Source organism: Streptomyces sp. H27-H5 (assembly GCF_026627505.1).
GTDB lineage: Bacteria > Actinomycetota > Actinomycetes > Streptomycetales > Streptomycetaceae > Streptomyces.
The window spans coordinates 1-112,409 of sequence record NZ_JAPNLK010000011.1; the positions used below are offsets into that span (position 1 = coordinate 1).

Consider the following 112,409-nt stretch of genomic DNA (forward strand, 5'->3'; position numbering starts at 1 on the left):
CACCGTCAGGTGGGCGGCTATTACGACGGGCCGCACCGCGTCTGACGGACGCGCGCACACCCCGGGCGGGGGCGACAGCCGAACGGCTGCCGCCCCCGCCGCGCGTCACGGCGGCGTCATGATGGCGTGGCGGTTCGCCAGGGCCGACAACCCGGTGGTGGGCGAGCTTGGATCGGGACCGGCGCAGTCCGCAGCCTGCCCGATGTGGCACCGGTTGCGTCGAGCCCGTGAGCGCCGGCCGGCCTGCCCGCGCCGCCCCGTGTATCCCAGGCCGATCGGCATCCTTCTGCCCGGTGTAACCGGGAATCGTGCGGGCACGCGCCTCAGGCAAGCCGGTTCCGGCTCCAGGCAACCCGGTTCCGCACACCCCGGCTCCAGGCAACTCATTCGTTCAGGAGGACTGCTCTCATGCCTCACCCCCTGGCCGTCAACTCCCCGCGCGCGGTGGCCAGGGAGGCACCGGATCGGGGCGAGTGCCCGGCCGTCCGGTCGGAGGAGAGCTTGCCGCGCATCGACGAGCCCCTTCAGGTGGCGCCGGCGGACGCGCGAGAGCTGTCACGTCTGTTCCTGATCCGGCTGAGGGCGTCGGAGGAGGGAACTCGCGAGTACCAGTACGCCCGCAACACCCTCATCGAGATGAACATCTCGCTGGTCCGTTACGCGGCAGGGCCCTTTCGCGCCCAGGCCAACGGATGCGTCGAGATCGAGGACCTCATCCAGGTCGGGACCATCGGCCTCATCAAGGCCGTCGACCGCTTCGACCCCGGCCGGCACGTCGAGTTCTCCACCCTCGCCCTGCCCTACATCACGGGCGAGATCAAGCGGTACTTCCGTGACACCACCTGGGCCGCACACGTCCCGCGCCGCCTCCAGGAACTGCGCGCCGAACTCGCCAGAAGCCAAGAGGCCCTGACCGAGGCCCTGGGCAGAGCGCCGGCGGTGAGGGAGGTCGCCGAGTACCTCAGGCTCTCCGAAAGGGAAGTCATCGAGGGACTGTTGGCGGCCAACGCGTACAACAGTGCCTCCCTCGACACTGCCGGCGACACGGAGGAGCGGTCCGCCGCGGGCACCGACAGCCGGCCGCCGGCCGACACGGTCGGCGACATCGATCCCGCCCTGGACCGTTTCGAGGACTTCCACACCCTCGCCCCCCTCCTGCGCAAACTCGGCGAACGCGACCGACGGATCCTGCGGATGCGCTTTGCCCAGGAGATGACACAGGCCGAGATAGGCTCCGAACTCGGCATCTCCCAGATGCAGGTCTCGCGCCTCCTCTCGCGTACCTTGGCCCGCCTGCGCAGCGGCATGCTCGCCGACTGAGAACGCGGGAACGAGCCGAGAACGCGCGGGGTGAGCTGAGACGCGCGAGTGAGGCGAGACCTCGCGCGTGAGGAGACCTCGCGCGTGAGGAGGACAGGCCTGGCGAGGCGCCTGCCTGCCGGACGGCCGGGCGCGCTACGCTCTGCCGCGAGTTTCAGGTCTGGTCGGGCTGACCGAGCGCTCGACCGCCCGGAGGGCTGCCACCCGGTCACCGGTCCGAGCCAGGGGACCCGGGCATGCGTCGCGGGAGTCCGGGCACCTGACGGGGAGATTCCTGTTCCGTTCTCGGGGCCCGTCCCGAGCGCCCACGCCCGCCGAGAGGATGCACGATGGCCGACGAGTCCGGAGTGACGGAAGGCAAGCCCCAGAGGCCGCGGTCCCCCGAGGTGGTCGAGCCGCTCCTGGACCTGGAGCTGCGCATGCTGATCAACCTGGTGAACAAGGACGAGGAGAACCGGTCTCATTTCGGCGTGTCGCTGAACATTCCCGGCGGGGTGATCTACGGGCAGGTGATCAGCCGGAGTGCGTACGCGCAGGAATGGGAAACCGCACTGCGCGATCTGCCCGGCGCCGGCGCCGAATCGCTCGCTCGCCTGCCGAGGCTGATCAACCAGGTCCTCGAAGAACAGAGCGAGGAGCAGGAGACCGACCCGCTGCCGCGCTGGGTGCATCTCAAAGACGCCGTCTTCCTGACAGGCGCAGCGAACCAGACCATGCGCTACGGCCTGTGGCGTGGACGCCTCGCCGACATCGTCGGCTGGTCCCTTTCCATTCCGTCCTGAACGGTGCGCACGTACCGGACGGTGACGGGCCTCAGCTTCCCTCGGTCGCCGCGACCGCGCGTCTGACGGCCGCCACGAGGCACCAGGTGCGCTGCCCGCACGGTTTCCGGCCACGCCTCCTGGGCACACCCCGCGCCGCGTGCGCTTGGGCGTCCTTTTCGGCGTCCTCAATCAGATCGTGCTGGCCGTCATCGCGCTCGGTCTGGTGCTGGTGATCGTGTGGGGCTACCGCATGTGGTGGCAGCGTCGACCCACCCGCGCGGAAGGCAGGGCCACCCCCGGCCGCGCCCCGGTCCGCGGTACGTGGCGTCGCCTGCCGATTCCCGTGCTGATGGTGGGAGTTCCGCTGGTGGCCGCGCTGGGCTGGGCGATGCCCGTGCTGGGAGTGACACTGCTCGCCTTCATGCTGGGCGACCTGGGGGTCGGCCTGGTCCGCCGGGTTCGGACCGCCCGGCCGACACCCTGACGAGGCCGTCCATCGGCGGTCCGCTCACCGGACGGGCCCCGGCGGCGCACTGCTGCCGGGACCTCGTTCGCTTCAGAGCCGCCGTCGCTCTGCTCCCGGATGCCCGGACGCCGGAGCCGGGGGAGTGGCGGGTGCAATCGGGGCCCTGGGTCGGCCGCGGCTCGGGCGGAGCTGATTGAGCTACTTGACGGCTCTGCGGAGGGCCACCGGTACGCCGGTCGGGCAGGCTGGGTGCGGAGGTGATCGCGGTGACGCACGAGGATCCGTCCCGTCAAGCACGGCGGAGTGTTCCCGGGGACGTGGACCTGGCGGTGCTGGACGCCCTGTTCACCCAGTCACCGGTAGGGCTCCACGTCCTGGACACGGAGCTGAGGCTGGTGCGGATCAACACCGCCACGCGGACCATGCACGACGTTCCCGTCGAGGCACTGCTGGGGCGTCCCTTCACCGATGTCTTCCCCGGCCTGACCGCGATCGGGGAGGTGACGCAGATGATCCGCGGTGTGTTGAAGACCGGAGTACCGGTGCGAGAGCACCTGGTGCGTTCGCGGCTGGACCCGGATCACGGGCGGGAGAGGACGCGCTCGGTTTCCGTCTTCCGCCTCAGCGACGAGCGGGGAACGATTCTGGGGGTGGCGGTCGCGGCGGTCGACGTCACGGAACCGCAGGAGGCGCGGGCCCGACTGGGGGTCCTCGGCGGGGTGCGTGAGCGCGTGGGGCAGACCCTCGACGTCATCGCCACCTGTCAGGAGCTGGCAGACGCCCTGGTGCCGGCCTTCGCCGACATCGCCGTGGTGGAGGTGGTGGAGGCGGTGGTGCGCGGCGAGGAGCCCCCGACGGGCCCGCTCGCTCAGGACGTACCGCTGCGCCGCGCCGCCTTCCAGGCACGTGGCGAACGCCGACAGGCTCAGGCCCACCCCGTGGGCGACGTGCGGAGTCTCGGCAACCCCACTCCCTACAGCCAGACCCTGATCGACCTCAGGCCCCGGATCGTTCCCCTGGGCGATGACAGCCCGTGGCTGGGGGCCGACCCCAAGAGGGCGGGCGCCATTCGTTCCGCGGGAGCCCACAGCCTGCTCGTGGCCCCTCTGGCCCTGCGGGGCAGGGTTCTGGGCCTGGTGAGCCTCTATCGCACCGACGGGTCCGATCCCTTCGACAAGGGCGATCTCGGTCTCCTGCGGCAGGTGAGCGCCCATACCGCCCTCTGCATCGACAACGCCCGCCGATACACCCGCGAGCACACCATCGCGGCCACGGTCCAACGCCATCTGCTGCCGCGCCACCCCATGGGTCAGAGCACCGTCGAAATGGCCCACCTGCACGTTCCCGGCGGCAACGGGGGCGGCGGCTGGTTCGACGCGATCCCCCTGTCGGGCGCGCGCACCGCCCTGGTCGTGGGCAACGTCGCCGGACACGGCATTCACACCGCGACCGCCATGGGACAGTTGCGCACCGTCATCCACTCGCTGGCCGCATTGGACTTGGAACCGGACGAGCTCCTCGCCCGCCTCAATGACACGGCCCGCTTCCTGGCGGGGGAACGCGAGGCCCAACCGACCGGTGACCCGATGTACGAAGAGCCGCTCTCCGCGAGCTGTCTCTACGCGGTCTACGACCCCTTCGCCCGCACCTGTACGTTCGCCTGCGCCGGCCAACCGACGCCACTGGTGATCGTCCGTCCCGATGGCGGCACCGAAACAGTGGAGCCGGCCATCGGGCCCGCACTGGGCGGCGAAGGCTGGCCCTTCGCCACCACGACCGTCGCACTCGACGAGGGCACCACCCTCGCCCTCTACACCCCCGGGCTCCTAGCCACGGCCCAAGCCGAAACGGGGGACGCCACCGGCCCGGGCCTTCTCGGCGATGTCCTCGCCCGTCCGGGCCGATCCCTGCAGGATCTGTGCGACGAAGCCCTGTACGCACTGGGGCCCGGCAGCCGCGACGGTGACGCGGTACTCCTGCTCGCCCGCACCCACGCCTTCCCCACCCACGCCACGGCCACCTGGGACCTGGCCGACGAGTTCACCGAGGCTGCCGCCGCCCGCGGGCACACACGCCGCACGCTCAAGGGCTGGAACGTGGACGACGACACGGCGGCCGCCACCGAACTGATCGTCAGCGAACTGGTCACCAACGCTCTCCGCCACGGCAACCCGCCCCTGCGGCTACGCCTCTTCAAGGACCGCACCCTCACCTGCGAAGTCCACGACACGAGCACCACCAGCCCCCACCTGCGCCACGCCCGCGCCGTCGACGAAGGCGGCCGCGGCCTGTTCATCGTCGCCCAACTCGCCCAGCGCTGGGGCACCCGCCACACCCCCGGAGGAAAGACGGTCTGGACCGAACAGGACCTGACGCCCTGACCCCGGCAGGGCATGAACCCAGTTCCGGGCCGCCACCGGGTGTACACGCAGAACTCCCGCCCACGGGGCCGTCCTACAGGACGCGATTCACGCCAGCCCGCGCAGGAGGAGGTCCAGGCCGCCGCGGAACTCGCGGTCGGGAGCCGGGTGACGAGGACGGTGATCCGATCGTGCCAGGCGTCGGCGGGCGGCGGGGGAGTGCTGTCGACACCGCTGAGGACGAGTTCGGCGTGGAAGCCTCGCCGCGCTCGCTCCTGAACCCGCGAGCCTGGTGGCCGGTGTTGCGCTCCCTGACCCGCTCGTCCGTCGCCGTCCTGCGCGGCCGGGAGCACCTGCCGTCGCCGCGTTGTTGGAAGTCGCCACCCGGGCGGGCGACGACCGAGACGCGGTGGGCACCGCGTAAGGGGCCGTGACGCGGTGGGCCCGCGTAAGGGGCCCGTGGGACAGGGGGGCGTTGATCGAAGCGGCATCCGAGGCGGAGGAGCGGATCCGGGTCGGCTCCTGGGTGGCGGATCGATCACGCGCCGAGGTGGGGCAGCGGGCCCGCCGAGTAGGGGATCTCCGCCGGAAGGAGGGCCCGCGCCGCCGCGTCCTCGCCGGCTCGGACCAGGCCGTGGATCTCCCGGACCTGCGGGGTGACGTCGCGGATGGCGACCGTCCACTCGTCGGCGTACGCGCGCGAGAGGGGCCCGGACAGACCCAGTTGGAGCGAGCGGTGGGGCAGCGGGTTCAGGTACAGGTCGCGTTCCGGGTCCCACTGGACGCGGGCGGAGCACTCCCGCAGGGCCCGCTTCCAGGTCGCCACGTCGGGATGGGTACCGTGTTCGTGGTGCGAGAGGCAGGCGTGGCGCAGCGCGCGGTCGAACCCCTCGCGGGTGATCTCGACGGCCAGGACCGTCTCCTGGTCGGTCTTGCCGCCCCAGCCGCAGCGGTACATCATCCACAGGAACGACGGCTTGATCCACGTCATCCGTTCCCGCTTCCAGGCCGGCGGGAATCGTCCCTCGCGGGCGGCCGGAACCCCCAACAGGGGGGAGTACGCCTGGTAGACGGTGACGGTGTCGGCGGTGTGTGCCGCGCGGATCTGGCGGTTCGGAACGTCGTGCATGCCCCCAGGATGCCTGGCGCGTACGGCCTCCGGCCGGCGGATTTCCCCCCGGGGCGGCGGGCCGCGCCCATCCTCCGCTCCTCCGCGTGCGGTCGATGGGGCCGGGTTACTCCAGCCAGGTTCCCTCGCGCATGAGCACCCTGCCGCGCAGTTCCGCCTCGCCTCGCCAGGCGCGCATGGTCTTGGGCGTCACGCGCACATACAGATAAGGCTCGTTCTCCGTCCGCGGGTCCCACCCGAACTTGCCGGTGAACGCGTCGGCCGCGTCAGCGGGCACGTCCTGGTCGGTGAACCACTCCGCCTCACCCTGGAGCAGCAACACGTCGAAGGTGTCCGGCAGTGACAAGCGCACTCGTGGTTCCTTGCGAACGTTCCGCGCGGTCGCGGAAGTCTCGGCGGTGCACATCCACACCGCCTGGCCGTCCCAGGAGAACCACAATGGCACCTGGTGCGGCCCGTGATCGGGGTGGGCTGTCGACACCCATACGTCCCGCTCCGCGACGAGCCGTTCCAGAGCGTCGCGCCTGCGTTCCGACACCGTGCGACGGGGGAGTTCCGTGGTCTGCATGAGTGCCGACCCTAGCCGGCAAGCTCGGGGCTCACATGGGGCGTTGGTCCTACTCCCCACGACCGACGACCGGCGACGGATGCCGATGACCGACGACCATCCCATACCGCGCCACCCCCTCCCTGATCGCCGCCCCCGAGGGCCGGCGGGACCTCGGGCGCCGTGTCACACGGCGAAGGTCCGGCGCAGGCGGTGCTCCGCTGCCAGGTCGGCGGCGGCGTGGCGCGCGGCCGCCGCGTGGTGCGGAGCGTGCCAGGCGTGGGCGACACGTTCGGCGAGGGCGTAGGCGTCGGCCGCCGCCCGGGCATCGCCGAGGAGGCGGTGGAGGTCCCCCAGGGGGTGGGCGAGGGGGCGGGTGGCGTAGGCGGCTCCCGCCGCGCCGCCGAACTGGTCGCGGATCGGCAGCAGGTGCTCGATCAGCGTGCCGGCGGCCTCGGTGTCGGCGTGCAGGACCGCGAGTTCGCAGCGGTAGTCGAGCTCGACACCGTAGAGGTGGTCCGTCACCGGTCGCGGGGCGAAGCGCACCTCCCGTGCCTCGTCCAGCCGCCCTTGGCGGGCCAGGAGCAGCGAGTGCGCCACGGCGACGGGCGCGCCGACGGCCTCGTGCACCTCGCGGACACTGCGCTCGATATCGGCCGTCCGCCCCTGGGTGAAGCGGATGGTCCACAGGCCGAGGGTGCGGGGGCCCGTCGCGTGGTGCGCCCCGACGCGCTGGAACAGTTCGTCCGCCTGGGCGTAGCGCTCTTCCGCCTCCGTGAACCGTCCCGCGATGGCCGCCAGCATGGCGCGGGTGGTGGCGTTGATGCCCCGCGCCCACAGCATTCCGTAGCGGTGCGCGAGGTCCAGGCCCTCAGTGGTGTGTCGGTGGACCGCGCCGGGGTCGTTGCGGGTGGCCGCCGTCATGGCGTCGAGGTGTTCGCACACCCAGCGGTAGGCGGGCAGGTCGTGTTCCCCGGCCAGCTCGCGCAGTTCGGCGATGAGCGGCGGCCGGGCCGCGCCCTGCAGCTCGTGCGGCAGCAGCTTGGCGGAGGTCATCAAGGCCGAGGCGACCAGCCGGGGTTCGCCGTCGGAGCGGGCCAGCTCCAGCTGGGCGCCGGCCGCCTCACGGGCGCGCGGCGCGTCCTCGCCGGCCATGGCGTCCGCGAGGACCTGGAGCACGCGGGCGCGGGTCGCCCCGCTCAGGGAGTGGTCCCGGGCGAGGCGCTCCAGGCGGGCCAGCGCGGTCCGGTCGAACAATCCCTCCAGTCGACTGCGCCAGGGCGAAGGCTCTGTCCAGGCTCCGTAGACCGCGGCGACCAGGTCGTCGCGGCCGGCGCGCACCGCGAGTTCCACCGCCCGTTGCCGGGTGTGGCGGGCGGCGTCCGTGGCGCCTGCGCGGACCTGTGCGCCGAGCAGGCGCATCAGGAGGGCGAGGGTGACGTCGGGGGCCGCGTAAGGATCGGCGGTGGCCGCGCCGTGCACGTCCAGCGCCTGCGCGATCAGAGCGACCGCCACGTCGTGCGCGTACCTGTGTTCCGCCAGCTCGGCGGCGCGCAGCGCGTAGTCGACGGCCAGCGGGGCGTTCGCGGTCCTGCCCGAGCGGGCGAAGTGGTGGGCGAGCGCGGCCAGGTCCTCGGGCCGCTGCCGGTGCAGCGTTCGGGCGATCCGGTCGTGCTGGCGCGCTCGTCGTACGCCGGACAGGTCGGTGTAGACGGTGTCGCGGACCAGGGCGTGTACGAAGCCGACCCGGCCGGGCGCCGGCTCGGTGAGCAGGTCCGCGGCGAGCGCGGCATCGAGCCCTTCGAGCACGGTCTCCTCGTCGACTTCGGCCGCCTCGACCAGCAGGGCGACATCGGTCTCCAGACCGACGACGGCGGCGAGGCGCACGACCGCCAGCCCGGCGTCGGGAAGCAGGGCCAAACGCCTGCGCAGCACGTCCCGGACGCCCTGGGGGACCTCGGAGAGCGCCACCAGCGCGCCCTCACGATCGAGCAGCCGCGCGCTCTCCCAGACGTAGAACGGATTGCCGCCGGTCCGCGCGGTGATCGTGGCGACCGTGGCCCGGTCCACGGGCTCACGGCAGACGGCGTCGACGACGGTCGCGACGTCGCGCGCCGGCAGCCCGCCGAGCGCGATCCGGTGCGGAAGGCGGGCGGCGAGCCGGGCGAGGCTGGTCACCAGCCGGTCGGTCACCTCGGCGGGGCGGTAGCAGGCAACGGTGAACAGGGGCACCCCGGTGACCGCTGCCGCCGCTTCGAGCAGCGCCAACGTCTCCCCGTCGGCCCGGTGCAGATCCTCCAGCAACACGGCCAGCGGCCGCCCGGCGGAGGCGGCGGCGGCGAGCCACGCCGTGAACGCGCGGTGCGTACGGAAACGGTCGGCGGTCGCCTCGTCCCGCGTGGCCGCGGCCGTTCCCTCCGGCTGGTGCAGGAGCACGGCGAGGTCCCCCGCGTGCGCGGGAGGCACCTCCCGGGCCAGGGCGCCGAGCGCCTCCACCCAGGCCCACGCGGGCGGCGCGCCCTCCTGCTCGGGGCAGCGGCCGACCACCACCGTCCAACCCTCGCCCCGTAGCCGGTCCGCGAACCGGGCGAGGAAGGCCGACTTACCAGCTCCCGCCTCGCCGGTGACCAGCAGCATGCCCCCGGTGCCACGGGCGGCCAGCGCCGCCGTGTCGGCGGCGCCGAGTTCCTCGCCCCGGCCGAGGAACAGGGGCGATCTGCCGGCGGGCACGGCGGCGGGACCCTGCGCGGGCGGGCCGATCGCCCGCAGCGGCTCCGGCACGCCACCCGCGGGCGGGCGCTCGGGCACGTGGGCGCGCAGTACGTCCAGCCGCTGGCCGAGGAGGGCGTGCTCCAGCCCCACCAGGCCGGGCGAAGGATCACAGCCCAGCTCATCGCGCAGCACCGCCTTGGCGCGGCGCAGCGCGGCGAGTGCGTCGGCGCGCCGCCCGCAGGCCCAGTGGGCGAGCGCGAGCAGCCGCCAGCCCTCCTCACGCAGCGGGTGCTCACCCACCAGCGCCTCGGCGGCCGAAGCCGCCTCCGCGGTGTGCCCGGTGCGGAGATCGGCCGCGACGGCCAGCTCGCAGGCGTCCGCCCGCAGGTTCGCCAGGCGGGCCGCTTCGGGCAGGGCCCAGGGTTCGTCGGCGTACTCCTGGAAGGCCGGCCCCCGCCACCAGGCCAGTGCCTCGGCCAGCAACACCCGTCTCTGTGCGGCCGGGGCGCGCCGTGCCCGTTCCAGCCGTGCCTCGAAGCGCCACGCGTCCACCGCGTCCTCGGGGAGGTGCAGGGCGTACCCCGGTGCGGAGGTGACCAGGACGGTGGCGGGGGTGCGCGGCGCTCGCTCGGGCTCCAGCAGGCGGCGCAGGTTGGACACGTACGCGTGCAACGACACGGTGGCCTTGGCCGGCGGGGTGCCGCGCCACAGGTCCTCGGCGAGGCGGTCCACGGATACCACCGCACCGCGGGACGCGAGGAGACAGGCGAGCACGGCCCGCTGCCGCGGTGCTCCCAGGGGGACCGGCGTACCTCTCGTCTCGGCGTCCAGGGAGCCCAGCACTCGTATTCGCAGCACGTCCGGAAATCTACCGGAGGCGGCGAAAACGTTATGTCGACGAAGGATGAACGCCCTGGTCGGGGGAGGGGCGAGGGGGCACGCACGGGTCGGACGGTTCACCAAGCAACGCCATGTCAACGCCCTCTCGACGCCAAGTCAACGCCAAGTGACAACAGGCACTTTGGTCACATCCATCGTCCGCATTCGATCCACGGAGCAAGCGAGCGTGTCCCCCAGCACCACCTCCGAACGTCCCCACACCCACGAAATGGTCGTGGTCCACCGCGTCTTCCGTCGGGAGTCGGCCCTGCTGCCGCGCCTGGTCCGAGCCGTCCCGGACGGTGAGACCGCCCGCGCCGCCGAGGTCGCGGCCCACATGGCCGAGTACATGACGGGACTGCACCACCACCACACCGTCGAGGACGAGACGATCTGGCCGCTCCTGCGCGAGCGCGCCGCCGACGAGGAACTGATCGCGCGGATGGAGGAGCAGCACGCCCGGATCGACCGCGGCTGGGCGGCGGTCACCGACCGCGTACCCGGGTGGCAGCGGACCGCCGACCACGCGGCGGGCGAGGAACTCGCGCTGGCGCTGGACGAGCACCGCTCGGCGCTCCTGGAGCACCTCGACGACGAGGAGCGGCTGGTCCTGCCCCTGGTGGCCGACCACCTGACCGTCGCCGAGTGGGACGCGGTCGGACGCCGCGGCCTCGAAACCGTCCCCAGGGACAAGCTCATGCTCGCGCTCGGCGCGCTCCTCGAAGACGCGACCCCGCAGGAGCAGGCCCACTTCCTGGGCAGGGGCCCACTCGTCGGGCGCCTGCTGTGGAAGGCGGTCGGACGCCGCCAGTACACGGCCGCCTGCCGCGCACTGCGGGCCCCGCTGGACGGCGGAACGGAACGATGACCGTACTCGACTCCGCTCCCCTCGATGCCCTGGACGCCTACCGGACCTGCGAGTTCGTCACCCTCGGCAGGAACGGCACCCCGCAGGCCTGGCCCACGGCGGTGGCACGGCGCGAGGACGGAACCCTGCTGCTGACCACCTCCCTCGCGTTCGCGCAGAAGGCCCTGAACGTGCGCCGCGACGGGAGGGTCGCGCTGCTCTTCTCGGACCCCACGGGCAGCGGCCTCGACCCCGCCCCGCAGGTCTTCGTCGCCGGCAGGGCCGAGTGCCCCGACGAGATCATGACCGGCCCGGAAGGGGCCGAGGCGTACTGGCAGAGGCTCTTCGAACGTCAGCCGCACAGCCGTTCGTACCTCTCGCCTCCCATGAGGCCCCTGATGCACTGGTACTACCTGCGGCTCCACATCACCGTCGAGCCCGAGCACGTACGCGTACGGCCGCCGCTGGCAACGCTCCCGGAACCGGGCGCGCCGGCGGCCGTGACCGGGACGGAGGCGCTGCCCGGAGCCGTGCAGCTGAGCCGCTTCTCCACGGCGGTACTGGCCGCACGGGACGCGTCCGGGGCGCCCCTGCTCGCCCGGACCCGGCCCAGGCCCACCCCGGCCGGATACCTGGTCGACGTACCGTCCGACTGCGCCGTTCAACGTGGCCCGGCCACGCTGCTGGTGCACCGCCACGACGAGCGGCTGAACCACATGTACAACGCATCCGTCCGCGGGGATCTGCGGCGGACCACGGACGGCTGGATCCTCGTCCCGGCCGCCGTCGTGGAACCGATGGGCTCGGGACGGGCCACCGACGCGTTCCGCGTCCTGCGCCACACGAAGCGGTCCACGAACCGCTACCTGGAGCGTCGGGGGCTGAGCCGGCCGCAGGTGCGGTGGGACCGGTTCCGCGCCCTGGCCAGGGCCGCCGCGCACGGGGAGCCGACCGCGTGAGCGCCCTGATGTCCCACCTCGTCACCGCACTCACGGGCGTCCGGCGCCTCACCGGACGCCACCGCCCCCGCCCGTCACCGGCCGATGCCCGGATGCGGCGGGTGATGCGCTCACCGCACCACTGAGCCGGTCCGACTCGGTCGCCGCGGGGCGCGGCCGGTCGACTGCGATCAGCGGCCCGCCGCGAAGCCGCCGGACACGGATCCCACCCGACACGGCGGCGACGAAGCCTGCGACCGACGGCACCGGGCCGGCGGCTCGCCCGTCATGCCGACTCGTCGCGGATGGTGTTGCGGTGTTCCTCGTAGACGAGTCGCGCATCGTCGCTCGGAAGCGCGTCGGTGGCGAGGCCGCAGGCGCAGGTGACGACGGTGAGGGCGGACGGGGTGCGCAGGGTGTGGCCCTCGGGACTGGTCCAGGCCTGGCCGGCCGGGTTCTCGTACCGGAGGTTGTGGCGGTACCGGAACGTGCGGACGGGGCTCGGGGCGTAGCCGGTGCCGGCCTGGTCAGGGGTGAAGCGCTGCTCGCTCATGGCTCCATTGTGGCCGTCCGTGACCGCGGGAAGGCCCTCGAAGGAGAAGGCGGCACCGGATCCGACCACAGGAGTACTCCGACTGCGGCGAGGCGGCCGCCGCCGAGGGCGGCAGGAGGGGGCGGAAGGGGGCGGTCGCGTTTCGAGTGAGCCGGTTGAGCCGTTCGTAGGTGGCCGACGAGGAGGGCTGCGGCTAGGGCCTGTCTTTTGGATCAGGCCCTGGACGGCGGATACCGCGCTGCTCCTCAGAGGTTCGCGAGCACCTGCGGCATGACGCGCTCCACCTCGTCCGCGAGACGGTTGAACTCTCTTCCGAGGAACGGGGCGGCGAGCTTGAACAGCCCTTTGAAGTCCAACCGCGCCCGGTAGGTGAGTGCGGTCCCGCCCGGGACGGCGACCAGCAGGAGATCGTCGGTCGTGGTGACCGTCGAGTTGTCGCCGACGAAGGTCAGGCGGTCCTCGTCCAGGCGCACCAACTCGTAGGCGAGCCGAGTCTCCCGCCCACGGAACTCCGACACGTTCCGCCAGGTGGACCCGACCCGCACGGGCCCGCCGTCGAGGCGTTCACAGGTCTTGGTGCCGGGGTCCCATTCCTGGGCCCGGCTGAAGTCCTTCAGATAGTCGATCAGGACCGCTGGGGGCCTGGGAATCGTGAACGAGCGCTCTACGAAGACCACGGCGGACTCCCTCTCGTGAAACCAACCGGAACCGGCACCTCGCCTTCGGGGTGTACTTCTCCTTCGCCCGAGGACACCGCCCCGGATGCACGCAGGCGCACGGTGGTGCGACCGCCCGCAGGAGTGTCAGTGGCGTGCGCGAGGATCGGATCCACCGCACGTCACCACATGTCACACGGACGGAGCCCCATGCCGCAGCCCACCAACCCGAAGATCGCCGGTCACGCCTTCCTTCGCCCGCTGTACGCGGACACCTACTTCCCGGACCACGTCCTCGATCGGGGCAAGGAGATCCTGCTGAGACTGTGCGAGCGGATCGAGGCCGAGAGGCCGACGGACCTGACCGCCCTGTACGCGCTCACCCACGCGGCGACCGACAAGTTCAACGAGCTGGAGACGGAGTTCGAGAAGGAGGGAAGCGCGATCGAGACCGTCGCGCGCGAGGAGATCGCCGAGGACTTCGGGTTCGTCGCGTCGGCCTACGGTTTCGCGGACGCGGACGTCGAGGAGCTGATCGCCACCCGCGATTGGTGAGCGGTGGTCAGGTCCGCGACGCCGTCGAGGCCGGGCATGCCATGGCGCAGGATGGGGTTATGGAGTTCACGGAACTTGAGGAGCGGGCGCGCGGGCTCGCCGCGTCGGGGGAGAGGCGGATCCTGGGGATCGCCGGGCCACCCGGCGCGGGGAAGTCCACCCTGGCCGAGAGCCTCGCCCGGGCCCTGGGGCCGGGGCAGGCCGTCGTGGTGCCGATGGACGGGTTCCACCTGGCCCAGGCCGAGTTGGTGCGCCTGGGCCGGACCGACCGCAAGGGTGCCCCGGACACCTTCGACGCCGCAGGGTACACGGCGCTGCTGGACCGGCTGCGGTCACCCGGGGCCGGTGCGGTCTACGCGCCGGCCTTCGACCGGTCGCTGGAGGAACCGGTGGCCGGGAGCATCCGGGTCGACGGCTCCGTACCGCTGGTCATCACCGAGGGGAACTACCTGCTGCACACGGCGGGGGAGTGGGCGGCGGTACGGCCGCTCCTCGACGAGGCCTGGTTCCTCGCCCCGGACGACGCGATGCGCGTCGGGCGGCTCGTCGACCGCCATGTCCGCCACGGCAAGGAGCGCGCGGCCGCCACGGAATGGGTCTCGCGTTCCGACGAGGCGAACGCCCGGCTGATCGCGCCGGGGCGGGCCCGGGCCGACCTGGTGGTGGAGTGACGCCCGGTCCTCGGGGACAGGGACAGGCACACCGACACGTCCCACGTTGTGTCAGGACCCCTTAAGGCTGGAACAACGGCGCCTTAAGCCCTCCTTAGGCCGCCCCGCCTCCGTGTCGATCGAGGCCGTCGGCGGGATGCGACAGCCACGTCGGTCACCCGGGCGCCAGGCCTGCGACCTGCTGCTTTGTGCGTGCTCCAGGACGCCCCCGGCCCACCTCCGTACGCCCCCGCGGCGCGCAGACCTCCGCACGGACGGAATTGTCGGCCTGTGACAGGAATGAACTCGCCTGAGATGTGTGCCGTATGCAGGACGGGAGGACGACAGCATCCATCGAACCGAGGAGTGTCAATGTCCCGTAAAAGGACCATGAGTCGTACGAAGAAGCTCGTGTTCACCGGCATGACGGGAGTGCTGGTGGCAGGAGGAGTCGTCGCCACGATGGCGACCGGCAATGCCGCCGCGCCCGATGTGGTGTGCAAGGGGTCGACGGTGACGTTGTCGGGTGAGGGGGGTGCGCCGGCGGCGAGTAGTGGGACGTTCCCGGTGGGTACGAAGTTGAAGGTGACGAACCTGGACAACGGTCAGGCCACGACGGTGACGGTGAACGGCCCCTCGGGTAGTTGTGTCCTGTTGAACAACGCGGCGTTCGAGAAGGTGCGGGAGCCGGGCAAGAACCTGATCCGCAAGGCCCGTATCGAACGGGTGGGTGGCGCGAGTGTGGCGCCGTCCGGGGCGGCAGGTGCGGCCGGCACGGCGGGGGCGGCGGCCGGTGCGGCGGGTGTGCAGGTACCGCCGGCCACCGGTGAAGTGGTGTGCAAGGGGTCGACGGTGACGTTGTCGGGTGAGGGGGGTGCGCCGGCGGCGAGTAGTGGGACGTTCCCGGTGGGTACGAAGTTGAAGGTGACGAACCTGGACAACGGTCAGGCCACGACGGTGACGGTGAACGGCCCCTCGGGTAGTTGTGTCCTGTTGAACAACGCGGCGTTCGAGAAAGTGCGGGAGCCGGGCAAGAACCTGATCCGCAAGGCCCGCATCGAACGGGTGGGCTGAGCCACCAGAGCCGGTTGGGAGTGGCTCCGTTCGGAGTGACTGATGCCGTGGCCGGGGCGCGGGCATGCCGCCCCCGCCACGGCGTCAGCGCCGACTCCTGGGCCTGCCTCCTGGTCAAGGCCGGAGATGGGCGCCTTGACAGCCGAAGTGATTAGCCGCCATATTACTTCCATGACGGGGAACGGCATCGACGGCGAGGCGCCCACGCTCGACCAGGCCAGGCGTCAGGTCGAGCACTACGGCCTGGAGGTCGATCCGCAGGCGGTCTTGGTCGCGGTACGGCTGATCTCCGCCGGCGCCAGGGTCGGTCGGGCGGCCGAGGCGCACTTCGCCAGGTTCGGCCTGTCGACGGGACGCTACCGCCTGCTCGCCGACCTGGAGGATCACGGCGGGGAGAAGTCCCCCTCGCGCCTCGCGGCCGACCTCGATGTCTCCAGGGCCACGGTCACCGGCCTGCTGGACGGCCTTGAGCGCGAGGGCCTCATCGCCCGCCGCCCGTCCACCGAGGACGGTCGGGGCACGGTGGCCGTCCTGACCGCACGCGGGGCGCAGCGCCTGCGCGACATGGCGTCCGATCACTTCGGGCGACTTGAGGCGATGGTGGGAGGGTTGTCCGTCGAGGAGCGCGCGGTGTTCCTCGATCTGCTCGCCCGCGTCGTGCGCGGCAGTGCGGCCTTGGTCGCCGACTGACCCTGCTCTGCGCCGGTTTGGCCCCGCCCCTCGGGTAGGGCCTTTCTTTTCGGCCTAATAGTTAGCTGCCTAATCACATCGGCGGAGCGTGCTGGTCGGGCCTCCGCCGCCCCACTTTTACCTCCCGCACGCGAACAGAAAGAGGTCGGCATGCCCGCAACGAAGGACAGAACCAGCCGCGGCCGAGCGGCCGCACGGCCATCCCGGCCGTTCACCCTGTGGCGCGAGGTGCTGACCGCCTACGCCGCTCCCGCACTGACGGCCGGTACCGCCGGAGTCGTCACCGGCCAGCAGGATCTGGCCGTGGCCGCCTGCACCTCCATAGCCGGCACCTCCGCCGTGGTGGCGTTCCTGGTCGGTACCTGGCTGCACCGCGGCGGGCGGCCCCGACGGTGGACCCTCACCATGCCCCGCATCGTCCTGACCGTGGCACTCGTGATCATCGCCGCCGGAGCGGCGGCCCTGCTGGGATGGTTCACCGCCCAATGGCTGCCCACCCACACCCCGATCCCCGCCACCCCGTGGCTGGAACGCCTGCGCATCGACCTGCCCGTGTCCGCGGCCCTCGCCACCACCATCGTCACCCTCCGCTGGCGCACCACCACCACACCCCCGGCCTAGGCCGGCACCGAGCCCACCCGTCACCAAGGAATGAGCACACGATGATCGTTGTCATGGGAGCGACCGGAGCAACCGGGAACGCACTGCTCCACAGCCTCCTCGCACTCGGCGCGCCCGTCCGCGCGCTGACCCGCACCCCCCACAGCCCGATCCCCGGCACAACGGGCGCGCATCAGCCGCCCGTCGAGGTGCGGTACGCCGACGCCGCGGACCCCGGCTCCCTGCACACCGCGTTCAAGGGCGCCGACCAGCTCTTCCTGGCCATGGCCAACAGCCCCGCACAGGTCGAACTCGAAACCCGCGTCATCGACATCGCCGCGGAAGCCGGCATCGGCCACATCGTCAAGATCTCCGCACCCGCCACCGAACCCGACTCCCCGGTCGCCATCTCCCGCGGGCACCACGCCGTCGAGGAACACCTGCGCGCGTGCGGGCTCACCCACACCATCCTGCGCCCCTACGCGTTCATGCAGAACCTCCTGCGCCTGGCCCCCACCGTCGCCCGGGGCGTCATCCTCGGCACGACGGGCGACGCGCCCTGCAACCACATCGACTGCCGCGACATCGGCGATGTCGCCGCCGCCGCCCTCACCAGGCCCGACATCGCCGGCGGCACCTACTCCCTGACCGGACCCGAGGCGGTCTCCTATCCCGACATCGCCTCTCGCATAAGCAGCCTGAGCGGCAAGCAGGTTCGCTACGTCGACCTCACCCCGGACGAACTGCGTGACAACCTCATCCACCAGGCCCACATGCCGACCTGGCTCGCCGACCACGTGACGGAGATCCAGCAACTCGCCATCACCCGACCCGAGACCCCCAACGGCACCGTCGCCGACATCCTCGGCCGCCCGCCCCGCACCCTGGACGCCTTCCTGCGCGAACACCAGGCGTTCTTCAGCCGGTAGGTCGCCGCCGCACATCGTTCAGGAATCCGCGCACCGTCCCGCCGTACAGGCCGGATGACCAGTTGATACCGGGCTATGGGGGGAGGATCTCGTCGAAGTAGCCGGGGCCCGTGCCGGGAAGGACGTCGAGTGCGGCGGTATAGCGGCGGGTCCGGGTCTGCCAGGCGTGGTATCCGCTCATCCACGAGGCCATGACATCGGCGTACGCCCGGACGTCGGCCGTCTCCCGTGCCGTCAGCCCGAGCTGCGCGCACACGCCCGGGACCTCCGCCGCGAGTTCCGTGAAGCGCCGCGTGCGGCGGGCGACCTCCTCCCGGGCCGCGGCAACGGCCTCCTCGCGCGTGGCGCCGTCGGCGTGCTCGCTCACGAGGACGAGGTTGTCGACGTCGCCGCGCGCCTCCTCCTTCTCCAGTGAGTACACGTCGTTGCACATCATGCTGACGTCGACCGCGATGTCCCGCATGAGGCGCAACTGCGGACTGTGGAACGCGGCCGCAGGAACGCCGAGGCCGGCGGCGCGCTCGCCGAGGGAGAGGGGGACGGCGGTGCCGGCGATGCCGCGCCGGACCTGAAGGTAGGTCTCCAAATCCCCCGGTGTGCCGCGGGTCCGTCCGATGGACTCGTGGGCCTGGGTGGCGAAGTAGTGCTCCCATTCGTGCGCGGAGCGGGCCACCCAGCCGGGGTGGGCGCCATGGCGGCATCGGGTCCAGATGTCGGAGAACGCGCGGGGGCAGGCGTCCGCGCCCGGACCGGCCGGTGCCCCGTGGACGATGTCGATCAAGTCCTGGCAGACGGCCGCGACACGGGCGGGATCCCGACCCAAGGGGGCGTCGAACTGGTCGTCGAAGACGAAGAAGAACGCCATCGCGTCCGTACACAGGTCCAGGGCCACTCGCCGGACCAGGGTTCCTGGGGTGGAGGTCCACGATCTCGCGGATCCAGGCTCTGTCCGAGGCGTCGCCCGGACACCTCGCGGCCGATATCCGCTGTCGCGATGTATCGGAAGCCGGAAGGGATTTTCTGTCGCTGGGTGTTCCGGAGTATGGGACGTACGGGGCCGACGCGTAGTGCTCCGGTCGGCCGCTGTGCGCATCGCGCGGCGAGCCTGTCGGGCGGGGCCGGGAACCGTCGACCTGGTGCGCTTCGTGGTGGGGAGCAGAAGACTCGGCTGGTGAAGGGAGAGGCGATGCCAGGGACACCACGTCGCACGGCTGGACTGAGATGCGAGGACGCGCGGCAGATCGCCCGGGACGTGCTGTCGGCCCACCACGCGGGAACGCGTCTCGTGGAGACGATCACGGCGTTTTTCGCGCTCGCTCCCGCCGGCTGAACCGCGCGCCCCGCGCCCGGCCCCCCGGTGGGCCGTATGGACCCTCAGGCACGGCGAAGGGTTTCGGATCGACTGATCGCGGCTAGGCGGTGCGTATGGTGCGAATCGGATACACGATGATGACCGAGCAGGCCGGGCCGCGTGAGCTGGTGTCCCACGTGGTCGGAGCGGAGCGGGCGGGGTTCGACTTCTCCGTCATCTCGGACCACTCGTTCCCGTGGCTGGAGTCCCAGGGCCATGCCCCCTACGCGTGGAGCGTCCTGGGGGCGGCCGCGCAGGCGACCTCCCGCATCCCGCTCATGACGTACGTGACCTGCCCGACCTTCCGCTATCACCCGGCCGTCATCGCACAGAAGGCGGCCACTGTGCAGATCCTCTCGGAAGGCCGGTTCCGCCTCGGACTGGGCTCCGGCGAGAACCTCAACGAACACATCGTGGGCGCCGGCTGGCCCGCCGCCCACGTACGCCTGGAGATGCTGGAAGAAGCCGTCGACATCATCCGCCGCATGTTCACCGGCGAGTACGTGAGCCACCACGGCGCCCACTTCGACGTGGAGAACGCCAAGCTGTGGGACCTGCCCGATCAAGCGCCTCCCCTCGGCATCGCCGTCTCGGGCCCCCGCTCCTGCGCGCTCGCCGGCCGGCACGCGGACCTCGTCATCGCCACCGAACCGAAGCACGACCTCCTGGAAGCCTTCGACGCCCACGGCGGCGCCGGCAAGCCGAGGGTCGGCCAGCTTCCCGTCTGCTACGACACCGACCGGGACGCGGCCGTGGCCCGGGCCCACGACCAGTTCCGTTGGGCGCTCGGCGGCTGGAAGGTCAACTCCGAACTCCCCGGCCCCGCCGGCTTCGACCAGGCCGCCCAGCACACCCGGCCCGAGGACGTCGCCGAGGCCATCCCGTGCGGCAACGACGTGGAGGCCTTCGTGGAGGCGGTACGCCCGTACGCGCAGGCGGGCTTCACCGAGGTCGCCCTCGTCCAGATCGGTGGCGAGCACCAGGAACCGTTCCTGGAGTGGGCCGAGGCGAAACTGTTGCCCGCCCTGCGGAACCTGTGAAGGGCGCCCGAACCATGAGCACGGACCGCGCAGCCCTCTTCGACGTCGACGGCACCCTCACGGACACCAACCACCTCCACGTCGTCTCCTGGTGGGAAGCACTGCGCCAGGCCGGGCACCAGGTGCCCGCACACGCCGTCCACCGAGCCCTCGGCCTGCCCGGAGAGGACCTCCTCGACCACCTCCTGGGCGAGGAGCGCGACCGCTCCGGCGACGAAGGGATCAGCGCCGCGCACGACACCCTCTACGCCACGTACTTCGAACGGATCCCCTCCTTCGACGCGGCCGCCGATCTACTGCGCGCTCTGGCAGGTGACGGCTGGAAGGTGGTGCTGGTCACCTCCGCCAAGGACCGGGAACTCGAAGCCCTGCGCAAGGCCATCGACGCGGACGACGCCATCACCGACACCGCGACCTCCGAGGACGTCGACCAGGGCAAACCCGCACCCGACCAGGTCCGGCACGCCCTCGGCCTGGCGGGAGTACCACCCGAGCGGGCGGTGTTCGTCGGCGATTCCGTCTGGGACATGCAGGCCGCCACCCGAGCCGGCGTGAGCGCGGTGGGCCTCCTGTGCGGAGGCATTCCCCGGGAAGACCTGGAGGAGGCCGGAGCGGCCGCCGTCTACCGCGACCCGGCCGATCTGCTGGCCGGCCTCGCTGCGAGCCCGTTCCTGCGGGTGCCCGCCACGAGCGGGGACGGTGCCGCGGCCGGGTAGCGGCACAAGGCGCCATCGACGCCCCGTCGCCGCCTCGGGTGCGGCGGGCGGGGGATTCCGGGCGGTCCGGCGCGCCGTGCGGCGTGCCGGCCGGGCGTCGCGCGGCGCGAGGCGTACACATGGGAAGCGGCGTCAGCCGTACAGCCTGTGTTGGATCCAGAGTTGATGGGGTGCGCGATGGTGACGTCGGTCGAACCGGTCACGTCGATCCGGGTTCCGGGTCGGACTCCAGGTCAGGTGATCGTGTCGTGGTTGACGACGACGGACCACAAGAAGATCGGACACCTCTATCTGATCGCCTCGTTCGGATTCTTCCTCATCGGCGGCGTACTGGCGCTGCTGCTGCGGGCCGAACTGGCCCGGCCGGGGATGCAGATCCTGTCCAACGAGCAGTACAACCAGATCTTCACCCTGCACGGCACCATCATGTTGCTGTTCTTCGCGACCCCCACGTTCGCGGGTTTCGCCAACGCGATCATGCCGTTGCAGATCGGGGCTCCCGACGTGGCGTTCCCGCGGCTCAACATGCTGTCGTTCTGGCTGTTCCTCTTCGGCGGTCTGATCGTGGTGGGCGCCCTGTTCACCCCTCAGGGCGCCGCGGACTTCGGCTGGACCGCCTACACACCGCTGAGCAGTCTGGACCGCACCCCGTACATCGGTGGTGACATGTGGATCATGGGCCTGGCGCTGTCCGGCTTCGGCACGATCCTCGGCTCGGTCAACTTCGTCACCACGATCATCTGCATGCGCGGTCCGGGCATGACGATGTTCCGGATGCCGATCTTCACCTGGAACATCCTGCTGACCTCGGTCCTGGTGCTGTTCGCGTTCCCCGTCCTCGCGGCGGCCCTGCTCGTGCTGGAGGCGGACCGCAAGTTCGGCGCCCACGTCTTCGACGCGTCCAACGGCGGCGCCCTGCTGTGGCAGCACCTGTTCTGGTTCTTCGGACACCCCGAGGTCTACATCATCGCCCTGCCGTTCTTCGGGATCGTGACCGAGATCTTCCCCGTCTTCTCCCGCAAGCCCGTCTTCGGCTACCTCGGCCTGGTCGGCGCCACGATCGCGATCGCGGGACTGTCGCTCACCGTGTGGGCGCACCACATGTTCGCCACCGGCGCGGTCCTGCTGCCGTTCTTCTCGTTCATGACGTTCCTGATCGCGGTGCCTACGGGGGTGAAGTTCTTCAACTGGATCGGCACGATGTGGAAGGGCTCGATCTCCTTCGAGACACCGATGCTGTGGTCCATCGGCTTCCTGGTCACCTTCCTCTTCGGCGGACTGACCGGCATCATCCTGGCGTCCCCGCCGATGGACTTCCAGGTCACCGACTCCTACTTCGTCGTCGCGCACTTCCACTACGTGGTCTTCGGCACCGTCGCCTTCGCCACGTTCGCCGGGTTCTACTACTGGTGGCCGAAGATGACCGGCACCATGCTCGACGAACGCCTCGGGAAGATCCACTTCTGGACCCTGTTCATCGGCTTCCACACCACCTTCCTCGTCCAGCACTGGCTGGGCGCCGAAGGCATGCCCCGCCGCTACGCCGACTACCTGAACTCGGACGGCTTCACCGCCCTCAACACGTTCTCGACCATCGGCGCGTTCCTCCTGGGCCTGTCCACCCTGCCGTTCCTCTACAACGTGTGGAAGACGACGACGACCGCTCCGAGGGTCACCGTCGACGACCCGTGGGGCTTCGGCCGCTCGTTGGAGTGGGCCACGTCCTGCCCGCCGCCCCGGCACAACTTCGTCACGCTGCCGCGCATCCGCTCCGAATCCCCGGCCTTCGACCTGCACTACCCCGAGGTGGCCGCGCTCGACAACGCGGGCGGTCAGGGCAAGCGCGACGCCCTCGATGATCCGGGCAACCGTGAAACGCCCGGATCCGACCGCGACATCGCAGGTCAGTAGGGGGGCGGGCGCGATGGAGCAGAACGAGGCGGCAGCGGGCCTGGCCGAGTTGGAGGGCTATCTGATGAGCCGCGCCGCGCACCACACCGCGGCCGTGGAAGCGCACGCCTTCGCCGATGAGCTTCCCTGGCTGGGACGGGCGGAACGCGAGGACGTCGTCCACCTCTACACGGCCCGCCATCTGGCCCGGACCCGCAACGCCCTGTACGAGATCGCCGGCCGCAGCCACGAGTTGAGGGAGGAGTACGCGCGCCGCTACCAACTCCTGCGCCGCCGAGTCGTGGCTCTGGCCCTGCTCGGCGGCACGACCGTCCTCACCACCGTCCTGGCCATCCTGACGATCGGCCTGAAGCCGCGTTAGCGGGACGGGACGATCCGACGGCGGGCCCGGGCCCGGGCCCGGGTCAGCCCACGAGATCCGGGGCCCGCAGCATGGCGGACGGGATGCCCCACGCGTCGACGAGGTCGACCGCGAGGGGACGCACCTTGCGGCAGAGGTCGTTCACCTCGCGGCTGATGGCCTTGGACCGTTGGATGGTCAGCCGCCCGTGCTCCATGAACCAGGCCCGGTCCGCCTCGATCGTCGACAGGGCGAACAGGTCGCAGAGAAGGGCGAGCGCCGCCTTCTCGCCGCCTTCGGGCATCGTGCGCACCCTGGTGACGAAGGCCTCCGTCACCAGCCGCTCGACGTGTGCGCGTGCGACCGCGATGACGTGGTCCTGCACCTGCGAGAAGACGGCGCCCGGATCGCGCTTCTCGTCGATCCCGCGCTTGATCCGCCGGGCCAGGCCGGCGAGCATGTGCTCCTCGCGGAACCGGACCATGGCGAGCTGGTACTCGGAGTCGAGCAGGCCGGCTTCGCGGTCCCACTCGTCGCCGCCGGGCAGCAGGTCGCGTACCCGTTCGAGCAGCTTGTGGGCCGAGGTCCGTTCGATGACGGTCTCGACGGCGAGGTTGGTGACGTAGCGGACCATGCCGAGCTGGTCGAGGTCCTCGAACTCGCTCGCGTGATCGGTGAGCAGTCCCTTCGCCACGAGTTGCAGCAGGACGTGGTTGTCGCCCTCGAAGGTGGTGAAGACGTCGCTGTCGCTCTTGAGGGCGGCGAACCGGTTGACGGCGAGATAACCGGCGCCGCCGCACGCCTCGCGGCACTCCTGGACGACGCGGGTCGCATGCCACGTGCCGAGTGCCTTGATGCCCGCGGCCTGCGATTCGAGCCGGCGCCGCGCCTGCGCGTCGTCCTGGATGCCGGAGAAGACCTCGTGCAGCTGGGTACGGACCCCGTCCTGCGCGATGTGCAAGGCGTACGTCCGGGCGATGAGCGGCAGCAGACGGCGCTGATGCAGGCCGTAGTCGAGGAGCACCTGCTCCCCGGTGTCCGGGGCCGCCTCGAACTGCCGCCGCCGCACGGCGTACTTCGTGGCGATCGCCAAGGCGACCTTGGCGACGCTGATCCCGGCGCCGGCGACGCTGACCCGGCCCTGCACCAGGGTGCCGAGCATGGTGAAGAAGCGCCGGTTGGGATTGTCGATCGCACTCTCGTAGACGCCCTCGGGGGTGACGTCGGCGAACCTGTTCAGGAGTGCCTCGCGCGGCACCCGCACGCCGTCGAACCAGAGGCGCCCGTTGTCCACACCGTTGAGGCCCATCTTGCGGCCGTCGTCCTCGATCCGGACGCCGGGCGCCGGCCGACCGCCGACCCGGAGGGGGACCACGAAGGCGTGTACGCCACGGGACTGGCCGTCCACTTCCAACTGCGCGAAGACCACGCCCAGTTCGGCATGGCGGGCCGCGTTGCCGATGTAGTCCTTGCGTGCCTGGTCGTCGGGGGTGGTGATGACGAACTCCCGGCTCGCCGCGTCGTACCGCGCGACGGTGCCGAGTGCCTGAACGTTGGAGCCGTGCCCGGTCTCGGTCATCGCGAAGCAGCCCATGAGCTCCCCGGTGATCAGGCCCGGGAGATGGGCATCGTGGTGGCGCTCGGTGCCGAGTTGCAGGATCGCGCCGCCGAAGAGCCCGAACTGCACGCCGACCTTCACCAGCACCGACAGATCACCGAAGGCCAGCGTCTCGAACGCGGCGATCGAGGCCCCGACATCGCCGCCCCCGCCGAACTCGGCGGGAAAGCCCATACCGGTCTGGCCCGTCGCGGCCATCTTGACGACGACCTCACGCACCCGCTCGCGAAACGCGTCGATGCCGAGCTCCTCGGCCTCTTCGAGGACGGAGGCGTGCGTCGCCAGGTTGGTACGGACAAGGTCGCGGATCCCGGCGTACTCGCCGTCGAGCACCCCGGTCAGCGCAGGGACGTCGATCTCGGGCTGCACGTAACCGGTCGCGGCGGTGGAAGCGTTCTCGGTGGCCATGCCGCTCCGCTACCCCGCCGCGAGACGATCAACCGGGGTGCGGGCGGCACACGATCAGCCACGCCTCGATGTCCTCGGACGGTGCCTCGTACAGGTGCGGGGTGTCGCCCGCCCGATCGCCGTGCCCACCGGCAAGGGCGGCCCCGTCCCACTCACCTGTCCGGGTGGTAGGCGTGTCCGCCTGCACGGCCCTGGAGTGTCGGGGGAGTCGGAGCGGGCAGGGTCGCGGAGACACCCCAACCCGTGAAGGAGCGGTTCACCGTGATTGACCTGTGGAGCTTCACCGAGCAGACGGGCTACGCGCCCGGTACCGATCTGGTCGGCTTCGACGTCGAGGCGACGGACGGGAAGATCGGGAGCGTGGACGAGGAGACGTCGGAGGTCGGCGCCGCCCACATCGTGGTCGACACCGGTTTCTGGATCTTCGGCAAGCACGTCCTGCTGCCTGCCGGCACCATCCACCGGATCGACCTTCAGGAGCGAAAGATCCACGCCGCCAGGACGAAGGAGGAGATCAGGAACGCTCCGGAGTACGACAAGGACAAGCACCGGGACGACGCCGCCTACCGCGTCGAAATCGGCCAGTACTACGAGGACAACAACGAACGCGGCGTCTGAGCCGCCTCACGACCGCCCCTGCGGCACGGGGAGGACATCTGGTTCCGCGGCCGCATCCGCACGCCGACGGCACACCCGCCTGGGGGCCAACGCCCGTATCCCTACGCGCGCGGCGCCGCTTCCCGCGAAGCCCGTCACTTCCGGCGGACGGCACATGGCAAAGGCAAGGAGAAGTCTCTCCTTGCCTCTCCCAAGGTATAGCGCACCGGGGGGCTTGCGGCAAGACCCCGGTCACGGCGCAGAATCATCCGTCGAAGCCACTACCTGCGGAAATGAGGGCACGAGGTGCGGGTGTTGTTGTCGACGTACGGCGGACGACGTGACGTCGAGGCAGTAGGGGGACCGGCAGTGCGTGTGCGGGCGCTCGGCGCGGGGGCGCGAGGGCGCCCGCCGCGCGGCCGGGCAGAGAGGCCGGGCGGATCGGCAGCGGGAAAGCAGTGAGGGGTCAGGGCGATCAGGACGATCGGGACGTGCTCGACAAGAAGCTCAACAGGGCCGGTGGCGCCGGTGACTCGGCAGGCCACCAAGGTGCGGCGGGCCATCCCCATGCAACAGGACACGACTGCCTCGGAGGCATCGCAGTGATCGAGCAGTACGTGTGGGATCTCCAAGAGATCGACGAGACGCGGACCGCGGTCGTCGGCGGCAAGGGCGCGCACCTGGGTGGGCTGTCGCGGATCGAAGGCGTCCGCGTGCCGGGCGGCTTCTGCGTGACGACGAACGCCTTCCGGCGGATCATGGAGGAAGCGCCGTCGATCGCCGATCGGCTCGATGAACTGTCGCGCCTGAACCCGGACGACCGGGAGGCGGTCCGCACCCTCAGCGCGCGGATCCGCGAGGCCATCGAAGGGATCACCATCCCGGGAGACATCGCGACGGCGATCACTCGAGAGCTCGCCCGGAGCGGCGCGGAAGCCGCCTACGCCGTCCGCTCCAGCGCGACGGCGGAGGACCTGCCGACGGCCTCCTTCGCCGGCCAGCAGGACACGTACCTGAACGTCGTGGGGGAGACGGCGATCCTGCGGCACATCAGCCGGTGTTGGGCCTCGCTGTTCACCGAGCGGGCCGTGACCTACCGGCGGCGCAACGGCATCGACGACCGTACCGTCGACATGGCCGTGGTCGTGCAGCGGATGGTCTTCCCGCAAGCGGCGGGCGTCCTGTTCACCGCCGACCCCGTCACGGGCAACCGGAAGGTCGCCACCGTCGACGCCGGCTTCGGCCTCGGCGAGGCCCTGGTCTCCGGCCTGGTGAACCCGGACGTCTTCACGGTGCGGGACGGCGAGGTCGTCGCCAAGACGATCGCCGCCAAACAGCGCGCCCTCCACGCCCTCCCCGCCGGCGGTACGCGGGAAGTGGCGATCGACCCGCGGCAGCAGGAACAACCGGCGCTGACCGACGCGCAGGTCGTGCGGCTGGTGCAGCTCGGACGGCGGATCGAAGCGCACTTCGGCCGCCCGCAGGACATCGAATGGTGCCTGGTCGACGACGGCTTCGAGATCGTTCAGAGCCGGCCGATCACCACGCTGTTCCCCATCCCCGAGGCCGACGACCAGGAGAATCATCTCTACGTCTCCGTCGGCCATCAGCAGATGATGACCGACCCCATGAAGCCCTTGGGATTCTCCATGTGGCAGCTGACGGCCATGGTGCCGATGCAGGAGGCGGGCGGGAGGCTGTTCGTCGACGTCACCCGCCGCATGGCCTCGCCCGCGAGCCGCGCGGCCCTCCTGGACATCATGGGGAAGGGCGACCCCCTGGTCAGGGACGCTCTGGAGACCGTCCTCGACCGCGACGATTTCGTACCGACGCTCCCGGACACGAGCCCCGGCGCGCCGCCGACCGGCCGTGCGTCCGCCCCGATCGCGAGCCCGCCCGAGAACCCGATCGAGACCGATCCGGCCGTCGTCACCGAGCTGATCGAACGCAGCCAGGTGTCCATCGCCGCCCTGGAACGCGACATCCGGACGAAGACCGGGCCGGCGCTGTTCGACTTCCTGCTGGAGGCCTTCGAGGAGCACAAGCGCGTCCTGAGCGACCCGTTGAGCATGCAGGCGATCATGGCGGGGATGGAGGCCACGTGGTGGCTCAACGACAAGCTGCAGAAGTGGCTGGGGGAGAAGAACGCGGCTGACACGCTGACCCTGTCCGCGCCCGACAACGTCGCGTCGGAGATGGGTCTGGCGCTGATGGACGTCGCCGACGTGATCCGCCCGTACCCGGAGGTCGTGACGTTCCTGCAAGGCGTCGAGGACGAGGGCTTCCTGGACGACCTGGCGAAACTCGCGGGCGGCACCGAAGCGCGCGAGGCCATCGAGGCCTACCTCGACCGGTACGGCATGCGCTGCGTCGGCGAGATCGACATCACGAGGCCGCGTTGGCACGAGCGCCCCACCACGCTCGTTCCCGCGATCCTCGACAACGTCAGGAACTTCGAACCGGGCGCCGCCGCGCGGCGCTTCGAGCAGGGCCGGCAGAAGGCACTGAAGAAGGAACAGGACGTGCTGGCACGCTTGCGGACCCTGCCGGACGGGGACCGCAAGGCCGACGAGACCAAGCGGATGATCGACCGCGTCCGAACCTTCATCGGATACCGGGAGTACCCGAAGTACGGCATCATCAGCCGCTACTTCGTCTACAAACAAGCCCTGATGGAGGAAGCCGAGCGCCTCGTGCAGGCGAAGGTGCTTCCGGAGAAGGAGGACGTCTTCTTCCTCACCTTCCAGGAACTGCACGCCGTCGTGCGCTCGAACCAGGGGGACGGGCAGTCCACCCGGGAACCTGTCCGGCAGTCCGTCCCGCAGCTCATTCGGGAGCGCAAGGACGCCTTCCGCTCGTACCAGGCGCTCACACCGCCCCGGGTCCTCACCTCGGACGGCGAGGCCGTCTCCGGGGCGTACCGGCGCGACGACGTGCCGGCCGGCGCCCTGGTCGGCCTGCCGGTCTCCGCCGGGACCATCGAGGGACGGGCCCGCGTCATCCTCGACATGGGGGATGCCGATCTCGAAGCGGGCGACATCCTGGTCACGACGTTCACGGACCCCAGCTGGTCACCGCTGTTCGTCGGCATCGCGGGCCTGGTGACGGAAGTGGGCGGCCTGATGACCCATGGCGCGGTGATCGCCCGGGAGTACGGTCTGCCGGCCGTTGTGGGCGTGGCGCAGGCCACCCGGCTGATCCGGGACGGTCAGCGGATCCGCGTGCACGGAACCGACGGGTACATCGAGCTCCTGCCCTGACCGACCGCGCCGAGAAGCGGCGTCCGTAGCGTCCGACCGAACCACCCGGCCGAGGTGCGGCGTGGGCTCCGCCTTCCCCCAGGGCAGAGCTCCGCCGTACCGGCCCCGACAGAGTAATGAGGCTGTGACCTGCGTCTGTTCAATCGACCCGCAGTGATCACCAGGCTTGCGGTACCACCTTCACCCGGGTCGGGTCGGTGGTGATGGAGTCCTGCACGGAGCCGTCCGGAGTCGGCCACCGCCTCGCCGCCATGATCGACGACAGCGCGGGCTGTGTCGGTGAGTAGACCGCCCTCTACAAGGACGACCGAGGGAACCAGTTCACCCTCGCCGTCTTCACGATGAAGGATCCGCGGGACACCCTGAGGATGGTGAGCGAACTGCCGATGGCCTTCGACGACTACCAGGTCGCCGTGCAGGTCCCACCCGCCGGATCCGGTCTGGCGACCCTGCCCGCGGACAGCGGACTCGTCCAGGGCTTCATGGGCAACGGCCGGGTCATGTTGGTCGCCATGGGCCAATGGTCCGACGGCCGCACCGCCGCCTTCCAGACCCTCGTGGACCGCATGCAACCGCTCCAAGACGAGGTCTCGCGCATGATCGGCGCCCACGAGCAGGCCGGCTGAGCCTCCGTCAGGGATGTCGGGACCAGGCCGGCCGCAGCCAAAGCCCCGGTGGCGATCAGGGTCCGGTCGGGGTGATCTCGGCGATCAGGGCCTCGACCCGGGCCTTGATCTCGTCGCGGATCGGGCGGACGGCCTCGACGCCCTGGCCTGCCGGGTCGTCGAGTTTCCAGTCGAGGTAGCGCGTGCCGGGGAAGACAGGGCAGGTGTCGCCGCAGCCCATGGTGATGACGACGTCGGAGGCTCGTACGGCGTCGACGGTCAGCACCTTCGGTGCCTGGGCGGAGATGTCGATGCCCACCTCCGACATCGCGGCGACGGCGGCCGGGTTCACGCCGGCGGCGGGAGCGGAGCCGGCGGAGCGGACCTCGGCCCGGTCCCCGGCGAGGTGGGCGAGCCAGGCCGCGGCCATCTGCGAGCGGCCGGCGTTGTGGACGCACACGAAGAGCACCGACGGCTTCGGGGTGGGGCTGTCAGACACGGGCGGGTCCTTTCCGGGTGGCGGCCTGCTCGGCTGCCAGGGCGTCGGTGGGGAAGAAGCGACGGGCGGCGAACGCGACGTGGACCAGGCCGATGAGGACGGGTACCTCGATCAGCGGGCCGACGACGTTCCAGGTTGAGCAGGCCGGGCAGGACGGACAGGTAGAACCAGCCGAGCAGGCTGAACGCGAGCGCCTGGAAGACGGAGTTGAGGGCGACGAGGACGGCGGCGGCTTCGCGGTCGCCGCAGGCGAGGTCGTTCCAGATGACGACCATGGCGATGCAGCGGGCGAGACCGACGATGATCAGGCCGGTGCGGTACTCGGGCAGGTCCGGCAGGAACGCCCACGCGAGGACGAACATCAGCGCCGGGCCGACGATCCAGTTCAGCAGCAGCGAGGTCAGCAACAGGCGCCGGCCGCGGGTGACGGTGTCGAGGCGGTCGTAACGGACCTTGGCCAGGACCGGGTACATCATCACCAGCAAGCCGAGGGCGATCGGCAGCGAGACCCCGGTGACTGTCACCGCCGCGGGCTCCGTGGTCACGAAGCGGCCGCCGCGGAGCGGTCTCGGTGTCGACCGGTTCCGTCGCGGAGGAGGTCTCGGCGTCGACCGGCTCGGTGGGGCGGGTCAGGACGGCGGCGAGGCGGTCGGTGGTCTCGGGGACGAGCCGGTAGTAGACCCAGGTGCCGCGCCGCTCGGAGTCGATCAGCCCGGCCTGCTTCAGCAGCTTCAGGTGGTGGGAGATCGTCGGCTGCGACAGCTCGAAGGCCGGGGTCAGGTCGCAGACGCAGATCTCGCCGCCGGCCCGTGAGGCGATCATCGACAGGGCCGGATGCGGACCGGATCGCCGAGGGCCTTGGAGAGCGTCGACCTCTCCCTCCTCGCCGAAGAAGCCGCCGAAACACTGCTTCCCCTCGCCGAACGGCGCCGGATCACGCTCGACGTCACCGGCGGGGCGGCCCACACCAGCGGCTCCGCGGAACTCTTGCTGCGGATGGTGACGAACCTCGTCCAGAACGCCATCGTCCACAACATCCCCGCCGGCGGCACCGTGACGGTCCACACCGAGGCGGACGACGACGCGAGCGTGCTGCGGGTGGAGAACTCGGGCAGTCGACTCCCACCGGATCTGGTACCGACCCTCACCGAACCCTTCCAGCGGGGAACGTCACGCGTACGCACGGACGAGCACGCCGGCGTCGGCCTCGGCCTGGCCATCGTGGACAGCGTCGTCCGCGCTCACGCCGGAACCCTCGACCTCGCACCGCGCCCTGCCGGCGGTCTGCTCGTCACGGTCCGGCTCCCCGGCACGCCGCAGGCCGCTCCGCCTCGCTGAGCGGACGGGGGAGGGGAGCGCCGCACTGCTCCCGATGGCGACGGTCGCCGTCACCGGCGGCCACATCCCGCCTCACCTTGGCCGCGTCTCGCCGCACTTCGCCGCATGGGCAGGCCGCCGTGCGCATGGAACAGCCGGCGGCGGACACACGTATGCCAACTGGCCTGAACACAACAGAAGTCGGGGCGGCCGGCCCCACGCGTACCGAGGGAGCGAGACGTCATGCCGCTGACATTCCGCAAGAGTTTCAGGATCCTGCCCGGCGTCCGGCTCAACATCAACCGCAAGTCGTGGTCGATCACCACCGGCGGCGGCAAGCACGGTCCCCGCCACACCCACAGCAGCACCGGACGTCGTACGACCTCGGTGGACCTGCCCGGCCCCTTCGGCTGGCGCAAGACCACCCGCGGCTGATCCGCGGGGTGCGCGCCGCGTCCAAGGAACCCCCGGCCGGACAGGCCGGGGGTTCCTTCTGTGGAGGGCGCGCCGGAGAGCTCGAAGCCCCCGAAGCCCTTGGAGCTTCCGAAGCGGCCTTCGGTCGGTCAGTGGCGGTGCATGGTCTGGAGGGCCTCGACCAGGACCTTGGGGCTGTGTCGTCCCTTGTAGACGGGCGGGGGCTGCTTGTCGAGCTTGAGGAGTCCGGCCACCGCGGTCCAGGCGGTGCGCACGGGGTACTCGACGGTGAAGACCACGTCGTCGGGGACTTCCGCGTACTGGCCGATGAAGGCGAGGTTGGTGGAGCCTCGGGGGACGACCTGGGGGCGGTCACCACGGCGGCGGACCAGGAACTGGCTGGTGATGTACGGCATCAGTGCCGGGATCACGATCGAGTTGTCCACGATCTGGTCCCCGGCCTCGCCGAACGGCAGATGCCCCGTCACCTCCCGGAGGATCTCGCGACCCCTGCACTCGCGCATCGGCTTCCCGACGTGCTCCCCTTCCCGGTGGGGGAAGAGGGCGTAGCCCCACCACGCGAAGGTGTCCTCCGGCTGCTCGCGGAAGTGGGGCTGGTGATTGAGGACGATGGTCAGCAGCCAGTTGGAGTCCTTGAAGGTGATCAGGCCACCCTTGCCCGCCTCGCTCCCGGAGAACTTCTCCATCAGCCTGAAGAAGGTGGATCTCGAACATGCGCCCGCCGCGCATCGTGTAACCGGTCTCCGGCGAGCCGAGGCCGCTCCTCGCCCTGCGGTGACCGATGCCCGGGCATCGGTCAGGGGGCGACGAGCGGCCGGAGCGGGGCCGGAGCGGTCAGCGGCTGCTGCCGCCGGTGGCTTGGTTCAGCATGCGGGTCAATCGGACGGCGAAGAACGCCGCCGCGGCCGCCGCGACGATGTTCAGGACCGCCGCCGCCATCCCGAGGTTCACCGAGGTGAGGAGCGCGTCGAGCTCCTCGGCGCGCTGGTGGCTCAGATTCGCGTACCAGCCGAGCAGGATCGAGCCGGCGAAGGACCCCCACCACAGGTTCACCGGCCAGAAGGAGGTGCCGGCCGGGCCCGCGGAGGGCGTCGCCCGGGTGCCGGCGCTCCACATGTCGACGGCGATGCGGTAGGGCATCCAGAAGCCGGCCACGGGTACGAACCAGGCTCCGATCGCCCAGCCCGGCCCCTTCCCGAACTGGTCCGGGGCCAGTGCGCCGGCGTTGCGGCGCATCCGGTGGAACCAGGTGATGAAGGCGGCCGCACACGCCGCGAGTCCGACCACGTGGATCTGGTCGTAGACGAGGAACAGGCGGTCGGCCTGGTCCAGCCGGTCCTGGGAGACGAAGGCGAAGCCCCCGTCGCCCTCCACATCGGCGTGAAGTCGGGCGCCGACGAAGAGGGAGAAGAGGTCCCCGGCCGCGACGACCGCCAGCAGGACACAAACCCCCACGACCAGAACCCGCGAAGTACCGGGGCTCCGTACGGCAATCGGCGGGCGTGGACGGAGAACGCCGGAAGACGTCATGACGGTTGAACCCCCACGGGCAAGAAGTGGAAACGGCCCGCGGATGTGCGTGCAGAGGGGAAAGTACGCCGGCGCGGGCCCGCTCGTCCATGGGGAATCCCCTGCTCCGCTACCCGGGGGAGTGGTCCATGAGCTGACGGAAGGAGTTTCGTCAGTCGCGGGGGCGCGGTGATCGGGTTTCGGTCGTGGGGGTCTGCCGGCCGAGTACGGCGGTGGCCCGTTCGAGGACGATCACCTCCTGGTACGCGCTGTCGAGCACGGTTCGACCCTCGTGGGTCAGGTGGGCGAGGAGGACCTGAGGCGGGTACTTCCCGGTGCCTCGGCCCTTCGTACCCGGCTTCGAGGCGGCAGGGCGTGTCATCTCGGTCGGCGAAGGAGTCGACGTCGAACTCCTGGACCGGCCGGTGACCGTACTGATCAGCGGAGGCGCCTACGCCGAGGTGGTGCTCGCGCTCGCCGCGCTGGTCTTCGACGCCACGGGCGTGGACCCGCGAACCGCCGCCGGGCTCGGCTGGGCCGCCCCCACGGCCTACGACCTGATCAACATGGTCGCCCGCGTCCGCGCCGGTGACAGCGTCCGTTCCGGTTCCGGATTCCCCGCCGGTCGCCGCGTCATGGACTACGGGGACTCCGACATCACCACGGGGTTCGGCAACTGCACCGAAGCCACCTGGAACACGTGCGCGGAGCTGAAGAAGGGCGCCGGGGACCGGGCCGCCGGACGGTTGGCCGCCACGCTGTCCTGGACGACCACCTACAACGACCCCTGGTATGTCGACAAACTGCTGGGTGACGCGCGTGTGGACGGCATCATCGCCGGCTACGGCGCCTTCACCGGAGTGCGCGAGTACGACGACAGCTGGCAATGCGCGAACTCCATCAACCTCATCCGCGACTGGGTGAACCGCCACGGTTCCACCCACCGCATGGCCACCAGCGCGGATCGCCTCTTCAGGTAGGGGACAACCGGGCCGGGGCCAGGGCTGCCCTGAGCCGCATGATCCTGCGAGACGGTCAACCGGGCCCCGTCTCCCTCCGCTTGGTTGTCCAGAGGCGCCGATCTCGTCGAACTGGCACCGTGACCACTTCACCCGTGCGAGAGGCGAGGAAGATGATCGAGAACGTGATGCCGAACGAGACGACGATCCCGTTGATGCCGTGCGCGTCGGTGCCGGAAACCCTGGAGTTCTACCGATGCCTCGGGTCCGAGGTCGTACACGAGCAGACCCGGCCGTACGTCTACCTGGCCCTCTCCTACCGGGGCTTCCAGGTCCATTTCGGCAAGGCCCCCGCCCACCTGGACCCGGCGCGGGAGGACGGTGGTGGCTGCCTGGTGCTGGTCGACGAAGTCGCCCCGTATCACGCCGCTTTCACTGCCGCCATGCGTGCGACGCACGGCAAGGTCCTGGGATCCGGGCGCCCCCGGATCACCCGCTACCGCGCGGGAGCGAGCCGGTTCACCCTGATCGACCCCTCGGGCAACTCCCTCATCTTCATCCAGCGCGACGAGCCCGCCACGTTGGAGTACGGCGGATCGAAGTCCCTCCGAGGTCTGGCCCGCGCCGTCGACAACGCCCGCGTCCTCATCGAGTTCAAGAACGACGACCACCTCGCCCACCGCGTCCTGACCACCGGCCTGGCCCGCCACGGCGAGAACGCCGACGACCTCGACACGGCGAAGGCACTCGCGATGCTGATCGAAATAGCCACCACCCTCGGCCGTCCCGAGGAGACCGCCCCTTGGCGTGAGCGACTCGCCCGCATACCGCTCGACCCCGACCAGCGCCACCAGGTGGAAGCGATGCTGCGTAGCACCGAGCATGCCGCGCCGCTCGATCGGCCGGAACCCGTCCAAAAGCCCGTGGAGGAGGAAGCCGGCTCCTGAGCGTGCGGATCTCCCTCCGGTCACGCGGAGTCCACTGATCCACCCCGCCGGCCGCACTTCGGTGTGGTCGCCGGTCAGCTGCGGGTGACGGTGTAGCCGGTGTCGTTCAGGGCGGCGGTCCACACATCGCGGTCGAACCACCGGGCGATGTCGGGTTGCCGTGTCGTGATGCCGTCCATCCTCGCCTGCCAGTCGGTGCCGGCACGACCGCGGTTGTCCTGGCAGCCGGTACAGCCGTCCTCGCCGTGGATGTGGCCGGCCATCCACGCGTTGACGGCGACGCCGAGGACGACGAGGTAGAGGTCCCCGCCGTTCTCCTCCAACGCGGTGGGGACGCCGGCGAGGATGAGCGCCAGTTCCGGGTTGTCGACCGGCGGCGTCGGCGGCTCCCCGATCACCCACTCGACGGTCCCGCCCTCCTCCGCCCTTCGCCGCTTCCCGGCGACGCAGTCCGGGCGGCCGTCGCCATGGAAGTGCCTGTGGGGGGAACGAGTCTGGATCCCGAGCCGTTCGGCCACGAGGCGCACACGGCGTCTGACGGTCTCGATGATCGTGTCGAGGCGCAACGCAAAGCCTCGACGGGCCAGTTCGGAGAGCGCCACGGCGACCGCGTCCTTGAACGCCTTCGTGTTCCTCATGGACGACATCCTCCCGGATTCCCCAAGCGCTCTGACCCGTTTCGCACCTGTTCGCTCAGCCTTGTGCGTGCGCCGCCGTGGTGAGGCTGCGCGACCGACCGGACTGCGGTCCGCGCGAGTTCACGCTCGACTCCCGCGCCGGATACGGCCGATGCCCCCCCGCGCTTCGGTTTGGCATGACAAGCGAGACACCGGACGCCCCTACCGCACCGGCAACCTCAGAGGTTGTTGTATTCATGGTCGAGCCGAGTGGTTTCCCTTTTCTGTTTCGAGTCAGTTTCGAGTGATCACCCGTAATTGGTTCACTGTTGAACGTCCTTAGTGAGTACAGATCAGGATGCTGATCGCACCCGTGTCGAGATTTCGGATCATGTTCCGCCCCATAGTGTTCGCCGTGGTCACGAAGTCGCTCGCTCGGCAAGTCGCCCGACAGGCCACGCAACACCTCACCCCACAGCTCACTCAATCAGTCGCTCTATCGAAATGAGGTGCCGGCCCATCATGAAGGTGAGGGCGGCGCTCATGTGCTTCGGGCGCGAAGTGCCTGGTGGGGGGAGCTGGTGTCGAGGTGTCGCCGCAGTCTTCCTGAATCGATGCCAACGGACTCTCCGTGAAATTCGAAATGCAGAACTCGGGCCGCCTTTTTCCCTAGCGGAGGCGGCACTTTCATCGAACAGGCGGAGTATTCCCGACCCGGTAACGCTTATGCGCCTCCCTTCACGCCGGGCCACGCCATCCATTGTCGTAACACCCCTGTGCGCTCGCCGAATCAAATGACTTCCGCCGGGCGGGCGTTGTACGTTTCTTACCGAAGGCATATTCCAACCAGCGGTTCTCACCGTTGAGAGGGACACGCATGACGAGCCACGCAATCGAAGTCGACCTCGAAAGTCTGCTGCGCCAGGCGCTCCAGTCCACGGGTACGGGCAAGCATTGGGCGACCGACGCGGACGAGATGTGGTGCCGCCTCACACACCGCTCCGGCATACGACGCCAACAGGGCTGGAAACTGCACGTGTCCGCGACCGCCGCCTCCGCGCCAGACGTCCTCGTGAAGGCTCTGGACGTGTTGCTGGGCGAGGAGGCGGCCTTCAAATTCGTCCGGTCACTCGACCAGGTGAGCGCGCTCAACTCCCGTGCCACGCCGCGGGGGAGCTCGGGCAAGTTCCTCACCATCTACCCGCCCACCGACGAAGCCGCCGCCCGAATGGCGCGTGAACTGCACAAGGCCACGGCGGGATTGGCCGGCCCGCGGATCCTCTCCGACCAGCCGTACGCCCCGCACAGTCTGGTGCACTACCGCTACGGCGCCTTCGTCGGCCGGCGGCGGCTCTCGGACCAGGGACTGCTGGTGTGGTTCATCGAGGACCCCGACGGCAATCCCGTGGAGGACAAGCGCACCGGTCAGTACTCCCCGCCCTCTTGGGCGATCAGCCCCTTCCCCGACTCGGTACCGCTTCCACCCCGACAGGAGAAGGCGGCGGGCAACCCCGTGGTGCTCGGCGGCCGGTTCTCGGTACGGGAGGCGATCCGGCACACCAACAAGGGCGGCGTCTACCGGGGAACGGACATCACCACGGGCGCACCCGTGGTCCTCAAGGAGGCCCGGCCGCACGTCGAGGGCGACTCGTCCGGCTCCGACGTACGCGACTGGCTGCGCGCCGAGGCCAGAACGCTGGAGAAGCTGAAGGCAACGGGACTGGCACCGGAGCCCCTCGCGATGTTCGAAACGGGCGGGCACCTGTTCCTCGCCCAGGAGGAAGTGCCGGGCGTGCCCCTGCGCACCTGGGTCGCCGAGCACTTCCGCGACGTCGGGAGCGAACGCTACCGGGCGGACGCACTCGCGCAGGTACGCCGGCTGGTGGACCTGGTCGCGGCGGCCCACGCCCAGGGCTGCGTACTGAGGGACTTCACGCCCGGCAACGTCATGGTCCGCCCCGACGGCGAACTGCGCCTCATCGACCTGGAGCTCGCCGTCCTGGAGGGCGACGTCACGCTCCCCACCCAGGTGGGAACCCCCGGCTTCAGCGCCCCCGAGCGCCTGAACGACGCGCCTGTCTCCCCGACCGCCGACTACTACAGCCTCGGCGCCACGGTGTGTTTCGTGCTCGGCGGGAAGGTACCGAACCTGCTGCCCGAGGAGCCGGCCACGAGGCCCGCAGAGCAACGGTTCGCCGAGTGGCTGACCGCCTGCGCCGGAACGCTGCGCCTGCCGGACGGCCTGCCCGAGATGATCCTCGGGCTGATGAAGGACGATCCCGGCGAGCGATGGGACCCCGCCAGGGCGAGTGAGGCACTCCGCGAGATCGACCCGACGCGGCGGCCGACCCACCCCACCACCGGAACGGAGCGTGCCGACGAACCGCACGCCGCGACGCAGGTCGCGGTCGCCGGCATGGTGAACCACCTCGTCGATTCGATGACCCCGGGCGACGACCGGCGACTGTGGCCCGTGTCCACCCTCGCCGGGGAGACCGACCCCTGCACCGTGCAACAAGGCGCGGCAGGTGCACTGGCCGTCCTGACGCGGTACTTCGAACTCACCGGCGACCCGCGCCTGCCCGACGTGCTCGCCACCGCCGGCAACTGGATCGCCGCCCGTACCGACACCCGCTCCATACGCCCGGGCCTGCACTTTGGCGGCCGCGGCATCGCCTGGGCGCTGTACGACGCCGGACGCGCCATCGACGACCGCGCCCTCACGGACCACGCGCTGGCCCTGGCCTTGGCGCCGCTGGAGTCGACGCCCAGTCACGACATCACCCACGGCTCCGCGGGCAGCGGACTCGCCGCCGCCCACCTGTGGAACCGTACCGGTGACCCGCGCCTGGCCGAGCTGGTCGTCGACGCGGCCGACCGGCTGGCCGCCGCCGCACGGCCCGAGCCGTCCGGCGTGAGCTGGCCGGTTCCCGCGGAAGCCGTTTCCACGGAGGCCGGCAAACGCTACCTCGGCTTCGCCCACGGAACGTCCGGCATCGGCTGCTTCCTCCTCACCGCCGCGGCCATCACGCACCGCTCCGAGCACATGGAGCTGGCCGTGGCGGCGGGAGAGCACCTGGTGGCCAACGCCGTGATGGTCGGCCAGGCGGCCCAGTGGCCGGCCCAGGCCACGGACGTGCCCACGGCCCCGTACTGGTGCCACGGTTCGGCGGGCATCGGCTCCTTCCTGGTACGCCTCTGGCAGCGGACCGGGGACAAACGGTTCGGCGATCTCGCCCGCGGCGCCACGCACGCCGTCATGGAACGCGCCTCTCGCGCCGCTCTCGCCCAGTGCCACGGGCTGGCGGGGAACGGCGACTTCCTCCTCGACATGGCCGAGGCCACCGGGGACCCCGCCTACCGCACGATGGCCGACGACCTGGCCCGTCTCCTCGTCTGCGAACGGGCCCACCGCGAAAGCCACGTGGTCTTCCCCAACGAGTACGGGGACGTCTCCACCAGTTGGAGCGACGGATCCGCAGGAATCCTTGCCTTCCTCCTGCGAACCCGCCACACAGACCCCCGGCACTGGATGATCCGGCAGCCGGGCTGAGCGACAGGGACCCCTGTCGCCACCGCACAGAGAAGGAGAATGTCATGGAGAACCAGGACCTCAGCCTGCTCGCCCACCTGCACGCCCTTCCGGAGACCGACCCGGTCGGCGTCGACGGCGCGCCGTTCGCCGCGACCTGCGAGTGCGTCGGCCTGCTGACGCTGCTCAACACCATCTGTATCGGCATCAGCTGCGCCTAGCCGAGAACCTCCGTCCGGTGGCCGCCCCCGGGCAGCCACCGGACGGAGCCAAGGCCGCTGTGGCCGGCAGGCCCGCCGAAGACACCCCCGTGGACGAGGACCCGACCATGCAGCCACACGCCGCAGACGACGCTCGCACCCGAGCGAACCCCCCGACCGCCGCCCTCACCCACCCGGACCCCGCACGGCCCGCCGCGCAGCCCGTGTACGCCATCAGCACCCGCGGCCTGTTCAAGAGCTACGCGGGCCCGGACGGGACCACCACCCACGCCGTCCGCGGCCTGGACCTGGACGTGCTCCAAGGCGAGACCTTCGCCTTCCTCGGCCCCAACGGCGCGGGGAAGTCCACCACCCTCGCCCTGCTGTGCGCCCTGGCCCGCCCCACCGCCGGACAGGCCACGGTGGCCGGCGTCGACGTCATCCGCCGGCCGGAGCAGGTACGAAGACTGGTCGGGATGCTCTTCCAACACAGCGCCCTGGACCCGGACCTGACGGCGGAACAGAACCTGCACATCCACGCGCGCCTCTACGGGCTGCGCCGCCGTCACGCCCGCCTGCGCGCCGCCGAGACGCTGGAGATGGTCGGCCTGACCGACCGCCGGCGTTCCCTGGTCCGCACCCTGTCCGGAGGCATGCGACGCCGCCTGGAACTCGCCCGCGGTCTGCTCCACTCACCCCGGGTCCTGTTCCTCGACGAGCCGACCACCGGACTCGACCCGCACGCCCGCGCCCAGGTCTGGGAGCACCTGCGCGCCTTGCGCGACCGGCACGGCACCACGCTCTTCGTCACCACCCACTACCTGGAGGAAGCGGAGAACTGCGACCGCCTCGGCATCATCGACCACGGCCGACTCGTGACACGGGGCACGCCCCTCGCACTGAAGGCCGCGATCGGAGACGACCGGGTGGCGCTGCGCACCAGCGACGACACGGCGGCACGACAGGTCGTGGGCCGCACCGCGCCATCCGGTCTCGCCGTCACCCTGGACACCGAAGGGGTGACCCTGAGGGTGCCCGACGGCAGCGCCTGGATCCCCCGCCTGTGCGCGGCACTGGAAGCCCACGGCATCGCGGTCCACGCCGCGTCCGCGACCCCGCCGACGCTCGACGACGTCTTCTTCCACCACACCGGCCGCAGCATCCACGCCCCCCGGCCCCACCGGACACCGGCCACTGCCATCCCGAGCGCAACCACGCCGGCGACCGAGGAGGCCCCATGACCGCACCCGCCCTCCCGGCCTCGGACGCCGCCGGCACCCCGAAGGCCCCCGGCGCCCCCGCCGGCACCGACCGGGAGCCGGGGACCCCGCTGCGTCACGAACTGCGCGCGGTCCACGCCCTGATCTACCGCGATCTGCTGCGCCTGTCCGCCCAACCCACCCACACCGCCCTGATGTTGCTCCAGCCGGTGCTCTACCTCTTCATCCTGGGGGGCGGTCTCGCCGCCCTGATCCCCAACTCCTCGCTGGGCGTCGGATACCAGACCTACCTCTTCCCGGGCATGCTGATGATGACCGTGCAGACGCCGGCCATCATGGTCGGCATCCGCCTGATCACCGACCGACAGAGCGGCTACCTGCGCGAACTCCTCATGGCCCCGGTCCGCCGGTCCACCCTGCTCCTCGGATGCTGCGCCGGCGGCACCATCGTCTCCACGGTCCAGGGCGTCGTCCTGCTCGCCCTGGCCGGCGCCGTCGGCCTGCCCTACGACCCGCTCCTCATGGTGCTGCTCCTCGCCGGCATGATCCTCACCTCCTTCACCATCACCGCCCTGTCCCTGGCCCTGGCCGTGAGCCTCACCCGGCCCGAGGTCTTCCACATGCTGCTCGGCCTGGTGATGATGCCGCTGTTGTTCCTCTCCGGCGGCTTCTTCCCGCTCGGGAACCTGCCGGGCTGGGCCCAGACGCTCGCCGCCGTCAACCCGCTCGCCTACGGAGTGGACCTGCTCCGCCGCTGCATCGCGCTGCGGGTACCGGACCAGGCGGCCACAGCGGGCATCGAGTGGTCCGACTGGCAACCTCCCCTGTTCCTGGAAGGCGGCCTCCTGTCGGCCGGCGGAGTCCTGGCCCTGGTCTGGGCCGCCCACCGGTTCAGCCGCCCCGAATGACACACGGACGCGAGACTGAAACAGGCTCGGGATCACGACGCGCAGGCGTTGGACTCAGCCCGAGAGCGCCTTGTCCCAGTTGCGGTTGACGGTGCGTCGCGCATTCTCCGTCTGTGCCTCCGTCGGGAACGTCGGCGTGCCCTCGACCGTCGGCAGTTTCTCCGCGGCGGCCTTGTCGAGTGTGCCGTTCTTCCTCATCGCGTCCATGAGGACGGGGCGCGCATAGGCGGCGAGCCGGAGGTTCTGGCCCTCCGGGCTGAAGAGGTACTCCTGCCACAGGCGTGCCGCCGCGGGGTGCGGGGCGTCCTTGTTCACCCCGTTCGCGTAGTACTGGGCGAAGCTGCCGTCGAAGGGGATGGCGGTCCGCCAGTCGATGTCAGCGCCCTTCTTCCTGAAGTCGTCGGCATATCCGAGGTTGAGGAAGTCCCAGTCGATGCTGATCGGGGTCTGGCCCTTCGCGATCGTGGTCACCGAGGATTCGAGCGGGATGAAGTTGCCGTTCTTGCGGAGGTCGGCGAAGAAGTCGATACCGGGCTGGATGTTGTCGAAGGAACCCCCGTTCGCCAGGGCCGCCGCGTACACCCCGGCGAAGGCGGAGCCGGACTTGGTGGGGTCGCCGTTGAGCGCGACCTTGCCCTTGTACTCGGGCCTGCGCAGATCGGCGAACGTCGAGGGGCAGGTCTTGACGCGCTTGGCGTCGCAGCCGATCGAGATGTAGCCGCCGTAGTTGTTGTACCAGCGGGCCCGCGGGTCCTTCTGCTCCTCGGGGATCTGGTCGTACTCGGCGACCTCGTACGGAGCGAGCAGGCCCTGCCGGGCCGCGGACTGCGCGAACGAGCCCCCCACGTCGATCACGTCGGGGGCGAGGCCTGCGGCCCGGTGCTCCTTCAGGGCGTCGATCTCGTCCTGGCTGGTCCCTTCCGGGTTCTCCACCGTGACCTTGATCCCGTACTTCTTCTCGAAGCCTTCGATCAGCGCGCCGTAGTTGGCCCAGTCGCTCGGCAGCGCGATCGTGTTGAGCGAGCCCTCCTTCTTTGCCGCCGCGGTCAGCGCCGCCATGCCGCCGGTGTCCGCGGCGGAGGTGGCCACCGCGGGCGCTCTGGGCGTGGCGTCGGGCTTGTCTCCACAGGCGCCGAGGGGCGCCGCCGCGAGAGCCAGGCAGGCGGCGACGGAGGCTGTCCGGAGACGGGATGCGGGCACAAAGGCTCCATTACGGCCGATCGTCCACTGATCGAGGCCAGCGTACGTTCGGCGGCCTCGCCGCGCAGTCCCAGACGCTCCAGGTCGCAGACGCTCCCGGTCCCGGGGCGGTCGCGGTGCCCGACGGGTGTGTGCGTCGCCTCCCGGACCGGAGGGTTCTCAGAACCCTTCCTCGCCCCACCCGGCCAGGAGCGCCTCCGCGAGGTCCAGCGCGGGCGGCGCGGTCTCGTCCTGGAGGGTCTGCTCGCTCCAGATGATCTTTCCGCGTGCGGTGTAGCGGGTGCCCCAGCGCTCGGCGAACTGCGCGACGAGGAACAGGCCGCGCCCGCCCTCGTCGGTGTCCTCGGCCCGACGCAGGTGCGGGGAGGTGCTGGACCCGTCGGAGACCTCGCAGACCAGGCTCCGGTCGTACAGCAGCCTCACCCGGATGGGCTCGGTGCCGTAGCGGATGGCGTTGGTCAACAGCTCGCTGAGGATGAGTTCCGTGGTGAAGGCGATGTCCTCCAGACCCCAGTCCACCAGTCGGCGGGAGCAGGCGTTGCGCACCGGCGACACCGCCGCGGGGTCGGGGGACACCTCCCACTCGGCGATCCGTGCGGGGTCCAGCCGGCGGGTACGGGCCACCAGCAGCGCGACGTCGTCGCCGGGCCGGGTGGGCAGCATCGCGTCGATCACCGCGGTACAGGTCTCCTCAGGAGTACGAGCAGGCCCCGCCAGGGCGGCGCGCAGCGCGGCCTGGGCCGCGTCCGGATCGCGGCCCCGGCTCTCGACCAGGCCGTTGGTGAAGAGGGCCAGCCGGGAACCCTCGGGCAGGGTGATCGTCATGGTCTCCATGGGCAGACCCGCGCCCAGGCCCAGCGGCGGGGAGACGGGAACGTCGGGGAAGGACACGGTTCCGTCCGGGTGGACCAGAGCGGGGCCGGGATGCCCGGCGGCGGCGGCCGTCACCTGCCCCGAGACGGGGTCGTAGATGGCACACAGACAGGTGGCCCCGGTGATCCCCTGCCACTCCTGCTCGTCGGTGTCGATGTGGGCGACCAACTCGTCCAGGTGGCTCAGCAGCTCGTCCGGAGGCAGGTCCAGGGTGGAGAAGTTGTACACGGCGGTGCGCAGCCGGCCCATCGTGGCGGCGGCGTGCAGACCGTGGCCGACGACGTCGCCGACCACCAGGGCCACCCGGGCCCCGGGCAGCGGGATGACGTCGAACCAGTCCCCGCCCACCCCCGCCTGGGCCGCCAGATAGCGGTGCGCGACCTCGACGGCGGACTGCTCCGGTACGCGCCGGGGCAGCAGGCTGCGCTGCAGGGTGACGGCCATGGTGTGCTCGCGGGTGAAGCGGCGGGCGTTGTCGATGGACAGCGCCGCCCGGGCGGTCAGCTCCTCGGCGAAGGACACGTCCTCCTCGTCGAACGGCGCGGAGTCCTCGCCCCGCCAGTAGCCGACCATGCCCAGCAGCACGCCCCGGGCGCGCAGGGGCACGGAGATCAGGGAATGGATGCCGCGGTCCAGGATCTGCTGGGCATTGGCCTGGTGCTGGGCCCGCCAGTGCTGGGGGGTGGCGCGGAGGTCCGCCTCCAGGACCGCGTGGCCGCCTGCCCGCCCGGTGGCCATGGGGCCGCTGGGAGCGACCCGGATCAGCTCGCCGACGGGGGAGAGCGGATGGTTCCCGTCAAGGCCGACGACGGCGGTGCGGCGCATCTCGGTGCTCGCCTCGGACGGCTCCTCGCCGCGCAGCACCGGGTCCAGCAGGTCGACGGTGACCACGTCGGCGAACCGGGGGACCGCCGCCTCCGCCAGCTCCTCCGCGGTGCGCTCCAGGTTCAGCGTCGTCCCGACCTGCATCCCCGCGTCGTACAGCAGGTTCAGCCGCTCGCGGGCCATCTCGGCCCTGCCGGAGAGTGCCCGCAGCTCGGTGGTGTCCCGCAGCGTGACGACCGTCCCGGCCTTCCCGTAGGGGGCGGTGCGCCGGATGTTCACCGCGAGCAGCCGATCGGCCGCCACGTGCAGCTCATCGGTCGCGGAACGTCCCGACGCGACCGACTCGGCGATCCCCTCCTCCAGACCCAGGTCCGTGACGGGCAGCCCTTCCGCGTGCACCGGCAGGTCCAGGAGCCGCCGCGCCTCGTCATTGGCCAGGAGCAGCCGTCCGTCACCACCGACGATCAGCACGCCCTCTCGTACCGCGTGGAGCACCGCGTCGTGGTGCTCGTACATCCTCGTCATCTCGGCCGGTCCCAGGCCGTGGGTCCGGCGCAGCAGCCGACGGCTCACCAGGGCCGTCCCGCCCGCGGAGAGGAGAAGCACCACGGCCGCGGTGCCGAGGACGACCGGCAGCTGTCGGTTGACCATGTTCTGTACGTTCTGGACCGTGACGGGGGAGGAGACGACGGCGATGACCCGCCCGTCGGGGTCCTTGACGGGGACCACCGAGACCACGGAACGGCCGAGGGACCCTTCGAACGTCTCCGTGAAGGACGTGCCGGCCGCCGCCTTGGAGAAGGGGCCCACGACGTGCTTCCCGATCTGCCGCGGATCGCTGTGGGTGAGCGTGACGCCGTCGAGCGTGTACACGTTGATGCCGTCGACCTCGGCGATCTTCCGGGCCGCCTCCGCACTCGGCTGGAGGACCGCGCTCGGATGGGCGCTGTGCAGGGCCGGGACGATTCCGGGGGATTCCGCGAACGTTCCGGCGGCGGCGAGCGTCCGGTGCCGGGCGTCCATCATGGCGGAGCTGCGGGCCTGCACCACGAGCGCCCCCACCGCGGCGGCGACGAGAAGCATCACGACGGCCAACTGGAGGAGGAACACCTCGCCGGCCACGCTGCGCACGCTCAGCAGGGAGGACAGACGCTGTGGCCTGCGCACCCTGCCCTTGGGGGGCCGGACGTGCTCCTGGTCCACCGGGCGGGATCCTGACCGGGGACGGCGCGGGGAGGCGGAAAAGCTCGCGGTCAAGCCGAGCAGCCGGCGCCGGAGATCTCCCAGGAAAACGCCCATGTTCATATTTTCCAACCTCTTCGGGCCGTCGGCAGCGGGGAGCGTCGGTCGCCGGCCCGCAGCGATCTTGGGATCGCCGCTCAGGACGAGGGTGTGGCGCGCCGTGCGGGGGCATTGGCGGGGTCCGGTCCGCCGCCATGGCGCCCACCGGGCCGGGGAACCGGAGTGGCGGCCATGCGTCCGGACGAGGCAGGCTGTACGCATGAGGGCGCCCGTGCGCTCGCCCCCGGGACCGGGAGCCGGCGGTCACCACCAGGTCCTTTTCGCACTGGCGGAGTGCCTGCCCTTCGCACTCGCCCTGCTGGTGCTCGTCGTCGAGCTCACGCCCGCACACGTCCTGTACACCGGCCCCCTGCTGGTCGCGACACCCGCCTTGGCGGCGGTGACGATGGGGCCCAAGGGCACGCTCGCGGCGACGGGGGTGGCCGTCGGAGTCAGCGTGGTCACCGCCACCCACAACCATGCCTGGGGAGGCCAGCAGGTCTACACGAACTTCCTCGCCCTGTTCCTGGTCTCCGCGGCGAGCCTCATGACGAGCAGCACCGCGCGGACGCGCCGGGAGAACGAGCTCAACCAGGTCCGGCGGATCGCCACGGCCGCCCAGGACGTCCTGCTGCGGCCGGTGCCGTCCCGGCTGGGCGGCGTGCGGGCGGCCAGCCTGTACCTGGCGGCCGAGTCGGGTGCGCAGATCGGCGGCGATCTGTACGAGGCGGTCAAGACCCGGTACGGCATCCGGATGATTGTCGGAGATGTCCGGGGCAAGGGTCTGCCCGCCGTACGGGCCGCCGCGATCGTGCTGGGCGCTTTCCGGGAGTCCGTGCACTACGAGGACGACCTGGTGGAGGTCGTCAACCACTGCGAGGCGGCCCTGCGGCGGGACGCCCTCGTCGCGGGCGCGCTCGCGGGCGCGGGCGAGGCCGACGGCGACGACACCCTCCTCGAGGCATTCGTCACCGTCGTGGTGGTCCAGATCCCGGACGGCAGCCCCCATGTCGAGGTGGTCAACCGCGGCCACCCGCCGCCCCTGGTGCAGCGGGACGGCTCGGTCCGGTTCCTGATGCCCGCCACACCCCTGCCGCCGTTGGGCCTGGCGGAGTTCATCAGCGGTCCTCCCGGGCGGGTGGACCGCCATCCGTTCGCGCAGGGGGACAGGCTGTTGTTGTACACCGACGGTGTGATCGAGGCGCGCGACCGGGACGGCGCCTTCTTCGACCTGTCCGAGGCCATGGCGGGCATGCGCGACCGCACCCTGGAGGAGTTCCTGGAAGGCCTGCGCCAGGCGTTGCTCCGCCACACCCGGGGCGCCCTCGCGGACGACGTCGCGGTCATCCTCGTCGACCGGTGCGAGGACGAGGGACACGAGTAGGGGACCGTGGGCTGCCTGCGGTCGGCCGTGCCGGTGAGGAGACCGTCACCCATGGATGCGCGTGATGTGGCGATGGCCGCCCGCGAGATCCCGGACCGAGTGAACCCGGCAGGCGCGCCGTCAGGGGTTGTCGACGGACCGACAGCGGATCACTCGCCGTTCGCGTTGCGACTCGCGCTTCCTCGCGCGGCGGCGTTCGCCTCCCACTCGCGGCCGATGGAGCGGATCAGCGCCGGGTACACCCCGAGGTACCGGAAGGGCTTGATGGCGGCCATGTAGAGGGAGCCGAGCAGTCCGTTCGGCTTCACCAGGACGGCCATCTGGCCGCGGTGGCCGCCGGCCCCGTCCGGCACCCAGCCGATGTGCATCACCGCCCGCACGGTCTTGTTGGCCATCTCGGCGGCCCATTCGTCCTCGCGCTGGTAGAGCGAGGTGAACGGGGACGAGCCGAGGTCGGGACCCCGGGGCCCGTCGCGGAGGTCCGTCGGCAACCGGTCGCGCAGTTCGGCCCGCCGGCCGGCGGTGTCGGACTCCGGCTCGTCCCAGCCGAACAGCGCGCCGAGCCTCCAGCGGACGGCGAAGAGGGCACGGGAGACGAAACCGTCTCCCTTCACCCCGCTCTTCATGCCCTCGGCGAACTGGCCCACCAACCAGGCGAGGTCGTCCGGTCCGCCGGGGGTGGGCAGCGCCCATACGTCCTCGACCGTGAAGTCGTCGGCGATCTCGTGGATCCTCCACGGGCGTTCGGTGTGGTCGGTTCGGGGAAGTCGCATGGCCGGACCCCTGTCTATACGGTGGCGTATATATCGAGTGTAGGCAGATCTATACGCCCCCGTATACTCGGCGGGACGTGAGGAGACACACAGGGAGGAGGCACGCAGGATGGGCGCGACCCGCACACCCCGCGGAAAGTGGATCGAGGAGGGCCTGCGGGCACTCGTCGCCGGCGGCCCCGAAGCCGTGCGGATCGAGGCGCTGGCCCAGGCACTCGGCGTCAGCAAGGGTGGCTTCTACGGCTACTTCCGCAACCGGGACGCACTGCTCACCGAGATGCTCGACACCTGGGAGTACGAGGTCGCCGAAGGCGTCATCGAGCAGGTGGAGAGCGGCGGGGGAGCGGCCAGGGTCAGGCTGAAGCGACTCTTCGACATCGTCGTCGAGAGCACCGACGGGCCGGTGCGGGGCACCACCGCCGACATCGCGATCCGCGACTGGGCCCGCCGCGACGCGGCCGTCGCCGAGCGCCTGCGCCGCGTCGACAACCGCCGCATGGACTACCTGCGTTCGCTGTTCTCCTCTTTCTGCCCCGACGAGGACGAGGTCGAGGTCCGCTGCCTGCTCGCCGTCTCGGTACGCATCGGCAATCACTTCAACGCCGCCGACAACGGCAGGCGCAGCCGCGCCGAGGTGATGGAGCTGATCGGTCGCCGGCTGCTGGAGTAGCCGCCGGACTCAGGGCGGAGGAGGGGGAAACGCGCGCGAACGGGATCCCGGGGACAGGATCACCCGCGCGCACCCGGCGCCAAGGGCATCCGAAGCGCGTCGGCGGGGCAGGAGAGGCCCATGACCGCATCCACTTCCTCTCCCACACCCGACGACGACCCGAAGCGCTACGCGGGTCTCGGTACCGACGAGGCCGAACGCCAGGCACACCGGCGCGGCTGGTCGACCGTGCGCACGGTCCCTCCGGGCACGATCCTGACCATGGAACACCGCGCCGGACGGCTGAACTTCGAGGTCGAGGACGACACCGTGCGGCGCGCCTGGAGCGGATGACCACCCGCGTGCGGCCTCCCTACCACGGGAAGGCGCCGCGCCGGACGACGTCCATGTCCACGGTGGATCGACCACCCGGCACGTTGCCTCAGAGGTACGACGCGGTGGTGCGGACCTCGCCGATGCGGGAGAAGACCCGTTCCACGGTCAGGGTGTGCTCATCGGCGGCGAACCCCGACATGGCGTCCGCCACGAACTCGACCTCGTACCCCCGGTCGGAGGCGGCCCACGCGGTGGCCGCCACCCCCATCGTGGTCACCAGGCCCGCGAGGACCACCGTGTCCACGCCCCGTTCGCGCAGCCGCCCGTCCAGACCGGTGCCCTCGAAGGCCCCGACGGTGCGCTTGACGATCTCGATGTCCCCGGGCCGTACCAGCCCCTCCACGTACCCGCTGCCGGGCTGGCTCAACGCCCAGGGCCGGCAGACCACCGTCGTCGAACGCTTCGACGAGCTTCGCGAGGACGGGCAGAACATCGACGTCCGCGGCGCGGGCCGCGAGGTCGCCCGCCGCATGGGCATCGAGGACGCGATCCGCGCCGCCTCGACCGGTGAGACGGGCAGCGAGTTCGTCGACGCCACCGGCGCCCCTCTCGCCCGCTTCGCGGCCGGCACGTCCGACTCCGACGGGCCCACCGCCGAGCTGGAGATCCTGCGGGGCCAACTGTCCCGCATCATCATCGACCGCACCCGCGAGGACACCGAGTACCTCTTCGGCGACCGGATGTCGCCCTCGACGACACCGAGGACGGGGTCACGGTCACCTTCGCCCACGGTCCGACCCGCACGTTCGACCTGGTCGTCCTCGCCGAGGGACTGCGCTCCCGCACCCGATTCCTGGTCTTCCCCGAGATCGACGCCGTGCGCGAACTCGACTTCTACATCGCCTATCTGACCCTCCCCCGCACGGGCGCCGACACCTACCTGTGGCGCTGGCACAGCGCCGGCCACGGTCGCAGCGTCACCCTGCGCCCGGACAACCTCGGCACCATCCGGGCCACACTCGCCTTCCTGTCCTCAACCCGCGCGGCCGCGCCGGGCTCGCCACGATGAACACCGTCCTGAGGGTCGTCGGCAGCCAGGCCGCCGCCCGACTCGGTGGCCTGGCGTCGAAGTTGTTCACGCCCCCCGCCGACGCGATCGACCTCCCCACCTACCCACCCCGTGACACCACCTCGTGAGCCCGCCTCGTGACACCACCCGGCCGCGTCGATGACGGCGGCCGCATCGGCCGCCGAACCCGACTGCATCATGAACCCGCAGGTCGGAGGCCCTATGCGGGTGGACCTCAGGAGGTCACGGGGGTCCAGTCGCCCAACCAGTCCCCGACCTCCTGGCCGGAGGCCCGGGCGTCGCTCAGATGCGGGCGGTCGCCGCTCGGTGTGCCGGCGCCCGGGCCGGTGTTCGCGTACTCCGCGAAGCGGTCGTCCTTCCAGGAGAAGCCGCCCATGTCGGACCACGGTGCGGGGCGGATGCCGCTGCCGAGCGTGGAGTCGCGCACCGTGGTCTGCGGGTCGAGGGACGCGTCGCCGCCCGCGTGCCACGGCCGGCCGAGGGCGAAGCTTCCGGGAGCCACGTCGCCGTTGAACGTGCTGTTGACGATCAGGAACCCCTTGCGGCCGGCGGGGGTGCTGGGCGCGGTGACGCAGCCTGCCGAGGTGCCGTCCCAGCGCTTCTTGAGGGTGATCACCGAGCGGTCGATCACGGCGGTGGCACTGCCGAAGACGAAGTCGACGGTACCGACGACGTACGAGTTCGTCATGTAGACCCGGCCGGGCCTCGCACGCGCGGCGCCGTCCAGCTCAAGGGTGTCCTGGTCGCCCGTGATGATCACACTGTCGAGGAGGATCTTGTCCGCGGCGGTGCGCAGCGCGACCGCCTGTGCGCTGACGTCGCGGTGGGCCTTCTCGTCGAAGTCGTTGGAGACGGTGAGGTTGCGGGCCTGGAAGTCATCGGCCTCGACCGCGACGGTCGCACTGCCGGCGGTGCCGTACGTGCCCGACCCGTCCGGTGTGGGGGTGCCGGAGGCGTTGCCGTGGACGATGACCGTGTCCCGGCGGCTGCCGCCGGTCCCTTGCAGGGTGACGTGCGGCTTGTTCGACGGGATCCTGACCGTTTCCCGATAGGTGCCGGGCTTGACGCTGATGACGACCCGTGTGGTGTTGTTCGCCGGTACCGCGTCGACGGCGGCTTGGACGGTCCTGTACCGGCCGGAGCCGTCCTTGGCCACGGAGAGCGTGGCCGTGGCGGGAGCGGTGGCGGCCGTTGTGCCGATGGTGGGACGGGGGCCGGCGCCGGACTTCACCTTCGAGGGGACGGCGGCGGTCGGGTCCAGGGTGTAGCGGTAGTACGTCCTCGGGTCGAAGGCCTTCCCGCCGCTCTCGTTGCGGCCGGTGGTGTGCACGAAGACGTTCCCGCGCTGCACGAGGGAGGCCGTTCCGTCCTTGGTGACGGGGTTGGCGAGGCCCTCGAAGTAACTGTTCTCCAGCACCATCCTGGTCCCGCCCCGCGCGTAGTTGCCGTAGGAAGCGGAGATGGAGGAATCCGGGTCGTCCTGGAGGAAGTTGTTGTACAGGTGCGCGTGCGCCACGTTGTCGGTGGACGGATTGCGCTGCTCGGTCTCGTGGAACCAGTTGTGGTGGATCGTGATGTCGGCGGTGATGTGATCGGTCCAACCTATGCCGAAGGCCTTGTTGTCGTTCTTCAACTGGTTCCAGGACACCGTCAGGTACGTGGTGTCCTTGCGGCTGTCGATCAGCCCGTCGGCCATGTTCCGCAGGTTGTTGTGGTCGATCCACACGTGGTGGGCGCCGTCCATCTGGATCGCGTCCCAGTCGTGGTCCTTGTCGTTCCACGTCCCGGCGTACGAGTCGCGGATGGTCAGGTTCCTGATGATCACGTTGTGTACGCCCTGCCCCAGGAAGAAACCTCCGCCGACGATCTGGCCCGCGGTGCCCGCGCCCACGATGGTCTTGTCCGAGGCGACCTTGATCTCCTTGCCCTTCGGGGCCATGGTGATCGTGCCGGCCACGACGATGACGTACGGCTTCGAGGCGGTGGCGTACCTCTCCAGGTCGGCAAGGTTCCGCACGGTGACGATCGCGCCGTCCCGCCCGCCGTAAGTGCCTTTCTGCCCCAGCGCGTTGACCGAGGCGAAGCCGTCCGCGACCTCCCGGGCCCACGCCGGGGTGGCACCGGCCGTCGCTGCTTTCTCCGAGGCTTCGGCACCGAACGCACCGAAGGCCCCGCCGTACGCCAGGCCCGCTGCGGTCGCCGTTGCCAACGGAATGCCCACGCTCAGGCCGAGCCTGCGCCTGCGGTGCCGTGCCGTGTGTCGAGTGGTTCGCATCGCTCACTGTCCTGGTGGTCGGGGTGGTTGGTGGTGGACGCCAACCAGTTGCCACCGCGGACGGAAAGGTTGCCGCGAGTCCGGGACGGACGGTGACGGGTGAGCCTGCCCGGGCCGAGGGCTCGCGTCACGGCCTACGGGCGTGCTCCCCGGCGACCCGCGCCATCGGGGTGTCGTCATCGGCGCGCGAGACGGCGGCACGTACGACCAGCACGGCGGCCGTGTCGTCGTCCAGGCCGTGCGCGCTGAACCGGTGCAGGTCGGCCGCGAGTCGAGGCAGCACCTCGCGGTCCGCCACCTCCTGCCAGGCCGACACCCGTTCGACGAGCGGGTAGAAGGCACCGGAGGCATCGCGGGTTTCACTGACGCCGTCCGTGTACATGAGCACACGGTCACCCACCTCGAAGGGCACTTCCTCGACGGTGTGGTCGTCCTCGACACTCACCGGAAGGTGGACGGGCAGGGACGGCTGCGGGAAGTCGACATACTGAGCCGTGTGGCCGCGCACCTGACGGACGGGTGGCGGGTGACCGCAGCTGAGCAGCCTCATCACCGGGCGGTCGGTGGGAATCTCGGCCAGGATCACGGTCGCGAAGCGGTCGGCGTCGTCGATGCCGACGCGCGACTCGTAGTGGCGCATGCTGGCCTCGAGCTTGCGGGCGATGGCGGCCAGGTCGGGTTCGGTGTACGCCGACTCTCTGAAGGAGCCGAGGAGCACAGCCGCGATCTCGACCGCCCCGAGCCCCTTGCCCTGCACGTCTCCGATCATCACCCGCACCGCGCCTTCCACCTGGAGCGCCTTGTAGAAGTCGCCGCCGAGGTGGGCGCCGGCCACCGAGGTCTCATACAGGAGGTGCAGGTCGACGCATCCCAGATGCTCGGGCAGCGGGTGTTGAACGGCGCGCTGTGCCACGTCCGCGACCTCCCGGACGTGCCGCAGCTCCTTCTCGCGACGCTGACGGACGCTGCTGGACCAGGCCGCCACCACGCTGATCATCCCGACCAGCACGGTGAACGACAGGGCGGCCCGAACGGGAGGCTCTCCGCGGTCCGCCTCCAGCATGGTCAGCACCACGATCGCGGCCGCCCCGAAGGCCATGGTCCCCCACACGCCCCACCCCACGGCGGCCAGTCCGGGCACCACGTAGAGGAAGGCACCGTAGTGATCCTGCTGCGGCGTCGCGAAGTCGGTGACCGCCGCTGCCACGATCATGACGGCAGGGAGCAGGCGGACCGCACGGTACCGGGTTCTCGTATTGCGAAGGAGGTCCACCACCCGATCTTGGGCGACGCCGGAGAAGTGCGCCGCCCGCCACGCCGCCGAACGAGAAGCCCGCAGCCCCGGCAGGTGGGCCGGCTGTTCGCACGCCGGGGTCGCACCCGCGCCGTGGCCCCGAACGGAGCCGCCGCCCGTGCGGGCCATACGTCGTCCTGCCGGACGCGACGAAAGCGGACTCGGTCATCTGTTCGGGTCGAGGAGGGGTGGTGCACGCCCCGAGTCCCGCCGGCCGTGTTCGTCAGGGCGCTATGCCACCATTACGCAGATATCGTGAGAAACGTGACCGAATCTGGGCGGCCGTGGCTCCGCCGGCGCGACGGCCGGGGATGGTTCGTGCGGCTGTCGCCGGTCATCCTGACCGTGGTGATCGCCAGCCTGGCCTACGCCACACCGCCGGAGATGGCCTTCAGTCGCCTCTTGCCCGCGGCGCCGGCCCTGGCCGCCGCCATGTGGCCGGTCCTGCCCACCGTCCTGCTCGGGACGGTCTGCCTCCTCCTGATGATCGGCCTCGGCCTCGTCTTCCCCGACCTGGGAACGTGGTGGACGGCCGCGGGGATCATCGCGGTCACCGTGGCCGCCGCGTACGGAAGCCACGTCCGGCTGTTGCGCGAGCGCACCCTCATCCAGGTACGACTCGTCGCCGACGCGGCGCAGCAGGTGGTGCTGAGCCCCATGCCACGCCGCATCGGGCGCATGGAGATCGAGTCGCTGTACCTCGCGGCCGCGGCGGAAGCCCGCATCGGCGGGGACTTCTACGAGGTGGTCGACACGCCCTACGGGGTCAGACTGCTCATCGGCGACGTGCGGGGCAAGGGCTTGCCGGCAGTGGGGGCGGCCGCGGCGATCGTCAATGCCTTCCGCGAGGCGGCCTTCGGCGAGACCGACATGATCAACGTCGCACGAAGGCTGGACGCCAGCAGCACCCGCTACAACGCCGCCTTTCCGCCCGAAGGGCCGATGGAACGCTTCGCCACCGCCCTCCTCGTCCAGATCCCGCACGACGGCAGACGTGTCGACATCCTCAACTGCGGACACCCCCCGCCACTGCTCCTGAACCGCGGGAGACTCCGTGTCCTCGAATCCGCCACCCCCTCGCCACTGCTCAGCCTCGCGGAGCTCCTCGGTGAGCACTACAACGTCGATTCCTTCGACTTCGCCCCCGGGGACCTGCTGCTCCTCTATACCGACGGGATCGCGGAGGCCCGCGCCCGCGACGGCGAGTTCTTCCCGCTGGCGGCCTGGATGCGTCGACAACCCCCGACGCCACCCCGTGAACTGCTCACGACTCTCCACCGCGACCTGCTCCGCTACAGCAGAGGACGCCTCGACGACGACATCGCCGCCCTGGCCGTACGCCTGCGTGAGACCTGAAACCCGAGGGGCGGATGTGGCCGGGGGGCGGTCGTTCAGGACGGTCGGGGCGGCGTCGCCACGCGTTTCGCTGTCCGTCGGGGCACCCGCCCAGGGCTAGTCTCGGGACGTGGGACAGCCTGAGCAACGCGCCGAAGGCGCGGGACCCTTCACCACTCGGCGCACCTGGCACCGCTCCGACGGGGGAACCGTCGTGTGGGAGTCGCGCGCCGCGTGCAGACGGGGGGTGCTCTCGGTCCGGGGCCCGGGAGACACGGCTTCCGTGTCCGCGCGTGCCGACGCCGGAGCCCTCGGGCGCCTTCGCAGACTGAACGCCCTCGCCTCGGGCGCCTTCGTCATTGGAGGGGCGCTCTTCGCCCTCGGGGCCGCCGTGGCCCAGTTCGGATCGGGCGACGCGGGCGAGAGCGCCTCCCTCTACTTCGCCGGCGGTCTGTTCTTCAATCTCGGGGGCTACACCTCCCTCCTGCAGGCGCTGAACGCGCCTCGCCACTCCCGGCAGGGCGGTGACCTGGTCACCGCCGACTGGAGGTGGTGGGGGTACGAGCCCATGCGGCTGGACTGGCTGAGCACATTCGTCCTGTTCGTGGGCACGCTCGTGTTCGGCGTCAACCTTCTGGACTCCTTCCTCCAAGGGCTCACCGCTCAGCAGACCAACCGGCTCATCTGGGCCCCTGACGTGGTCGGATGCGTACTCTTCCTGGTCTCGGGCCACCTCGCGTTCGCCGAGATCTGCCACCGGTCCCGGCCCTGCTTTCGTTCGCGCAGTCTGGGCTGGTGGATCGTCGCCGTGAACCAGTTGGGGTCGGTGCTCTTCATGCTCTCGGCACTGGCCGCCTTCACCCGGCCGGCCACCGGAAGCCTGATCAACGCCGACATCGCGAACTGGGGGACGCTGTCCGGCGCCCTGTGCTTCTCGGTCGGCGGCATGCTCCAGGCCTTCGAACGACCGTAGGGCCACCGATGAGTTTCGCGCCGCCCGCCCGTCTACCTTCTCGAAGAGCCTGAGAAGCCGGACAACCGCCCGGGAAGGGTGAGGAACATGAAGTACATGACCCAGTTGAACGTGCCTGCCGACCAGTGGGACGCCATCATGTCGTCGTTCTCGGCGGACGACACGAAGGCCATGTTCGCCCACATGAATGCCCTCAACGAGGACCTCGTTTCGGCGGGGGAGTGGGTCGACGGTCAGGGCCTCGGGGGCCCGTCACTGGTCAAGACGGTGCGAGCCGGGAGCGACGGCCGGCCGCAGGTGACCGACGGGCCGGCCCAGGAAGGCCGCATCCTGGCCGGCTACTGGCTGGTCGACGTCAAGAACGAGGACCGGGCCCTGGAGATCGCCGCACGGGCGTCGGCGTCCCCCGGCCCGGGCGGGAAGCCCGGCAACGAACCGGTCGAGGTGCACGCGATCCCCGGTGACCCCACGGAAGCCTGAGTCCGCCCGGCCGCGGCACCGTCCGGAGGCGGTCGCGCCGGGCCTCGGGCCGACCCTCGCGCCCGGCATCACGAGCGCAGTCGTGCCGGGCGCGGGCCATGCCGGGCACGTCCGGCTGACGACGGCGAACCTGGGTAGGGGAGCCGTGGGAGCCCGCACCGGCCGGCGAAAGGGAGGCCCGACATGACGCAGCGCGCCACCGTGAGGGAACTGCTGGCCGAACACGGGCGGACCCATGCCGAGGAGGCGGGAATCCACCTGCGGAACACCCCCATGCCGCTGTACCAACTGCTGACGCTCTGCGTCCTGTTCTCCGTGCGCATCAAGGCGGACATCGCGGTGGCCGCCGCGTACGAGGTGTTCGCCGCAGGGTGGCGCACGCCCCGGGCGATGGCCGCGTCCTCCTGGCAGGACCGGGTGGACGCACTGGGCCGTGCCCACTACCGTCGCTACGACGAAAGCACGGCGACGGCGCTCGCAGAGGGCGCCGAACTCGTCCGCGACCGGTACGCCGGAGACCTGCGACGGCTGCGCAAGGCGGCGTGCGAGGACCCCGACCGCATCCGTGAGCTGCTCCGGGAAGTACCGCGGATCGGCCCGGTGGGCGCCGACATCTTCTGCCGCGAGGCACAGGGCGTCTGGCCCGAGCTGCGCCCCGCCTTCGACCTGCGGGCTCGCCACGCTGCCGCCGAGCTGGGGCTCCCTCGGACAGCCGAGGGCCTGGCGCATCTCGTGAGTGCCGAGGATCTGCCCAGGCTGGCGGCCGCCCTGGTCCGCGCCGAGCTCTCCTCCGCCCGGTCCTGACAGGCTCTGACCCGTTCCGACCGGTCGTGCACCGCGCGTGACCCGGGTGGACCCGGCCCGGTCGCGGCCGGCGACGGGGCCCAGCACGCTGCCTGTACGTGCACGCGCCGGCCGTGAACGCGGCCGCGGTACTCCGGCGCACGGGCGGACCTGATCGCCACCCGAAGTCGGTGTGATGCGCCCTCGTCCGGGCAGACGCGGTGCGCGTCCGGTGGATCCGCCACCGGATCGGTACGTGACGAGTCGAGGAGAGGCCATGCCCCGCGGATCCAGCCCCAAGCGCGAACGTCAGTACGAGCACATCAAAGAGAGCGCCGAGCAGCGCGGCGAGAGCACCAAGCGCGCCGAGGAGATCGCCGCGCGCACGGTCAACAAGGAACGAGCCCGTTCCGGCGAGTCGAAGACCGCGAGCCGCTCGTCGATCCAGGACATGTCCTCCTCGAAGCGCGGCGGGCAGCGTTCCCACAGCGGCTCGCAGGGCCCGACGAAGGAGCAGTTGTACAACGAGGCGAAGCAGCGGAACATCGAGGGCCGTTCCAAGATGGACAAGGCCGAACTCAAGCGGGCCCTCGGCAAGTGAGCACGTGGCGGGCCCGAGGCCGTGCCCCTGTCGTCACCTTCGATTGAACCCGGGACGCCGGCCCGAGACGCTGGTCCGTTCGAGTGCGTCGGTGGTTCGCGATCGGGTGGTTCGCGGTGTGGTCCGGCGCCGGAACAGGTCATGCCGGTAAAGCGTGGCGGTCATGACGACTCTCTCTCGACTGCGCGGCCTCGCCGTATCGTCCACGCTGATGGCCGGAGCCTGTGGCGGGAGCAAGGCCCCCGTGACCTCCGCTCCCGCAGCGCCGTCCTCCTCCCAGGCCAGTCCGACGGGTGGTGCGATGACCGAGGACCAGCGTGAGCGCATGGCCCTGGTGCCCGCGGCGAAGGTGCAGTGGAATCATGCCGCAGCCACCGCGCTCGGCGCCGTTGCGAAGGGCCGGCTCGTGGAGATCGAGCTGACCGCGACCCGGGGCGCCGCCCCGGGTACCGCCTCGGGCAGCCCGAGCCCGGCGGCCTCCGCCCAGGCAGCCGGGATGCCGGTGTGGGACGTCTCGGTGGCTGCCGAAGACGGAACCATCCATGACGTCCGGGTCGACGCCGTCACCGGGAAGATCAGCCGCTCGCGGGTCGAGCCGGGGCAGGACGCGGACGACAAGAGCGAGATCGCCGAGCAGGTGAAGGCCGCGACCAGCACCGCGGAGAAGGCGGTGGTCACCGCCACGGGACGCACCCCGGGTGCCGTCACGGCCGTGGAACTCGACGACGACGTCTGGTCGGTCGACATCGTCACCCCGGACTGGAACAAGACCACGTACGACATCGACGCGGCCAAGGGAACCGTCGTGCGCGAGCACGTCGACCGCGACTGATCACCGGAGATGGCCGGGGGCTCTACGGGGCCTGTGTCCCCGTGCTCGACTGGGCGGCGCGGCCGGTGACGAGACGGATGGCCGCGATCGTCAGGTCGGGGTCGTGGAGCTGGACGGGACGGTCCGGCGGCCGCCAACGCTCCGAGGAAGGAGCGGTTGCAGCCGATCTCCGCCGAGGGGGCCTCACCCGCGAGCAGCGCGTCACGACGGGTACTCCTGGCCACCGACGACGACTTCAACGCGCTCGCCTCCGTCGTGATGGAGAGCAACGTCGAAGGACACGTCTACCGGGTCGGTCCGCCGCACGGCAGCCACGGTGTCGTCGCCCCCTACACCGGCGGTGGTGCCATCCTCTTCGGCACGGCGCTTGTCCGTCACGTTCTGGCACAGCGCTACGAAGAAGGGGCCCGCTTCGTGGTGCGGCCCGCGTCCTCGCCGCGCCCGCCGGCTTCCGACACCCTCTTCGTGATCCGGGCCGACCGCCGGTTGGAACCGGTCACGGAGCAGCAGCGTGTCACACCGCGCGAGGGCGACAGCGTGGTCCTGCTCGTGCCCGGACACGCCGCCGAGCCCGCCGGAGGCGCCCCGCCGCCTCCGGCTCTACCGTGACCGTGAAGGTCGAGAAGCGTCCGTACAGGTCCGGATCCGGAGGATGCCCCGTGCGTGACGGCCGAGCACTGGATTTCACCGTCCGGAAGGGCAGGCGCATGGGCGTCGTGAGCACGCGGTGATCTCCTGGGCGTTCACGTTCAGGATGCGGCAGTACATCAAGGCCAGCCTGTGGATCGTTCCCCTGTTCGGCATCATCCTGGGCGTCGTCCTCGCCGAATGGGCCATCCGCGCCGACAGGGCGGACTGGCCGAGCGGCTGGAGCTACTCGGCCACCACGGCGAGCGGCGTACTCAGCGCCATCGTCGGGGCGATGGTGGCGCTCCTCGGATTCGTCGTCACCATCGGTGTCTTGGTGGTCCAGCAGGCGACCGGAACCCTGTCCCCGCGGTACATGCGCCTGTGGTACCGGGATCGGCTGCAGAAGGCGGTGCTGGCCACCTTCACCGGAACGTTCGCCTTCGCGTTCTCCCTCCTCCGCAGCATCGAGTCGAACTCCGTACCCGACCTCGGCGTCTCCCTCGCCGGCGCGGCCGTGGCCGTCAGCCTGCTGCTCCTGCTCGTCTACCTCAACCGGTTCACTCACAACCTCAGGCCGGTGGCCATCGCCGACCTGGTCGGACGCATGGGGGAGAACGTCCTCGCGCACGGTGCCACGGTCATCCGGAATGCCGAGCCACGCGCCGACGCCCCCGTACCGTCGGGCGACCCCGTGATGAGCATCGGCTCCGAACGCGGCGGCGCCATCCAGGCCTTCAACGTGGCCGCGCTGGTGGCGGAAGCGACCCGACACGACTGCACCTTCGTCGCACGGGACCTGATCGGCGACTACGTACCGCCCGGCACCGTTCTCATCGAGGTCCACGGGGGTGAGTCATCGCCCGATCCGCGGCACGTGGCCGGGCTGATCGCCCTCGGCGCCGAACGAACCATCGAACAGGACCCCGCCTTCGCCCTCCGGATCCTCGTGGACATCGCCATCCGGGCGTTGTCGCCCGCGGTGAACGACCCCACCACCGCGGTGCAGCTCCTCAACCACATCGAGTCGTTCCTGCACATGACGGGGAAAAGGGAGCTCCCCGGCCGTTACGTGCTGGCCGACGACCACGGCCGGCCGCGGCTCGTACTGCGGGGGCGCGACTGGGAGGACTTCCTCCAGCTCGCCGTCTGCGAGATCCGGGAGTACGGCGCGTCGTCCGTCCAGGTCTGCCGGCGGCTCCGTGCCCTGCTCGAAGGCCTTCTCGACAGCCTGCCCCCGGCGCACCAGCCTGCTGTGCGCACGGAGCTGGAACTCCTACGGGAAGCAGTGGAACGGAAGTTCGCCGATCCGGTCCGCCGCGCCCTCGCCCACACGGCGGACAGCCAGGGCATCGGCGGCCGCCACCAGCCCGGGGAACGGACCCCGCAGGGCGATCCGTGATGCCGGGACATGACACCGCGGGAGCCCGAGCGGCCATGTCGGTGACCTCGCGGTGCGCCTGCCGCGCGGCGCCAGGCTCAGCGGAGAGTTTGGGGACCGGCTCAGGTACACGCGTCGCGGTCTGGGCGGAGTCGTGAAAGAGAACTCGGATGGTCACCGCCGGCAACTGTTGTTGGCCTGCGTGCGCTCGCTGGGCGCGGTTGCACTCCTGACGGCGGCCTACTACCTGCTGCCCATGGAGTCGGCGTTCACGACCACCACCGTTCTCGTGCTCGTCGGAGGCATCGCCGCGGTGGCGGCCCTCCTGGTGTGGCAGATCCAGACGATCGCGCGATCGCGGTGGCCCGGACTCAAAGCCATGGAGGGCATGGCGATCACCATCCCGCTCTTCGTCCTGATGTACGCCGCGGCCTGCTTTCTGATGGAGCACAGTGCGCCGGGAAGCTTCAGTGAACCGCTGACGCGCACGGACGCGCTGTACTTCGCGATGACCGTGTTCAGCACCGTCGGGTTCGGGGACATCAGCGCGCGCAGTGAGCCGGCCCGGCTGCTGACCACCGGACAGATCGCCGTGGATCTGCTCCTGCTGGGGGTGGCGGCCCGGCTCCTCGCGAACGCGGTCCAGCGGGGCCGGCTACGCCGCGACCGATCGGCCGGCCTCGACGAGGGCGACGGCATGCCGCCTTCCCCGTGACCGCGCGCGCGTGGTCGCCACCGCCGACCAGGGGCGCGGGGGTGTCACGTGCCGGGCGTGGCGGCTGCCCGGGTGCCGGGCCGGCAGGGGCGGTGGGACCGGCATCGGATCAGAAGGGCCTGGTCGGCAGGTACTTGCCGTCCAGGGTGATGATCGCGCGCTCGCCGCCTTCGGGATCGGCGACCTTCCGCACGTCCAGCTTGAAGTTGATCGCGGAAACGATGCCGTCACCGAGCTGCTCGTGGACCAGCGCCTTGAGCGTGGTGCCGTAGACCTGGAGCATCTCGTGGAAGCGGTAGATCGTCGGGTCGGTGGGGACACCACCCGGGAGCGAGCCCCGGGTCGGGATGGTCTGCAGCAGCAGCGTGTCATCGGCGTCCAGGCCGAGAAGCTCGGCCACGGCCTCGGCCGAAGCCGTGGGCAAGGGGTGCTGGCCGAGGACGGCGGCGGTGACGAAGGCGACCGACAGGCCGGCAACGTCGGCGATCCGCTGCCAGGACAGGTCCTTGTGGACCTTGGCGTCAACGGCCTTGTTGGCCAGGGCCTGACGAGCGGTGTTGTCGAACTGGGCGTGCACCATGAGAAGCGTGTCCTTTCGGGGGCGCCGTTCACCCGGATTGCGGTGCACGACGGTTCTGGGGGTGGGGGAGGGATCCCGGGCGGATCTCGGTCGGTCCCGGGCGATTCCAGGCGTCGGAGCGGCAGAGGTCGGGCCGCGCCGGCCTTGCAATCAGGCGGTGAGGGCGGCCGCTCGGCCGGTGGCGTCGAGTTCCACGACGGCCCCCGTGGGGATGTCGAAGACCCAGCCGTGCAAGGTGACCGTCTTGGTTGCCAGGGCGCGGGCCACCGAGGGGTGGGTGGCCAGGTTCGCCATCTGGGCGCGCACGTTCTCCCGTACCAACGCATCCACCGTCCGTGCCCCGGCCTCGCCGCCGGTACGGGCCCGGGAGGCGTCCGCGTGGCGCAACCAGTCGGCCATGGCGGGCGCGCCGCTCAAGTCGTGGCCCTCGGCGAGCGCGGTCATCGCCCCGCAGGCGGAGTGGCCGCAGACAACGATCTCGGAGACGTTCAGGACGGCCACGGCGTACTCGACACTTGCCGCGACGCCGTCCGGGCCGGGAGCGTGGGCGGGGACGAGGTTCCCGGCGGTCCGGATGACGAACAGATCGCCCGGCTCGCTCTGGGTGATCAGCTCCGGGACGACCCGGGCGTCGGAGCAGCCGATGAACAACGTCCTCGGCCGGTGGGTCGAGGCGAGCTCGGCGAAGAGGCCCGCCCTGGCCGGGTACACATAGCGCCGGAACCGCGTGACGCCTTCTGTGAGGTCGTGCATGGTCTCTCTCCTTCGGTGGTCGCCCGCCTCTCCGGGCCGGCGAGATCCACCATGCATGACCTGCTCCTATAGTGTCCAAGACGCAATAGCCATGGCTTCTATCGATGCCATCTATAGTTGCGGTCATGGCTCTGGAACTTCGTCACCTTCGCTACCTGCTCGCCGTGGCGGAGCAGGCCAGCTTCACCCGTGCCGCCGAGCACCTGCGCATCTCCCAACCCACCCTCTCCCAACAGATCAAGCAGCTCGAACGCACCGTCGGCGCCCAACTGCTCGACCGCACCGGCCGCGCCATCCGTCTCACCGACGCCGGCGAGGCCTACGCGCACTACGCCCGCAGGGCCTTCCGCGACCTGGCCGCGGCCGAACGCGCCGTCGTGGACGTCGCCGATCTCTCCCGCGGCCACCTGCGCCTTGCCGTCACTCCCACCTTCACCGCCTACCTCGTCGGCCCCCTCGCCGCGGCCCTCCACATCCACCACCCCGGCATCACCCTGGACGTGCGGGAAATGACCCAGGACCGCATCGAGACCGGCCTGCTGGCCGACGACCTCGACCTCGGCATCGCCTTCCACGGTTCCCACCTGACCGGCATCACCCCCACGGCCCTGTTCACCGAGACCCTCAGCCTCGTCACCGGCATCGACCGGTCCGGAGGGGCCGACACGCGGCCACTGCCCGTTCGAGATCTCGCTGCACACCAACTGGCCCTGTTGAGCGGCGATTTCGCGACCCGCAGCCATATCGACGCCTACTTCACCGACCACAAGGTGCGGCCCCACATCGCCGTGGAAGCCAACTCCATCCAGGCCCTGACCGAAATCGTCCAACGCACCGACCTGGCCACCGTCCTGCCCGACGCCCTCACCCACGAGCACCCCCGCCTCGTCCCCGTCACGGTCGAGCCGGCCCTCCCCGCCCGCACCGTCGCCCTCCTCCACCGCGAGAACGCCTACCAGAGCGCCGCCGCCCGCGCCTTCATCGGCCTCATCCACGACCACATCCGTAGCCGTGACTACGCCCCGGCCTGACGGGAAGCGGCCTGACGGGAAGCGGCCACGCGCCGCGGAAGCGGACGGCCTCCGGGCAGGTCGGAGCGTGCACGGGTGCTCCCACCGGCGGCACGGGGGAGCAGCGCGGCGTCACCCGTACGGCCCGGTTCGGGGTGTGAGGGCCGGGTAGGGGACGGCCCGTCCTTCCCCAGTCACAGACGGAGGCATCCGTGCCCGACATGAACGGCCCCTACAAGCCCGGCACCCCGTGCTGGATCGACCTGATGGTTCCCGACCAGCAGGCCGCCATCGACTTCTACTGCGACCTCTTCGGCTGGCAGGGCGAGGTCGGCCCCGCCGAGCAGGGCGGCTATGCCGTCTGCACCCTCAAGGGCAAGCCGGTCGCCGGGATCATGAAGGCGAGCAACCCGGACGGCAGCGTCCCCGACCCGCTGCCGCCCACGGTGTGGACCACCTACCTGTCCACCGCCGACATCGACGGCACCCTCGCGTCCGTCAGCGACGCGGGCGGCACGGTCATGATGGGCCCGATGGGCGTCATGGACCTCGGCCGGATGGCCGTGATCGCCGATCCGACGGGCGCGGTCGTCGGCCTGTGGCAGCCGGGCACCTTCGACGGCGCGGGCATCGTCAACGAGCACGGCGCGCTCATCTGGAACGAGCTGACCACCGCCGACCTCCCGGCCGCCTCCGCGTTCTACTCATCCGTCCTGCCGGTCACCACGGCCCGCTCCGAGATGCCCGGCGCCGAGGAGTACATCGAGTTCAAGGTCGACGACCGCGCGGTCGGGGGGATGATGGACCTGTCCAAGCTCCCGCCGGGCGTTCCCCCGCACTGGCAGCCGTACTTCCACGCGGACAGCGTCGACGAGGTCCAGGCCGCGGCCGTCCGCGCCGGCGGCAGCGTCCTCGCCCCCGCCTTCGACATGGCGGCCGGCCGAATGGCCGTCCTCGCCGACCCGCAGGGCGGAGCCTTCTCGGTGATCACCGCCTCCGCCCCCGAGCAGCCCTGATCCCCGAGCCATCCTGACCCCGAGGGTCGCACCGTCCCGACGCCCTGCGACCCGGGGCGGGGCAAAGCCCAGCCAGGTATGACGGTTGCCCCACCCACAGCGGCCGTACTTCGGGGGGTTGTGCTCTCGGCCGGTTGCGAACGGTGTGACTGCGGCGGCCGGGCACTCATTGCCCGGCCGCCGCTCTGTCAGGTGCCCTCCTCGCCGGGCCGAACGGTGTGGACGAGGGTGGCGAGCATGTCGACGGCGCTGCCGTCGTGGTCGCTCCCGGCGGTACCGCTGCCGCTTTGGAAGTTGGCCGCTCGATCGACTTCCAGGATGGAGTCGGCGTGGGAGTTGTCGATGACGGTGATCAGGCTTTCGCCGGCGGCGGCCGGCGCGGCGGCGGCCCCGATCAGGGCCATCGCCAGCCAGGCGGCGGCCCGCAGGTGCGCACCGGTCACACGCCGGCGCCTTCGCGGGCCGCAGGCAGGGCGTGGTGGCGGGTGATGTTCTTCGCCAAGAGGCGGGTGGACTCGATGACCCCGATCTCCTGGCCTTCGTCGGCTGCGGGCAGGCGTCCGTCGGAGAGTCGGAGCTCGGCGAGGGCGGTGTCCATGGCCCGGTGTGCGGCGAACAGGCACGGCGTGCTGTAGATCGCCACGTCGATGCCGAGATCGCCCAGCTCGCTCAGCGAAAGGCGGGGGGACTTGCCACCGGCGATCTGGTTGAACAACAGCGGTTTGTCGCCGACGGCTTCGCGGATCCGCTCGATCCACTCCACACTGCGAACCCCGTCGACCAGCACCACATCGGCCTCGGTCGCGGCCAGTGCCTCCGCACGGCGGAGGATGTCGGCCTCCTCCGTCGCGTCGGTGCGGGCGACGACGACCAGGTCCTTGCGCGTGGCGAGCACCATGTGGAGCTTCTCCAGGTACTCCTCCAACGGCAGGACCTGCTTGCCGTCCGCGTGCCCGCACCGGCGGGGCCGCTTCTGGTCTTCGAGGATGACGCCGGAGGCGCCGATCCGCTCCAGTCCCTCGACGACGTGGCAGGCGACCTCGGGATCGACGTAGCCGTCGTCGATGTCGACCAGCAGGTGGTGGCGGGGGAAGGCGCCGCGCAGCCGCTGGACGAAGGCCATCATGTCGGGCCACGCGATGAAGCCGATGTCGGGCAGCCCGTAGTAGGAGGCCGCGAAGCCGAACCCGGACACGAACATGCCGTCGTAGTGCCCGGCCGCGACCGACGCAGAGTACATGTCGTACACGCCGATCAGCGGGGTCGTGCCCGGCTCGGCGATCGCTTCGCGCAGCGTGTTTCCGTAACTCATGAGCAGGCTCCTTCGAAGAGGGCGAGGCGAGTCGGGGAGAGGATGCCGCCGCGACACGGCGGCGCTTTACCCAATGCAGATCATTTCCTGACCATTTGCGGGGGAACGGTTACTGCGCTGTGTCGCTCACACCAACGGCGTAGTCCGTTCACCAGAGAAAGGTCACTTGGCGGTGTGCAGGGCCTTCCCGGCGCCGGCCCGCTCGCCGCGCGCACTCACCCACTCGGCCCTAGCCTGGGGATTGCCTTCCGGCTCCCCCGGACGACAGGAGGCCGTGCGGTGAACCCAACCCTCATACGACTGCGCCGGGCCTGCGTGACCGGCGCGGCGGCCACCCTCCTCATCGCCCCACTGGGCGCCGCGACCACTGCCCAGGGTGCGGCCACCCCCTCACCGTCCGCCGGCGACGCCTTCGTCGCCCTCACCCCGGCCGTCAAGGCGAAACTGGACGCGGCCATTGAGAAGACCCTGCGCGAGACCAAGGTCCCGGGCGCGATCGTGGGCCTGTGGGCCCCCGGCAAGGGCAGCTACGTGAAGACCTTCGGCGTGGCCGACAAGGCGACCGGCGCTCCGATGAAGACCGACCTGAACTTCCGCATCGGCAGCGAAACGAAGACCTTCACGGTCACCGCCCTGCTCCAGCTCGTCGACCAGGGGAAGATCGGCCTGGACGACCCCATCGGCACGTACATCGCCGGCGTCCCGAACGGCGACAAGATCACGCTGCGCGAGCTGGCGGGCATGCGCAGCGGACTCTTCAACTACAGCGAGGACGGGGGCTTCGACAAGGCGCTCCTGACGAACCCCAACCGCGTCTTCACCCCCAAGGAGCTGCTGGCCTACTCCTTCAAGCACCCGGTGAACTTCGCGCCGAACGCCACGTTCGAGTACTCCAACACCAACCTGATCCTGCTGGGCCTGGTCGTGGAGAAGATCACCGGTCGCCCGCTGCGCGAGGTCATCAACCAGGACGTGCTCGCGCCGGCCAACCTGGGCGGCACCCTCTTCCCGACCGGCGGTGAGTATCCCGACCCGCACCCGCAGGGCTACACGAACCAGAGCCTCTCGGGGAAGATCGTGAACTCCACCGACTGGGACCCCTCCTGGGCCTGGGCCGCCGGCGCGATGATCTCCAACCTCCAGGACCTGCGCAGTTGGGCGAAGACCGTGGCCACGGGCACCCTGCTGAAGCCCGCGACCCAGGCCCAACGCCTCAAGACCCAGCCCATCGGGGTCATCCCGGGGGCCTCCTACGGCCTGGGCATCTTCGACGTCCAGGGCTGGATCGGCCACAACGGTTCGATCCCCGGGTACGAGACGCTGACCGTCTACCTCCCCGAGGGCGACGCCACGATGGTCATCGAGCTGAACACCGACGTCACGGTCGACGGCCAGGAGCCGAGCACCCTCTTCGGAGAGGCGGTCACCTCCATCGTGGCCCCGGAGCACGTCTACCCGGGCCACAAACCGACCGAGCCCAAGAGCTGAGGCCCGGCATGACGGCCAGGAGCGCGGCGCCATGGGGCCGTGTCCACCACCGCGTGGTCGAGGTTCAGGACGGCGTCCGCAAGCGGGCGCGCAGTGCGTCGAGGTAGGCCTGCGCCGTCGGGTAGGGCTGGTCCTGGGCGCCGTGGCGGTGGAGGGAGAACGCTCCCTCGCGGCTCAGGCGCAGGGTGGTGGTGGCCCTGCGACCCGCGCTCGTTCCGCCGTCTGGGACATCGAGGACGTCGGCGCCATCGAGGACCGGGGCGTGCGGGAACATGCCCCGTGCGGCTTCGGCTGAGGCGGCCGGCGGGTGGCCGGTGCGGTTGGCGCTGGAGACGTAGAGCACGGGGAACGGTTCGAGTACGGGCAGCAGTGGCGACCAGCGGGCGCCGAAGAGCAGCGCCCAGCCCTCCTTGCTCGCGGGAGCGAGCCAGTCAGGATGAGCGTGACCCGGGCGGAGCGGCACGAGGAGGGTGATCCGCTCCTCTTCCAGCAGCCTCCCGGCCAGCTGCACCCCGCCCGCGTCCAGGTCCATTCCCCGCGCCGATTCGGTGAAGGTTCCAAGGTCATGGGCCCACAGGGCGACGGGCTGGTCCGCGGGCCTGCCCTTGGCGGTGTTGACCCCGCTCGGGTCGGTACCCGCCACGACGTACGTCAGCGGGGCCGGGTTCGGCAGGACCACGGCCGCCCCGCGGCCCAGCAGCCGCCGGGCCGCGCCCTCGTCCACCACGTCGGTACGGGCGTTCACCGCGCACCCGCCACCGGGTGCAGCAGCCCGTCGAGGTAGGCGGCGAAGGCGGCCTCGTCGACCATGGCGCGCCCGGTCCGGAAGGCGACGGCCTTCACCCAGCCCATCGCGGCGCGGGCCTGCGCCGAGTCGAGTGCGTACCCGAGCCGCGCGGCGACGGCGGTGACCACGCGCGCGCTGGCCAGCTGGGTCAGTACGACCCGCGGCTCGATGCCGAGGAGTGCTTCCGGGTCGAAGGGCTGGAACAGCCCGGGGTGCACGAACGGGGTGCCGGTGGAGATGGTGCCCACGCCCGTCCCGACGATGGGCGTGGTCACGCTCAACGGCACCCCGGTGGCGGCCGACACCATGCGGGCGATCTCCGGCAGCCGGCGCAGATCGGGTTCGGTCCACCACGGACCGGCGCCCCCGCCCGACTCCCCGCTCGGGCCCTCTGCCGGTAACTGCCCTGCCAGCTCCGGTCGGTGGGCCAGGAGGAACAGCAACTGCTCGGTGGCGACCATGCCGCTGCGCTCGGCGATGCCCAGCCAGGCGCTGGACAGCACCCGCACGCCCGCCCTCAGCGCCTCCAGCGAGTTGGCGAGGCCCAGCCCGAGGTCGTTGTGGAGGTGGGAGGCGAGCACCGTGTCCGGGCCGGCCGCCGAACCGACCTCGGCGAACATCCGCCTCGCTTCCTGCGGCAGTTGGTTCCCGACCGTGTCGGCCAGGACGACCACCCCCGCTCCGGCGCCGGTCATCTCCGCCGCGTAGCGGCCCATCAGCCCGTGGTCGGCCCGCGAGGCGTCCGCGAGGCAGACGTCCACAGCCACCCCGTCGTCCAGCTCCCGGGCCTCCTTGACCAGGGCCGTACCGGCGGCGAGCGCCTCGGCGGCCCCGGTGTGGGTCATCACCCCGGCCATGGCCTCGGACGCGGGGACCACCACCATCACCCGGGCGTTCGTAGTCCCCCGGACGGAGGCGACGGCCTGCCGCACGTCGTCCCGGGTGCCCCGGCACACCGCCGCCACGCTCACCGCACCCTCGCCCTCCACGGCGACCCGCCGTACGGCTTCGAACTCCTCGGCGCACACGGCCGGGAACCCGGCCGCGAACACCACGTGGCGCGGCCCGTGCGCGCCGAATATCCGCCCCTGTTCCCGAGCCAGCCGCACCCGCAGGCCGGCGCCCATGAGCGTCTTGGCCTGCGCGCCGTCGCGCGCCGATTCCTCCCAGAGCACCACCCGTCCTGCCGAGGCGGACTCCCGGACCAGATCCCTGTCCATCACACGTCCCCAGTGCCGTGCCCCCACCGGAGGAGGGCGTTCTGTCGGCACTGTAGGACGCCCGCCACCCACGCCGTCGAGTATCCCCGGCTTGCCCCCATGGAGGGCCCCGAGGCCTTAAACTGCCAGGTCACACGACGTAGGCAGGGGTCGTTCCCGGCCGCCCGGGCCGCTGCTCACGCCCGGTCGGCCCACCGCTCCCGGACCCACCCGCCTGGGTGGTGGAACTGCTCGGTCACGCCGCCGCTGCTCCGTCGAGAGAACCCGCCAGTGCGCCGCGCGGGACCAGCCGCGCGCTGCGGCTCACGACGTCCTCGTGGCGGATCGCTTGGTGTTCTTGCCGCCGGTGGCCGTGCTGCCGGGGCCGGCCTTGGCGGTGGGCGTGGTCTTTGGCGTCGGGGCCTTCGCGGGGGCGGCGGCCACCTGCGACGGCGCCTTCCGGCGCGGTGAGGTCGGCCACTTGAACTCGATCTCCAGCTCGATCTCCCCGTCGCCGATCTCGATCTCGATCTCGCTGCGAAGGTCTTCAGGGATCCGCAGGCTCAGCGTTCCGGCACCGAGTTCCAGGTCGACCTCCCCGCCCTTCCTCAGCGCGGCCGCGAGGGCCGTGAGCTGGTCAGCCGCCTCCAGACGGGACAGCGAGCGCTTCTGCTCAAACTTGAGATCCGACATGTTTCCTTCCCATCCTGGACAGGCAGTACATAACGTCCATTCTGGGGTCATATGCCGGATCGGACATCTCATGATTGATCGAGGGTCCGGAGAGGCCTGGCCGGCCCCGCCCGCCGGTACCAGTCCCTCGGAGAACCCGTCACGCGCCGAGTGTCGAGAAGGTGACGCCGGCTCCGTCCCGGGTGTTTCCGTTGCCGCAACGGCTGTGCGATGAAGAACGCGAAGAAGGAGAACCACCATATGGCGCTTCAGCGGATGGACAACGTGGCCATTGTCGTCGAGGACCTGGACGCGGCCATCGCCTTCTTCGCCGAACTCGGCATGGAACTGGAAGGCACGGCGGAGATCGAGAACGCCGGGGCGGACCGCATGCTCGGACTCGACGGCGTCCGCAGTGTCATCGCGATGATGCGGACCCCGGACGGCCACGGCAGGCTGGAGCTGACGGTGTTCCGAACCCCTGAGGCGATCGGCGCCAGTCCGGTCAACCCGCCGCCCAACACCGTGGGCCTGCACAGGGTCATGTTCGCCGTCGACGACATCGACGACACCGTCACCCGCCTGCGCCCCCACGGCGCCGAGCTCCTCGGCGAGGTGGCGCGGTACGAGGACAGTTACCGGCTCTGCAACCTCCGCGGCCCCGCCGGCATCATCGTCGCCCTGGCCGAACGGATCGGCTGACAGAGCTCGTCGCGGCTGACCTGCGACCAACCTCGCGGCTGGCCTGCGACCGACCTGCGGCTGACCAGGACGAACGATCCGCTCCGCGACCCACGCGCCGCGACCCGCGCACGGCAGACGGCGTAACAGGCGTTCGTCGGCTGAAGGGCGAACGGGAGCAGGCGCCGCCGGCCCGATCGGCTGCGGCCAACTGGAGTCGTGGGCGATTCCTTCGGGCGAATGAGCGGGCCGGGGCCAGGCTGAAGGCGTGCGGTGGCCGAAGGTGGCCGAAGAAGAAGAGTGCGGACCCCGCCGGGGTCGTACGGCACGCCTGAGGGCGTCGCGTAGGTGATGTCAGTCATGAAGGAGATTCCGCATGTCGCGTGTCCTGAAGAGTTTCGCGCTTGCCCTGGCCGCCGGTGCCGTGGTCGTGGGCGGGGCCTCGGTGGCGTCGGCCGACGCGAACGCGGACGGCGTAGCCGTCGGCTCGCCGGGCGTCCTGTCCGGCAACGTCATCCAGGTTCCGATCCACGTCCCGATCAACGTGTGCGGCAACTCGATCGGCCTCGTCTCCGTCCTCAACCCCAGCTTCGGCAACACCTGCATCAACAGCTGACACCGCCGGTACGCAGTGCGGGTGGCAGCCTTCGAAGCTGCCACCCGTGACGGCGCCGATGCCCTGTTTCGCAGGGTCCGCCGCCACTTCTTCCCGCGCTTGCGCAACGACGTGGGTATGCGCCCTGCCGTGCCGTGCCCTGCCCTGTGGCGGCGCCCTCGGCCGTTCCAGCGGCCCCAGGGCTGCCTTCAGGTCATTCGCGGGTGGGGGCGGGGCGTGACTCCACGCGGACGACGGTGAGCCCGGGCGTCGAAGGCACCCTCCACCGCCGTCAGCCGCAGGGTTTCCAAGGCATCGGCCTGGCGTTCGGCCCGCGCCAGCAGGCGACCCATGGCCTCGCCGTCAATCCGCGGATCGAAGCGGGACACGATCCGTAGCGCCCGCCAAAGTTCCTTCTTGCCCTCCACCCCCACCCGGATCGCCTCCAGTTCGAGCACATCGCTGAGCGGCGACCGGGAGATCAATCGCCCGTTGAGCTTCAGACGACCCGCTTTCTCCGCCAGAACGCCCAAGAGCATCCTGCGATGCCTCAGCGGCACGTCGAGGGCCGTCATGATCTCGCGCAGGCTGTCGCGGTCCGCAGTCACCGCTTCTGCGAGGTCCACGAGCCGCGGTTCGGCAGCGGTATCCCGGTGGGATCGGGTCATCCGCCGCAGCAGGGCCACCCCGGCCCCCGCACCGGCGAGATGATCGTTCAGATACAGGCCCAACAGGCGATCGGGATCCGAGGCCCGTCGGGATCGCTCCGGCTTGTTCTGCATGGTCGCGCCTCCGATCACCCGCGCCCCAGGGGGACAAACCGCACACGTCATGGAGACGTCTGACCCGCCTGGCCGCTCGCAAACGCGCCGGCTGCGTTTGTGTCCGGCGGCCGCCGTCGCGCACGGAAACCCCGGGCGGCGCCGCGGTGGATTCCCGGCACGATTCGGAGTCCAGGTAGTGGAACCCGAGGCGGCGGGGAGGCCGTGTCCGCCGCCGGCGGTCTACGCTCGGCATGGTGACGGACAACGAGATCCAACTCAAAGCCATCGCCGCTCTCACAGCCTTGAGGTCCGGGGCCGACAGCGATTTCGTCTCGGGTCTGCTGGCGGATGTGGTGCCCTCGCAGTTCCTCGTCCCCGCCGGGGCCGGGCCGGAAGAGACGGGGCTCGCCGTACTGGAACAGGTGTCCCAGCCGTTCAACGCGCTGGTCACCGGATTCATCCTGGCGTTCCAGGCGGTCGCCGACGCCCACGACGACACCGATCCCGAGAACCCCACCGAGGAGCTTCTCCAGAACCTCGCCCTCACCCTCGCCCTCGACGACACCGAATGACAGCGAGCCGGTCGCCGGGCTGTGAGGCCGGGCGACCGGGCTTGACCATCCGGCCTCACACTTCTCGGCCCCAGGGCGGGTCGGTGTCGGGCGCCGTGGAAAGCGGCGATCCGCCGGCGTCCGTCCCCTTCCTCGGACGACGGGCGCGCGGCCGTTCGCTCATCGCTCGGCGGCCGGGACGAGACCAGGGGCGACCTTGTACGACACGGCTTCCATGAGCGGCTTGCGCCTGGTGTTGTGGAACGCGGCGATCCGCCACTGCCCGTCCTCTTCGAGGACGACGGTGTACGTCTGTACCTTGCCGAGCTTCCGAGGCCGCTTGCCCTTGTACGTGTCACCTCGCCCGGTGATCACCGCTACGCCCGGGCCGTGGAAACGGACGTCGAGTATCTCGTCGGCCAGCCGGGTGCCTTTGAGGAAGCCGGCGAAGAGCGTGCGGTGGCTTTCCACGATGTCTCGTCGTCCGCGGTAGAGGGTGCCGATGTAGGTGGTGTACGAGGCGCCCTCGGTGAAGAGCGCGCCGTACGCCTCCGCGTCGTGACGCCCCCATGCGGCGACGAGCTCGGCCGGCACCTTCCGCACGGCGGCTTCCGCTCCGATGGTGGGGCTGGTGTGACCCATACCGGCGTCTGACTGCATGACGGACCCCCTGTCGACTCACTAGGCTGATGCAGATACTGACTCTAAGCAGTATCTGCATGCGTGCAGATATCAATGTAGGAGGGGTTCTCCGTCATGGCAACACCCGATGCAACAGCCGATCGCACTGACGCGCACCTGATCTTCCGTCAGTACCTCGACGCCGTGGGTCTACAGGGCCTGGCCGGCGCCGAGGCGGCCGGACTGCACACCTCGGAGTGGTACGCCCTCAGCCTCATCACTCTGGAGGGAGGCCTGTCCTCCGGTGAGCTCGCCTCACGCACGGGACTCACCACCGGCGCGACCACCCGGCTCATCGACCGCCTCGAACGCGCCGGATACGCCCGTCGCGCCGCCGACGTCAACGACCGTCGCCGGGTCATCGTCGAACCCGTGCCGGACGCACTGGACCGAATCGAGGACATTGTCGGACCGGCTCGCCGCCACATCTCCGATGTGATCAGCGGTTACACACCCGAGCAGCAGGCCCTGCTCTTCGACTACTTCGCCCGAGCGGCGCCCGCGTTCCGGGCGGCGACCGAGGAAATCCGACAGAACACCCAGCCCCGGCGGAGCAAGACCGCCACCCGGACGCGGCCATCCGCCCAGGGCAGCGGCGGCCCGGATGCGGGATAGACGTGCGGAGCCGCTCCGTTGTCGGGCCCGGCTCCTTGGTTCAAGCGCAGCTAGTGCTGTGACCGGGAAGGTTCACCGTGTCACGGCGCCCGGCACGGCACCTCGCCGCGTTGTCGAACCGCCCGAGTACGTCCAGTACAAGCGGCAGTCCTCCGCCTTGCGATGCACCGCACCGGACACCGCGACCCGGCAAACCTTTCCGGCCACAGCACTAGGCGCCGGCGCGGAGGGAAGGCGTGAGGGCGCCCCAGCGCCTGCCCGGGGCCGGCTCGTCCGTGCCCGTTGTGTGCCTGCGCCACACCACAGGGCGGGCATCCGCCCCCTGTCAGGCCGAAGTGGCCAGGAGGCCGATCTCCGGTGCCAGTACACCCGGTTGGCCGAGGCGCCGGAGGTCCGCCTCCACCTCGGCCAGGTCAAGGACGCCGGCCCGGACGGCGTGGTATCGGACCACCGTCCAGAGGAACACGTCGAGGTTGTCGAACTGGGTATCCGCCTCGATGACCTCCTCCTCGTGAAACCACATCGCGACCCGACCGCCGGCGAGTACGACGAAGTAGTTGCCTCCGCCGTCGGCACCGATCGACCACACGTCGTCGTCCGAGAGCTCCGTCTCGTAGTCGGAGTCGAGGATCCGGCAGTCGTTGGCCTCGAAGTCGAAGGCGTACGACCGGTCCTGTATCCCGAGGGTGGGCGGCAGGGCACCCGCACGGACCCTGCGGTCGAAGGCGGCCACCCGGCACCCATCCGGTACTTGCGCGGGGAACGTCGCTACGGGCCGTTGGCGCTCCTCAGATCCGCCGCGCGGACAGCCTCGTTCCATCGGCGCCAAGTATCAGGACGTTCCTGGCTGTTCCGTCCCGGCCGTGATCGCCGTCCCACCACTCGACGAAACTCTGGGCAAGCGTCTCAGCGCCCGGATCTCCGGAAGGCCCTGCCGGGTAGTCCGTGTTCAGTTCAACGTCATAGTCATGTTCGGTCAGTTGGGCGATGGTCAGCATGCGGACGTGCTCGATTCCCTGCCCCTCGCCCTTGGTACGGGCCCAGGTGCGGAATCGGTCCAGCATGGTGGCGTCCGTGGTCCGCTGGGTCACGTGGCCGGTGGGCAACCGCTCAGGAGCGTTGGCGACGCCGTTGAGGCAGCCTCGCACCCAGGCGCCACGATCCGTCTCGGCGGCGCTGCCGGCTTGCAGGGCCCGGCGCGTACAGCCGCCCCATACGGTCTCGCGCACGGCCGCCCCCTTCCCGGAGGCGTCGTAGACGGCCTTGCCCGCGGTGTATCCGGCACGGTAGGCGGCAACGTGCCCGGGTACGGCAGATGAGCGGGACGCGGGCGCAGGGCCGTCGAGCGGCTTACCACTGTCGCTGCCGCAGCCGACCAGACCCACCAAGCCGACCAAACCCACTGACGCGGCGACCGTCATGCCGAGTGCACGGCCCGAGCGATGATTCATGGCTCCCCCTGAGCGCGGACTTCCACCCGAGGAGACGGCATCTCGGGGTCATTGGTCGCATCGATCGACCTTGTTCTCCCTCACCTTGATTGCCCGGACAAGTCCTGGACGTCCCCCTCACCTACCCCGTGTTGTCACAACAGGTGTGTTCCTGACCAAAAGGGGTGCGGGGCCGACGTCTCCGTGAGTACGCGGTTCGTGAGCTGGTGTGCGGCCTGCGATTGGAACGTGGATCCGAGCGCACCGGATCCGAACCGGGGCCGCCTCGCGGTGTTCCGCCGGCGCTTGGCCATGCGTCACGGGCAGCACGGAGGAGATCGAACGGAGTGGGCAGGCAGCCGCGGCCGGGCGGGGCGGGTCGGACAGGTCGACCGTTCTGGCCTTCGGCGTCGCCCTGCTGGTGCGCTCGGTCACCGGCGGGCTGCTGCTGGCCGCGGGGGCGCTGATCATCGCCGGGTGGCACACCCGCATCCTGCCGATCCTCGGCGTCCTGCTCCTGGCAGTCGTGGCGGCATTGCTGCCCCGGCCGGGCCGGCTCCCACGGCACGCGCCGGTGCTCCACCGCGCCGACGCGCCCCGGCTCTTCGAGCTGATCGACGAGGTGGCGGCGGCCGTGGGCACGACCGGCGTACACGCGGTGGTGGTGGACGCCGCGCACAACGCCGGGGTCAGCGCGTACGGGATCCGCGGCCGGCGGGTGATGTGCCTGGGTGCATCACTGTGGGAGGTCCTCTCGCCCCAGGAACGCGTGGCCCTGCTGGGCCACGAGCTCGGGCACCTCGCGAACGGGGACGTCCGCTCCGCGTTCGTCACGCACGGAGCGCTGCGGACCCTGGCCCACTGGTACTCCTTCCTGGTCCCGCACTCCGCGGTGAGCCTGGTGCACCTGTGCGCGAACGCCGTGGTGTTCCTGCCGCGCTGGGCCGTCTACGGGCTGTTCGTCCTGCTCGACGCCCTGACGATGCGGGCCTCGCAGCGGGCCGAGTGCCTGGCTGACGTGGGCGCGGCCCGAGCCGGTTCGACCGCCGCGGCCGTCACGATGCCGGACCGGCTGCTGATCGGCGACGCCGTCGAGGCCCATCTGCGGCGCGAGTCGATGGCGGCGACCCGGGCCGACAGCGGCTCCTGCGGCCGCGAGGCGCGCGAGGCCATCGAGCGGGAACTGTGGCAGGGACTTGCCGCGCGGATCGGCTCGATACCCGCGTCCAGCCTTGCCTGCCCGGCCGTTTGTGCCCCGGACCGACACTCTTCAACCCTGCCGAGGTTCACATATCCCTCTCGCCGAGCGCACGGAAATCTATGCCAGCTGGAGTAGATTTTGCGCGGTGGTCTGGTTATGGTTTCTCTCGTAGTCGAGATCAGCAGGGCCTGGCAGAAACGAACTGCCGGGCAGTAGTACCCGCATTTGCAGTCTGTGGAACGGTGCGGTGGTGGAGTGCCGAAGCCAGTGCGGTGGTAGGACGGCGACGGGACTGGCCACTGGACCGGGCGGCCCGTAGTGATCAGGGGCCGCCGTCAGCAGGACCGTGGTCGGTGCAGTGCAGTGGTGGCGCCGACAGTGAGCGCGGTTCGCAGTATCCCGTTTGGACAAGCAGTTGATCCCGAGGGATGAACGGAGGAGCGAAGCGCCATCAGGATCGCCCGGACGCGGTGACAGGGTCCGGGTACCGCAGGACATCGATAGTGAGGTGGTCTCCGGTCAAGCAACCGCGATCCCCGTATGCCCGGCAGATTGACGGTCGGGCGCGCGGAAACAGAAGGCCGACGCGGTATCAGGGTCGGCAGATGGTGTAGCAGTTCCTTCGGGGCCCGGGTGCCGAGACGGCACCCGGGCCCCTCCACGCGTTGCGCAGAGAGGTGCAAATGACAGCAGGCGATTCGAACGGCCGGCTCGATGACGACGACTACCCCGCCTACATCATGGGGCGGGCCGCCGAGATGCTCGGCACCACACCCGGATTCCTCCGCGCGATCGGAGAAGCCCGCCTGATCACACCGCTGCGCTCCGAGGGAGGCCACCGCCGGTACTCGCGCTACCAGTTGCGCATCGCGGCGCGTGCCCGGGAACTCGTCGACCAGGGCACCCCCGTCGAGGCGGCCTGCCGGATCATCGTCCTCGAAGACCAGCTCGAGGAAGCCCAGCGCATCAACGATGAGTACCGCCGGGCAGCGGAATCGGCCTGTCCCCAAGCCCGTCCAGGCCGGTTCATCGGCCCAGGCCTGAGGCCTGGGCATCTCCTCCGGCGGGCCGGCCGCACCCCTGATCTGATCGGCCGAACCGGCCCGGGGGCGGGGAGACGGCGAAGAAGCACCCCTCATTCGCGCCGTACTCCGGGACCGGCGGCTCAGCGGCTCAGCGGCACAGGGCCGTGTCCACGACCTTCTCGACGCGCCGCGTGCCCGCCCCGTCGACCGGGATGCTCGTCACCGTGACGGTGGCCGCGCGGCCGTCGTCGGTGACCCCACCCCGGGTCTCGTACCCGTCGATGTCACCGCCGTGGCCCCAGTAGACACCGCCGCACGACAGCGGCCTGCTCATGATCCCCAGTCCGTAGCCGGCACCGGTGTCCTCGATGGGGACGGTGGTGCGCATCTGGGCGAGTTGGGCCGGCGGAAGAAGGCGGCCGGCCAGGAGCTCGGTCAGGAAACGGTTGACGTCGGAGTTGGTGGAGATCATCTGACCGGCCGCCCAGCCCACGGACGGGTCGAGCTCCGTGACATCACGCAGGGGCGCGCCCGCCGCGTCCCGGGTGTAGCCGTGGGGATGACGTTCGCGGATGGTCATGTCGCCGGGGGCCGGGAAGTAGGTGTGGCGCAGCCCGATGCGTTGGATGACGCGCCGATCCACCTCCTCGGCGAACGGCCGACGGGTGACCTTCTGGACGATCAGGCCCGCCACCACGTAGTTCGTGTTGCTGTACGACCAACCCTTCCCGGGAGGGAAGACAGCCTTGCGCTGGAAGGCGATGTCGAGGATGTCGCGGGGATCGAGGTAGCCGTGCCTCCGGATGTCGTCCGCCACGAGGTCTTCGTAGTCGGGCAGCCCGCTGGTGTGCTGGAGGAGTTGACGGACCGTGATGCGGCTTCCGTCGATCCCGTCCCCGCGGACGAGGTTCGGCAGGTAGGTGTCGATCGTGGCGTCGAGGTCGATCTTGCCTTCGCCGACCAGTTGCAGGACGACCACCGCGGTGAACGTCTTGGTGCTGCTGCCGATCCGCACCTGACCGTCGACCGGCACCTTCGAGCCGGTGCGTACGTCGCCCACCCCGGCGGTGTAGTCACGGGGAGGGCCCTCGCGATCCTGGACGCTCGCCAGCGCGGCGGGCAGGCCGTCGTCATGCACCAGCGCGTTCAGGCCCTGCTGGACGGTGTCCGGCCGGCCGGCCGCGAACGTCGGCGGCGCCAGGGCGCTCAAGGTCAGGACGCCGACGACCACTGCGGCCGCGGCCGCCACGCCCCTGCGTCGCGGGGCCGTTCGCCGCTGTCCGGAGGGACGTGGCCTTCGCCATGATTGTTCGCGCACGAGTCAACTCCTGAGGAATCGTTGGGGTACCGGCGATATGTGCCGGGCCCAGCTTGTCCCGCTGAGGCCGAGCCGGGCGATCCCGCTACCGCCAAGATCGAAAGTGGGGGTAACCCCCGGCGCACCGTGACGTACTCACTCGCCGCGAACCCGGAAGGGGGACCCGCGGTGAAGACCGGCCGTGTCCTGCTGGACGGGCAGAACATCCAGGACTTCTCCTTCGACTCCACGGGCAAGACCCGCCCCGCCATGGGCTACGTGACCCGCCAGGTCACCTTCGTCGCGGGCACGGCCTCCACGACCATCGGATTCGGCAGCACCGTGGCCGGGGCCTACGGGCCGGTCATCGACGACGTCCGCGTCCAAAGCTGCTGCCCCTGCTCCTGCGGCACCTGAGAAACCTTCAGCGGCCGGCATCGACCGCCGGCCCGCTGAACGTGGACTTCCAAGGACCCGGAAGCCGGCCCGACCGGACGGCCTGCGTCCCAGGAGACCGGCCGCCGAGCGGGGGTGCGCACGCGCACCTCCGCTCGGCCGCCGTGAACGGGTCGCCCCATCCGTCAGATGGCGCGGGTCAGGCGCTCGGTGAGCAGCCGGGTGAAGCGCGCCGGGTCGGGCAGATCACCGCCCTCGGCGAGCAGGGCGCTGCCGTACACGAGCTCGGCGATCTCCGACAGCGCCGGGTCGTCGGCGTTCGCCTCGTGAGCGGTACGCAGCGCGATGATCAGCGGATGGGTCGGGTTGAGTTCCAGGATCCGCTTGACCTGCGGCATCTGCTGCCCCATCGCCCGGTACATCTTCTCCAGCGTCGGCGTCATGTCCTGGGCGTCACCGACGATGCACGCCGCCGATGTCGTCAGCCGGGACGACAGACGGACCTGCTTGACCTGGTCGGACAAGGCCGTGGTCAGCCACGGCAACAGGCCGGCGAACGCCTCGTCGCGCTTGACCTTCTCCGCCTCGGCCGCCTCATCACCCTCGGCCGCCTGCTCACCGAGGTCGACCTGCCCCTTGGCGATCGACTGGAGCCGATGGCCGTCGAATGCCGGAACCTGGTCGGTCCAGACCTCGTCCACGGGGTCGGTGAGGATCAGGACCTCGTACCCGTTGGCGGCGAACGCCTCCATGTGGGGAGAATTCTCCACCGTGGCGCGGGTCTCGCCGGTCAGGTAGTAGATCGCCTCCTGGCCGTCCTTCATGCGCTCGACGTACTCGCGCAGGGTGGTGGTCTTCTCCTTGTCGTGCGTGGAGTCGACCGACACCAGCGGCAGCAGTGCCTCGACGTTGTCCGTGTCCTCAAGGAGACCCTCCTTCAGGACACGGCCGTACTGGCCCCACAGCTGGGCATAGCGCTCGGAGTCGGCTCCCTGCACGTCCTTGAGCGCGCCCAGAACCTTCTTCACCAGGCGCCGCCGCACGTTGCGGATCTGACGGTCGTGCTGGAGGATCTCGCGGGACACGTTCAGCGACAGGTCGTGCGCGTCCACCACACCCTTGACGAAGCGCAGGTAGTTCGGCATCAGCGCTTCGCAGTCGTCCATGATGAACACGCGCTTGACGTACAACTGCACGCCGCGCTTGCTCTCCCGCGAGAACAGATCGAACGGGGCCTGCGAGGGAATGAACAGCAGCGCCTCGTACTCGAAGGTGCCTTCGGCGCGCATGTGGATCGTCTGGGCCGGGTCGAGCCAGTCGTGGCTGATCTGCTTGTAGAACTCGCTGTACTCGGCCTCGGTCACCTCGCTTCGGGGACGGGCCCACAAGGCCTTCATCGAATTGAGCGTCTCGACCTCACCCGCGGCGACGTCGCCGCCGTCCGCGGGTTCGGCAGCCATCCGGATCGGCCAGCGGATGAAGTCCGAGTACTGCTTGACGATCTGGCGGATCTTCCAACCGGCCAGGTAGTCGGCCAGCCCGTCCTCGCTGTCGGCCGGCTTGAGGTGCAGGGTCACCGAGGTCCCCACGGGCAGGTCGTCCACGGCCTGGATCCGGTAGCTTCCCTCGCCGTCGGACTCCCACTGGGACCCCGCCTCGGAGCCGGCTCGACGGGTGCGCAGGACGACCTTGTCGGCGACCATGAAGGCGGAGTAGAAGCCGACGCCGAACTGGCCGATCAGGCCCTGCGCCGCGGCATCGTCCTCGGCCTCCTTGATCTTCTGCAGCAGACTGGCCGTGCCGGACTTGGCGATCGTGCCGATCAGCTCCACGACATCGTCCCGGCTCATGCCGATCCCGTTGTCGCGGACGGTCAACGTCCGGGCGTCCTGGTCGACTTCCAACGCGATGTGCAGGTCGGAGGTGTCGACCTCCAGTTCCGCGGCGGTCAGCGACTCCATCCGGAGCTTGTCCAGGGCGTCGGAGGCGTTCGAGATCAGCTCGCGCAGGAAAATGTCTTTGTTCGAGTAGATCGAGTGGATCACCAACTGCAACAACTGGCGGGTCTCGGCCTGGAATTCCAGCGTCTCGACACTGCTAGCCACGGGGGCTCCTTCCTTATACGGATGAAACGCATGATATGCGGGATGCCATGCGGTTCCGGAGCGCGTACCGCGACAGTTCAGGGCAGTCCGGTGACTCACCGGGGCAGACGATCCCAGAACGAGCAGTGGTGCGCGGAGTTCACATCAACGGGTCGGATGGCACCCGGCCCGGGGGCCAAGGACTGCACCGTCCGCGCGTGCGGTGACGAAGGGCGCAGGACGGGCCAGAGCGGGGCGTTGGAATGGTTCGGGTTGCCGGTGCGCGCGAAGTTGGTCCAGTAGTCGACCATCCGGTCGGACAGGGCGCGTTGGGAGTCGGTCAGCGGTCGCTCGGTGGGGAAGGAGGAGAACAGATAGGGCATCTCGAATCCGTGCGCGGCGCCGTACGGGAAGCCGGGGTTCGCCGGCAGGCCGGCGAGGACGGGTGCGTCCGGATCGCTGAACTCATATCCGTAGAGGGGCAGTCCGGGGGTGTGGGCGGCGATCGCCCGGCCGGCCGCCGGCGTGGTGCAGCCGAGGGAGCGATCGGTCAGCACCGCGGCCCAAGCCAGTGCGGGCGAGGCATGGTCTGCTGCCGGATACTCCGCCTCGACGGCCGGGGCCGAGCTTGCGAACGCGTCGACCAGACGGGCGCGATAGTCGTTCGCGGTGCGGATCGGGAACGCGGTGAGCGACAGGCCGACGAACATCCGCATCTCATCGCGGTTGGTGCCCTGCATGATCGGCACGCGGTGGAAGCGTCCCGACGCCAACGCCCGGTCCGGAGCCACGGGCAGCAGCGCGTTGCCGAAGGCCGGCCGGTTGAACGACTGCATCAGCTGCGCGGTGGCGAGGCGATCAGTGCTCTGCCCGCGCAGGCACGCCAGCACCTCGTCTCCGGTACCCGTCGCGCAGCCCAGCTGCCGGGCGGCGTCCGTGCCGGCCGTCTGGACATCGCGCTGGAAGCTGAAGGGCTCGTAGGCCGGAGTGTGGGGTCCCAGGGCTCCGGGCGGGAAGGACATGAGGCAGGAACCGCTCTGGAGCACGGCCCGCTGGAAGAGCCCGACGGCCGTCGGCGAGGTGAGGTGTGCGCACACGCTGAGGGCGCCCGCGGACTCACCGAACAGCGTGACCTTGCCCGGATCGCCACCGAAGCGCTCCGCGTTCGCCCGTACCCAGCGCAGGGCGGCCTGTTGGTCCGCCAGACCGAACGGCGGGGCGGACCCCAACCCGGGGTGACCGAAGTAACCGAAGATTCCCAACCGGTAGTTGACCGTGACGACGACCGCGTCACCCCGGACCGCCAGCCCTTGGGTGTCGTAGTCACTGCCGGAACCGCCCAGGAACGCACCGCCGTGCATCCACACCAGCACGGGCCGCTTCTGCCCGGCGGGCGGCTGCGCCGGCGTCGTGACGTTGAGATAGAGGCAGTCCTCCGACCCGACGACCCCGCCCGCCCCCGGCGCCGGCATCTGCACACACCGCCCGGCCGCCGTCGTCGCATCCCGGACACCCTGCCACCGGGCGGCGGGCATTGGGGCGCGCCAACGCAGCGGTCCGGTCGGCGGCGCCGCGTAGGGAACGCCGCTGAACGTCGTGTACGAGCCGTGCGACACGCCGCGTACCAGGCCGCGGTCGGTCCGTACGACGGTGCCGTCCCGCCCTGAGGAGAGGGGCGAACCGGGTGGCGCGCCGGTCGCAGGTACGGCGCCGGCCGCGAGGAGGGTCATCGCGCACAGCAAGGGGAAGAGCAGCGCACGGAGCCACTGCTCTCGGCGTGAACGCGGCGCTGTCGGAGTGGGAGACATACGTACCTTCCGTTTCTGGGTCGGACGCGGTGGGACACGGGATCGGACGAGGCCGCCATGAGGGCGCCCCCGACGCCGGCCAGGCTTCAACGAGGCCTGAGCAGCGGGGGATCGGCGCGAACCGATGTGGTCGGTGCTCAGTACGCTAGGACCTCCCGTGCACTGGAGGTTCAAGGGGCTGTGACGCAAGACACGTGGAGCATCGGTGAACTCGCGGCCGAAACGGGAGTGTCGGTCAAGACCCTCCGCTACTACTCAGACAGCGGCCTGCTACCCGTCGTCGCCCGTAGCACCGGGGGCCATCGCCGCTACGGTCCCGAGGCGTGGGAGCGGATCCGGCTCATCAGGCGCCTTCGGGCACTGGACACGCCGATCGCGACCATCACGCGGGTGGTCACCGGTGAGTGCTCCCTCGGCGAACTGGTGGCGACCGAGCTCGATGCGGTTCAGGAACGACTGACCGAACTGCGATGGCGCCAGGCCACGCTCAAGGCCCTGGACGACTGCCCGGGCGAGGAACGGCTCCGGCGCCTGGAGATCCTCTCTCGCGTGCAGCAGCTCCCGCAGGCGCATCGCAGCCTCACCGATCACTGGTATCGCGAGCTGACCGCGACCATGCCCAAACACCGGCTCGACATCATGATCGCCATGTTGTCGCCCGGCCCGCCACAGGACCCCGAACCTGCGTCGGCGCTGGCCTACGCCGAACTGCATCTGCTGGTCTCCACGCCCGGTTTCACCCGCTGGACCCAGGACCACGAGCAAGAGTTGAGGGATGGCCCGGCCTTCTACGGCGAGATCGACGAGGCTGCCGCCCTGACGGCCGCCGCTGTGGCCCAGGGGCTGCCACCCGGCGCGGGGGACGCGGTCAAGGCCTTCGTGTCCGCCCACGCACGAGCCCGGCGGGAGTCGGACACGCCTGCCTTCCGTGAGTACCTGCACGGGCTGGTGTCACGGTCATCCGGCTTCGACCCACGCCTGGAGCGCTACTGGTCCCTGGTTGGCACGGCCACCGGCGGCCGCGTGCTGAACATGACGGTGGCTCACAGGTGGCTGACCGGCGGACTGTCGATCTCGATATCCCGCGACGCGGCACCTGCGACTTCGAGCCGCCCGATCTCCAAGACGGGCGCGAGCGGGTAGACGTCGAGAGGAGCGGTACGGAATGCACGCAGGCCCACGGGCCCGGCCGGCCGGCCTTCCGCAGGGTAGGGCACCAACGTGACGTCCGTTTCCTGCCGGCGCACCCACACCCGTCGAGCCAGCCTGAGCACATGACCACGACCAAGTACACCGTGCTCCCCGTTGACGCAGCCGTGCTGAAGGAACTGCGGATCGCCGACGACGCGAGCCGCCCCTGCGCCCCGTACATCGCAACCCGGGACGACGAGGGCTCCCCGCTGCGCTGCTGTCTGCGGCCCATCGCGCTCGGCGAACGGATCGCCCTTGTCTCGTACGCCCCCTTGCGTCGCTGGGCCGCCGCCAGAGGGGCGGATCCGGGCGCGTACGACGAACAGGGCCCCGTCTTCATCCACGCCGACGACTGCGGCGGGTTCGCCCCCGATGCGACCTACCCTTTCGACCGGCCGGGCGCCCTGCGTACCGTGCGCCGCTACGACGCCCGGGGCCACATCGCGGGCGGCCGCCTGCTGGAGATTCCGGTCGACGCCACGGCCGGCTTCGATGCGGCCTTCGACGACGCCTTCCAGGATCCGGACGTCATGCTCGTACACGTCAGGGCCCTGGAATATGGATGCTTCCACTTCGAGGTGCGACGACCCTCCGTCAAGGAGCAGTAGCCGCGAGCTGATCGATCCACGGCAGGGGACTCTCGTCCTGGGGCCGCCCCGGGCCCTGGCCCGACCTTTCGTTACGGCGTGGTCGTGAAGGCACGACGGTAGGAGCGGGGCGGCACGCCGCGGCGGCGCACGAACTGTTCGCGCAGGACGGCCGCGCTTCCGTAGCCGACGCGGCGGGCTATCTCCTCGACCGGCAGATCCGTGGTCTCCAGGAGTTCCTCTGCGCCGCTCAGACGCAGGCTCCGCAGCCAGGCGTGCGGGGTGGTACCGGTCGCGGCGGAGAAACGGCGGGCGAAGGAGCGTTTGCTCATCAGCGCACGCCGGGCCAGTTCCTCGACGGGAAGCGGCTCGTGGAGGTTCGCGCGGGCCCAGGCGAGTACCTCGGCGAGACGCTCGTCGCGGCAGCCTTCGGGAACGGGGGCAGCCAGGTACTGCGCCTGCCCGCCCTCGCGATGGGCGGGCAACACCATGTCCCGGGCGACGGCGTTGGCCATCGCGGCCCCGTGCTCCCGCCTCAGCAGGTGCAGGCAGAGATCGAAGCCGGCGGCCGCTCCCGCGCCCGTGATGAGGCGTCCCTCGTCGATGTAGAGGGCGTCGGGTTCGACGGTGACTTCAGGGTGGCGGCCGGCCAGCAGGGGGGCGAACCGCCAGTGGGTGGTGGCCCGCCGACCGTCGAGCAGGCCGGCGGCGGCGAGCGCGAAAGCGCCGACACAGTGGGCCGCGACCAATGCGCCGTGCTCGTATGCGGCCGACAACGCGTCGAGCACCGCCGGAGCGGGCGGGGTGCGAAAGCCGGCCCATGGCAGGGTGATCACCAGATCGGCCGAGGCGAGCCGGTCCAGGCCGTGCGTGAGGGTGAGCGGCACGCCGAGGTCGGTGGGAACCGGCCCGGGTCGGTCGGTGCACAGGGCGAAATCGAAGCCGGGCGCGGTGTCGCCGTGCCCGCCGAAGACCTCGGTGACGATGCCGACTGCGAGCATGCCGACTCCGGGTGGGGCGTAAGCGGCGACGGTCATGAAGGGAGACATCCGTGCAGTGTGGCACCAATCCTGCGATCAGCGGCAGTTCTGCCACTCGTGGGCGATGAGCCGCCCCGGAAGGATGGGGGCCATGACAGACGCACCGATCGGCCACAGCGCCAAGTACACGATCCTGAACACCGGTTACACCCTGTCCACCGGTCCCGGAGTCGCCGCCACGGTCTCCTACGTCACCGACGGCGAGCACCACGTGATCGTCGATCCCGGCATGGTGGCCGGCCGCGACCGGATCCTCGGTCCCCTGGCCGAATTGGGCCTCGGCCCCGATGACATCACCGATGTGATCCTCAGTCACCACCACCCGGACAACACCATGAACGTCGGGCTGTTCGGTCAGGCCCGCGTCCACGACCACAAGGCCATCTACCGTGACGACCAGTGGACCGACCGCGACGCGGAAGGCCACGAACTCACTCCCTCCCTCAAGCTGATCCGCACCCCGGGGCACAGCGCCGAGGACATCACCCTGCTGGCCGGCACGCAGGCGGGTGTCACCGCGTTCGTGGGCGACCTGTGGTGGCGCCCGAACGGGCCGGTGGACGACCCCGTGGCCCCGGACCATGACGTACTGCTGGCGTCACGGCTGCGGGTCCTGGCCGCCGCCGACACCATCGTTCCCGGCCACGGCCCGGCCTTCCCGGCCGACGACACCGCCCCCCGCTAGGGCCTGCCGCAAGACGACCCGGCCGCCCGCGTACGGGAGCCGCGTCAACCCGGCGATGCCTGATTCACCCGGGTGGGGGCGAACGCGAGGCGTGCAGCGGAGGCTTTCGGTCGGGGCGGGGTGGGCGGGTGAATAGCAGGGTGGCATATGTGGCGGAGGCGGTGTGTCTTCGGTGTCGTGGAGGACGGCGTGCCGGGAGTCGCTCCGGCGCGGAGCGTCCAAACCCACCGTGCGGGATTGACCGAACCTGACCTCTCGTCACTTTACGTGTTCATCCGAGTGCGATGTCCTCACTGTGTGTTCCGGCTCCGCGGCGGCCCGCAGAGATGCGGCCGGTCAGCGGTGCATGCAACAGCGTCGACTCAAGGGGAGAACATGGCCACACCTCCTTCTGCTCCGCTTCGGGTTGCCCTGGCCAACGGCAGCTTCGAAGAACCCGCCGTGACCGGTGTGGAGATCCTGCCGGACGCCTCGCAGACGCAGGCGCCCAAGCGGGTACCGGGCTGGCTCACCACCGCCTCCGACCACAGGATCGAACTGTGGCACTCGGGCTTCCAGGGAGTACCGGCGGCCGAGGGCGCCCAGTTTGCCGAACTCAACGCGAACGAGGTCTCCACGCTCTACCAGGACCTGCCGACCACCCCTGGTACGAAGCTGTACTGGCGGCTGTACCACCGTGGCCGCCAGGGGGACGACACAATGGCGCTGGACATCGGGGCGCCGGGCTCCACGTCGGAGCAGAGGCGCTTCACCGACGGCAACACCGCCTGGGGCTACTACATGGGCACCTACACCGTCCCGGCAGGCCAGACCCTGACACGCTTCGCCTTCCGCTCCATCTCCGCCGCCGGCGGAAACCGCGGCATCGGCAACTTCCTCGACGGCATCTTCTTCGGCACCGCTGCCTACGTGGTGCTCGACAAGACCGCCATTCCCTCGGGGCCGCTGGAGGTGGGCGACGTCGTCACCTACCGCATCACCGCCAAGAACGAGGGCGGCGGCGTGGCCGACAACTTCATCCTGACCGACGTCATCCCGCAGGACACGACGTATCTGCCCGGTTCACTGCGCATCGTCGGCGGCCCGAACGCGGGAGCGAAGAGCGATGTGCAAGGTGACGACCAGGCGTACTACGACGCCGCGGCGAACAAGGTCGTATTCCATCTCGGCAACGGCGCTTCCGCATTGCAGGGAGGCAGCCTGCCCAGTACCGAGACCCTGCCGGCCGGAACCACGGTGGAGTACCGGGTCACCATCGATCGGTCCGGCGGCGGCAAGCAGATCAGCAACACCGCGACCGCCTCCTACGAGAACCGGCTCGGCGACAAGCCGGAGCCCTTGACGTCCACCTCCAACGAGCAGATCACACAGGTCAAACCGGCCGCGGACCTGACCGTCGCCAAGGCGGCGGACGCGACCACCGTCACCGTCGGCCAGACGGTGACCTACCGCATCACCGTGCACAACACCGGCCCGAACCAGGCCACCGGAGTCACCGTCACCGACCGGCTGCCGGACGACCTCACCTTCCTGTCCGCCGATGCCGCACCCGGGAGTCACGACCCGGCCACCGGGCAGTGGACCGTGGGCGACCTGGCCGTCGGCGCCACCGCGACCCTCGTGCTGCGGGCCAAGGCCACCAAGGCCGGACTGATCGGCAACACGGCCACCGTCACCGGCAACGAGAAGGACCCGGACGCCGGCAACAACACCGACACCGTATCCGTCTGCGTCGAACCGGCCCCGTCCTGCTGCGACCCCTGCGCCACCCAGAAGTAGCCCCGCCGCTGGTCGGTTGAACAGGAGGTCCCGAGGGGCTCGGAGCGAGCGTTTCGGCGCCGAGCCCCCCCGCATGCCCGTCCAGCCACGGGTCTTGATCATTGCCACGGAACCCTGGTGATCATTAGGGTTGTGTCTTCGAAGACTGACGGCATCGGGTACCTGTGTGTCGGGGGATGCGGTGGGGTTACTCGCGGGTGCGTACGCGGACCAGGTCATGGGGGCGGTGGGTCTTGGCGTCCTTGGGAGGCGGAGTCCGATGTGCGGACGCCCGCTCGGCGCAGCCGGGACGCCCGGTTCCGGCAGGTGACCGCGATCCGGTACCCGCCACACGCGTGCCGCCGATGCCGCAGGACAGCAGAAAGCAGGCAGACAGATGCAACCCACGTTCGTACTGGTTCACGGAGCCTTCTCGAACTCCTTCTCCTTCGCGCCGCTCCAGGCCGAACTCGGCCTGCTCGGGCACCGTTCGGTCGCCGTCGACCTGCCCGGCCACGGTTTCGAGGCGACCTACACGCGGGCCTACCAGGCTCCACAAGACGGCGACGGGCTCGCCACGGCGCCCGGCTCGATCAAGGGCGTCACCCTCGCCAACAATGCCGCGCACCTGATCGGCATCCTCGAACGAGCCAAGCGGAACGGGCCGGTGATCCTCGTCTCCCACAGCCGCGGCGGCGTCACGGCCACCTCCGCAGCCAACATACGGCCGGACCTGGTGGACCGCATCGTCTACGTCTCGGCCTGGTGCCCCGTCGATCTCGACGTCAACGACTACTACGCCGAGCCGGAGATGGCCACCGTCGACGCCACCTCCCTGGGACTGGCATTGGCCGGCAACCCGGCCGAACTCGGCCTGCTCCGCGTCAACTTCCGCACCGCGAACCCGGACGCCCTCACGGCCTTCAAGGCGGCCTTCCTCGCCGACGGCACCGACGAGCAGTTCCTGACCTTCCTGAACACCTTCCAGCCCGACGAGAACCTGGACGTCGGCACCTCCACCGACCGGGCACAGGCGCAGACCTGGGGCCGCATCCCGAAGACCTACATCCGCCTCGCCGACGACACGAGCCTCCCGCTCGCCCTGCAGGACCGGCTGATCCGTGAGGGCAACGCGCTGACGCCGGACAACCCCTACGACGTCCGCACCCTTGAGGGCAGCCACCTGAAGTGGCTGGTCGACCCGGCACCGGCCGCCCGAGTGCTGGGTGAGCTCGCGGCACTGGCGGGCTAGGCGGCCCACCACGCGGGCTCGTCCCGGCTTCCGAATCCCTCGCACGTGGGTCTGCCAGGTAGGCCGGCCGCCCCAGGGGGACCGGTTCGGACGAGCCCGGGTGCCGGATCGGCCGGGGGCGCGCAGAGTGGGGCTTGAGGACGCACGGCCGCCGCCACGACGGCGGGCACGGCACAGGGCCCGGGCCGTGCCGGTGCAGCGCTCAGGCGCGGACGAGTGAGGATGCCCGATGGTCCAGCCGGCCCAGTCTCCCGAGCCCCCTGAAGACCACGTCATCGTATTGTTCGGCGCCACGGGCGACCTGGCCCGGCGCAAGCTGCTGCCCGGGCTGTTCCACCTGGCGCGAGCGGGGCTGATGCCGCGGCGCTACCGCATCGTCGGCACCGCTCCGGCGGCGGAGGCCCTCACCGATCAGGAGTTCCGCGCCCACGCGCGGCAGGCCGTGGCGGAATTCGGGCGTTCGCGGCCCGAGGGGCCGGACTGGGAGACGTTCGCGGCCGCCCTGTCCTTCGGCGCGGCCGACACGGGAGCGGCCGACCCCCTGATGGTGGCCGTGAGCGCCGCCGAGGCCGCCCTCGGCGGCAAGCCGCGCCGGCTCTTCCACCTCGCCGTGCCGCCCGTCGCGTTCACCTCGATGATCGACCTGCTCGGCGCGACAGGGCTCGCCGAGGGCGGCCGGGTCATCGTGGAGAAGCCGTTCGGTACCGACCTCGCGTCCGCCCGCGCGCTCAACGCGACCATCCACCGTGTCTTCGACGAGTCACGGGTGTTCCGGATCGACCACTTCCTCGGGAAGGAAGCCGTCGACAACGTCCTGGCCCTCCGCTTCGCCAACGGTCTCTTCGAGCCGCTGTGGAACCGTGAGCACATCAGCCACGTACAGATCGACGTGCCCGAGCACATCGACATCCAGGGCCGCGCCCGCTTCTTCGAGGGCACCGGAACGTTCCGCGACATGGTCGTCACCCACCTGTTCCAGCTGCTCGGGTTCGTCGCCATGGAACCGCCGGTCGCCCTGGAGGCGGACGCGCTGCGCGACGAGCAGGTCAAGGTCTTCCACAGCATGCGCGTGCTCGACCCCGCGCACGTCGTCCGCGGCCAGTACACCGGCTACCGCGAAGAGCAGGGCGTGGATCCGGCCTCGGACACGGAGACGTTCGTGGCGCTGCGGGTCGAGATCGACAACTGGCGCTGGGCGGGGGTGCCCTTCCACCTGCGGACGGGCAAGGCCCTGGCCGAGGGCCGTCACGTGGTGACGCTCGGCCTGCGCGAGCCGGTCCTGCGGATGTTCCCGCTGGACGTGCGGGCCGCTGCCGACGGCCGGAGCAACGAACTCGTCGTCGACTTCGACGATCCGGGTTCCGTCACCGCTCGCCTCCTGATGAAGGAGCCGGGGCCGTCGATGCAGCTGGCCGAGGCCGACATGGTCTTCAACTACGGCACCTCGTTCGCCGCGCAGAACTCGCTGGAGGGGTACGAGCACCTCCTCCTGGAGGCCATGCGTGGCAACCAGTCCCTGTTCACGCGGTCCGACGGCGTCGAACGGCTCTGGGAGGTGGCCGCCCCGCTGCTCGACGCGCCACCGCCGGTGGATTCGTACGCCCCCGGGAGCTGGGGGCCCGGCACCATCGAGGCTCTCGTCGCGCCGTACCGCTGGCATCTGCCCGAGCGGCGGGCCGCGTCCTCGTAGGCCCAACGGCGAAGGGCCCCGGCCGGTGGCCGGGGCCTTGTCGGTGGCCGAGGCCCTGTCGGTGGTGGGGTGGGCTCAGTGGTTCGTGAGTTCGCCGGTGAGCTTGTTGTGGAGGTCCGCGCTGAGGTCGTTGAGGCCGATGATCTTCACTGTCTTGCCGCGCTGCCTGTACTTGGTCTCGATCGCGTCCAGGGCTGCCACCGAAGAGGCGTCCCAGACGTGGGCTGCGGACAGGTCGATGACGATCTTGTCGGGGTCGCCGGCGTAGTCGAACCGGCCGACGAGGTCGTTGGAGGAGGCGAAGAACAGTTCGCCGGTCACGGAGTACACGACGCCCGCGCCGTCCGGGTCGATGACGGCATTGACCTCCGCGACGTGGGCGACACGCCTGGCGAAGATGACCATGGCTGTGACGGAGCCGACGATGACGCCGATGGCGAGGTTGGAGGTGGCGACCACACAGATCACGGTGACGACCATGACCGTGATCTCCCCGGCCGGCATGCGCTTCAGGGTCCTGGGGGCGATGGAGTGCCAGTCGAACGTCGCGAAGCACACCATGACCATGACGGCGACGAGTGCGGCCATGGGAATGTCGGAGACCACCGGGCCGAAGACGATGCACAGCACCATCAGGAACGCGCCCGCGAGGAACGTGGACAGGCGGGTGCGGGCACCGGACACCTTCACGTTGATCATCGTCTGGCCGATCATGGCGCAACCGCCCATCCCGCCGAAGAAGCCGGTGACGATGTTGGCGATGCCCTGGCCGATCGACTCGCGGGTCTTGGAGGAGTGCGTGTCGGTGGTCTCGTCGACGAGCGTGGCCGTCATCAGGGATTCCATCAGGCCGACCAGCGCCATCGCGAAGGCGTACGGGGCGATGGTGGTCAGGGTGTCCAGGGTGAACGGAACGTTCGGCAGGCCCGGCACCGGCAGCGAGGACGGCAGCGCGCCCTTGTCGCCGACGGTCGGCACGGCGATCGCGGCCGCGACCGTGATCACGGTCAGGATGACGATGGAGACCAGCGGAGCCGGGATCACGGTGGTGACCTTGGGGAAGAACACCATCAGCGCGAGGCCGCCGATGATCAGCGGGTAGACGGCCCACGGGACGTCGTACATCTCGGGGACCTGCGTCATGAAGATCAGGATCGCGAGGGCGTTGACGAAGCCCACCATCACCGAGCGCGGAACGAACCGCATCAGCTTCGCGACGCCGAGCGCGCCGAGCGCGACCTGGATGACGCCGGCGAGGATGACGGCGGCGACGAGGTAGCCGAATCCGTGCTCCCGGTTCAGGGGCGCGATCACGAGCGCGACGGCACCGGTGGCCGCGGAGATCATCGCGCGGCGACCGCCGACGATCGAGATGACCACGGCCATCGTGAACGAGGCGAACAGGCCCACCGCGGGATCCACACCGGCGATGATCGAGAAGGAGATCGCCTCCGGTATCAGCGCGAGCGCCACGACCAGGCCGGCCAGGATCTCCGTACGCCAGACCTTCGGGTCGTTCAGCCAGTCGGGGAGCAGGCCGCGCAGCCGTGCGGCGGGGGCCTTCGGGGAAGCAGAAGACAAGGGAGCGGAAACCTGTCGTGCTCGGGCGCACCCCACGGACGGCCGGGGGCGGGCGGGAGAACGCGGGGGAGCCGGACCGGCACCCCCGCGGACGGCCCGCCAAGGCGGGCCGGAAGAAGAGGGGAAGTGGAGCGGGGCCCACGCGGACGCGGCGGGGCTTCACACCTGGGCGGAACGGCTCACGGCGGGCAGGGCGCGGCGGTGGGCGTCATGAACTCGCGCACGCTCTCTCCTGCGGGAATCGGTCTCCGACCGGGGGCGCCATCGGCCCCGAACACCATCATGGGCGCCACGAGGCGCCCCTGTCACCGGAAACTCTAGCTCCTCGACTCCACCGACCGCCTCCACCAGACCGCACCCGCCCGTCCCTGCCCCCGTCCCTGCTCCCGGTCCTGACCCGCGGGTCCTGCCCATGACAGCCGGCCGTCCGGTGGGGTTCGTTCAGGACCCGTACCGCAGGAGTCGGCTGTGTGCTGCTTGGGGGCTGATACCGAGTCCGTCCGCGATGTCCGCGACCGGCGTCTCGTCCTGCTCCAGGTGGTGGGCCGCCGTCCTTGCGATCCGTTCGACGGTGCGCTCCAGTGCGGCGGCCGCTCGCAGCGCGGCCAACGGCGCCTGGTCGGCGAGGTGTTCCAGTTCGGAGTCGACGCGTTCCAGTAGTTCCTGTACGTGTGGGGGCAGGGGCACGGCCCGGGCCTGGATGGTGGCGATGTGGAGTTGCCAATCGCCGAGTGGCCCGTCCGGATCGAGCAGGAACGGGGTCGGCAGCCCGTCACTGACCTTGGACCAGTCGATCGGGTAGAGGTACGAGCCGCGCCACCCACACGAGCAGCCCGCCTTGACGCTTTCCGCACTCGGCGCACCGAGGGTGCCGTCGTAGTCCCACCAGTCGGTGCTCGTGTGGACCTCGGACCCGCTGCCGACATCGAACACCAGCGGTGCCGGTTCATCCCCGTCCGACAGGACGGCCGTGGGCCGGCCCTCGTGCTCGTCTGTGAACTCGCTGATCTGCCACATCGATGGTCCTCCGGAACGCCGTCGCCTTCGTCGTCGACAACGACCATGGCGCACAAGGGCGGACGTGCGCGGCCGGATCGCGAAACCGGACCCTGCCGGATCGATCGGGGCTCCTCGTGTTCGAGGGCGCGAATCGTTCCTGCGGTGAACGTTGTCGGCTGTGTGGGTCAGCGCTGCCCGCTCCTTGTCCGGCAGAGGTGAGAAGGCAGGTAGAACGCGGGGGTCGTTCCGTCGTCGTTCCGTCTTCGTTCTGTCTTCGTCCTGAGAGGTGTTCGTGATGAGCCGAGGTTTGATCGTCGTGGATGTACAGAACGACTTCTGCGAAGGAGGCAGCGTTCCCGTCGCGGGAGGCGCACGGCTCGCCACGGCCATCGCCGAACTGGTGGAGCAGAGCGCGGACGGTGACTACCAGTACGTCGTGGCCACCCGGGACCACCACATCGACCCGGGGAGCCACTTCTCCTCGCACCCCGACTTCAAGGACAGCTTCCCCGTCCACTGCGTGGCGGGCGACGAAGGCGGCGAGTTCCACCCGAACTTCGCCCCCACCGTCGCCGGCGGCAAAGTCCACGCCGTCTTCTTCAAAGGTGCCCACAGCGCGTCCAAGAGCGGCTTCGAAGGCGCGGACGCCGAAGGGACCCCCCTCGCGGACTGGCTGCGCGCCCGCGGGGTGAAGGACGTCGACGTGGTGGGCATCGCGACCGACCACTGCGTGCGCGCCACCGCGCTGGACGCCGCCGCGGCGGGATTCGGCACCCGGGTACGCCTGGACTACTCGGTCGGCGTGGCCCCCGACACCGTCGCCTCCACTCTGGACGACTTCCGCCGGGCAGGCATCGAGGTGTCCGGCCGGGCACCGGTGTCGAGTTAGCCCGGCGGGCGGCCAGGCTGCGGGCAACCGTGGCCGCGCCCGATCCCTTCGGGCGACTGAGCGGCCGAGGCCAGGCAGAAGGTGTGCCTGGCCGCTACGCGGGGGAGGGGGCGCCCGGCTGCGGTGGGGCCGGGCGGCAGTAGCGGTGGACGAGTTCGGCGTGGTCGGGGAAGAGGGTCGTGAGGGTGTCCGGCCGGCCGAGGGTCATGTCGGCGTAGTCGAATCCGGGCGCGACGGCTTCGCTGATCAGGGCGTGGTCTCCGGCGCTGAGGTGGGAGGCCTTCCAGACGCCTCCGGGAACCGCGAGGGTGAGGGATTGACCTTGCCGGGGGTCCTGGCCCAGGACGGCGGTGCTGTGTCGGCCATCAGGGTGCAGGAGATGGTAGGTGACCGGTTCGCCGTGGTGGTGGAAGTGCAGGATGTCGGAGCAGTTCAGGTGCCAGTGTCCGATGGGGGACCAGTGGGTGAGCAGGTAGTGGATGGAGGTCAGGGTGTAGCGCTCTCCGTCGGGTGTCCGGGTGCGGGGGCGGTGGTCCGCCTGGAAGGTCCGACGGAAGTACCCGCCCTCCACATGGGCTTCCAGGCCCGGGGAGTCGATCCAGTGTCGTGCGGTGAACATGCTTGCCCTCCTGGGGTGGTGGAACGAACGCGGCGCCTGACCTGACCGATGCGCGTTCGAGCAGTGGGTGCCTCGGCGCGGTGCGTGGGCCCTGAGGCGCGGCGGTTCCGGGTGGCTGTCCCGCGTGCCGGACGGGCCGGGAATTCGGAGGGGCTGTTCGCTCCGCTCTGGATAACGGCTCGCTGAGGGGAAGGCGATCGCCTACCTTGAGCCGGAGCGGGAGCGCGCGCGATCTCGCAGGCTGCGGTGCCGTGGCAGAGCGGCCCATTGCGATCGACGTGGGCGGGGCCCCGCTCACGTCGACTGACGGAGACGGGGCGGGCCTGCCCCTACCTGTCCGCGGGTTCAAATCCCGTCGGTACCGCAGCCGACCTGGACGACCTGGAACTCTGTTTCCTCGTACGCACCGCGACGTCGTTCCGGGTTCACACGAGAACGAGCCGTGATCTGACGCGGGTGAGACCCGTCGGCGCGCCGGCGGATCCCCTGCGCCGGCACCCCATTCCGGTGCCCTCGTGCCTTCGCGTCGGTCCACCGCTGCGGGCCCCGAGAGCGCGTCCACCGTGCGGCGACCGATCAACCACAGCTGTCGATCTTCCTTCGCTGGTCTTGCAGAGCATCGGCGCCTGCGGCGATGACCTCGGCGAGCCGGTTGGCGAAGGCCGCGTTGCATCCTCCCAACCGGACGAATCCGTGGCCTGCCACCGGCCCGTCGTTGCTCAACGAGGGAAGGGTCATGTCTGCGAGCGCCAGCGCGGCCTGGAGGTTGGTGACGGCGTCTTCGCCGGCTTGGTAGGCGGCGTCCTGGCGCCGCTTGTACTGGACTCGTTCGGCGTGGGTCATTTCGTACGCCATGGTGCTGACCTCTCGTTGCAGGAGTGGGAATCGAGGCGCCGGAGCGCGTGGGGTAGGCGGTTCGTCCGCCGGGCAGGCACTCTCGCCTGGTGGGCCACTGCGCCCACGAGTTCCGTGGAAGTGCCGGGGCGCCTCGCGGACCGGACCGGACCGGACCGGACGAGGCGTCGGCATCTGAGGCCGGTGGTGCGCGGCTCAAGGTCGCAGAGGCGTGAGACGGTCCAGGCCGGCTTGTGAGGGGACAAGGTGGTCCGTCGGACTGAGTCTGCGCACGGCCCGTGACCATCGGTTTCGATCTTCGTTTCAAGGTGCAGAAGAGCACCCCCTCCGACGTGCGGGAAGGACCGGGTTGGCCAGGAAGTCATCGGCTGCCACCGCTTCTGCTCGTGCTCTTCCTGGCGGACGCCCATGCCTCGGCCCCCACGCCGCCGTGGTGACGGCGATCGCTGTTCCGGGGGTCGGGGGCCCCAACGCCCCCCGAAGCAACCGGAATCCATGGACCGAGCCGACCGCATCGCGTTGATCTGTGTGAACAGTGCTGACGCACACCTGCCGCCACCATGCGCCCTACCCGAATCTGTGACTGTGGGACGGCTGGCCAACAGCCCGGTTGTCCGCCGCGGGGTAGTCGGGAGGGACCCTGCCCGAGCCGCGTCTGGCCGCGGCCGCCTGCTTGAGCTGAGCCGGCGAGGAGGCCGAAGGGTTTCGGTGTCGCGGAGTGACCTGCCGAGGCGGCCGCGTGAGGGTGATCTGACGGACCAACTGTTGGAAGCAGGCCAGCGCGGCGACAGCGGGAAGGGCGGACGCAGCTCCGGCGGCGATCGTTCTGGGTGCCTGGGCCACGCAAAGAAGCGTGGCCAGGGTGGAGAACAACAAGACGATGGACCAGGAATGGACCGCGCGGCGCTGATGCAAAGCGGATCTGAGGATGGAAAGTGAAGCGACCATCCAGGGGCCGTAGATCAGCAGCGGCCACCAACTGACCACTTCGCGGGCTGTGTGGGGTGCGGCGCTGTGACGCAGGGCGTCACAGATGGCCAGTCCGCTGAGGATGCTCACCACCGTGGCGATGGCAGCGACCAGCACGGCGGTGAACAGGCTTCCCGTCTGCAGCAGGGTCATCACCGGCGTCTTCGACTGGTTCCTGCGGTGCCCGCCTGAGGGAGGCGTGGCCGGTCCCTTGTCAGGGGTGTGCTGCGCCCCTGCGACGAACCCGATGGTGCCGGCAGTGTCACCGGTCGTGCCGAAGCCGACTCGGGTGAACATGTCCGTCTGCCCGAGTGCGGGGTCCTCTTGGAGAAGGCCGGCGAACTCTGTCGCCGGATCCCACGACGTATGCACCTCGTCCGCCCCGCCGAACGGCTGCCCGGGGGAGGGGGCCTGTACGTGCTCGGGTCGGGCCCAGAACGCGGAGGTCTCCGGTTGGGGTTGGAGATCTTGGATGCCCGGGTATCCGTACGGCTCATACACGGGAGCTGCCACCCGAGCGCTCGCCGAGGGCCGTTGCGGGGAGTGCCGTCGGCGCCGAACGCCTGCTGAACTCGTCCTGGATCATGGTCATCGCATGGAGGAAGTCCTCGAAGATCGAGGAGGAGTAACGAAGATCAATTTCCAAACTTTCGTGTCCCAGCGTCGCGTTCCGGGTCTCGCCACAGTCGGTGGACGGCGGAGTGAACATCCACTTCCCGATCCGGGTGGCCCCGGAGTGAAAGCTGTCTCGCCGTCCTTCTCCCTCCGCGGTCCCGGGGAGGGTGAAGAGGGGCTTTGCTTTTGTCATATTCCATAAACGCGCGCGATGTTGGTCTGGGTGTGTGCCATCCGGGTGATGGTGGTCCATGAAATGGTGTTGACGCAGTCTTATCGGTTCTGCAAATCAACCCGGATCGCTACCTTGCGTGTCGTCACGTCGCGACGTGGCAGGCCATGGGCTGCGGATCGAAGCAGAGCAGCCCGATGGTCGCGGCGCCCTCCATGAGGCCGGTCCCGCACCCGCCGGGGCGGCTGATGGCAACGCGTCTTCGACGGCGCGACGCCCCTGCCGCGCACCACATGGGCGCCGAAGGGCGGCACCCTGTGTGGGGGCTCATCGGGCCACCTGGCGACCCCATCCGGCTACGCCGTCGCCGGGCTGATCATCGGTAAATAGCTCGGGGCGTCCAGGGTCCGGAAACGGCTCGCCATGGCTGCAATCGGAGGACAGGGCGCATCCCGGCATATGCCTCTGCGTTATGTCGGGCAGTCGCCGGGGCTCCGACCCTGTGCGAGACCACGAGTCTCAGCCTTCGAAAGGACCGACTATGGGAGGCATCCTCCTGTGGATCATGCTGATCTCCGTTGCGGTGACCGCGGGTGTCACCGCGTTCGCGTCATCACGGGCCGGCCGGCTTTGGCCGGTGGATACCCGGGAGCTGAGGCGCCAACAACGCTTCGAACACGTTCTAACCCTCCATGTACATGCCGCCTCGCTGTCTCGTCCGGCAGTCGTCGCACCGGGACGGCCGCCGGAGGAGCCCATCGGTGGTACCCCTCGCTTGAGTGAGGAGTGGCTCCGACTCGTTCATGAGACGTGGCGCTCACTCCGCACGGATCGTCACGACTGGGCGCCTCGCCGACAGTCGACGTCGCTCGGTGAACAGTCGCGACCCTGACGACGCCGGCCTCGCCGTCCCTTCCGGAGGCGACATGGCGAAAGAGACGGTTTATATCGCTGAGAAACCCCGGCAATTCGCACACTGTCGAGCATGTAAAACCCCGGCAATCCGGACACTTGTGGGGACGCGTAAAAACCCCGGCAGTCTGCGCATTACTCGTTTCCGGGCGTGGGGCGGGCATGCTGAGTCGCGGTCGCCTGTTCAATTCGTGCTCGGTGAACTCGGCGAACCGCGCCGAGCGCCGAGGGGATGTCGAGACTTTCCTCAACCGAAAGGATTATCATCCATCCATTAGATGAAGATCCGTCACAACAAATGCCGAGCCGCGAGAAGGGGAGCGTGAGATGACAGCCGGCAGTGATTGGGCCGCTCGCCGTCCGTGGTCGGCGGCAGCGAGAGCGGTGCACGCTACGCGGGTGGCCCTGATGCAGGTCACACGCCGTCTGGCAGGAGCAGGCACCGCCTGCCGAACCAACCCGCCCCGCACGAACTCGACGTCGATGCATGTGCTTCAGGACGAATACAGGGCGGGCTTCGCCCTCCCCCTGCCCCTGCCTCCTTCAGCGAGCGCTGCGACCGACCGCCGGGAATGCCCGTGGTGCCGTCTCCTCGGCAAAGCCGAGCCTGGTGACCGGTCTGGGCCCACTGACTGTTGATCGTGAGGGAAGGCAGGGTCCGACCCGTCTCTCGGGGCACGGGCTGCTGCCGGCGGCCATCGATCCGTGAAGGGGACGCGGATCGGGCCGCCGACGCGATGAGCACGGCGCGCCGCATCGTCCGCGACGACCGCAGCGCCCGGTAGCTCCACGAAGAAGGCGAGCAAGTCGGCCTTGGGGAGAGGCATGCCCTGGTATTGATACCGGAACGTCAGGTGTCCGGGCGGGCATGAGGGTGGCTGGGGCGCCAGGGATCCCGCCGGGAGTCCGAGTCCGATACGCAGGAGCCGGTTGTGGTGGATCGGGCAGTACAGCGTGCCTTCCGAGACGAGCGCCATCGTGGTGCTTGGCTTGGTCTCATGGTCATGTCCCGCACGATCCCACGGCTCATCGGGCTCACGGTCGGCCTACCGCTGATCGCTGCCCCGCTGCTGCTCACCGCCACCAGTCCCGCCTACGCAGACCCCGGCCCCGGAGTCGATCCCTGCGCGACCGTCGTCGTGCCCGAGGGATTCACCTGCCTGCCCGAGCCCAAGCAGTGCATCACCACACCCTGCCCCCAGTACACGATCGTCCCCCTCACCATCAACCCTGCGAACCCCCCGACAGGCCCCGCTGTCCTGCCGAGGTGACCTGTTCGAGTCGGCGTCGTTGAGTACCGCGACGATCAACCAAGGCCATGCCAGCCCGGGCAGTTCGTGGGGCCAAGACCCGTTGGTTCCCAGCGCAGCGAATCGATTCGTCACTTCGGCCATGGTGTTTGAGACGACCGGCTAACGGTCCGAGTGGGAGGTAGAGCCTCAGTGGCAGCCAAGCAGAACCCCACCATCAGGAGAATCACGCTGGGTGCCGAGCTGCGCCGGCTCCGCAGGGCCTGCGGCCTCACGGGCGTGCAGGTCGCGGATCAGTTGCTGATCTCCCAACCCAAGATCAGCCTCATGGAGACGGGCCGACGCACCATCAGCCCGCGCGATGTGCGGGATCTGTGCCGTCTCTACGGAGTCACGGACCAGCAGGTCGTCGACGCGTTGATGCGCATGGCCAGGGAATCGGGGCGGCGGGGGTGGTGGGTTGCCTACGGCGAGGTCCCCTACGCGGTCTACATCGGCTTGGAGACGGAAGCGTCCTCGATCCGCTCCTACGAGCCCCTGCTGATCCCCGGCCTGTTCCAAACCCCTGCCTACGCGGCGGCGGTCGTGTCCGAAACGATTCCGCGGCCCACACCCGCGGAGGCGAGCACACGTCTTGAGGTACGGATGCGCCGCCAGCACCGGGCCCACCATCCCGCCCGCCCGCTGCGCCTGTGGGTCGTCCTGGACGAATCGGTTCTGCGCCGCGTGGTAGGCGGTCCCGACACCCTGCGCGAACAGCTGGAGCATCTGAACCACCTCGGCGCGCAGCCGCACATCACCGTGCAGGTCCTCCCGTACGATGCCGGAGCGCACCCGGGTGTGTCGGGGCAGTTCTCCCTCCTGCATTTCACCGGTGCGCCCGGTACGGGGACGGTGTACCTCGAACGGCTCACCAGCGACCTCTACCTGGAGAAGCGAGCCGACGTGCAGCGCTACGGCGTCATGTACGACCACCTACAGGCCCAGGCCCTCAGCCCGGAGGACACCGCGCACCTCATCTCCGACACCATCAAGGTCCATGCCGGGAGGTCCGCCGCGTACTCGTCTGCCTGAGGAACGCTCCCCGGTCCGTGATCCGGACCTGCGCGCACGGCCGACCACCTCAACCGCGGGACGGCGTGACCTCGGTGGTGGGGACGGGTGCCTCTCGTCCCTCCGGAACGGTCTGCTGACGCGGACCGGTCGCGTCAGGGTGTCGGCCCTGTGAGGGCACCGTTGATGTGGAGGCCGCCCGTTCGGCGGCCGCCGGTCGCCACATGCCCGTCCGTTGGGCCGCGCCTCGGCACAGCCCCGGCAGGGAGGAGTAGAAGCGGTCGGGGAGGAAGACGGCGTCCGCCACGATCATCGCCCCTGAGAAGAGCGGCAGCCCCATGATCACCGCAATGCCGATGTGCATGCCCAACAGCATGATCAGGACCGGGTACTTGAGCCTGCCGAAGAGCACGAACGGGAAAGCGACCTGGAGGAGCACCGTCGTGTAGGTCGCGATGGCGATCAGGATCGTGTGTTCGTCCGCGAAGTGGGAGAGGGCGGGCCAGGGTTGGAAGAGTTCGAGGTTCAGGACGTAGTGGAGGGCGGTCCCGTTGCCCCAGGAGCCGCCTTGGACCTTGTAGAGGCCGGCCGACCCGTAGAGGAAGCAGACCTCCGCGGCCATGACGAAGAGGGCGCAGTTGTGTACGACCGTCGCCGCGGCGCTGCGTACCTCGCCGAGCTGGAGCAGGAGAAGAGGCTTCGGCCGGCCGTCCGCGCCGTCCGCACGAGCCGCCTTCAGACGCTTCCTGCGTGCGTCCAGTGACCAGCGACGACCGCACGCGGTGAAGGCGAGGTAGACGGCCATCAGCAGGATCAGGTTGTCGCCGCCGTCCGTCATGAAGATCGATCGCGCGTGGAACGAGGTCACCACGACGGCGAAAAGGACGGACACCGCGCGGGTTCGCCAGCCCAGCATGAACAGCGTGGACGTGAGGAGGGCCAGCACGTAGCAGAGTTCGAAGTAGGCGCGACTGTCGGACAGGGCCAGGACGCTGCTCCAGCCCGTCTGGTCGAAGAGCTGTTGCGCGAGTGCGGGCGTCCAGGGGGAGGAAGGGCCCCAGATCTCGTGACGATGCGGGAACTCCCGCAGGAGGAAGAGCAGGTAGAGCAGCCCGTATCCGGCTCGCAAGACGGACACGGCGTACAGGGACACCGGCCGTTCGGTGATGAGCGTGACGAGGCGTTGCACCGTTCCCGGGGACTTGCGGCAGGTGCTGTCCCGAGACGGGTCCGGTGCGGGAGGAGACTGGGGGACGACGTGGTCATTTCCCATGGGAGGTCACCTTCCACCAGGGCAGGAGCCGCTCTTCGACGGCCTTCGGCGAGCGGTTGCCGGCCGGAGCACCCTGCGCGGCGACGGGCAGGGTGAGGACGCGGAGCTGGACGTACTCGAAAGCGCCGGCGCGCCGCTGCGTGGCGACGCGGTCGGCGGCGATGTTGCGCAGGTACTCCTGCATCATCACGGCGCGATCCGAGTTCGCGCTGTCGTCGCCCCCGTGCGTTTCCACATAGGAGGTCCAGGAGCGGCGCAGGAGATTCTGCGTCGTGTGGCTGGGGAAGATATTGTGATCGACCGCGGCATTGTCCACGGCGGTCAGATCGAACCACGGGCTCACCTGAGCTGTACCGCCCGGGGTGGTGTGTGCCGTTCTCACGAGAATCTGTCGGTTCACCGAGTCGGGATCCGGCGCGAACAGCCGCCAATTCTGCTCGAAGAGGGGGTAGATCCAGGCATTGATCTGTGGGCTGAAACGCTTCGAGACGGCATTCGGGGGAGCCACGTGGAGGAACAACAGAACCACATGGGCCACCGTCGTCACCAGACACAGGACCACGAACATACGGAGTACTGCCGCCTGTACACGGGTGTGCCGGGGTGGCCGGCACGGCACGACGGTTTCGTCGTGCTGCTCCTTCGGGTCCGGTTCGGATCCGTCCCTCGGAAATTCCTTCACGGCCGCTGACGCGATTCCGCTCGACACCGCCCCACCCTGCCTTTCTCGTATCGGCCGCTCGCATCCGCGTTTCCCGTCGGATCCGGCGGCGGCGCACAGCGGAGCCGATGAGGACTCCGCCGCGCGCCACTGTCCGGTGAGCGGGCTTCGTACAGTCCGCTGCCTAGCCCTCGAAGGCCTCGTGGCCGAAGTTCACGGGCTCGGCGCCGTAGCCGTGGTGCCCGCCGGGCTTGCCGCCGTGGTCGTGCTCGCCGGGTCCTTCGCCGTGCTCGTGGTCGGGCTTGCCGGGACCTTCGCCGTGCTCGTGGTCGGGCTTGCCGGGTCCCTCGCCGGGCCCGTGGCCGTGTCCGTGGCCGGGTCCGTGTCCCGGCCTGCCGGGCTTGCCGCCGTTCCCGCCGGTGACGTTGCCACCAGTGATGTTCCCGCCGGTGATGTTTCCGCCCGTGGTGTGCCCGCCGGTGGTGTTGCCCGCGGTGGCGGCACCGGTCGTGTTGCCCGCGGTGTTCCCCGACGTGTTGCCGGAGATGTTCCCCGAGGTACCGCCGGTCACGACGCTGGCGATGGGTCCGCCGAGGAGCCCGCCGCCCGTCGTCACGCCACCGAGGACGCCGCCGAGGACACCCGACGTCGCGCCGCTCGTGGTGCCGCCCGTGGTGCCGGTCGTCGTGCCCGTCGTCGTGCCCGTGGTCGTCCCGGTCGTCGTGCCGGTCGTCGTGCCCGTGGTCGTGCCGGTCGTCGTGCCCGTGGTGGTACCGGTCGAGCACTGACCCAGGAAGATCCGGTTGGTGTCGAGGGTCACCGCGCCGTTACGGGCCAACGCCCGGCCCTCAATGTTCGTGCCCGTCGTGACGCTGATCGAGGTCAGCGCCATGATGGTGCCCACGAAAGTGGAGTTGGTGCCGAGCGTGGCCGAACTGCCGATCTGCCAGTACACGTTGCATGCCGAGGCGCCGTTGGTGAGGAGCACCCGGCTGGAGGAAGCCGTGGTCAGTGCTTCGGGAATCTGGAAAACCCAGACGGCGTTCGGGTCTCCTCCGGCGTCCAGGATCAGGTCACCGGTGAGACCGACACCGGACACGGCCGTGTGGACCCCGGGGAGCAGGGTGTTGCCCGTCCCGATTCCCGCCGGCAGCGCGAAGTTCGTGGCCTGGCCTGCGGCGTTGTTGTACGCCACGACCAAGTCGCTCTTGGCCTGGAGGGCGGCGGCGTCCGCGGAGTGCACGGCACCGAGTACCCGGCCGGACAATCCGGTGATCGCCGTGCCCGGGTGTACTCCGACGTCGTGGCTGATCACGGAGGGGCCCGTGTTCGTGATCTCCGAGCCTGCCAGAACCGAGTAGCTCGCCACCGTGGCCAAGGGCACCGGGGTGGCGATCGCCATTGCCAGAGTAGGAGTGACGGCGACCATGACGGCGGCAACCGTTACCGCGATGCCCGAAGCCAAGCCGCCGGACACAGCGCGGCGCCGAGCCGCTTGAAGGATTCTCAGTTTCATCGAGAGGCCATTTCCTTGAGGGGCCGTGGCGAGCCGGGCCCGACCGAAAGCCCGGGAAGCCTGATGGACGAGACGGCATATTACGCAGAGAATTGTGTGGAGCAAGGGCAAGTCTCGAAGGGGAGAGCGTGCAGGGGTGATGAGACTCCGCAAAGTGCGCCGGCAATAACCCACTTCACATTGGTGGTCATCAGATATACGACCCCTCCTGGGGGTCGCGATTGCCCTGCTCGGCCCACTCCTTTCCCTCCCGGGCAGATAATCCGACTCTGTCGGTGTGTGTGATGATTCCGCCATTCCGGCGATTTCATAATTCTTGAGGCCTTGTCGAGTGTGGCGAGGAAAGCGAGACCCGAAAGGAGAAAGGCCGCTTCAAGCGGGGCCCATGACATAGTGGGGCATCCCCTATGTGCCGCGTTGTTCTGCTTGTGTCGGTGCTGTCCAAGGAGTGGTGTCGTGGCGTCTGACGCGAAGTCCCGGCCCGGCGGGCTCGGTTGGAACCGCGAGACGGCGACTCTCGCGCTGCTGTCGTTCGCCATGTTCACCGTCTCCCTCGACCAGTACATCGTCGTCGTGGCGCTCCCCGACATCGCTCACGACCTCGGATACTCCGCACGAACCCTCCAGTCCGTGATCAGCGCCTACGCGGTGGCCTCCGCAGGTTTCCTGCTGTTCGGCGGACGCGCTGCGGACCTCCTCGGCCGCCGCCGGGTACTGGCCACCGGTCTCGCCCTCTACGCGGGCGCGGCCTTTGTCGGTGGACTGGCGACCGGGCCCCCGATGCTCCTCGTCGCCCGCGCGGTCCAAGGCCTCGGGGGCGCGCTGGTCTTCCCCACCACCCTGGCGCTCATCAACGTCACGTTCGCCGAAGGCAGCCCGCGCAACCGCGCGCTGGGAATCTGGGGCGGAGCGGGTGCGGCCGGACTGGTGATCGGCGTTCTCCTCGGCGGAGTGTTGACCCACGTCTTCGGCTGGGAAGCGGTGTTCCTGGTCAACGTCGCGCTCGCGGTGCCCGCCCTGCTGCTCGCGTTCGTCCTCATTCCGAAGGACAGGCCGCGCGACAGGGACCGCGGGTTCGACCTGCCCGGCGCGCTCAGCGTCACCTTCGGCGTCACGCTGATCGTGTTCGCCCTGGCCCAGGGGCCGGAGCTGGGCTGGAGTTCGCCGGGCATCCTCGGCAGTGCCGTGGCGGGGCTCGTCCTGTTGGGTGTGTTCGCGCTGGTCGAGGGGCGCAGCGACGACCCGCTCGTTCCTCCCCGGCTGCTCGCCAACAGCAGCCTCGTCACGAGCCTTGCCGTCGCCTTCCTGTTCATGGCGACGTTCGGCTCCGTGCTGTACTTCCTCTCGCTCTACTTCCAGGAGGTCCTCGGCTACGACGCTCTCCAGACCGGAGCGGGCTTCATCGTCCCGACGACGGTCGTCGTCGCCGGGTCGACGACGGCCGGCCGGATGGTGACCCGGTTCGGACTGCGCAACACGCTGCTCGGCGCCCTCGCCATCGGTGCGCTCGGAGCCGTCCTGCTCGGCCAGGCGATCACCCCCGACGGTTCGTACGGCTCCCTCGTACCGGGGCTCGTCGCGCTCAGCGTCGGTGACGGCATCGTGTTCACCGGCATGTTCGTCGCCGCCGGAACCGGCGTCGCCGACCACGACCAGGGCACCGCATCCGGGATCGCCTCCACCGGTGCGGGCATGGGCGCCGCCGTGGGCCTCGCCGTTCTGGTGCTCGTGGCGACGACCGGCCTGCACGGCTTGAGCGGCGAGGAGCTGCGGAACCGGACGGCCCACGGCATCAGTACCACCCTGTACGTGGTCGCGGCGGGGGTCGCCCTGACCTTCCTCGTCGTCCTCTTCCGACGCGAGGGGACGACGGCGGCGGCGCCGGCACGGCCGCCCGGTCGGGGCCGCCGCTGCTGACGGCCGGGAAGGGCCCCCGGCGCCCTTGGGGTGGTGCAGGCCGCAGGGGGGCTACGTCCTGTCGCTCTGCCGACTCACCATCTCGGCGATCCAGACGGGCGCGAACGGAGAGGTGCAGCCCGGGGAGGTCGGGTAGTCCTTCAGTACCTGGAGTCGCTCGCCGATGTCGATCGCACGGGCCCGGTGTTCGGTGTGCTCGATCCCGATCTGGGCCAGGCAGTGGTTCATCGCCCACTGCAGACGATCCGGGGCGTCCTTCATCTCCGCCTCGACGACGTCGAGAAGTCCCACGAGGTCGAGGTCTTCGGGCTTCTTCGCGACGCGTTCGGTGGTCAGCGCCCAGCCCGCGCTCGCGACCACGGGATCAGGGTCGGCGAGCCAGGCCCGGCGCAGCTCTTCCGCGTGGGGGTTCTTCTTCACCACGTAGTTCACCAGCCAGTCGTGCACCTTGGGCGTACGAGCGTCGCGCACCATGGCGTCCAGCTCATCATGTGAGAACGCCTTCGGCCGGCAGATCAGGGTCGTCAGTAGTCTCGCCGCGGTGTCACCCGTCTCCCAGAGGCGGCAGGCGAGTTCCTGCTGTGTCTTCAGCCGCTTCGCGAGCGCGCGGAGCTTGCCGAGGTTCACCCCGTGCTCGTCCCCGTGCCTCTCGTTCACCGCACGCGTCTTCGGGTCGTCGAGCTCGGCCAGCACCTCGGCCACCGGGGATCCGATCGGCGTCTTCTCGGCCACTCCAGCCTCCTGTTTCTCACCCACGAGACTCAGCCCAAGGGCACCCAACAGAAAGCCAGGTCGTAGCCGTATTCCCTTCCTGGCTGAGTCGGCAGTGTGCTGCGGCAGGCGCACAGGCCCGAGCCGTACGAGGCCGTACTGGCCGTCCGCCGCGCGGGCGCGGAGCGGTTCGCGATGTTCACCGAGGCGGACGTCATCAAGACCGTCCGCCGGCGGTATCGACTGGCTACTCCTCGGGCTCCCAGGCGATCAGCTGCTCGAACACCTGCGGGTCGCCCTCGACCTTCAGGTCGCTCAGCGTGAGGCGGCTCCAGACGAAGAGGAGCAGCTGTTCGGCCGTGCCCGTGGCCGAAGCGGAGGCGGGCGCGGCGTCGTCCGTGAGGGGTGCGGGCCAGGCGCCGGTGCCGTCCAACGCGAGGAGCCAGGAGCGGCCCTCAGTGGCGTGGTAGTGGATGGTGGCGGCCTCGTGCGGCCAGGCCGCGGGGGTGGAGTTGGAGGTCCTCACAAAGGCGTTGGACGTGGCGGTGGGTGATGAGGCAGGTGGCGAGGCCGAGGAAGGCCTCGTGGAACTCCAAGAGAGAAGCCGCCCTCCCGTCGTACACGCCGGATTCACCTTTCCCTGGGATGCTCGACGCCATGGCCCTCAGTAGACGAGCACTACTGGCACAGGCAACCGCGACGGCCACCGCCGTCACCGCCTCCTCCGGCACGGCCGCGGCCGCGGCCGCGGAAACGGAGCCGACCACCACCGTCACCCTGCGCGGAACGATCCCGCCGGGTGCCCCGGACTTCGTGTACCTACCCCTCGACCTCCCGCCGGGCGTACGGGAGCTGCGGGTCTCCTACCGCTACGACAAGCCGGCCACCCCACCCGGTACGCCGGGCAACGCCCTCGACATGGGCCTGTTCGACCAGCGCGGCACCACGCTCGGCGGGCGCGGCTTCCGGGGCTGGTCCGGCGGCGCCCGCTCCGAGTTCTTTCTCCGTACCGACGACGCCACGCCCGGCTACCTGCCCGGCCCGCTGGAGCCCGGTCGCTGGCACATCGCGCTCGGCCCCTACACCGTGGCCCCGCAGGGCATGCCGTACGAGATCACCGTGACCCTCACGTTCGGCGAACCGCAGCCGGCCACCCCCGTCCGATACCCGCCCGAGCGGATACCGGGCCGCGGTCGAGCCTGGTACCGAGGGGACTGCCACATCCACTCCGTCCACTCCGACGGCCGCCGTACCCCGGCCGAGATCATCGGCCTCGCCCGGGCCGCGGGCCTGGACTTCATCAACACCTCCGAGCACAACACCCACAGCTCCCACACGGCTTGGGCCGACCCCGCCGCCGAGAACCTGCTCGTCCTGACGGGGGAGGAGGTCACCACCCGTACGGGCCACGTCCTGGCCATCGGCACCGACCCGGGCACGTTCGTCGACTGGCGCTACCGCGCCCGCGACGGCCGCTTCGAGCGCTTCGCCCGCGCCGTCCGCCAGGCCGGCGGACTTGTCGTCCCGGCCCACCCGCACGCCACCTGCATCGGCTGTGCCTGGAAGTTCGGCTTCGGCGAGGCCGACGCCGTGGAGGTGTGGAACGGTGCATGGACTCCCGATGACGAGGTGGCCCTGGCCGCCTGGGACGCCGGCCTGCGAGGCGCCCAAGGGGACCGTTGGATCCCGGCCCTGGCGCACAGCGACTACCACCGCGACCCGGACCGCGCCGGGGGACCGCAGACCGTCGTCCTGGCCGACGACCTGTCCCGTACGGCGATCCTGGCGGGCCTGCGCGCAGGGCGTGCCTACGCCGCGGAATCCTCCGCCGTCTCGGTCGCCTTCACCGCTGTCACCTCGCGCGGAGCCCACGCCGGCATCGGGGAGCGGCTGCGGTCCGCGGACCCGGCCACGGAGGTCCTCGTCCGGCTGTCGGTGACGGGAGCCCAGGGGTGTGAGCTGAGGCTGATCACGGACCAGGGCCTCGTTCTCACCGCACCGGCCGCGACGACCCTGGAATGGCGCACCACCCCGACCCGCTCCGCGTATGTCCGCGCGGAGGTCCGCCACCCCGCTCAACTACCACCACTGCCCGGCCCCCTGGCCGCCTTCACCAACCCGATCTGGCTCGGCTCCTGAGATCATGGTGCGGGGGTGGACGTGACACCGGTTCGCCTTCGCCACGCCGCGGCCGGGGCCCGCGCCCGTGGCTGCTCGCCGCTGCGGGCCACACCCCGGAGAGGGCGTGGCCCGCAGCGGATGCCGCCACCGTCAGGGGCAGTTGACCATCGTGTCGCCGGTATCGCGAGCGCAGGAGTCGATTGCGAGACCGCCGTCGAGGCTGTCGTTGGCACTGACGCCGTCAACGGCGTCGAGGGTGTCGGTTCCCTCGTCGCCGACCAGCCGATCGGCGTGCGGGCCGCCGTTGAGCTGGTCCTTGCCGCTGCCCCCGTAGAGGGTGGCGGGAGCGTCGAGGTTCGGGGAGACGGTGCTGGCGTCGTCGCCGTCCTGGCCGTTGGCCTGGACGGCCGTGGGGACGGGGCACTCCGCGCCGCCCTGTGAGCTCGGCTTGCAGGGGGCCGCCGTACGTAACTCCGCCGCTGCGTCCGAGACGAGGACGACGCCACCCTGGCGGCGGATGGTGATGTCATTGTTCACGCCCCGGCCGGCCGTGACGATCAGCGTTCCGCCGGACATCTCGACCGCGGTGGTGCCTTCGCGAACGGCGTCGACGTGATCACCACCCGCTGCCAGGAGGGGGCGTCGGCGCAGCAGTGGCGGCTCGATGAGAAGGGGCTCCTGCACAATGCCGCCAACCCGGGCTTCTGCCTGGACGCGCGCGGTACCACCGGAGACGGCGTGGGCGTCTGGTCGTGCTCGGCGCTCGGCAAGGCCACCGGGGACAACCTGGTGTTCTCCACCGACGCGGCGGGCCGCATCAAGCCCCGTATCGCACCGGGCTACGCCGTGACGTCAGGCGCCCCCGGCGCTCCTGTCGTCTTCGGTCGCACAGGCCTGGCTGCCGAGCAGCGCTGGAACGAGTCCTCCGGGCGAACCCCGAGCGGGAAGCGGTAGACCAACAGAGTCGAACATGAATCAGCGGATATCAACATGTGCTCGATGTCTACGTGCGTCATGCCTCGCGGCCGCCATTCCCAGCTCGACCATCCGCTCTCGGGGACGTCAGAGGGCCGCAGTTCAAGGGAGGACGGGGCGGCGGCCCGAGCGCGCCGCGGAAGGTCACGGGGGCGCATCGATCGGAAACCGCAGGTTCACACTGTTGACTTATGAAGGAAACAGCGCCTTTCTCTGTTGCATCAAGTTTGAAAGAGGCCGACTGTGAAGGATTCCTCGTGCGGGAGTCGGTCCGCCCTTGTAGGCGGCCAGCCCGGCGAGGGTGGCGATGGTGGGGTTGACGCGTCCGTATGGCGCCCGGATCAGCCTGGCCGTGCTCGCCGGCCCTGTGGCGCGAGGTCACCTCGCTCGCTCTGGGACGCTACGGGTACGGGGTGCACACGGCCGTCGACGGGAACTCCCTGCCCGTGGCGGATCTGTTGCGCCCCTCCGGCCGGGATCCGCATCATCCCGCAGGAACCCGAACACTGCGCGCCCCCGTCGGCTACCGAGAGGGCCCCGCCTGCCGAGCTGACCCCCGCTGCGCACGCGCCGTCCGACCGTGGCCACCGACGCCCGCAGCCCGAAACAAACAACAGCACCCGACGTTGACTTACGTTGATTCGTGTTTATTCTTGTTAACGTGTGGCTCCCAGGGCCGCCGTACTTCGAGAGACGGGCACGTTCCGTGAAGAGAACCACGACGAAGCTCGCGGACGGCCGCGAGCTGATCTACTACGACCGCGACGGCAGCGCCGATCGCGACACGGTCGACCAGCGCCTGCTGGAGCCGGTCGACAGCCGGCCCGAACTGCGGCTGGACCTGGCGACCGGCGACTGGGTCACGATCGCCTCGCACCGTCAGGGGCGCGTCCACCATCCGCCGTCCGACGCGTGCCCCCTGTGCCCCTCCTGGGACGGTCACCACAGCGAGATCCCGGCCACGGAGTACGACGTTGCCGTGTTCGAGAACCGCTTCCCCTCCCTGGCGGGACGCATGGGGCGCTGTGAAGTCGTCTGCTTCACGCCCGAGCACGGGGCGAGCTTCGCCGATCTGACCGAGGACCGGGCCCGCCTCGTACTCGACGCCTGGACGGACCGCACCGAGAACCTGTCGGCCCTGCCCGGTGTCGAGCAGGTGTACTGCTTCGAGAACCGTGGCGCGGAGATCGGCGTCACCCTCGCCCATCCCCACGGGCAGGTCTACGCCTTCCCGTTCGTGCCGCCGCGTACCGCCAAGATGGTCGCCGTCGCGGACACGCACCGGCGCGTCACCGGCGGGAACCTCTTCGAGGACCTGCTCGCCGAGGCCCGCGCCGCCGCGCCGCGGGTGGTCCTGGCCGGGGAGCACTGGACGGCGTTCGTCCCGTACGCGGCCCGCTGGCCCTACGAGGTGCACCTCTATCCCCATCGCCGGGTCCCGGACCTCACCCACCTCACCGAGGCGGAACGTGCGGAGTTCCCCGGCATGTACCTGGAACTGCTGCGCAGGTTCGACCGGCTGTTCCGGCGGGAAGAGGATGCCGCGCCGACTCCTCCCACCCCGTACATCTCCGCCTGGCATCAGGCGCCGAAGACCGGGGGGCAGGAACTGGCCCTGCATCTGGAGCTGTTCACGGTGCGACGGTCGGCAGGCAAGCTCAAGTTCCTCGCCGGGGTCGAATCCGGCATGGACTCCTTCGTCAACGACGTCGCCCCGGAGGCCGCGGCCCGGCGGCTGCGGGAGGTCGCGTCATGAGCAGGTACCTCGTCACCGGCGGCGCCGGCTACATCGGCAGCGTGGTCGCGGC

The 112,409-nt window shown here is 70.3% G+C and carries 105 protein-coding genes, 1 tRNA gene and 7 pseudogenes (1 of these 113 running past the window's edge); 68 read left to right on the top strand and 45 right to left on the bottom strand.

The window, feature by feature from the left end; all coding sequences use genetic code 11:
- The first annotated feature begins 408 nt into the window (after positions 1-408).
- From OTB19_RS07120 to OTB19_RS07135, 4 genes and pseudogenes are all read left to right on the top strand, one after another.
- Positions 409-1,320 carry a SigB/SigF/SigG family RNA polymerase sigma factor gene (locus tag OTB19_RS07120; RefSeq protein WP_267797168.1) on the top strand — a complete coding sequence of 304 codons (912 nt, stop codon included), beginning with the start codon at positions 409-411 and terminating at the stop codon, positions 1,318-1,320.
- A gap of 329 nt (positions 1,321-1,649) precedes the next feature.
- Positions 1,650-2,102: a hypothetical protein gene (locus tag OTB19_RS07125; RefSeq protein WP_267797169.1), complete on the top strand. Its 453-nt coding sequence runs from the start codon at positions 1,650-1,652 to the stop codon at positions 2,100-2,102.
- A 145-nt stretch (positions 2,103-2,247) separates the two neighbouring features.
- Positions 2,248-2,568, top strand: a pseudogene (locus OTB19_RS07130) (PepSY domain-containing protein); the annotation flags it as partial.
- A gap of 248 nt (positions 2,569-2,816) precedes the next feature.
- Entirely contained in the window at positions 2,817-4,931 is a 2,115-nt protein-coding gene (locus tag OTB19_RS07135) for a SpoIIE family protein phosphatase (RefSeq protein WP_267797170.1), read from the top strand.
- A 517-nt stretch (positions 4,932-5,448) separates the two neighbouring features.
- On the opposite strand, the gene OTB19_RS07140 is transcribed toward OTB19_RS07135, so the two are convergent.
- The 3 genes from OTB19_RS07140 to OTB19_RS07150 form a co-directional block, all read right to left on the bottom strand.
- Positions 5,449-6,039, bottom strand: a complete 591-nt coding sequence (locus tag OTB19_RS07140) for a DUF4291 domain-containing protein (RefSeq protein ID WP_267797171.1) — start codon at positions 6,037-6,039, stop codon at positions 5,449-5,451.
- Positions 6,040-6,145: 106 nt separating this feature from the next.
- The gene (locus OTB19_RS07145) at positions 6,146-6,607 is read right to left on the bottom strand and encodes a pyridoxamine 5'-phosphate oxidase family protein (protein WP_267797172.1); all 462 of its coding nucleotides are present in this window, start codon (positions 6,605-6,607) and stop codon (positions 6,146-6,148) included.
- A 165-nt stretch (positions 6,608-6,772) separates the two neighbouring features.
- Positions 6,773-10,156: a BTAD domain-containing putative transcriptional regulator gene (locus OTB19_RS07150; RefSeq protein ID WP_267797173.1), complete on the bottom strand. Its 3,384-nt coding sequence runs from the start codon at positions 10,154-10,156 to the stop codon at positions 6,773-6,775.
- A gap of 208 nt (positions 10,157-10,364) precedes the next feature.
- Between OTB19_RS07150 and OTB19_RS07155 the strand changes: the two genes are divergently transcribed.
- The 3 genes from OTB19_RS07155 to OTB19_RS07165 are packed head-to-tail and all read left to right on the top strand — an operon-like array spanning position 10,365 to position 12,108.
- Positions 10,365-11,045 carry a hemerythrin domain-containing protein gene (locus OTB19_RS07155; RefSeq protein ID WP_267797174.1) on the top strand — a complete coding sequence of 227 codons (681 nt, stop codon included), beginning with the start codon at positions 10,365-10,367 and terminating at the stop codon, positions 11,043-11,045.
- Positions 11,042-11,983 carry a pyridoxamine 5'-phosphate oxidase family protein gene (locus tag OTB19_RS07160; protein ID WP_267797175.1) on the top strand — a complete coding sequence of 314 codons (942 nt, stop codon included), beginning with the start codon at positions 11,042-11,044 and terminating at the stop codon, positions 11,981-11,983. The genes OTB19_RS07155 and OTB19_RS07160 overlap by 4 nt, the downstream gene beginning before the upstream one ends.
- On the top strand, positions 11,980-12,108 hold the full coding sequence (locus OTB19_RS07165) for a hypothetical protein (protein WP_267797176.1): 129 nt from the start codon (positions 11,980-11,982) through the stop codon (positions 12,106-12,108). Before OTB19_RS07160 ends, OTB19_RS07165 begins: the two co-directional genes overlap by 4 nt.
- A 140-nt stretch (positions 12,109-12,248) precedes the next feature.
- On the opposite strand, the gene OTB19_RS07170 is transcribed toward OTB19_RS07165, so the two are convergent.
- Together OTB19_RS07170 and OTB19_RS07175 are read right to left on the bottom strand one after the other, a co-directional pair.
- Positions 12,249-12,515, bottom strand: a complete 267-nt coding sequence (locus tag OTB19_RS07170; protein WP_267797177.1) for a hypothetical protein — start codon at positions 12,513-12,515, stop codon at positions 12,249-12,251.
- A gap of 245 nt (positions 12,516-12,760) precedes the next feature.
- Positions 12,761-13,192 (bottom strand): SRPBCC family protein, encoded by a 432-nt coding sequence (locus OTB19_RS07175; protein ID WP_267797178.1) that lies wholly within the window; start codon positions 13,190-13,192, stop codon positions 12,761-12,763.
- 189 nt (positions 13,193-13,381) lie between these two features.
- On the opposite strand from OTB19_RS07175, the gene OTB19_RS07180 reads away from it, so the two are divergent.
- From OTB19_RS07180 to OTB19_RS07205, 6 genes are all read left to right on the top strand, one after another.
- Positions 13,382-13,726 (top strand): DUF5713 family protein, encoded by a 345-nt coding sequence (locus OTB19_RS07180; RefSeq protein WP_267797179.1) that lies wholly within the window; start codon positions 13,382-13,384, stop codon positions 13,724-13,726.
- Positions 13,727-13,785: 59 nt separating this feature from the next.
- Entirely contained in the window at positions 13,786-14,397 is a 612-nt protein-coding gene (locus tag OTB19_RS07185; RefSeq protein WP_267797180.1) for a nucleoside/nucleotide kinase family protein, read from the top strand.
- A gap of 369 nt (positions 14,398-14,766) precedes the next feature.
- The gene (locus OTB19_RS07190) at positions 14,767-15,450 is read left to right on the top strand and encodes a hypothetical protein (protein ID WP_267797181.1); all 684 of its coding nucleotides are present in this window, start codon (positions 14,767-14,769) and stop codon (positions 15,448-15,450) included.
- A gap of 171 nt (positions 15,451-15,621) precedes the next feature.
- Positions 15,622-16,140: a MarR family winged helix-turn-helix transcriptional regulator gene (locus OTB19_RS07195; protein ID WP_267797182.1), complete on the top strand. Its 519-nt coding sequence runs from the start codon at positions 15,622-15,624 to the stop codon at positions 16,138-16,140.
- Between the two features lie 150 nt (positions 16,141-16,290).
- Positions 16,291-16,761 (top strand): hypothetical protein, encoded by a 471-nt coding sequence (locus OTB19_RS07200; protein ID WP_267797183.1) that lies wholly within the window; start codon positions 16,291-16,293, stop codon positions 16,759-16,761.
- 41 nt (positions 16,762-16,802) lie between these two features.
- The gene (locus tag OTB19_RS07205) at positions 16,803-17,669 is read left to right on the top strand and encodes an SDR family oxidoreductase (protein ID WP_267797184.1); all 867 of its coding nucleotides are present in this window, start codon (positions 16,803-16,805) and stop codon (positions 17,667-17,669) included.
- 73 nt (positions 17,670-17,742) lie between these two features.
- On the opposite strand, the gene OTB19_RS07210 is transcribed toward OTB19_RS07205, so the two are convergent.
- Positions 17,743-18,561: a terpene synthase family protein gene (locus tag OTB19_RS07210; RefSeq protein ID WP_267797185.1), complete on the bottom strand. Its 819-nt coding sequence runs from the start codon at positions 18,559-18,561 to the stop codon at positions 17,743-17,745.
- Positions 18,562-19,094: 533 nt separating this feature from the next.
- On the opposite strand from OTB19_RS07210, the gene OTB19_RS07215 reads away from it, so the two are divergent.
- From OTB19_RS07215 to OTB19_RS07230, 4 genes are all read left to right on the top strand, one after another.
- Positions 19,095-20,060, top strand: coding sequence for an LLM class F420-dependent oxidoreductase (locus OTB19_RS07215; protein WP_267797186.1), 966 nt, complete (start codon positions 19,095-19,097; stop codon positions 20,058-20,060).
- Positions 20,061-20,074: 14 nt separating this feature from the next.
- Complete coding sequence (locus OTB19_RS07220) at positions 20,075-20,776, top strand: HAD family hydrolase (protein WP_267797187.1); 702 nt, start codon at positions 20,075-20,077, stop codon at positions 20,774-20,776.
- 177 nt (positions 20,777-20,953) lie between these two features.
- Positions 20,954-22,687 carry a cytochrome c oxidase subunit I gene (gene ctaD / locus OTB19_RS07225; RefSeq protein WP_267797188.1) on the top strand — a complete coding sequence of 578 codons (1,734 nt, stop codon included), beginning with the start codon at positions 20,954-20,956 and terminating at the stop codon, positions 22,685-22,687.
- 13 nt (positions 22,688-22,700) lie between these two features.
- Positions 22,701-23,048: a hypothetical protein gene (locus tag OTB19_RS07230; protein ID WP_267797189.1), complete on the top strand. Its 348-nt coding sequence runs from the start codon at positions 22,701-22,703 to the stop codon at positions 23,046-23,048.
- Positions 23,049-23,091: 43 nt separating this feature from the next.
- On the opposite strand, the gene OTB19_RS07235 is transcribed toward OTB19_RS07230, so the two are convergent.
- Positions 23,092-25,053 carry an acyl-CoA dehydrogenase gene (locus OTB19_RS07235; protein ID WP_267797190.1) on the bottom strand — a complete coding sequence of 654 codons (1,962 nt, stop codon included), beginning with the start codon at positions 25,051-25,053 and terminating at the stop codon, positions 23,092-23,094.
- A 261-nt stretch (positions 25,054-25,314) separates the two neighbouring features.
- Between OTB19_RS07235 and OTB19_RS07240 the strand changes: the two genes are divergently transcribed.
- The 3 genes from OTB19_RS07240 (at position 25,315) to OTB19_RS07250 (ending at position 29,536) form a co-directional block, all read left to right on the top strand.
- Positions 25,315-25,671, top strand: a complete 357-nt coding sequence (locus OTB19_RS07240) for a PRC-barrel domain-containing protein (protein WP_267797191.1) — start codon at positions 25,315-25,317, stop codon at positions 25,669-25,671.
- A 581-nt stretch (positions 25,672-26,252) separates the two neighbouring features.
- A complete protein-coding gene (gene rph / locus OTB19_RS07245; RefSeq protein ID WP_267797278.1) occupies positions 26,253-28,910 on the top strand; it encodes a rifamycin-inactivating phosphotransferase in 2,658 nt (885 codons plus the stop codon).
- Positions 28,911-29,281: 371 nt separating this feature from the next.
- Positions 29,282-29,536: a hypothetical protein gene (locus OTB19_RS07250; protein WP_267797192.1), complete on the top strand. Its 255-nt coding sequence runs from the start codon at positions 29,282-29,284 to the stop codon at positions 29,534-29,536.
- Between the two features lie 55 nt (positions 29,537-29,591).
- On the opposite strand, the gene OTB19_RS07255 is transcribed toward OTB19_RS07250, so the two are convergent.
- The 3 genes and pseudogenes from OTB19_RS07255 to OTB19_RS07265 all read right to left on the bottom strand — a co-directional run.
- Positions 29,592-30,014 carry an arsenate reductase ArsC gene (locus OTB19_RS07255; RefSeq protein WP_267797193.1) on the bottom strand — a complete coding sequence of 141 codons (423 nt, stop codon included), beginning with the start codon at positions 30,012-30,014 and terminating at the stop codon, positions 29,592-29,594.
- Positions 30,015-30,139: 125 nt separating this feature from the next.
- Positions 30,140-30,559 (bottom strand): annotated as a pseudogene (locus tag OTB19_RS07260) (arsenical-resistance protein); the annotation flags it as partial.
- A gap of 58 nt (positions 30,560-30,617) precedes the next feature.
- Positions 30,618-30,874: pseudogene (locus OTB19_RS07265) on the bottom strand (ArsR/SmtB family transcription factor); the annotation flags it as partial.
- Between the two features lies 1 nt (position 30,875).
- Between OTB19_RS07265 and OTB19_RS07270 the strand changes: the two are divergent.
- Together OTB19_RS07270 and OTB19_RS07275 are read left to right on the top strand one after the other, a co-directional pair.
- A pseudogene (locus tag OTB19_RS07270) lies at positions 30,876-31,352 on the top strand (sensor histidine kinase); the annotation flags it as partial.
- A 222-nt stretch (positions 31,353-31,574) separates the two neighbouring features.
- On the top strand, positions 31,575-31,766 hold the full coding sequence (locus tag OTB19_RS07275) for a DUF4236 domain-containing protein (RefSeq protein ID WP_150521392.1): 192 nt from the start codon (positions 31,575-31,577) through the stop codon (positions 31,764-31,766).
- Between the two features lie 128 nt (positions 31,767-31,894).
- Here the strand turns inward: OTB19_RS07275 and OTB19_RS07280 are convergent.
- Together OTB19_RS07280 and OTB19_RS07285 are read right to left on the bottom strand one after the other, a co-directional pair.
- Positions 31,895-32,467, bottom strand: a pseudogene (locus OTB19_RS07280) (oleate hydratase); the annotation flags it as partial.
- Positions 32,468-32,600: 133 nt separating this feature from the next.
- Positions 32,601-33,221, bottom strand: coding sequence for a DUF4328 domain-containing protein (locus tag OTB19_RS07285; RefSeq protein WP_267797194.1), 621 nt, complete (start codon positions 33,219-33,221; stop codon positions 32,601-32,603).
- 389 nt (positions 33,222-33,610) lie between these two features.
- On the opposite strand from OTB19_RS07285, the gene OTB19_RS43560 reads away from it, so the two are divergent.
- Positions 33,611-34,255: a hypothetical protein gene (locus tag OTB19_RS43560; protein WP_420716806.1), complete on the top strand. Its 645-nt coding sequence runs from the start codon at positions 33,611-33,613 to the stop codon at positions 34,253-34,255.
- 152 nt (positions 34,256-34,407) lie between these two features.
- Positions 34,408-35,181 carry a glyoxalase gene (locus tag OTB19_RS07295; RefSeq protein WP_267797195.1) on the top strand — a complete coding sequence of 258 codons (774 nt, stop codon included), beginning with the start codon at positions 34,408-34,410 and terminating at the stop codon, positions 35,179-35,181.
- Positions 35,182-35,255: 74 nt separating this feature from the next.
- Here the strand turns inward: OTB19_RS07295 and OTB19_RS07300 are convergent, their stop codons facing one another.
- Entirely contained in the window at positions 35,256-35,819 is a 564-nt protein-coding gene (locus tag OTB19_RS07300; RefSeq protein WP_267797196.1) for a hypothetical protein, read from the bottom strand.
- Between the two features lie 856 nt (positions 35,820-36,675).
- Between OTB19_RS07300 and lanL the strand changes: the two genes are divergently transcribed.
- The 4 genes from lanL to OTB19_RS07320 all read left to right on the top strand — a co-directional run bounded on the left by lanL (position 36,676) and on the right by OTB19_RS07320 (position 41,658).
- Entirely contained in the window at positions 36,676-39,351 is a 2,676-nt protein-coding gene (gene lanL, locus OTB19_RS07305; RefSeq protein ID WP_267797197.1) for a class IV lanthionine synthetase LanL, read from the top strand.
- 44 nt (positions 39,352-39,395) lie between these two features.
- Entirely contained in the window at positions 39,396-39,551 is a 156-nt protein-coding gene (locus OTB19_RS07310) for a VenA family class IV lanthipeptide (RefSeq protein WP_266967876.1), read from the top strand.
- Positions 39,552-39,658: 107 nt separating this feature from the next.
- Complete coding sequence (locus OTB19_RS07315; protein WP_267797279.1) at positions 39,659-40,771, top strand: ATP-binding cassette domain-containing protein; 1,113 nt, start codon at positions 39,659-39,661, stop codon at positions 40,769-40,771.
- Positions 40,768-41,658 carry an ABC transporter permease gene (locus OTB19_RS07320; protein ID WP_267797198.1) on the top strand — a complete coding sequence of 297 codons (891 nt, stop codon included), beginning with the start codon at positions 40,768-40,770 and terminating at the stop codon, positions 41,656-41,658. Before OTB19_RS07315 ends, OTB19_RS07320 begins: the two co-directional genes overlap by 4 nt.
- Before the next feature lie 54 nt (positions 41,659-41,712).
- On the opposite strand, the gene OTB19_RS07325 is transcribed toward OTB19_RS07320, so the two are convergent.
- Entirely contained in the window at positions 41,713-42,858 is a 1,146-nt protein-coding gene (locus OTB19_RS07325; RefSeq protein WP_267797199.1) for an ABC transporter substrate-binding protein, read from the bottom strand.
- Between the two features lie 159 nt (positions 42,859-43,017).
- On the bottom strand, positions 43,018-45,639 hold the full coding sequence (locus OTB19_RS07330) for a SpoIIE family protein phosphatase/ATP-binding protein (RefSeq protein WP_267797280.1): 2,622 nt from the start codon (positions 45,637-45,639) through the stop codon (positions 43,018-43,020).
- 418 nt (positions 45,640-46,057) lie between these two features.
- Here OTB19_RS07330 and OTB19_RS07335 point away from each other — a divergent pair, with 418 nt between their 5' ends.
- Positions 46,058-47,221, top strand: coding sequence for a PP2C family protein-serine/threonine phosphatase (locus OTB19_RS07335; protein ID WP_267797200.1), 1,164 nt, complete (start codon positions 46,058-46,060; stop codon positions 47,219-47,221).
- A 149-nt stretch (positions 47,222-47,370) separates the two neighbouring features.
- On the opposite strand, the gene OTB19_RS07340 is transcribed toward OTB19_RS07335, so the two are convergent.
- Positions 47,371-47,994: a DUF2867 domain-containing protein gene (locus OTB19_RS07340; protein WP_267797201.1), complete on the bottom strand. Its 624-nt coding sequence runs from the start codon at positions 47,992-47,994 to the stop codon at positions 47,371-47,373.
- A 109-nt stretch (positions 47,995-48,103) separates the two neighbouring features.
- Between OTB19_RS07340 and OTB19_RS07345 the strand changes: the two genes are divergently transcribed.
- Entirely contained in the window at positions 48,104-48,664 is a 561-nt protein-coding gene (locus OTB19_RS07345) for a TetR/AcrR family transcriptional regulator (RefSeq protein WP_267797202.1), read from the top strand.
- Positions 48,665-48,784: 120 nt separating this feature from the next.
- On the top strand, positions 48,785-48,997 hold the full coding sequence (locus OTB19_RS07350; RefSeq protein ID WP_267797203.1) for an I78 family peptidase inhibitor: 213 nt from the start codon (positions 48,785-48,787) through the stop codon (positions 48,995-48,997).
- 88 nt (positions 48,998-49,085) lie between these two features.
- On the opposite strand, the gene OTB19_RS07355 is transcribed toward OTB19_RS07350, so the two are convergent.
- Positions 49,086-49,382: a cysteine hydrolase family protein gene (locus tag OTB19_RS07355; RefSeq protein ID WP_267797204.1), complete on the bottom strand. Its 297-nt coding sequence runs from the start codon at positions 49,380-49,382 to the stop codon at positions 49,086-49,088.
- Between OTB19_RS07355 and OTB19_RS07360 the strand changes: the two genes are divergently transcribed.
- Genes OTB19_RS07360 through OTB19_RS07370 form a run of 3 tightly spaced genes read left to right on the top strand, consistent with a single transcriptional unit; the run spans position 49,354 to position 50,176 of the window.
- Positions 49,354-49,890 (top strand): hypothetical protein, encoded by a 537-nt coding sequence (locus OTB19_RS07360; protein WP_267797205.1) that lies wholly within the window; start codon positions 49,354-49,356, stop codon positions 49,888-49,890. The two genes, OTB19_RS07355 and OTB19_RS07360, sit on opposite strands and share 29 nt — an antisense overlap.
- Positions 49,857-50,048 (top strand): hypothetical protein, encoded by a 192-nt coding sequence (locus OTB19_RS07365; RefSeq protein WP_267797206.1) that lies wholly within the window; start codon positions 49,857-49,859, stop codon positions 50,046-50,048. The genes OTB19_RS07360 and OTB19_RS07365 overlap by 34 nt, the downstream gene beginning before the upstream one ends.
- A complete protein-coding gene (locus tag OTB19_RS07370; protein ID WP_267797207.1) occupies positions 50,045-50,176 on the top strand; it encodes a hypothetical protein in 132 nt (43 codons plus the stop codon). Before OTB19_RS07365 ends, OTB19_RS07370 begins: the two co-directional genes overlap by 4 nt.
- A gap of 107 nt (positions 50,177-50,283) precedes the next feature.
- On the opposite strand, the gene OTB19_RS07375 is transcribed toward OTB19_RS07370, so the two are convergent.
- Both OTB19_RS07375 and OTB19_RS07380 read right to left on the bottom strand, forming a co-directional pair.
- The gene (locus OTB19_RS07375) at positions 50,284-52,344 is read right to left on the bottom strand and encodes a pectinesterase family protein (protein ID WP_267797208.1); all 2,061 of its coding nucleotides are present in this window, start codon (positions 52,342-52,344) and stop codon (positions 50,284-50,286) included.
- Positions 52,345-52,471: 127 nt separating this feature from the next.
- Positions 52,472-53,557 (bottom strand): PP2C family protein-serine/threonine phosphatase, encoded by a 1,086-nt coding sequence (locus OTB19_RS07380; protein WP_267797209.1) that lies wholly within the window; start codon positions 53,555-53,557, stop codon positions 52,472-52,474.
- Between the two features lie 345 nt (positions 53,558-53,902).
- Here OTB19_RS07380 and OTB19_RS07385 point away from each other — a divergent pair, with 345 nt between their 5' ends.
- From OTB19_RS07385 to OTB19_RS07425, 9 genes are all read left to right on the top strand, one after another.
- Positions 53,903-54,994: a PP2C family protein-serine/threonine phosphatase gene (locus OTB19_RS07385; protein ID WP_267797210.1), complete on the top strand. Its 1,092-nt coding sequence runs from the start codon at positions 53,903-53,905 to the stop codon at positions 54,992-54,994.
- A gap of 109 nt (positions 54,995-55,103) precedes the next feature.
- Positions 55,104-55,946: a hypothetical protein gene (locus OTB19_RS07390; protein WP_267797211.1), complete on the top strand. Its 843-nt coding sequence runs from the start codon at positions 55,104-55,106 to the stop codon at positions 55,944-55,946.
- Positions 55,947-56,033: 87 nt separating this feature from the next.
- On the top strand, positions 56,034-56,426 hold the full coding sequence (locus tag OTB19_RS07395; protein WP_267797212.1) for a YciI family protein: 393 nt from the start codon (positions 56,034-56,036) through the stop codon (positions 56,424-56,426).
- 183 nt (positions 56,427-56,609) lie between these two features.
- Complete coding sequence (locus OTB19_RS07400; RefSeq protein WP_267797213.1) at positions 56,610-57,230, top strand: endonuclease; 621 nt, start codon at positions 56,610-56,612, stop codon at positions 57,228-57,230.
- A gap of 256 nt (positions 57,231-57,486) precedes the next feature.
- Entirely contained in the window at positions 57,487-57,810 is a 324-nt protein-coding gene (locus tag OTB19_RS07405; RefSeq protein ID WP_267797214.1) for a plasmid stabilization protein, read from the top strand.
- A 163-nt stretch (positions 57,811-57,973) separates the two neighbouring features.
- Complete coding sequence (locus OTB19_RS07410) at positions 57,974-58,642, top strand: PepSY domain-containing protein (RefSeq protein ID WP_267797215.1); 669 nt, start codon at positions 57,974-57,976, stop codon at positions 58,640-58,642.
- A 156-nt stretch (positions 58,643-58,798) separates the two neighbouring features.
- Entirely contained in the window at positions 58,799-59,251 is a 453-nt protein-coding gene (locus OTB19_RS07415) for a hypothetical protein (protein ID WP_267797216.1), read from the top strand.
- A 145-nt stretch (positions 59,252-59,396) separates the two neighbouring features.
- A complete protein-coding gene (locus OTB19_RS07420) occupies positions 59,397-60,671 on the top strand; it encodes a DUF2254 domain-containing protein (RefSeq protein ID WP_267797217.1) in 1,275 nt (424 codons plus the stop codon).
- A gap of 133 nt (positions 60,672-60,804) precedes the next feature.
- On the top strand, positions 60,805-61,365 hold the full coding sequence (locus tag OTB19_RS07425; RefSeq protein ID WP_267797218.1) for a potassium channel family protein: 561 nt from the start codon (positions 60,805-60,807) through the stop codon (positions 61,363-61,365).
- Positions 61,366-61,474: 109 nt separating this feature from the next.
- Here the strand turns inward: OTB19_RS07425 and cynS are convergent, their stop codons facing one another.
- Both cynS and OTB19_RS07435 read right to left on the bottom strand, forming a co-directional pair.
- Positions 61,475-61,945: a cyanase gene (cynS, locus tag OTB19_RS07430; RefSeq protein WP_267797219.1), complete on the bottom strand. Its 471-nt coding sequence runs from the start codon at positions 61,943-61,945 to the stop codon at positions 61,475-61,477.
- Between the two features lie 150 nt (positions 61,946-62,095).
- Positions 62,096-62,698, bottom strand: coding sequence for a carbonic anhydrase (locus tag OTB19_RS07435; RefSeq protein WP_267797220.1), 603 nt, complete (start codon positions 62,696-62,698; stop codon positions 62,096-62,098).
- 125 nt (positions 62,699-62,823) lie between these two features.
- On the opposite strand from OTB19_RS07435, the gene cynR reads away from it, so the two are divergent.
- Together cynR and OTB19_RS07445 are read left to right on the top strand one after the other, a co-directional pair.
- On the top strand, positions 62,824-63,729 hold the full coding sequence (gene cynR, locus OTB19_RS07440; protein WP_324290505.1) for a transcriptional regulator CynR: 906 nt from the start codon (positions 62,824-62,826) through the stop codon (positions 63,727-63,729).
- Between the two features lie 200 nt (positions 63,730-63,929).
- Positions 63,930-64,724, top strand: a complete 795-nt coding sequence (locus tag OTB19_RS07445) for a VOC family protein (protein WP_267797282.1) — start codon at positions 63,930-63,932, stop codon at positions 64,722-64,724.
- A gap of 188 nt (positions 64,725-64,912) precedes the next feature.
- Here the strand turns inward: OTB19_RS07445 and OTB19_RS07450 are convergent, their stop codons facing one another.
- Both OTB19_RS07450 and OTB19_RS07455 read right to left on the bottom strand, forming a co-directional pair.
- Positions 64,913-65,167: a hypothetical protein gene (locus OTB19_RS07450; protein WP_267797221.1), complete on the bottom strand. Its 255-nt coding sequence runs from the start codon at positions 65,165-65,167 to the stop codon at positions 64,913-64,915.
- The gene (locus OTB19_RS07455) at positions 65,164-66,036 is read right to left on the bottom strand and encodes an isocitrate lyase/PEP mutase family protein (protein ID WP_267797222.1); all 873 of its coding nucleotides are present in this window, start codon (positions 66,034-66,036) and stop codon (positions 65,164-65,166) included. Before OTB19_RS07455 ends, OTB19_RS07450 begins: the two co-directional genes overlap by 4 nt.
- A 279-nt stretch (positions 66,037-66,315) precedes the next feature.
- On the opposite strand from OTB19_RS07455, the gene OTB19_RS07460 reads away from it, so the two are divergent.
- Positions 66,316-67,524 (top strand): serine hydrolase domain-containing protein, encoded by a 1,209-nt coding sequence (locus OTB19_RS07460; RefSeq protein ID WP_267797223.1) that lies wholly within the window; start codon positions 66,316-66,318, stop codon positions 67,522-67,524.
- 64 nt (positions 67,525-67,588) lie between these two features.
- On the opposite strand, the gene OTB19_RS07465 is transcribed toward OTB19_RS07460, so the two are convergent.
- The 3 genes from OTB19_RS07465 to OTB19_RS07475 all read right to left on the bottom strand — a co-directional run bounded on the left by OTB19_RS07465 (position 67,589) and on the right by OTB19_RS07475 (position 70,203).
- On the bottom strand, positions 67,589-68,269 hold the full coding sequence (locus OTB19_RS07465) for a hypothetical protein (RefSeq protein WP_267797224.1): 681 nt from the start codon (positions 68,267-68,269) through the stop codon (positions 67,589-67,591).
- Complete coding sequence (locus OTB19_RS07470) at positions 68,266-69,531, bottom strand: 2-isopropylmalate synthase (protein ID WP_267797225.1); 1,266 nt, start codon at positions 69,529-69,531, stop codon at positions 68,266-68,268. The genes OTB19_RS07465 and OTB19_RS07470 overlap by 4 nt, the downstream gene beginning before the upstream one ends.
- 303 nt (positions 69,532-69,834) lie before the next feature.
- Positions 69,835-70,203: an amphi-Trp domain-containing protein gene (locus OTB19_RS07475; RefSeq protein ID WP_267797226.1), complete on the bottom strand. Its 369-nt coding sequence runs from the start codon at positions 70,201-70,203 to the stop codon at positions 69,835-69,837.
- A 240-nt stretch (positions 70,204-70,443) separates the two neighbouring features.
- On the opposite strand from OTB19_RS07475, the gene OTB19_RS07480 reads away from it, so the two are divergent.
- Both OTB19_RS07480 and OTB19_RS07485 read left to right on the top strand, forming a co-directional pair.
- Positions 70,444-70,884, top strand: coding sequence for a VOC family protein (locus OTB19_RS07480; protein ID WP_267797227.1), 441 nt, complete (start codon positions 70,444-70,446; stop codon positions 70,882-70,884).
- A gap of 355 nt (positions 70,885-71,239) precedes the next feature.
- Positions 71,240-71,479 (top strand): chaplin, encoded by a 240-nt coding sequence (locus OTB19_RS07485; RefSeq protein ID WP_267797228.1) that lies wholly within the window; start codon positions 71,240-71,242, stop codon positions 71,477-71,479.
- A 188-nt stretch (positions 71,480-71,667) separates the two neighbouring features.
- Here the strand turns inward: OTB19_RS07485 and OTB19_RS07490 are convergent, their stop codons facing one another.
- On the bottom strand, positions 71,668-72,240 hold the full coding sequence (locus OTB19_RS07490; protein ID WP_267797229.1) for a hypothetical protein: 573 nt from the start codon (positions 72,238-72,240) through the stop codon (positions 71,668-71,670).
- Between the two features lie 236 nt (positions 72,241-72,476).
- Between OTB19_RS07490 and OTB19_RS07495 the strand changes: the two genes are divergently transcribed.
- The gene (locus tag OTB19_RS07495) at positions 72,477-72,794 is read left to right on the top strand and encodes a hypothetical protein (protein WP_267797230.1); all 318 of its coding nucleotides are present in this window, start codon (positions 72,477-72,479) and stop codon (positions 72,792-72,794) included.
- A gap of 159 nt (positions 72,795-72,953) precedes the next feature.
- Here OTB19_RS07495 and OTB19_RS07500 read toward each other — a convergent pair whose 3' ends face one another.
- The gene (locus OTB19_RS07500) at positions 72,954-73,433 is read right to left on the bottom strand and encodes an SgcJ/EcaC family oxidoreductase (protein ID WP_267797231.1); all 480 of its coding nucleotides are present in this window, start codon (positions 73,431-73,433) and stop codon (positions 72,954-72,956) included.
- Between the two features lie 96 nt (positions 73,434-73,529).
- Here OTB19_RS07500 and OTB19_RS07505 point away from each other — a divergent pair, with 96 nt between their 5' ends.
- The gene (locus OTB19_RS07505; protein WP_267797232.1) at positions 73,530-74,069 is read left to right on the top strand and encodes a MarR family winged helix-turn-helix transcriptional regulator; all 540 of its coding nucleotides are present in this window, start codon (positions 73,530-73,532) and stop codon (positions 74,067-74,069) included.
- 325 nt (positions 74,070-74,394) lie between these two features.
- Here the strand turns inward: OTB19_RS07505 and OTB19_RS07510 are convergent, their stop codons facing one another.
- A complete protein-coding gene (locus OTB19_RS07510) occupies positions 74,395-74,802 on the bottom strand; it encodes a hypothetical protein (protein WP_267797233.1) in 408 nt (135 codons plus the stop codon).
- Positions 74,803-74,857: 55 nt separating this feature from the next.
- On the bottom strand, positions 74,858-75,520 hold the full coding sequence (locus OTB19_RS07515; protein WP_267797234.1) for a hypothetical protein: 663 nt from the start codon (positions 75,518-75,520) through the stop codon (positions 74,858-74,860).
- 400 nt (positions 75,521-75,920) lie between these two features.
- Between OTB19_RS07515 and OTB19_RS07520 the strand changes: the two genes are divergently transcribed.
- Both OTB19_RS07520 and OTB19_RS07525 read left to right on the top strand, forming a co-directional pair.
- A complete protein-coding gene (locus OTB19_RS07520; protein ID WP_267797235.1) occupies positions 75,921-76,835 on the top strand; it encodes a M48 family metallopeptidase in 915 nt (304 codons plus the stop codon).
- Between the two features lie 548 nt (positions 76,836-77,383).
- A pseudogene (locus OTB19_RS07525) lies at positions 77,384-77,707 on the top strand (MerR family transcriptional regulator); the annotation flags it as partial.
- A 166-nt stretch (positions 77,708-77,873) separates the two neighbouring features.
- Here OTB19_RS07525 and OTB19_RS07530 read toward each other — a convergent pair.
- Positions 77,874-78,974: a serine hydrolase domain-containing protein gene (locus OTB19_RS07530; RefSeq protein WP_267797236.1), complete on the bottom strand. Its 1,101-nt coding sequence runs from the start codon at positions 78,972-78,974 to the stop codon at positions 77,874-77,876.
- Positions 78,975-79,166: 192 nt separating this feature from the next.
- Between OTB19_RS07530 and OTB19_RS07535 the strand changes: the two are divergent.
- Positions 79,167-79,439: pseudogene (locus OTB19_RS07535) on the top strand (DUF642 domain-containing protein); the annotation flags it as partial.
- Positions 79,440-79,603: 164 nt separating this feature from the next.
- On the opposite strand, the gene htpG reads toward OTB19_RS07535, so the two are convergent.
- Both htpG and OTB19_RS07545 read right to left on the bottom strand, forming a co-directional pair.
- Positions 79,604-81,523, bottom strand: coding sequence for a molecular chaperone HtpG (htpG, locus tag OTB19_RS07540; RefSeq protein WP_267797237.1), 1,920 nt, complete (start codon positions 81,521-81,523; stop codon positions 79,604-79,606).
- A 95-nt stretch (positions 81,524-81,618) separates the two neighbouring features.
- Positions 81,619-83,232: a carboxylesterase/lipase family protein gene (locus OTB19_RS07545; protein WP_267797238.1), complete on the bottom strand. Its 1,614-nt coding sequence runs from the start codon at positions 83,230-83,232 to the stop codon at positions 81,619-81,621.
- 135 nt (positions 83,233-83,367) lie between these two features.
- On the opposite strand from OTB19_RS07545, the gene OTB19_RS07550 reads away from it, so the two are divergent.
- Both OTB19_RS07550 and OTB19_RS07555 read left to right on the top strand, forming a co-directional pair.
- Positions 83,368-84,453 (top strand): MerR family transcriptional regulator, encoded by a 1,086-nt coding sequence (locus OTB19_RS07550; RefSeq protein ID WP_267797239.1) that lies wholly within the window; start codon positions 83,368-83,370, stop codon positions 84,451-84,453.
- Between the two features lie 131 nt (positions 84,454-84,584).
- A complete protein-coding gene (locus OTB19_RS07555) occupies positions 84,585-85,109 on the top strand; it encodes a DUF1203 domain-containing protein (protein ID WP_267797240.1) in 525 nt (174 codons plus the stop codon).
- A gap of 71 nt (positions 85,110-85,180) precedes the next feature.
- Here OTB19_RS07555 and OTB19_RS07560 read toward each other — a convergent pair whose 3' ends face one another.
- On the bottom strand, positions 85,181-86,137 hold the full coding sequence (locus OTB19_RS07560) for a GlxA family transcriptional regulator (protein WP_267797241.1): 957 nt from the start codon (positions 86,135-86,137) through the stop codon (positions 85,181-85,183).
- 82 nt (positions 86,138-86,219) lie between these two features.
- Here OTB19_RS07560 and OTB19_RS07565 point away from each other — a divergent pair, with 82 nt between their 5' ends.
- The 4 genes from OTB19_RS07565 (at position 86,220) to zwf (ending at position 91,513) form a co-directional block, all read left to right on the top strand.
- Positions 86,220-86,813 (top strand): MBL fold metallo-hydrolase, encoded by a 594-nt coding sequence (locus OTB19_RS07565; RefSeq protein WP_267797242.1) that lies wholly within the window; start codon positions 86,220-86,222, stop codon positions 86,811-86,813.
- Between the two features lie 375 nt (positions 86,814-87,188).
- On the top strand, positions 87,189-88,592 hold the full coding sequence (locus OTB19_RS07570) for a DUF7507 domain-containing protein (RefSeq protein ID WP_267797243.1): 1,404 nt from the start codon (positions 87,189-87,191) through the stop codon (positions 88,590-88,592).
- A gap of 376 nt (positions 88,593-88,968) precedes the next feature.
- On the top strand, positions 88,969-89,823 hold the full coding sequence (locus tag OTB19_RS07575; protein ID WP_267797244.1) for an alpha/beta hydrolase: 855 nt from the start codon (positions 88,969-88,971) through the stop codon (positions 89,821-89,823).
- Positions 89,824-90,052: 229 nt separating this feature from the next.
- The gene (gene zwf / locus OTB19_RS07580; protein ID WP_267797245.1) at positions 90,053-91,513 is read left to right on the top strand and encodes a glucose-6-phosphate dehydrogenase; all 1,461 of its coding nucleotides are present in this window, start codon (positions 90,053-90,055) and stop codon (positions 91,511-91,513) included.
- Between the two features lie 75 nt (positions 91,514-91,588).
- Here the strand turns inward: zwf and OTB19_RS07585 are convergent, their stop codons facing one another.
- Entirely contained in the window at positions 91,589-93,094 is a 1,506-nt protein-coding gene (locus tag OTB19_RS07585) for a SulP family inorganic anion transporter (protein ID WP_267797246.1), read from the bottom strand.
- A gap of 441 nt (positions 93,095-93,535) precedes the next feature.
- On the bottom strand, positions 93,536-94,111 hold the full coding sequence (locus OTB19_RS07590; protein ID WP_267797247.1) for a hypothetical protein: 576 nt from the start codon (positions 94,109-94,111) through the stop codon (positions 93,536-93,538).
- A gap of 277 nt (positions 94,112-94,388) precedes the next feature.
- On the opposite strand from OTB19_RS07590, the gene OTB19_RS07595 reads away from it, so the two are divergent.
- The gene (locus OTB19_RS07595; protein WP_267797248.1) at positions 94,389-94,982 is read left to right on the top strand and encodes an isochorismatase family protein; all 594 of its coding nucleotides are present in this window, start codon (positions 94,389-94,391) and stop codon (positions 94,980-94,982) included.
- Positions 94,983-95,076: 94 nt separating this feature from the next.
- Here the strand turns inward: OTB19_RS07595 and OTB19_RS07600 are convergent, their stop codons facing one another.
- A complete protein-coding gene (locus OTB19_RS07600; protein ID WP_267797249.1) occupies positions 95,077-95,601 on the bottom strand; it encodes a cupin domain-containing protein in 525 nt (174 codons plus the stop codon).
- A 245-nt stretch (positions 95,602-95,846) separates the two neighbouring features.
- Here OTB19_RS07600 and OTB19_RS07605 point away from each other — a divergent pair.
- Positions 95,847-95,965: transfer RNA gene (locus tag OTB19_RS07605), tRNA-Arg, on the top strand.
- Between the two features lie 212 nt (positions 95,966-96,177).
- Here OTB19_RS07605 and OTB19_RS07610 read toward each other — a convergent pair.
- Both OTB19_RS07610 and OTB19_RS07615 read right to left on the bottom strand, forming a co-directional pair.
- Positions 96,178-96,456 (bottom strand): hypothetical protein, encoded by a 279-nt coding sequence (locus OTB19_RS07610; RefSeq protein ID WP_267797250.1) that lies wholly within the window; start codon positions 96,454-96,456, stop codon positions 96,178-96,180.
- 567 nt (positions 96,457-97,023) lie between these two features.
- On the bottom strand, positions 97,024-97,722 hold the full coding sequence (locus OTB19_RS07615) for a hypothetical protein (protein WP_267797251.1): 699 nt from the start codon (positions 97,720-97,722) through the stop codon (positions 97,024-97,026).
- A 2,406-nt stretch (positions 97,723-100,128) separates the two neighbouring features.
- On the opposite strand from OTB19_RS07615, the gene OTB19_RS07620 reads away from it, so the two are divergent.
- Together OTB19_RS07620 and OTB19_RS07625 are read left to right on the top strand one after the other, a co-directional pair.
- Positions 100,129-100,395, top strand: a complete 267-nt coding sequence (locus OTB19_RS07620; RefSeq protein WP_267797252.1) for a hypothetical protein — start codon at positions 100,129-100,131, stop codon at positions 100,393-100,395.
- Between the two features lie 171 nt (positions 100,396-100,566).
- A complete protein-coding gene (locus tag OTB19_RS07625; RefSeq protein ID WP_267797253.1) occupies positions 100,567-101,448 on the top strand; it encodes a helix-turn-helix domain-containing protein in 882 nt (293 codons plus the stop codon).
- Positions 101,449-101,497: 49 nt separating this feature from the next.
- On the opposite strand, the gene OTB19_RS07630 is transcribed toward OTB19_RS07625, so the two are convergent.
- The 3 genes from OTB19_RS07630 to OTB19_RS07640 form a co-directional block, all read right to left on the bottom strand.
- Positions 101,498-102,700: an HTTM domain-containing protein gene (locus OTB19_RS07630; RefSeq protein WP_267797254.1), complete on the bottom strand. Its 1,203-nt coding sequence runs from the start codon at positions 102,698-102,700 to the stop codon at positions 101,498-101,500.
- Positions 102,690-103,268: a DUF5819 family protein gene (locus OTB19_RS07635; protein ID WP_267797255.1), complete on the bottom strand. Its 579-nt coding sequence runs from the start codon at positions 103,266-103,268 to the stop codon at positions 102,690-102,692. Before OTB19_RS07635 ends, OTB19_RS07630 begins: the two co-directional genes overlap by 11 nt.
- A 277-nt stretch (positions 103,269-103,545) precedes the next feature.
- Positions 103,546-104,877: an ice-binding family protein gene (locus tag OTB19_RS07640; protein WP_267797256.1), complete on the bottom strand. Its 1,332-nt coding sequence runs from the start codon at positions 104,875-104,877 to the stop codon at positions 103,546-103,548.
- Between the two features lie 456 nt (positions 104,878-105,333).
- Between OTB19_RS07640 and OTB19_RS07645 the strand changes: the two genes are divergently transcribed.
- Positions 105,334-106,794, top strand: coding sequence for an MFS transporter (locus OTB19_RS07645; RefSeq protein WP_267797257.1), 1,461 nt, complete (start codon positions 105,334-105,336; stop codon positions 106,792-106,794).
- A gap of 51 nt (positions 106,795-106,845) precedes the next feature.
- Here OTB19_RS07645 and OTB19_RS07650 read toward each other — a convergent pair whose 3' ends face one another.
- The gene (locus OTB19_RS07650) at positions 106,846-107,526 is read right to left on the bottom strand and encodes a DNA alkylation repair protein (protein ID WP_267797258.1); all 681 of its coding nucleotides are present in this window, start codon (positions 107,524-107,526) and stop codon (positions 106,846-106,848) included.
- A 226-nt stretch (positions 107,527-107,752) separates the two neighbouring features.
- A complete protein-coding gene (locus OTB19_RS07655) occupies positions 107,753-108,031 on the bottom strand; it encodes a hypothetical protein (RefSeq protein WP_267797259.1) in 279 nt (92 codons plus the stop codon).
- A 119-nt stretch (positions 108,032-108,150) separates the two neighbouring features.
- Here OTB19_RS07655 and OTB19_RS07660 point away from each other — a divergent pair, with 119 nt between their 5' ends.
- Positions 108,151-109,644 (top strand): CehA/McbA family metallohydrolase, encoded by a 1,494-nt coding sequence (locus OTB19_RS07660; RefSeq protein ID WP_420716807.1) that lies wholly within the window; start codon positions 108,151-108,153, stop codon positions 109,642-109,644.
- A gap of 132 nt (positions 109,645-109,776) precedes the next feature.
- On the opposite strand, the gene OTB19_RS07665 is transcribed toward OTB19_RS07660, so the two are convergent.
- Positions 109,777-110,202: a hypothetical protein gene (locus OTB19_RS07665; protein WP_267797261.1), complete on the bottom strand. Its 426-nt coding sequence runs from the start codon at positions 110,200-110,202 to the stop codon at positions 109,777-109,779.
- On the opposite strand from OTB19_RS07665, the gene OTB19_RS07670 reads away from it, so the two are divergent.
- The 3 genes from OTB19_RS07670 to galE all read left to right on the top strand — a co-directional run.
- On the top strand, positions 110,155-110,580 hold the full coding sequence (locus tag OTB19_RS07670) for a ricin-type beta-trefoil lectin domain protein (protein ID WP_267797283.1): 426 nt from the start codon (positions 110,155-110,157) through the stop codon (positions 110,578-110,580). The two genes, OTB19_RS07665 and OTB19_RS07670, sit on opposite strands and share 48 nt — an antisense overlap.
- 727 nt (positions 110,581-111,307) lie before the next feature.
- Entirely contained in the window at positions 111,308-112,357 is a 1,050-nt protein-coding gene (gene galT, locus OTB19_RS07675) for a galactose-1-phosphate uridylyltransferase (protein WP_267797262.1), read from the top strand.
- Positions 112,354-112,409, top strand: partial view of a UDP-glucose 4-epimerase GalE gene (galE, locus tag OTB19_RS07680; RefSeq protein ID WP_267797263.1) — the 5' portion only. It continues 904 nt past the right edge of the window; the window shows 56 of its 960 coding nt (coding positions 1-56); it begins with the start codon at positions 112,354-112,356; its stop codon lies off the right edge, out of view. Before galT ends, galE begins: the two co-directional genes overlap by 4 nt.

What these genes read in the sequence shown, in the direction of transcription:
- OTB19_RS07120 (WP_267797168.1), top strand. Translation starts at nt 409, where the DNA reads ATGCCTCACCCCCTGGCCGTCAACTCCCCGCGCGCGGTGGCCAGGGAG.
- OTB19_RS07125 (WP_267797169.1), top strand. Translation starts at nt 1,650, where the DNA reads ATGGCCGACGAGTCCGGAGTGACGGAAGGCAAGCCCCAGAGGCCGCGG.
- OTB19_RS07140 (WP_267797171.1), bottom strand. Translation starts at nt 6,039, where the DNA reads ATGCACGACGTTCCGAACCGCCAGATCCGCGCGGCACACACCGCCGAC.
- OTB19_RS07145 (WP_267797172.1), bottom strand. Translation starts at nt 6,607, where the DNA reads ATGCAGACCACGGAACTCCCCCGTCGCACGGTGTCGGAACGCAGGCGC.
- OTB19_RS07160 (WP_267797175.1), top strand. Translation starts at nt 11,042, where the DNA reads ATGACCGTACTCGACTCCGCTCCCCTCGATGCCCTGGACGCCTACCGG.
- OTB19_RS07170 (WP_267797177.1), bottom strand. Translation starts at nt 12,515, where the DNA reads ATGAGCGAGCAGCGCTTCACCCCTGACCAGGCCGGCACCGGCTACGCC.
- OTB19_RS07180 (WP_267797179.1), top strand. Translation starts at nt 13,382, where the DNA reads ATGCCGCAGCCCACCAACCCGAAGATCGCCGGTCACGCCTTCCTTCGC.
- OTB19_RS07185 (WP_267797180.1), top strand. Translation starts at nt 13,786, where the DNA reads ATGGAGTTCACGGAACTTGAGGAGCGGGCGCGCGGGCTCGCCGCGTCG.
- OTB19_RS07190 (WP_267797181.1), top strand. Translation starts at nt 14,767, where the DNA reads ATGAGTCGTACGAAGAAGCTCGTGTTCACCGGCATGACGGGAGTGCTG.
- OTB19_RS07195 (WP_267797182.1), top strand. Translation starts at nt 15,622, where the DNA reads ATGACGGGGAACGGCATCGACGGCGAGGCGCCCACGCTCGACCAGGCC.
- OTB19_RS07200 (WP_267797183.1), top strand. Translation starts at nt 16,291, where the DNA reads ATGCCCGCAACGAAGGACAGAACCAGCCGCGGCCGAGCGGCCGCACGG.
- OTB19_RS07205 (WP_267797184.1), top strand. Translation starts at nt 16,803, where the DNA reads ATGATCGTTGTCATGGGAGCGACCGGAGCAACCGGGAACGCACTGCTC.
- OTB19_RS07215 (WP_267797186.1), top strand. Translation starts at nt 19,095, where the DNA reads ATGGTGCGAATCGGATACACGATGATGACCGAGCAGGCCGGGCCGCGT.
- OTB19_RS07220 (WP_267797187.1), top strand. Translation starts at nt 20,075, where the DNA reads ATGAGCACGGACCGCGCAGCCCTCTTCGACGTCGACGGCACCCTCACG.
- ctaD (WP_267797188.1), top strand. Translation starts at nt 20,954, where the DNA reads ATGGTGACGTCGGTCGAACCGGTCACGTCGATCCGGGTTCCGGGTCGG.
- OTB19_RS07230 (WP_267797189.1), top strand. Translation starts at nt 22,701, where the DNA reads ATGGAGCAGAACGAGGCGGCAGCGGGCCTGGCCGAGTTGGAGGGCTAT.
- OTB19_RS07235 (WP_267797190.1), bottom strand. Translation starts at nt 25,053, where the DNA reads ATGGCCACCGAGAACGCTTCCACCGCCGCGACCGGTTACGTGCAGCCC.
- OTB19_RS07275 (WP_150521392.1), top strand. Translation starts at nt 31,575, where the DNA reads ATGCCGCTGACATTCCGCAAGAGTTTCAGGATCCTGCCCGGCGTCCGG.
- OTB19_RS07295 (WP_267797195.1), top strand. Translation starts at nt 34,408, where the DNA reads ATGATCGAGAACGTGATGCCGAACGAGACGACGATCCCGTTGATGCCG.
- OTB19_RS07300 (WP_267797196.1), bottom strand. Translation starts at nt 35,819, where the DNA reads ATGAGGAACACGAAGGCGTTCAAGGACGCGGTCGCCGTGGCGCTCTCC.
- lanL (WP_267797197.1), top strand. Translation starts at nt 36,676, where the DNA reads ATGACGAGCCACGCAATCGAAGTCGACCTCGAAAGTCTGCTGCGCCAG.
- OTB19_RS07310 (WP_266967876.1), top strand. Translation starts at nt 39,396, where the DNA reads ATGGAGAACCAGGACCTCAGCCTGCTCGCCCACCTGCACGCCCTTCCG.
- OTB19_RS07315 (WP_267797279.1), top strand. Translation starts at nt 39,659, where the DNA reads ATGCAGCCACACGCCGCAGACGACGCTCGCACCCGAGCGAACCCCCCG.
- OTB19_RS07320 (WP_267797198.1), top strand. Translation starts at nt 40,768, where the DNA reads ATGACCGCACCCGCCCTCCCGGCCTCGGACGCCGCCGGCACCCCGAAG.
- OTB19_RS07330 (WP_267797280.1), bottom strand. Translation starts at nt 45,639, where the DNA reads ATGCTTCTCGTCGCCGCCGCGGTGGGGGCGCTCGTGGTGCAGGCCCGC.
- OTB19_RS07335 (WP_267797200.1), top strand. Translation starts at nt 46,058, where the DNA reads ATGAGGGCGCCCGTGCGCTCGCCCCCGGGACCGGGAGCCGGCGGTCAC.
- OTB19_RS07340 (WP_267797201.1), bottom strand. Translation starts at nt 47,994, where the DNA reads ATGCGACTTCCCCGAACCGACCACACCGAACGCCCGTGGAGGATCCAC.
- OTB19_RS07345 (WP_267797202.1), top strand. Translation starts at nt 48,104, where the DNA reads ATGGGCGCGACCCGCACACCCCGCGGAAAGTGGATCGAGGAGGGCCTG.
- OTB19_RS07350 (WP_267797203.1), top strand. Translation starts at nt 48,785, where the DNA reads ATGACCGCATCCACTTCCTCTCCCACACCCGACGACGACCCGAAGCGC.
- OTB19_RS07360 (WP_267797205.1), top strand. Translation starts at nt 49,354, where the DNA reads ATGTCCCCGGGCCGTACCAGCCCCTCCACGTACCCGCTGCCGGGCTGG.
- OTB19_RS07370 (WP_267797207.1), top strand. Translation starts at nt 50,045, where the DNA reads ATGAACACCGTCCTGAGGGTCGTCGGCAGCCAGGCCGCCGCCCGACTC.
- OTB19_RS07375 (WP_267797208.1), bottom strand. Translation starts at nt 52,344, where the DNA reads ATGCGAACCACTCGACACACGGCACGGCACCGCAGGCGCAGGCTCGGC.
- OTB19_RS07380 (WP_267797209.1), bottom strand. Translation starts at nt 53,557, where the DNA reads ATGATCGTGGCAGCGGCGGTCACCGACTTCGCGACGCCGCAGCAGGAT.
- OTB19_RS07395 (WP_267797212.1), top strand. Translation starts at nt 56,034, where the DNA reads ATGAAGTACATGACCCAGTTGAACGTGCCTGCCGACCAGTGGGACGCC.
- OTB19_RS07400 (WP_267797213.1), top strand. Translation starts at nt 56,610, where the DNA reads ATGACGCAGCGCGCCACCGTGAGGGAACTGCTGGCCGAACACGGGCGG.
- OTB19_RS07405 (WP_267797214.1), top strand. Translation starts at nt 57,487, where the DNA reads ATGCCCCGCGGATCCAGCCCCAAGCGCGAACGTCAGTACGAGCACATC.
- OTB19_RS07410 (WP_267797215.1), top strand. Translation starts at nt 57,974, where the DNA reads ATGACGACTCTCTCTCGACTGCGCGGCCTCGCCGTATCGTCCACGCTG.
- OTB19_RS07420 (WP_267797217.1), top strand. Translation starts at nt 59,397, where the DNA reads ATGCGGCAGTACATCAAGGCCAGCCTGTGGATCGTTCCCCTGTTCGGC.
- cynS (WP_267797219.1), bottom strand. Translation starts at nt 61,945, where the DNA reads ATGGTGCACGCCCAGTTCGACAACACCGCTCGTCAGGCCCTGGCCAAC.
- OTB19_RS07435 (WP_267797220.1), bottom strand. Translation starts at nt 62,698, where the DNA reads ATGCACGACCTCACAGAAGGCGTCACGCGGTTCCGGCGCTATGTGTAC.
- cynR (WP_324290505.1), top strand. Translation starts at nt 62,824, where the DNA reads ATGGCTCTGGAACTTCGTCACCTTCGCTACCTGCTCGCCGTGGCGGAG.
- OTB19_RS07445 (WP_267797282.1), top strand. Translation starts at nt 63,930, where the DNA reads ATGAACGGCCCCTACAAGCCCGGCACCCCGTGCTGGATCGACCTGATG.
- OTB19_RS07455 (WP_267797222.1), bottom strand. Translation starts at nt 66,036, where the DNA reads ATGAGTTACGGAAACACGCTGCGCGAAGCGATCGCCGAGCCGGGCACG.
- OTB19_RS07470 (WP_267797225.1), bottom strand. Translation starts at nt 69,531, where the DNA reads ATGGACAGGGATCTGGTCCGGGAGTCCGCCTCGGCAGGACGGGTGGTG.
- OTB19_RS07475 (WP_267797226.1), bottom strand. Translation starts at nt 70,203, where the DNA reads ATGTCGGATCTCAAGTTTGAGCAGAAGCGCTCGCTGTCCCGTCTGGAG.
- OTB19_RS07480 (WP_267797227.1), top strand. Translation starts at nt 70,444, where the DNA reads ATGGCGCTTCAGCGGATGGACAACGTGGCCATTGTCGTCGAGGACCTG.
- OTB19_RS07485 (WP_267797228.1), top strand. Translation starts at nt 71,240, where the DNA reads ATGTCGCGTGTCCTGAAGAGTTTCGCGCTTGCCCTGGCCGCCGGTGCC.
- OTB19_RS07490 (WP_267797229.1), bottom strand. Translation starts at nt 72,240, where the DNA reads ATGCAGAACAAGCCGGAGCGATCCCGACGGGCCTCGGATCCCGATCGC.
- OTB19_RS07500 (WP_267797231.1), bottom strand. Translation starts at nt 73,433, where the DNA reads ATGCAGTCAGACGCCGGTATGGGTCACACCAGCCCCACCATCGGAGCG.
- OTB19_RS07505 (WP_267797232.1), top strand. Translation starts at nt 73,530, where the DNA reads ATGGCAACACCCGATGCAACAGCCGATCGCACTGACGCGCACCTGATC.
- OTB19_RS07515 (WP_267797234.1), bottom strand. Translation starts at nt 75,520, where the DNA reads ATGAATCATCGCTCGGGCCGTGCACTCGGCATGACGGTCGCCGCGTCA.
- OTB19_RS07545 (WP_267797238.1), bottom strand. Translation starts at nt 83,232, where the DNA reads ATGACCCTCCTCGCGGCCGGCGCCGTACCTGCGACCGGCGCGCCACCC.
- OTB19_RS07550 (WP_267797239.1), top strand. Translation starts at nt 83,368, where the DNA reads ATGAGGGCGCCCCCGACGCCGGCCAGGCTTCAACGAGGCCTGAGCAGC.
- OTB19_RS07555 (WP_267797240.1), top strand. Translation starts at nt 84,585, where the DNA reads ATGACCACGACCAAGTACACCGTGCTCCCCGTTGACGCAGCCGTGCTG.
- OTB19_RS07560 (WP_267797241.1), bottom strand. Translation starts at nt 86,137, where the DNA reads ATGTCTCCCTTCATGACCGTCGCCGCTTACGCCCCACCCGGAGTCGGC.
- OTB19_RS07565 (WP_267797242.1), top strand. Translation starts at nt 86,220, where the DNA reads ATGACAGACGCACCGATCGGCCACAGCGCCAAGTACACGATCCTGAAC.
- OTB19_RS07570 (WP_267797243.1), top strand. Translation starts at nt 87,189, where the DNA reads ATGGCCACACCTCCTTCTGCTCCGCTTCGGGTTGCCCTGGCCAACGGC.
- OTB19_RS07575 (WP_267797244.1), top strand. Translation starts at nt 88,969, where the DNA reads ATGCAACCCACGTTCGTACTGGTTCACGGAGCCTTCTCGAACTCCTTC.
- zwf (WP_267797245.1), top strand. Translation starts at nt 90,053, where the DNA reads ATGGTCCAGCCGGCCCAGTCTCCCGAGCCCCCTGAAGACCACGTCATC.
- OTB19_RS07590 (WP_267797247.1), bottom strand. Translation starts at nt 94,111, where the DNA reads ATGTGGCAGATCAGCGAGTTCACAGACGAGCACGAGGGCCGGCCCACG.
- OTB19_RS07595 (WP_267797248.1), top strand. Translation starts at nt 94,389, where the DNA reads ATGAGCCGAGGTTTGATCGTCGTGGATGTACAGAACGACTTCTGCGAA.
- OTB19_RS07600 (WP_267797249.1), bottom strand. Translation starts at nt 95,601, where the DNA reads ATGTTCACCGCACGACACTGGATCGACTCCCCGGGCCTGGAAGCCCAT.
- OTB19_RS07610 (WP_267797250.1), bottom strand. Translation starts at nt 96,456, where the DNA reads ATGGCGTACGAAATGACCCACGCCGAACGAGTCCAGTACAAGCGGCGC.
- OTB19_RS07615 (WP_267797251.1), bottom strand. Translation starts at nt 97,722, where the DNA reads ATGTTCACCCGAGTCGGCTTCGGCACGACCGGTGACACTGCCGGCACC.
- OTB19_RS07620 (WP_267797252.1), top strand. Translation starts at nt 100,129, where the DNA reads ATGTCCCGCACGATCCCACGGCTCATCGGGCTCACGGTCGGCCTACCG.
- OTB19_RS07630 (WP_267797254.1), bottom strand. Translation starts at nt 102,700, where the DNA reads ATGGGAAATGACCACGTCGTCCCCCAGTCTCCTCCCGCACCGGACCCG.
- OTB19_RS07635 (WP_267797255.1), bottom strand. Translation starts at nt 103,268, where the DNA reads ATGTTCGTGGTCCTGTGTCTGGTGACGACGGTGGCCCATGTGGTTCTG.
- OTB19_RS07640 (WP_267797256.1), bottom strand. Translation starts at nt 104,877, where the DNA reads ATGAAACTGAGAATCCTTCAAGCGGCTCGGCGCCGCGCTGTGTCCGGC.
- OTB19_RS07660 (WP_420716807.1), top strand. Translation starts at nt 108,151, where the DNA reads ATGCTCGACGCCATGGCCCTCAGTAGACGAGCACTACTGGCACAGGCA.
- OTB19_RS07665 (WP_267797261.1), bottom strand. Translation starts at nt 110,202, where the DNA reads ATGTCCGGCGGAACGCTGATCGTCACGGCCGGCCGGGGCGTGAACAAT.